This window comes from Arenibacter sp. F20364, from assembly GCF_023015905.1.
In the GTDB taxonomy this organism is placed as follows: Bacteria; Bacteroidota; Bacteroidia; order Flavobacteriales; family Flavobacteriaceae; genus Arenibacter.
The window spans coordinates 57,672-151,610 of the sequence record NZ_JALKBD010000013.1 but is presented as its reverse complement, the minus strand read 5'-3'; the positions used below and the strand labels follow the sequence as shown (position 1 = coordinate 151,610).

General features: G+C 38.8%; 75 protein-coding genes and 1 pseudogene (1 of these 76 cut by a window edge). 39 read left to right on the top strand and 37 right to left on the bottom strand.

The genetic code is table 11. The features are described 5' to 3' along the window. Nucleotides 1-491, bottom strand: a 491-nt coding sequence (locus MWU84_RS12755) for an Ig-like domain-containing protein (RefSeq protein ID WP_246901862.1), incomplete at its 3' end; no start/stop codon positions are given. 827 nt (nucleotides 492-1,318) lie between these two features. On the opposite strand from MWU84_RS12755, the gene MWU84_RS12750 reads away from it, so the two are divergent. Genes MWU84_RS12750 through MWU84_RS12735 form a run of 4 tightly spaced genes read left to right on the top strand, consistent with a single transcriptional unit; the run spans nucleotide 1,319 to nucleotide 7,619 of the window. Then, complete coding sequence (locus MWU84_RS12750; protein ID WP_246901861.1) at nucleotides 1,319-2,452, top strand: DegT/DnrJ/EryC1/StrS family aminotransferase; 1,134 nt, start codon at nucleotides 1,319-1,321, stop codon at nucleotides 2,450-2,452. Further along, nucleotides 2,449-4,404 (top strand): nucleoside-diphosphate sugar epimerase/dehydratase, encoded by a 1,956-nt coding sequence (locus MWU84_RS12745; protein ID WP_246901860.1) that lies wholly within the window; start codon nucleotides 2,449-2,451, stop codon nucleotides 4,402-4,404. Before MWU84_RS12750 ends, MWU84_RS12745 begins: the two co-directional genes overlap by 4 nt. A gap of 36 nt (nucleotides 4,405-4,440) precedes the next feature. Beyond that, complete coding sequence (locus tag MWU84_RS12740; RefSeq protein WP_246901859.1) at nucleotides 4,441-5,220, top strand: polysaccharide biosynthesis/export family protein; 780 nt, start codon at nucleotides 4,441-4,443, stop codon at nucleotides 5,218-5,220. A gap of 23 nt (nucleotides 5,221-5,243) precedes the next feature. After that, nucleotides 5,244-7,619: a tyrosine-protein kinase family protein gene (locus tag MWU84_RS12735; RefSeq protein ID WP_246901858.1), complete on the top strand. Its 2,376-nt coding sequence runs from the start codon at nucleotides 5,244-5,246 to the stop codon at nucleotides 7,617-7,619. Between the two features lies 1 nt (nucleotide 7,620). Here the strand turns inward: MWU84_RS12735 and MWU84_RS12730 are convergent, their stop codons facing one another. Together MWU84_RS12730 and MWU84_RS12725 are read right to left on the bottom strand one after the other, a co-directional pair. After that, complete coding sequence (locus tag MWU84_RS12730) at nucleotides 7,621-8,361, bottom strand: CpsB/CapC family capsule biosynthesis tyrosine phosphatase (protein ID WP_246901857.1); 741 nt, start codon at nucleotides 8,359-8,361, stop codon at nucleotides 7,621-7,623. Nucleotides 8,362-8,491: 130 nt separating this feature from the next. Beyond that, nucleotides 8,492-9,232, bottom strand: a complete 741-nt coding sequence (locus MWU84_RS12725; protein ID WP_246901856.1) for a CpsB/CapC family capsule biosynthesis tyrosine phosphatase — start codon at nucleotides 9,230-9,232, stop codon at nucleotides 8,492-8,494. 414 nt (nucleotides 9,233-9,646) lie between these two features. Between MWU84_RS12725 and MWU84_RS12720 the strand changes: the two genes are divergently transcribed. Then, the gene (locus tag MWU84_RS12720; protein ID WP_246901855.1) at nucleotides 9,647-10,957 is read left to right on the top strand and encodes a phosphoribosylamine--glycine ligase; all 1,311 of its coding nucleotides are present in this window, start codon (nucleotides 9,647-9,649) and stop codon (nucleotides 10,955-10,957) included. Nucleotides 10,958-10,993: 36 nt separating this feature from the next. Beyond that, complete coding sequence (locus MWU84_RS12715; protein WP_246901854.1) at nucleotides 10,994-11,443, top strand: GNAT family N-acetyltransferase; 450 nt, start codon at nucleotides 10,994-10,996, stop codon at nucleotides 11,441-11,443. Between the two features lie 863 nt (nucleotides 11,444-12,306). On the opposite strand, the gene MWU84_RS12710 is transcribed toward MWU84_RS12715, so the two are convergent. Further along, nucleotides 12,307-13,575: an MFS transporter gene (locus MWU84_RS12710; RefSeq protein ID WP_246901853.1), complete on the bottom strand. Its 1,269-nt coding sequence runs from the start codon at nucleotides 13,573-13,575 to the stop codon at nucleotides 12,307-12,309. A 105-nt stretch (nucleotides 13,576-13,680) separates the two neighbouring features. Beyond that, on the bottom strand, nucleotides 13,681-14,259 hold the full coding sequence (locus MWU84_RS12705; protein ID WP_246901852.1) for an alkylphosphonate utilization protein: 579 nt from the start codon (nucleotides 14,257-14,259) through the stop codon (nucleotides 13,681-13,683). A gap of 202 nt (nucleotides 14,260-14,461) precedes the next feature. Between MWU84_RS12705 and MWU84_RS12700 the strand changes: the two genes are divergently transcribed. The 7 genes from MWU84_RS12700 to MWU84_RS12670 all read left to right on the top strand — a co-directional run bounded on the left by MWU84_RS12700 (nucleotide 14,462) and on the right by MWU84_RS12670 (nucleotide 29,030). After that, nucleotides 14,462-14,851, top strand: a complete 390-nt coding sequence (locus tag MWU84_RS12700; protein ID WP_246901851.1) for a pyruvate kinase — start codon at nucleotides 14,462-14,464, stop codon at nucleotides 14,849-14,851. Nucleotides 14,852-15,601: 750 nt separating this feature from the next. Then, a complete protein-coding gene (locus MWU84_RS12695) occupies nucleotides 15,602-18,697 on the top strand; it encodes a TonB-dependent receptor (RefSeq protein ID WP_246901850.1) in 3,096 nt (1,031 codons plus the stop codon). A 58-nt stretch (nucleotides 18,698-18,755) separates the two neighbouring features. After that, complete coding sequence (locus MWU84_RS12690; RefSeq protein ID WP_246901849.1) at nucleotides 18,756-20,249, top strand: RagB/SusD family nutrient uptake outer membrane protein; 1,494 nt, start codon at nucleotides 18,756-18,758, stop codon at nucleotides 20,247-20,249. 34 nt (nucleotides 20,250-20,283) lie between these two features. Next, entirely contained in the window at nucleotides 20,284-22,965 is a 2,682-nt protein-coding gene (locus MWU84_RS12685; RefSeq protein WP_246901848.1) for a c-type cytochrome, read from the top strand. A gap of 59 nt (nucleotides 22,966-23,024) precedes the next feature. Beyond that, the gene (locus MWU84_RS12680) at nucleotides 23,025-24,197 is read left to right on the top strand and encodes a VCBS repeat-containing protein (protein WP_246901847.1); all 1,173 of its coding nucleotides are present in this window, start codon (nucleotides 23,025-23,027) and stop codon (nucleotides 24,195-24,197) included. 3 nt (nucleotides 24,198-24,200) lie between these two features. Continuing rightward, nucleotides 24,201-25,004 carry a DUF1080 domain-containing protein gene (locus tag MWU84_RS12675; RefSeq protein ID WP_246901846.1) on the top strand — a complete coding sequence of 268 codons (804 nt, stop codon included), beginning with the start codon at nucleotides 24,201-24,203 and terminating at the stop codon, nucleotides 25,002-25,004. A gap of 504 nt (nucleotides 25,005-25,508) precedes the next feature. Beyond that, nucleotides 25,509-29,030 (top strand): sulfatase-like hydrolase/transferase, encoded by a 3,522-nt coding sequence (locus tag MWU84_RS12670; RefSeq protein WP_246901845.1) that lies wholly within the window; start codon nucleotides 25,509-25,511, stop codon nucleotides 29,028-29,030. A gap of 136 nt (nucleotides 29,031-29,166) precedes the next feature. On the opposite strand, the gene MWU84_RS12665 is transcribed toward MWU84_RS12670, so the two are convergent. Together MWU84_RS12665 and MWU84_RS12660 are read right to left on the bottom strand one after the other, a co-directional pair. After that, a complete protein-coding gene (locus MWU84_RS12665) occupies nucleotides 29,167-31,365 on the bottom strand; it encodes a molybdopterin cofactor-binding domain-containing protein (protein ID WP_246901844.1) in 2,199 nt (732 codons plus the stop codon). Nucleotides 31,366-31,397: 32 nt separating this feature from the next. Then, nucleotides 31,398-31,862, bottom strand: a complete 465-nt coding sequence (locus MWU84_RS12660; RefSeq protein ID WP_246901843.1) for a (2Fe-2S)-binding protein — start codon at nucleotides 31,860-31,862, stop codon at nucleotides 31,398-31,400. 742 nt (nucleotides 31,863-32,604) lie between these two features. On the opposite strand from MWU84_RS12660, the gene MWU84_RS12655 reads away from it, so the two are divergent. Further along, a complete protein-coding gene (locus MWU84_RS12655) occupies nucleotides 32,605-32,973 on the top strand; it encodes a hypothetical protein (RefSeq protein ID WP_031443352.1) in 369 nt (122 codons plus the stop codon). A 144-nt stretch (nucleotides 32,974-33,117) separates the two neighbouring features. Next, on the top strand, nucleotides 33,118-33,753 hold the full coding sequence (locus MWU84_RS12650) for an MCP four helix bundle domain-containing protein (protein ID WP_246901842.1): 636 nt from the start codon (nucleotides 33,118-33,120) through the stop codon (nucleotides 33,751-33,753). A gap of 192 nt (nucleotides 33,754-33,945) precedes the next feature. Here the strand turns inward: MWU84_RS12650 and MWU84_RS12645 are convergent, their stop codons facing one another. Further along, nucleotides 33,946-34,539: an RNA polymerase sigma-70 factor gene (locus MWU84_RS12645; protein ID WP_348647869.1), complete on the bottom strand. Its 594-nt coding sequence runs from the start codon at nucleotides 34,537-34,539 to the stop codon at nucleotides 33,946-33,948. Between the two features lie 126 nt (nucleotides 34,540-34,665). Between MWU84_RS12645 and MWU84_RS12640 the strand changes: the two genes are divergently transcribed. The 5 genes from MWU84_RS12640 (at nucleotide 34,666) to MWU84_RS12620 (ending at nucleotide 44,036) form a co-directional block, all read left to right on the top strand. Further along, nucleotides 34,666-35,814, top strand: a complete 1,149-nt coding sequence (locus MWU84_RS12640) for a FecR family protein (protein ID WP_246901841.1) — start codon at nucleotides 34,666-34,668, stop codon at nucleotides 35,812-35,814. Nucleotides 35,815-35,970: 156 nt separating this feature from the next. Further along, a complete protein-coding gene (locus MWU84_RS12635) occupies nucleotides 35,971-39,324 on the top strand; it encodes a TonB-dependent receptor (RefSeq protein WP_246901840.1) in 3,354 nt (1,117 codons plus the stop codon). A 14-nt stretch (nucleotides 39,325-39,338) separates the two neighbouring features. Next, entirely contained in the window at nucleotides 39,339-40,814 is a 1,476-nt protein-coding gene (locus MWU84_RS12630) for a RagB/SusD family nutrient uptake outer membrane protein (RefSeq protein ID WP_246901839.1), read from the top strand. A gap of 124 nt (nucleotides 40,815-40,938) precedes the next feature. Then, complete coding sequence (locus MWU84_RS12625) at nucleotides 40,939-42,534, top strand: sulfatase (protein ID WP_246901838.1); 1,596 nt, start codon at nucleotides 40,939-40,941, stop codon at nucleotides 42,532-42,534. 41 nt (nucleotides 42,535-42,575) lie between these two features. Further along, on the top strand, nucleotides 42,576-44,036 hold the full coding sequence (locus tag MWU84_RS12620) for a sulfatase (protein ID WP_246901837.1): 1,461 nt from the start codon (nucleotides 42,576-42,578) through the stop codon (nucleotides 44,034-44,036). 331 nt (nucleotides 44,037-44,367) lie between these two features. Here MWU84_RS12620 and MWU84_RS12615 read toward each other — a convergent pair whose 3' ends face one another. The 7 genes from MWU84_RS12615 to MWU84_RS12585 form a co-directional block, all read right to left on the bottom strand. Next, complete coding sequence (locus MWU84_RS12615) at nucleotides 44,368-46,530, bottom strand: DUF5916 domain-containing protein (protein WP_246901836.1); 2,163 nt, start codon at nucleotides 46,528-46,530, stop codon at nucleotides 44,368-44,370. Nucleotides 46,531-46,959: 429 nt separating this feature from the next. Beyond that, the gene (locus MWU84_RS12610; protein WP_246901835.1) at nucleotides 46,960-47,337 is read right to left on the bottom strand and encodes a PH domain-containing protein; all 378 of its coding nucleotides are present in this window, start codon (nucleotides 47,335-47,337) and stop codon (nucleotides 46,960-46,962) included. Nucleotides 47,338-48,278: 941 nt separating this feature from the next. Next, entirely contained in the window at nucleotides 48,279-48,641 is a 363-nt protein-coding gene (locus tag MWU84_RS12605) for a helix-turn-helix domain-containing protein (RefSeq protein ID WP_246901834.1), read from the bottom strand. 4 nt (nucleotides 48,642-48,645) lie between these two features. Further along, complete coding sequence (locus MWU84_RS12600) at nucleotides 48,646-48,942, bottom strand: type II toxin-antitoxin system HigB family toxin (protein ID WP_246901833.1); 297 nt, start codon at nucleotides 48,940-48,942, stop codon at nucleotides 48,646-48,648. 498 nt (nucleotides 48,943-49,440) lie between these two features. Next, nucleotides 49,441-49,734 (bottom strand): type II toxin-antitoxin system RelE/ParE family toxin, encoded by a 294-nt coding sequence (locus MWU84_RS12595; protein WP_157943859.1) that lies wholly within the window; start codon nucleotides 49,732-49,734, stop codon nucleotides 49,441-49,443. Next, nucleotides 49,727-49,981 carry a type II toxin-antitoxin system ParD family antitoxin gene (locus MWU84_RS12590; RefSeq protein ID WP_103442907.1) on the bottom strand — a complete coding sequence of 85 codons (255 nt, stop codon included), beginning with the start codon at nucleotides 49,979-49,981 and terminating at the stop codon, nucleotides 49,727-49,729. Before MWU84_RS12590 ends, MWU84_RS12595 begins: the two co-directional genes overlap by 8 nt. Nucleotides 49,982-50,157: 176 nt before the next feature. Continuing rightward, a complete protein-coding gene (locus MWU84_RS12585; protein WP_246901832.1) occupies nucleotides 50,158-53,133 on the bottom strand; it encodes a DEAD/DEAH box helicase in 2,976 nt (991 codons plus the stop codon). A 504-nt stretch (nucleotides 53,134-53,637) separates the two neighbouring features. Between MWU84_RS12585 and MWU84_RS12580 the strand changes: the two genes are divergently transcribed. Together MWU84_RS12580 and MWU84_RS12575 are read left to right on the top strand one after the other, a co-directional pair. Further along, nucleotides 53,638-54,369, top strand: coding sequence for a DUF6088 family protein (locus tag MWU84_RS12580; RefSeq protein WP_103474653.1), 732 nt, complete (start codon nucleotides 53,638-53,640; stop codon nucleotides 54,367-54,369). After that, on the top strand, nucleotides 54,366-55,343 hold the full coding sequence (locus tag MWU84_RS12575) for a nucleotidyl transferase AbiEii/AbiGii toxin family protein (RefSeq protein WP_246901831.1): 978 nt from the start codon (nucleotides 54,366-54,368) through the stop codon (nucleotides 55,341-55,343). The genes MWU84_RS12580 and MWU84_RS12575 overlap by 4 nt, the downstream gene beginning before the upstream one ends. Before the next feature lie 107 nt (nucleotides 55,344-55,450). Here MWU84_RS12575 and MWU84_RS12570 read toward each other — a convergent pair whose 3' ends face one another. The 7 genes from MWU84_RS12570 to MWU84_RS12540 form a co-directional block, all read right to left on the bottom strand. Beyond that, nucleotides 55,451-55,915 (bottom strand): DUF6730 family protein, encoded by a 465-nt coding sequence (locus tag MWU84_RS12570; protein ID WP_246901830.1) that lies wholly within the window; start codon nucleotides 55,913-55,915, stop codon nucleotides 55,451-55,453. Nucleotides 55,916-55,933: 18 nt separating this feature from the next. Continuing rightward, complete coding sequence (locus MWU84_RS12565; RefSeq protein ID WP_246901829.1) at nucleotides 55,934-56,803, bottom strand: relaxase/mobilization nuclease domain-containing protein; 870 nt, start codon at nucleotides 56,801-56,803, stop codon at nucleotides 55,934-55,936. Next, complete coding sequence (mbpA, locus tag MWU84_RS12560; RefSeq protein WP_103474649.1) at nucleotides 56,800-57,096, bottom strand: mobilization protein MbpA; 297 nt, start codon at nucleotides 57,094-57,096, stop codon at nucleotides 56,800-56,802. The genes MWU84_RS12565 and mbpA overlap by 4 nt, the downstream gene beginning before the upstream one ends. Before the next feature lie 162 nt (nucleotides 57,097-57,258). Continuing rightward, nucleotides 57,259-58,122, bottom strand: a complete 864-nt coding sequence (locus tag MWU84_RS12555; RefSeq protein WP_246901828.1) for a toprim domain-containing protein — start codon at nucleotides 58,120-58,122, stop codon at nucleotides 57,259-57,261. Nucleotides 58,123-58,348: 226 nt separating this feature from the next. Continuing rightward, on the bottom strand, nucleotides 58,349-59,542 hold the full coding sequence (locus tag MWU84_RS12550; RefSeq protein ID WP_246901827.1) for a virulence-associated E family protein: 1,194 nt from the start codon (nucleotides 59,540-59,542) through the stop codon (nucleotides 58,349-58,351). After that, nucleotides 59,539-59,826, bottom strand: a complete 288-nt coding sequence (locus tag MWU84_RS12545; RefSeq protein WP_103474646.1) for a helix-turn-helix domain-containing protein — start codon at nucleotides 59,824-59,826, stop codon at nucleotides 59,539-59,541. The genes MWU84_RS12550 and MWU84_RS12545 overlap by 4 nt, the downstream gene beginning before the upstream one ends. Before the next feature lie 562 nt (nucleotides 59,827-60,388). Then, a complete protein-coding gene (locus MWU84_RS12540; RefSeq protein WP_246901826.1) occupies nucleotides 60,389-61,816 on the bottom strand; it encodes a Gfo/Idh/MocA family oxidoreductase in 1,428 nt (475 codons plus the stop codon). Nucleotides 61,817-61,990: 174 nt separating this feature from the next. On the opposite strand from MWU84_RS12540, the pseudogene MWU84_RS12535 reads away from it, so the two are divergent. Beyond that, a pseudogene (locus MWU84_RS12535) lies at nucleotides 61,991-62,173 on the top strand (group II intron reverse transcriptase/maturase); the annotation flags it as partial. A 99-nt stretch (nucleotides 62,174-62,272) separates the two neighbouring features. Here MWU84_RS12535 and MWU84_RS12530 read toward each other — a convergent pair. From MWU84_RS12530 to mnmE, 3 genes are all read right to left on the bottom strand, one after another. Beyond that, nucleotides 62,273-63,187, bottom strand: a complete 915-nt coding sequence (locus MWU84_RS12530) for a hypothetical protein (RefSeq protein ID WP_246901825.1) — start codon at nucleotides 63,185-63,187, stop codon at nucleotides 62,273-62,275. A 166-nt stretch (nucleotides 63,188-63,353) separates the two neighbouring features. After that, entirely contained in the window at nucleotides 63,354-64,508 is a 1,155-nt protein-coding gene (locus tag MWU84_RS12525; RefSeq protein ID WP_246901866.1) for a site-specific integrase, read from the bottom strand. Between the two features lie 173 nt (nucleotides 64,509-64,681). After that, a complete protein-coding gene (mnmE, locus tag MWU84_RS12520) occupies nucleotides 64,682-66,079 on the bottom strand; it encodes a tRNA uridine-5-carboxymethylaminomethyl(34) synthesis GTPase MnmE (RefSeq protein WP_246901824.1) in 1,398 nt (465 codons plus the stop codon). Nucleotides 66,080-66,396: 317 nt separating this feature from the next. On the opposite strand from mnmE, the gene MWU84_RS12515 reads away from it, so the two are divergent. Next, a complete protein-coding gene (locus tag MWU84_RS12515; protein ID WP_246901823.1) occupies nucleotides 66,397-66,849 on the top strand; it encodes a hypothetical protein in 453 nt (150 codons plus the stop codon). 130 nt (nucleotides 66,850-66,979) lie between these two features. Continuing rightward, nucleotides 66,980-67,318, top strand: a complete 339-nt coding sequence (locus tag MWU84_RS12510; protein WP_246901822.1) for a DUF4870 domain-containing protein — start codon at nucleotides 66,980-66,982, stop codon at nucleotides 67,316-67,318. Nucleotides 67,319-67,430: 112 nt separating this feature from the next. Here MWU84_RS12510 and dnaN read toward each other — a convergent pair whose 3' ends face one another. The 5 genes from dnaN to MWU84_RS12485 form a co-directional block, all read right to left on the bottom strand. Next, complete coding sequence (gene dnaN, locus MWU84_RS12505; RefSeq protein ID WP_246901821.1) at nucleotides 67,431-68,549, bottom strand: DNA polymerase III subunit beta; 1,119 nt, start codon at nucleotides 68,547-68,549, stop codon at nucleotides 67,431-67,433. Between the two features lie 146 nt (nucleotides 68,550-68,695). After that, nucleotides 68,696-70,360, bottom strand: a complete 1,665-nt coding sequence (gene gldG, locus MWU84_RS12500; protein WP_246901820.1) for a gliding motility-associated ABC transporter substrate-binding protein GldG — start codon at nucleotides 70,358-70,360, stop codon at nucleotides 68,696-68,698. Next, the gene (gene gldF / locus MWU84_RS12495) at nucleotides 70,360-71,091 is read right to left on the bottom strand and encodes a gliding motility-associated ABC transporter permease subunit GldF (RefSeq protein WP_246901819.1); all 732 of its coding nucleotides are present in this window, start codon (nucleotides 71,089-71,091) and stop codon (nucleotides 70,360-70,362) included. Before gldF ends, gldG begins: the two co-directional genes overlap by 1 nt. Nucleotides 71,092-71,096: 5 nt before the next feature. Then, nucleotides 71,097-71,393 carry an antibiotic biosynthesis monooxygenase family protein gene (locus tag MWU84_RS12490; RefSeq protein WP_246901818.1) on the bottom strand — a complete coding sequence of 99 codons (297 nt, stop codon included), beginning with the start codon at nucleotides 71,391-71,393 and terminating at the stop codon, nucleotides 71,097-71,099. Between the two features lie 13 nt (nucleotides 71,394-71,406). Beyond that, nucleotides 71,407-72,237 (bottom strand): SAM-dependent chlorinase/fluorinase, encoded by an 831-nt coding sequence (locus MWU84_RS12485; protein ID WP_246901817.1) that lies wholly within the window; start codon nucleotides 72,235-72,237, stop codon nucleotides 71,407-71,409. 129 nt (nucleotides 72,238-72,366) lie between these two features. On the opposite strand from MWU84_RS12485, the gene MWU84_RS12480 reads away from it, so the two are divergent. Together MWU84_RS12480 and MWU84_RS12475 are read left to right on the top strand one after the other, a co-directional pair. Next, complete coding sequence (locus MWU84_RS12480; RefSeq protein ID WP_246901816.1) at nucleotides 72,367-73,320, top strand: PhoH family protein; 954 nt, start codon at nucleotides 72,367-72,369, stop codon at nucleotides 73,318-73,320. A gap of 10 nt (nucleotides 73,321-73,330) precedes the next feature. Continuing rightward, nucleotides 73,331-74,287: a phosphoribosylaminoimidazolesuccinocarboxamide synthase gene (locus MWU84_RS12475; protein WP_246901815.1), complete on the top strand. Its 957-nt coding sequence runs from the start codon at nucleotides 73,331-73,333 to the stop codon at nucleotides 74,285-74,287. On the opposite strand, the gene MWU84_RS12470 is transcribed toward MWU84_RS12475, so the two are convergent. Both MWU84_RS12470 and MWU84_RS12465 read right to left on the bottom strand, forming a co-directional pair. Then, nucleotides 74,288-74,953 (bottom strand): 3'-5' exonuclease, encoded by a 666-nt coding sequence (locus MWU84_RS12470; protein ID WP_246901814.1) that lies wholly within the window; start codon nucleotides 74,951-74,953, stop codon nucleotides 74,288-74,290. Further along, the gene (locus tag MWU84_RS12465; RefSeq protein WP_246901813.1) at nucleotides 74,950-76,872 is read right to left on the bottom strand and encodes a DUF294 nucleotidyltransferase-like domain-containing protein; all 1,923 of its coding nucleotides are present in this window, start codon (nucleotides 76,870-76,872) and stop codon (nucleotides 74,950-74,952) included. The genes MWU84_RS12470 and MWU84_RS12465 overlap by 4 nt, the downstream gene beginning before the upstream one ends. Nucleotides 76,873-77,193: 321 nt before the next feature. Here MWU84_RS12465 and MWU84_RS12460 point away from each other — a divergent pair, with 321 nt between their 5' ends. Then, nucleotides 77,194-78,801 (top strand): VCBS repeat-containing protein, encoded by a 1,608-nt coding sequence (locus tag MWU84_RS12460; RefSeq protein ID WP_246901812.1) that lies wholly within the window; start codon nucleotides 77,194-77,196, stop codon nucleotides 78,799-78,801. A 74-nt stretch (nucleotides 78,802-78,875) separates the two neighbouring features. Here MWU84_RS12460 and MWU84_RS12455 read toward each other — a convergent pair whose 3' ends face one another. Together MWU84_RS12455 and pepT are read right to left on the bottom strand one after the other, a co-directional pair. Beyond that, on the bottom strand, nucleotides 78,876-79,472 hold the full coding sequence (locus tag MWU84_RS12455) for a DUF1801 domain-containing protein (protein ID WP_246901811.1): 597 nt from the start codon (nucleotides 79,470-79,472) through the stop codon (nucleotides 78,876-78,878). Between the two features lie 58 nt (nucleotides 79,473-79,530). After that, nucleotides 79,531-80,754 carry a peptidase T gene (gene pepT, locus MWU84_RS12450; RefSeq protein ID WP_246901810.1) on the bottom strand — a complete coding sequence of 408 codons (1,224 nt, stop codon included), beginning with the start codon at nucleotides 80,752-80,754 and terminating at the stop codon, nucleotides 79,531-79,533. Between the two features lie 240 nt (nucleotides 80,755-80,994). Between pepT and MWU84_RS12445 the strand changes: the two genes are divergently transcribed. Both MWU84_RS12445 and MWU84_RS12440 read left to right on the top strand, forming a co-directional pair. Continuing rightward, nucleotides 80,995-81,411, top strand: coding sequence for a hypothetical protein (locus tag MWU84_RS12445; protein ID WP_246901809.1), 417 nt, complete (start codon nucleotides 80,995-80,997; stop codon nucleotides 81,409-81,411). A gap of 82 nt (nucleotides 81,412-81,493) precedes the next feature. After that, entirely contained in the window at nucleotides 81,494-82,537 is a 1,044-nt protein-coding gene (locus MWU84_RS12440; RefSeq protein ID WP_246901808.1) for a quinone-dependent dihydroorotate dehydrogenase, read from the top strand. Nucleotides 82,538-82,647: 110 nt separating this feature from the next. Here MWU84_RS12440 and MWU84_RS12435 read toward each other — a convergent pair whose 3' ends face one another. Then, nucleotides 82,648-83,070 carry a Dabb family protein gene (locus MWU84_RS12435; RefSeq protein ID WP_246901807.1) on the bottom strand — a complete coding sequence of 141 codons (423 nt, stop codon included), beginning with the start codon at nucleotides 83,068-83,070 and terminating at the stop codon, nucleotides 82,648-82,650. Between the two features lie 138 nt (nucleotides 83,071-83,208). Here MWU84_RS12435 and MWU84_RS12430 point away from each other — a divergent pair, with 138 nt between their 5' ends. The 7 genes from MWU84_RS12430 to guaB all read left to right on the top strand — a co-directional run bounded on the left by MWU84_RS12430 (nucleotide 83,209) and on the right by guaB (nucleotide 90,565). Further along, nucleotides 83,209-83,835, top strand: a complete 627-nt coding sequence (locus tag MWU84_RS12430; protein ID WP_246901806.1) for a LysE family translocator — start codon at nucleotides 83,209-83,211, stop codon at nucleotides 83,833-83,835. A gap of 30 nt (nucleotides 83,836-83,865) precedes the next feature. Next, nucleotides 83,866-84,729: a hydroxymethylglutaryl-CoA lyase gene (locus tag MWU84_RS12425; protein WP_246901805.1), complete on the top strand. Its 864-nt coding sequence runs from the start codon at nucleotides 83,866-83,868 to the stop codon at nucleotides 84,727-84,729. A 249-nt stretch (nucleotides 84,730-84,978) separates the two neighbouring features. After that, complete coding sequence (locus tag MWU84_RS12420) at nucleotides 84,979-86,559, top strand: cupin domain-containing protein (RefSeq protein WP_246901804.1); 1,581 nt, start codon at nucleotides 84,979-84,981, stop codon at nucleotides 86,557-86,559. A 169-nt stretch (nucleotides 86,560-86,728) separates the two neighbouring features. Further along, the gene (locus MWU84_RS12415) at nucleotides 86,729-87,907 is read left to right on the top strand and encodes a hypothetical protein (RefSeq protein WP_246901803.1); all 1,179 of its coding nucleotides are present in this window, start codon (nucleotides 86,729-86,731) and stop codon (nucleotides 87,905-87,907) included. 83 nt (nucleotides 87,908-87,990) lie between these two features. After that, the gene (locus MWU84_RS12410; RefSeq protein WP_246901802.1) at nucleotides 87,991-88,527 is read left to right on the top strand and encodes an FMN-binding protein; all 537 of its coding nucleotides are present in this window, start codon (nucleotides 87,991-87,993) and stop codon (nucleotides 88,525-88,527) included. Then, nucleotides 88,527-89,027 (top strand): hypothetical protein, encoded by a 501-nt coding sequence (locus tag MWU84_RS12405; RefSeq protein WP_246901801.1) that lies wholly within the window; start codon nucleotides 88,527-88,529, stop codon nucleotides 89,025-89,027. The genes MWU84_RS12410 and MWU84_RS12405 overlap by 1 nt, the downstream gene beginning before the upstream one ends. A 65-nt stretch (nucleotides 89,028-89,092) precedes the next feature. Continuing rightward, nucleotides 89,093-90,565, top strand: coding sequence for an IMP dehydrogenase (gene guaB / locus MWU84_RS12400; protein WP_246901800.1), 1,473 nt, complete (start codon nucleotides 89,093-89,095; stop codon nucleotides 90,563-90,565). A 92-nt stretch (nucleotides 90,566-90,657) separates the two neighbouring features. Here guaB and MWU84_RS12395 read toward each other — a convergent pair whose 3' ends face one another. Both MWU84_RS12395 and lysA read right to left on the bottom strand, forming a co-directional pair. Next, entirely contained in the window at nucleotides 90,658-91,191 is a 534-nt protein-coding gene (locus MWU84_RS12395; protein WP_246901865.1) for a DUF255 domain-containing protein, read from the bottom strand. A gap of 62 nt (nucleotides 91,192-91,253) precedes the next feature. Beyond that, nucleotides 91,254-92,495: a diaminopimelate decarboxylase gene (gene lysA, locus MWU84_RS12390; protein WP_246901799.1), complete on the bottom strand. Its 1,242-nt coding sequence runs from the start codon at nucleotides 92,493-92,495 to the stop codon at nucleotides 91,254-91,256. Between the two features lie 157 nt (nucleotides 92,496-92,652). Between lysA and MWU84_RS12385 the strand changes: the two genes are divergently transcribed. Together MWU84_RS12385 and sucC are read left to right on the top strand one after the other, a co-directional pair. Then, nucleotides 92,653-93,291, top strand: coding sequence for an LON peptidase substrate-binding domain-containing protein (locus MWU84_RS12385; protein WP_246901798.1), 639 nt, complete (start codon nucleotides 92,653-92,655; stop codon nucleotides 93,289-93,291). A gap of 244 nt (nucleotides 93,292-93,535) precedes the next feature. Continuing rightward, nucleotides 93,536-93,939: the beginning of an ADP-forming succinate--CoA ligase subunit beta gene (sucC, locus tag MWU84_RS12380; RefSeq protein ID WP_246901797.1), read on the top strand. Its footprint extends 790 nt past the window's final position; only the first 404 of its 1,194 coding nucleotides appear in the window; it begins with the start codon at nucleotides 93,536-93,538; its stop codon lies off the right edge, out of view.

Below are 93,939 nucleotides of genomic sequence, written 5' to 3'. Positions count from 1 at the left end.
CTTCCACCAGTGGCATATTGGCCGAAGCCTTCAGCTCCAGGGAAAGCCTTCAATCCGCCCATCTCCACAGGTTCTTCCGTTGTAGGGGTTTTGTCAGTTACGGTCACGGTTACCGATCCGGTTTCTGTTGTAACTGTATTATCAGGATTGGTTACAGAAGCGGAATAATCGAACTCATCGCTTCCTGTTTGGTCGGTATCCGGAGTGTAGGTTATGGTGTTATCATCGTTAACCACCGCAGTACCCATTTTAGGGGGTGTTACCTCGGTAATGGCTACTTTTTCAGGTTCTGAAAAAGAATCATTACTTAAGGGGGCAATTACAATTGGATTGTTGGCCAGTGTAACAACCACATCATTTACTAAAAAAGATTGCGGATTTTCCACTACATATTCTGCCAATAAATCGGAATCCTTGTTACAGGAGGAACTTAAGATTAGGACAAAACATACTAGGGTCACTTGTAAGAGATTCGTGGGGTGAAATTTCATAAGTTAGGACATTAATTTAATTGTTACATGCTTGGGTTGTGCAATATTATTTATTTTTACCACATCATCGGCAAAAGACCTACTATTTTCGATGAAATGCACAATTCGGGTGCAATGATGGTGTTACGTTTGCTTTTCGTAGTTTGGATTTTTGAAAGTGATATTTTCGATGAAATGCACTTTTTTTTAAGATATTTTAGTATTTCCAACACCTAGTCAATAATTTTTAGAAGATTTCCTTTCAAATTGTCGTACTGTTTTAAAACCTTTTATGATGTAAGGGTTGCGATGTGTATTTCTGTTTTTTAAGGAACTTTTGTGCTAATGTGTTAATTGGGCGAATTTTTTACAAAAAAAATGGAATTGTATATGTTAAAAGTATTCTTCAATACGGATATGACAGGTAGACCAGATTTAATTGACGATATAGTGTCTTATTTTGATTTATTTTTTTTGCAAAAAAAAACGTAAAGTGAAAAAATAGTTTTGGTCAGGGATTTATTACGATAAGATACCAATTAATCTTGCCCAGCCAGCCTTTAGTTAAGCTGATTGGATTGACATAAATAGTTCTCAAAAAGTTTTGGTTTAGGGTATAGTGGTTTAATACCAATGCAATTTTCGGAATCTAATGCTTAAGGGTTGAATAAATGTTGTTACTTATTGTATGTGAAAGTATTTGAAGGGTAAATATTTTGGTTGAATTTGTTTTTTAGGGTAGTTAAACGATATTTTTTATTCTTAAACGAAATTAAAAGCCATAATGATTTATTACCGAAAAGTATATTTATTTTTGTTCTAGAGATTTCAATAAACCCTAATTTTTAATGACCATTACTACTTCGAAAATTTGGCTTTCCTCCCCGCACATGGGGCAAATGGAACAGCATTATGTGAACGAGGCTTTTGATACCAATTGGGTAGCGCCCTTGGGGCCCAATGTAAATGGTTTCGAGGCAAGTATTGAAAACTATTTGGATAATGAGGTAAATGTTGCAGCCTTAAGTTCGGGCACAGCGTCAATTCACATAGGTTTGGTGTTGCTTGGGGTATCAAAGGGTGATGAGGTAATTTGTCAAAGTTTTACTTTTTCCGCTTCCGCCAATCCAATTTGCTATTTGGGAGCCAAACCAATATTTGTAGATAGTGAGAAGGATACTTGGAATATATCACCTGTTTTGTTGAAAAAAGCTATTGAGGACAGGATTGCAAAAGGTAAAAAACCAAAAGCTATTATTGCGGTCCATCTGTATGGAATGCCCTATAAGGTTAATGAAGTAAAGGCTATTGGTGAACAATTTGGTATTTCTGTGTTGGAAGATAGTGCAGAAGCCTTGGGGAGTACCTATAGAGGCGTTAAATGTGGCAGCTTTGGAGATATTGGTGTATTGTCTTTTAATGGAAATAAAATAATCACCACTTCTGGGGGTGGGGCCTTGGTTGCAAAGAATAAGAAATATAAGGAAAAAGCGATCTTTCTAGCAACTCAGGCTAGGGATAATGCCCCACATTACCAACACTCCGAAGTTGGTTATAATTACAGAATGAGCAATGTGCTAGCCGGAATTGGAAGAGGGCAAATGGAAGTTTTGGACGATCGTGTGGCGGCCAGAAGATCTAATTTTGAATATTATAAACAAAAAATGGGGCATATTTCAGAAATTGAATTTTTAGAGGAAATGCCGGAAATGTATTCCAATAGGTGGCTTACCTGTATTTTGACACCATCTGTACAAATTCGTGAAAAAATACGCTTAGCTCTGCAGGAAGTTGACATAGAATCCCGACCTTTATGGAAGCCAATGCACTTACAGCCTATATTTGAAAATTGTGATAATTATGTTGATGGCACGTCTGAAGATTTGTTTGACAGAGGTTTATGTCTTCCCAGTGGTTCCAATCTGCAAATAGGGGATTTGGACCGAGTAATTGAAGTAATTGAAATAACAATGACCAAATGATACAACACTACTTAACCAATAGGGCACAAAAATATACTTCCAAATGGATCGTATTGGTGATCGATTTAATGTTGGTGTCAATAACCTTTGTGTTTTCCTATCTGATCCGTTTTAATCTCACACTAAACTTTGATATTGATAAATTACTATTGCAGCTACCTGTTATAATAGCAATTGGTGCAATATCTTTTTTAATAACCGGTTCTTATAAAGGTGTAGTGCGACATACCGGTGTGCGGGACGTTTACAATATCTTTAATGCCATTTGTTTGTCCAGTATCATTACTATTTTTATGGTGATCCTTAATCGAGAGATGGATTATATGGAGGATTTTACTGTTCCTTTATCTATTATTATCATACATAGTTTATTAAATTTTATCGCCTTAACGATATCGCGATATGTATTTAAGACAGCCTATTATAATTTTGTGAAGCAGTTTAAAATCACTAAAAATGTTATTATTTACGGGGCCGGGGAATCTGGTATCCTAACTCAAAATGCCTTGACTGGCCATAGTGGTAGTATTTCCAAAGTAGTGGGTTATATAGATAAGGATTATGAAAAAGTAGGTAAGAATATTAATGGGGTACGGGTATATGGTCCAGAGGTACTTACAGACTATTTTATAAAAAGCAACAATATATCCGAGATTATTTTTTCTATACAGAACATAGATCACAATAAGCTTAGACAATTGGTAGAAGAATTAGTGGATTTCCCAGTTCAAGTAAAAATTGTACCTCCTATTGAAGATTGGATCAATGGTGAGCTGAAAATATCCCAGATTAAGCAGGTACAGATCGAAGACCTTTTGGATCGAGTGCCGATCAATATCAAGAATAAGAGAATAGCCAATGAGCTTAGGGATAAGGTAATCATTGTTACCGGTGGAGCAGGTTCAATTGGTAGTGAACTGGTAAGACAGATTGCCAATTGTGAATATAAATCCTTAATTGTTATTGATCAGGCCGAATCTGCGTTGTACGACTTGCAGCAAGAATTAAAGCAGAACGGGTTCCATAATTTCATTCCAATAGTTGGGGATATACGGGATAAAAATAGAATGTCTTCTATTTTTCAGGAATATAAGCCCAATATGGTGTTCCATGCAGCAGCTTATAAACATGTGCCGCTTATGGAGTATAATTCCTACGAGGCCATTAAAATTAATGTGGCAGGTACTAAAGTTATTGTAGACCTGTCATTGGATAATAATGTGGATAAATTTATTTTTGTTTCCACTGATAAGGCCGTTAACCCGACCAATGTGATGGGAGCCACTAAAAGGATAGCAGAAATGTATATTAGCTGCGCCGAACAATACAAGAAGACGAAGTTTATTACCACCAGATTTGGAAATGTATTAGGGTCCAATGGTTCCGTAATTCCCCTGTTTAAAAAACAAATAGAGAAAGGTGGTCCATTAACGGTTACCCATAAGGAAATTACTCGTTATTTTATGACCATACCTGAGGCTGCACAGTTGGTTTTGGAAGCTGGAGGAATGGGGCAAGGGGGTGAAATCTTTATATTTGATATGGGGGATTCAGTAAAGATTTTTGACCTTGCAAAAAATATGATCAAATTATCCGGGCTCAGGTATCCGGAAGATATCGATATCAAAATTACGGGGCTTAGACCTGGGGAAAAATTATATGAGGAACTCCTGGCCAATGGGGAAGATACTATGCCTACATATCATAAGAAAATAATGATCAGTAAATCCAGGGAACTGTTTTATGAGGAGACCAAATCCAAAATCAATGAATTGTGTGTATCGAACATGTTTTTCAATGAAAACACGGTGAAGTTGATGAAAGGGATTGTTCCTGAATATGTTTCAAATAATTCAGAACTTTGTAAACTGGATAAAAAGGAGTCCAAACCCATAGAGGAACCTAAGGTTGCAGCCCAAACAATCCTTACGAAGAAAATTTTACAGTCCTAAATTTTCATTATACTTGTATTAGAAATCCGCTAAATTATGTTTAAAAACACGAAAATTATAGGCTTAAGAGCTTTTGCCTTAGTTGTATTTACTGTATTATTATCCTCCTGTGGATCTAAAAAAGATGTGGTTTATTTTCAGAATGCCAGTACTTTTGAGACAATAGTTAGCGATAATTCCAATTTAAACCGGTTTAAGATTGACGATGTAATCAGTATTAATGTTTCGACCTTAGACCCGCAAGCCAGTGTGCCTTTCAACATTATGAAAGGTTATGTGGAGGGAGGAATGAGACCTGAGGAGTTGGATTATATCATTGATAAAAACGGTGAAATTGATTTTCCGGTTTTGGGCACTATCAAATTATTGGGACTTTCGCCAGGTGAGGCCAAAACCTTGTTAACCGAGCGATTAAAGGATTATTTAAAGGATCCGATTATTAATATTAGATTAAAAAATTTCACCGTTACTGTATTAGGTGCCGTTAACAGGCCAGGTACTTATCCTGTAAATGGTGAGCAAATAACAGTACTTGAAGCTTTGGGTTTGGCCGGAGACCTAAACATCAAAGGGATGCGCGAAAATGTTATGGTTATCCGTGATTTTAATGGAACTAAAGTGTATACTCGAATTGACCTTACTCAAAAAGAAGTCCTGAACTCGCCGGTATATTACCTAACTCAAAATGATGTGGTGTATGTTGAACCCAATAAATCACTAATTGCCTCCGCAACCCTTGATAGTAGGTCTTCCATAGCATTATCCATAGCTTCAATTATTATTACCACTACCGTAGTGTTGATTACCAGAAATTAAATACAATAAAATTATTGATTATAATGGGTTTAAACTCTCAAAATCTGTTCTCTGAACCAGGGTTAAAGGAAATTATTACAAATTATACTAAGCATTGGAAATGGTTCGGACTATCTGTTCTGGTGGCATTGGCATTTGCCTATGTAAAACTAAGATATTCTGTTCCAGAGTATGCGGCAGAAGCTAAAATTCAAATTTTGGATGATAAAAATTCAACATCTGAACTTAGCACCTTTCAAGATTTGGGAATTGTGCCTGGGGGTGCAAATAAGGTAGAAGATGAAATACAGATAATAAATTCTAGGTCGAACTTTATTGAGGTGGTAAAAAAGTTGGGCCTAAATGTGAAAATTACCTCCTTAGGAAAGATTCTGGATTCGGAAATATATCAAAATCCGCCTTTTAAGGTTAATTTTATCGCCAAGGATTCGATTGTCAATAATGCCAAATTTGGCTTTTATCTTACTCTATCCAATGCAACAACTTTTGGATATACAGAGCAGGAAGACATGCCTTTAAAGGCATATGCCTATGGCAAAAACATAAACACCCCAATAGGGGATATTGTTATTACTCCAAATGTTGCGGATATTACAGGTTATACGGACAAAAAGTATATGGTCAGTGTTACCCCGGTTGTAATGGTAGCGCAACAGTATCAAAAGAAGGTTATAGTGTCACCGGCATCGGAATATTCCAATATTCTCAATATTTCGTTGAACGATCCTATTCAGAAAAAGGCGAATGATATTATAAATACATTGATTCAGACCTATAACGACAATGCCATTGAAGATAGAAAAACCATTGCAGATAGAACTTCCCAATTTATTAATGACAGAATTACCGATATTTACTCTAACCTTTCCGTTCAGGACCAAAGTGAGGAAGACTACAAGGCAGGAAGGGGTATTACCGATATAGCTTCACAGGCTAACGTTAATTTAACGGTAAGCGCCAGTAGCCAACAAGAACTGCAAAATACTGCTTTACAGTTGGACATAGCTTCTTCAATGAAGGACTTGGTAGAAAATCAGGAGGGTTATGATATTCTCCCTTCCAATGTAGGTTTGTCTGATCCTACTATTGCCAATACAACGGCTAGATACAATGAGTTAGTCGCAGAGAGGAACCGTTTATTAAAAAGCTCCAATGAAAAGAATCCGATCATAGTAAATTTGGACCAACAATTGGAGGGATTAAAAAGAAGTATGCAATCCAGTTTGGGGAGCATGACCAATAATTTGGGATTACAGGTTAATAGCCTTAGTAGTCAATTATCCAAGGTGAATTCCAGATTATATGCTGCACCCAAAAATCAACGTGCTTTAAGGGATATTGGTAGAAAACAGGAAACTACGGAGTCTCTTTACCTGTATTTACTTCAAAAACGGGAGGAATCACAGATTTCATTTGCATCGGCCAAACCCAAGTCGAAAATTATAGATCAATCCTATAGTGTGAGTCCAATGCCTGTGTCTCCCAATAGGAAAATTGTTTACTTAGCATTTTTTATTATTGGCCTTATGGTTCCTTTTTCTGTTATCTACGCCAATGATTTATTGGACAATAAAGTGCACAGTAAAACTGGTTTGGAGAAATTAATTAGAGATATACCTGTATTAGGGGAACTTCCAAAGCTGGGTAAGAAGGAAGCAAAGCTAGTGGGTAAGGATGATCGTTCTATATTGGCAGAGTCCTTAAGAATTATAAGGACCAACTTGGACTATATGATTAAGTCCAAAAGTAAGGATGGTAAAGGAAATTTGATCTATATCACCTCCTCGGTTCCTGGAGAAGGGAAAACATTTCTTTCCTCTAACCTTTCCATGATTTTTGCCAGTACCAATAAAAAAGTACTTCTAATTGGGGCAGATATTCGAAATCCAAAATTATACAGTTTCTTTAAGAGTAAAAATATCGACGAATTGGGTGGCTCAACAAGAAATAGGGATACTGGATTAACGGAATATTTGTACGATAAAGATTTGAATATTAAAGAAATTACACATTCCATGTTGGTCCATTCCAATACCATTGATGTTATATATTCTGGAAAAATACCTCCCAATCCTGCTGAACTTTTAATGAGCAGTCGAATGAAAGAATTATTGGAAGAGGTTTCTGGGAAATATGACTATGTTATAGTAGATACGGCGCCTTTGATGGTAGTTACGGATACTTTATTGATTACAGAATATGCGGATCACATTATTTATGTAACCAAAGCTGGGGTTACGGAGAAGAAAGTACTGGACTTCCCGGTAAAATTAAAACAGGAGGGAAAATTAAAAGGATTATCCTTTGTTGTGAACAATGTAAAGGTGTCCAATTTGGGGTATGGTGGTTCTTATGGCTATGGATATGGAAAATCCCATAAAAAATGGTGGCAGTTCTAGTTTAATAGAAATCGCCTATCGTTTTTTCAATAACAGGATAAAGCAATTTCATGAGATTTTTACTAAGTTGTAATTCTTTTATACTTCGTAACTGTTGTTGGTTATGAACATCCGAAGCTACATAATCTATTAATCCGTTTTGTAGCAGTTTGTGAGCCTTTCTTTGTACGTCTTTCCCATAGAATTGACCCAAGGATAATAGATTCATCTGAAATAAAATTCCATTTTTCTTATATTTTTGAAATTTAGAAGAGTCTTGATGTAGGAAGGAATATCTTTCGGGATGGGCCAGAATTGGGAAATACCGATGGGCGGCTATATTTAAAATTGCCTCATCAAAATTGATAGGGGGTTGTAAATATGACATTTCTATCAATAAATAATTATTTCTTAGCGGCATAACTTTTTCTTGCTCAAGAAGGTTGTCAAAATTGGAATCTATCATATGTTCCGCAGCAACATCCAAAGTGATTTCTTCCATGTCTTCACTTAAAAGCGTGTCCTGTAATTTTCCATATGCAGCGTGGATAGTGTCATAATTATTGGGGTAATAATTATGCATGATATGGGGGGTGGCAATAAACTTTTTTACACCAATATCCGAGAACCCTTTAATAAGATTAATGGAGTCCTCCACGGTTTTGGCACCATCATCAATTCCAGGTAGAATGTGATTATGTATGTCTATAAAATTTTCAAGGTAGTCAACAAGGAATTTTTTCTTTTGAAAAAAATAAAACATGTATTTAAATTTCCGGCAAATGTAAGATATTATTAATTATTATTAATGAATATGCATTAGGGCAATTGTGGTTTTGACTACAAAATTGAAGTGGATATAAGTGCCTTTTGGTCGGTATTAAAAAGAAAATTTAATAGAAAATCTCCACGTTCCTAATTAGAATGGGGATTAACTTATTCAAGGTACTATTACTTATTTTTATGTCTTTAAGTAATTCCAATTGCTTTACATTGTGTATGTCCGTACCCGCAAAGTCTATATAATTGTCCATCAGAAGTTTTTTCGCGATTTTTGACACTTGCTTACCATAATAATTGCTAAGTGATAGTAAATTTAATTGAAGAAAAATTCCTTTGGATTTAAATTCTAGATATTTTTTGTAATTATTATGAAGAAAAAAGTAGCGCTCTGGATGGGCTAATATTGGATTATAGCCCTTGGTCGCTATTTTAAAAATTGCTTGGTCAAAGTTGATCGGGGATTGCAGAAAAGGCAGTTCTACCAATAAAAATTTATTGCGAATCGGGGCTACAAGTTTTTGGTCCAATAAGTTTTCAAAATTGGAATCTATCATATATTCCGATGATGATTCCAAGGCAATGTGCCTTAGTCCTAATTGCAATAATTGATTTTGAACCTGGTTATGTGCGGAATGAACGCTTTGGGTTGTATTTGGGTAGTAATTTTGATTTACATGGGGAGTGGTTATTATATGCGTAATGCCAATTTCATTAAAACCGTTTATTATATCCAAGGAGTCCGAAATATCTTTAGCCCCGTCATCGATACTAGGTAGGATATGACTATGGATATCTACGAAGTGTCCTAGATAGTCTACCAGAAATATTTTCTTATTTAGTATTTGGAACATTTGTAGTAGTTGATATTTATGAAGTATATCAATTTGATAAATACTTGGGTTGGTCAAAACCAATTTATGGTCTTTGTGCGACTCGTATGGGTCTAAAATTGACTATAATTTTGTGTCCTTTATTTTTATTAGATATTTAATTTTCGCATATATTTGTTTCAAATTTATTCGCTATTGGGCACTAGCTTGGTATATTGAAACCTACACTCCAATTCGGGCATATCATTGTTATGCTGAACCGTCCCAAACATTGGACGCCGAATTACATTAACGAAAATTTATTAGAATTGTTTTGTTTTAGAAGGGAAATAGCTGGTTTTCAGTCTATTTTACATTTGAAAACTTTACTTTGTACATTGTGCTTTCTAATAAATTTGCTAACTAATTCTTAAAAAATTAATATATCTCAATAAATTGAAAAAAGAGAAATTAAAAAGTCAAATAGAAATTAAACGAAATTTCTTGATCGTATCCCGATGGGGGGAAACATTGGATATGGCGGTAGCCATTTTAAACGAAGGCCACTCCGTAAAGATGTACATAGAGGATAAGCCTTCTAGGGAAATAGGCTATGGCTTTGTGCAAAAGGCCAAAGATTGGAAAAGTTATATTGATTGGGCAGATGTCCTAATTTTTGATTATACCGGTTACGGCAAAATTTGTTCGGAATTAAGGGCAAAAGGTAAATTGGTTGTGGGAGGCACGGAGTATTCCGATCTTTTGGAATTGGACCGTAATTTTGGACAGGCGGAATTAAAGAAGCATGGCATAAAAATATTACCATCCAAAGAGTTTTTTAATTTCCAGGATGCTATAGACTATGTTAAGGCAAACCCCAATGCCTATGTAATAAAACCTTCAGGGGAAACCCAAGAATATAAACAATTGTTGTTTGTTGGTAGCGATGATGAAGGCTTGGATGTTATTCGAGTTTTAAAGGCCTATGAGAAATCATGGGGAAATGATTTTGGTAATTTTCAATTGCAACGCAAGGTAAAAGGGGTGGAGGTGTCCGCGTCGGCCTATTTTAACGGGAAGGAATTTATTTATCCTATAAATATTACTTTCGAGCATAAGAAACTTTTTCCCAAAGAATTGGGCGTGTCCACGGGTGAGATGGGATCCAGTATGTTCTGGACCAAGGATTCACCTATTTTTGAAGCGACTTTAAAAAAGTTTGAAAGTTCTTTGGCCAAGGGTGGTTTTATTGGACAATTGGATATTAATTGTATTGTCAACGGCAATGGAATATATCCCTTGGAATTCACCTCGAGGTTTGGATACCCACAGATATTCATACAACGAGCGGGAATTTTGGAACCATTAGGAAACATGTTTTACAAGTTGGCATCTGGAGAGAATTTTAGGATCAATGTTAGAAAGGGATTTCAGGTTGGGGCCTATATGGTTGTACCCCCTTTTCCCTTCGAGGATAAAAAGACCTTTGAGCTATTCTCTAAAGATTCTGTCATCGTATTCAAAAAGGATATGAAAGATGGAGTGCATCCCATGCATCTTAAAAAAATAAATGATGAATGGCTTATAACGGGAAATACTGGTATTGCCTTATTGGTCACAGGTACCGGGCTCACTATGAAAGATGCTCAAAAAATGATGCAGAATAGGATAAGTAATATCATTATTAATAATGTATACTATAGGACGGACATTGGGGATAGGTGGTCCGATGATTTTGACCGCCTCTGGTCCTGGGGCCTCTTGTAGGAAGTGGCGAGCGTTTGTACATGCAAATTACTTTATATGGAGTTAATGGATTTAGGACTTAACGGGCGTAATTATTTTAGTATTCTACCGGAAGAATGGCAAGACGTCATTGAATCCGTATGGGAGGATTACAAGAACAATGCGAGTATATATGTATTTAAAAATGGTTTGGACATCACGGCCGGCGGCATTGTCTTTAGGTCAGCACCTCCCAATATGACGGATTTTGAACTTGAGGAGTGGCAAAAATACGTTGCCGCTAATTTTCATTATATTGGATTTTTATTTGTCGATCCCAAATATCGCGGTAAGTCCTTGGGTTCAGAATGGCTTACTGCCTTAAAGGACCAATTTCCCGACCAATCTTATTGGCTGACTATAGAGGAGGAGGGATTAAGGTCCTTTTATGAAAAGAATGGATTTAAATGTGTATCCCAGAGCATGGATAATGATAACCCAGAATGGATACTTGTTTATGAACCATGATATAAAAAGGGACCAGAATCAATTGTTGTGTTTTTTCAAAAAAAAGGAGATAAATGTGATTAGTCTTGTTTTTTGATCCTTGGTTTTATTTATTCGTAAGAATCGAGTAATACTTACGTTGAAATTATGTTTTCATTTTACGCAATTCGTTTTATTGTTTTTTATCGGTTTTTGTAAATCTCCGATTTCTATGCTGTCCAGTGAAATAGATTGACTAAGTTCATTAATACGATCTTCTTTCATTTTCTTTGCTTGTCCAAAGAAACCGACGCAGGAGGTTCATGAATACCTTAATGTACAATAAACAGGTAATGAATAAAACGAAACAAAAGAAAAGACACTTCTTCGCTAGGTGGTCCATAAAATCTTGGGATTTTATGGAACGATGCCATGGCCTAAATTATTTCCAAGGCTTCAATAATTCTTTACGGCCCTGTCATCTCCAACACGGAAGAAGAAGGAGACAACAACGAACTTTAGAGACAATGTTCAAGGGTATTCAATAATTTATCTATACTACCTAGGTTAACGGGGCCAAGGAATGGCCTATTTTCAATTTCGTCTTAAATCAAGTAGTTTCCACATTTTGTGAAGGAAGGCGTCCAAAGAGCATTTCACCATAGTGAAAGCGGCCTGGACGGTGCGGCCGCGGAAAGTGTGTAGATTTAAAGAAATTTAAAATCAGCCTAGCGTTTTTTGGTTCGTTTTTTTGGCGATGCAAAAAATGAACAGAACACCAACTTTGGGATAGTTTATTTTATCTTTTCCAATTCACATACAGCTTTTGTGATTGATTATAAAAAGGAGTAAGTTAGTTGTAAGAACAGATCCATATATCCTTTTGATACTAGCAAAGCTGACAATTACTCGCTGTTTTCATGTTTCTCCAAATCTTTTCTCAGATCCAGTTTTCTAAAAGTAGGGGAGATGACACCGGTGAACACTACCGTAATTAAAGTCATGCAACCGCCAAAAACGACAGCAGTGACCGTTCCCATCAATTTTGCGGTAAGTCCGCTTTCGAAGGCGCCCAATTCGTTGGAAGACCCAACGAACATAGAATTCACTGAAGCTACCCTACCACGCATATGATCTGGCGTCCTTAATTGTAAGATAGTTTGTCTAATGATCATAGAAATTCCATCGGTAACACCACTAAAAAAAAGTGCTATTACGGAAATCCAGAACGAAGTGGAAAGTCCAAAGACAATGATACATAGGCCAAACCCGAAAATGGACCCCAGAAGTTTTAATCCCGCGTGTTTATTTAAAGGAAAATAAGCGGAGGTAAACATAATTATCAAGGCTCCCACGGCCGGGGCTGCACGTAAAATTCCAAATCCCTCCGGACCCACTTTAAGTATATCCTGGGCATAAATGGGCAATAGCGCTATGGCCCCACCAAAAAGTACGGCAACCATATCCAAGGTTATGGCTCCCAGAATAATTTTGGTGCCAAATACAAATTTCACCCCCTCTTTTAAGCTTTTTATTACTGGTTCCCCGATATTGGGGTTCAAAATAGGTTTCTTTTTAATTTTGGTCAAGATAAGGAGCGCCATTAAAGAAAAGGCAAAAATGAGGCACATGGACCAGTGCACTCCTATCAAATTTATGCTAAATCCTGCTAAAGCTGGGCCTAGAACAGCGGCCATCTGCCAAACGGAGCTACTCCAAGTAGCGGCATTGGGATATACTTTTTTGGGGACGATCAATGCAAATAGCGAAAATATGGTGGGCCCCAAAAATGACCTCACAATACCGCCTAGAAACACTAAAAAATAAATGGAATACAAAATCGAGTTTTTGGACCAATCCTGTACAATTTGTGGCCAGGTGAGCAAAAACAATCCCAAGCTTATTATAGAAAAACCTAAAATGCATTTAAGAAGCAATCCCTTTTTTTCCTTTTGATCCACTATATGACCGGCAAACAAAGCCAATGATACAGCGGGAATAACCTCCATGAGTCCTATCATGCCCAGGGATAGGGGATTTTTGGTCAGGGAATACACTTCCCATTCTATAACCACAAATTGCATGGACCAAGCAAAGACCATGGCAAACCTGACCAACAAAAAAACGTTGAATTCCTTATATCTCAGCGCGGCATAGGGGTCTCTATTTGCCATGAACCGTTAAGTATTAACCTAGGTATTAAAGTATATTCCCTTGTTGGACAATATTTAATACTATTGCCAACCAGGATTCACATTTCATTTATTGGTAAACAAGAATTATATTTTCTTAACAAATTTTGTTAGAATAACAATTTGTTGGCCATCTACTTTACCCTCTATATATTCCGCATTTTCATGATCAAGGGAAACACGTCTTACAGCGGTACCTCTTTTGGCAACCATACTGGACCCTTTTACCGGTAGGTCCTTGATAAGGACAACACTATCACCTGCTTCAATAACGGCACCATTACTGTCACGATGTATTATTTGATTTTCCGAAGGAGCACCTTCACCAGTGGCCTTGGCCCATTCCAAATCATCCTCCTCCAAATACATCATATCCAGCAGATCTTGAGGCCACCCTTCCTTTCTTAGTCTGCTTAACATTCGCCAAGCGATAACTTTTACTGGGGTATGTTCACTCCACATGCTATCATTTAGACATCGCCAGTGGTTGGGATCTGTGTTATCCGGGTTTTCAATTTGGTCCTTACAGATTTCACAAACCAATAAATTTGCTTCCAAACCTGCATTTCTTGGTGGTTGAACTTCAAATACACTTAATTTTTCTGTACTGGTACATAGCTCACATTGGTGATTGCTTCTTTTGCCCAATTCCCTTTCAATATTCATTGTAATAGATTTTATAGGGACAAATGTAAACGAATTGAATAAATGGTTGCCAAGGAAATGAAAAAAATGGGCTGATAGGTTTTAGTGAAAACCAAATTAAAACTCCAATTCAAACTATTCTTTTAAAGTGGTATTGTTTATAACTTCTGGAAGCCAAACTTTATTTAAGTGGGATTGACGTTTATTTTTGTTTCCTTTTTTTATGGAAGACTTAAAAGTAGGGGATAAATTATATAATGTAAGTCAAAACGGATTTGGAGATTTTTTTAGGTATTCTTTTTCGGAAGTGGTACGGCTTACCAAGACTTTGGCAATTTTGGAAAATGGGGTTCGATTAAGAAATAAACCGGTTAGGTCTTTGATCAACGACGAGATCGGTTATGCTATTGCTACCAATAGATGGGTGTATTGGCATATTGTGTCCGATGATATTTTGCATAAAGCTGAAAAAGAGAATGAAAATATTGCCATACACGATTGGTTTCGGGATCGTTCCTTTAATTTTTTAGAAAAAACAATGATCTATAATTTGTTTAAGGAAAAAGGGATTTTGAGAGGGGGTAAAAGAACCTATATTAAGACCAATAAATAAATAAGAAGAAATAAGTCCAATAGTTGGCAAAATATAGTGATTTGGATTAAAATCATTTTTGTGCCTTAGACCTATTTGCTCAAGTTCAGTTATGTCTGAACTGTTTTGCACTTCACGGTATGCGGCCTATCTGTTTCAACAACCGTTAAATTATGGAATTTATTCTTTTTGAATAGGAAAAGGATATTATGTGTAATTCATTGATCGCTACATAAATTCAATGCTTAAAGGAAGAAGGCTAAACACCTTAAGTGCATTTGTGAAAACAGAAACTTTTACTTGATAATTTAGATTAAAACCTCCCCGCCGGTAGGCAGGTGCTCCGATACTTACCAGCCCGAATCCATTCAGATAGGCCTGTCCCTATCCGTTCAGGCGGGCTTGCCCCGAGGTACTTTACTGTAAACGAGAATTCTTCTAGAATATAACTCTGAAGTTTTTGGGTCAGTTATTCTATGATTCCAATTTAATTTTGAAGCACCACTAGGTGCCACTCTTTTAATATATAAGCATTCTCCAACAAACCAATTTATACTCCCTGTGGAATATCTGAAAAGGGAGTAAAATAGTCATCTCTATACAAAATATACTTATCGACATATATAATTTGCCTTGTTAAAAATTTAACATGGCAGACCAGCATAGTACAGGATAGTTAGCGCTAGTAGCCTTTATATATTTATGAAATCCTTAATTATCTGTTAATTTTTTGAGGATTGCTAATCTAACTAAACTAAATAATTCGAGATTATGAAGAAAAGAATTTACAGGGTTTCTCGGAAATTCCTTTTTATTTTATCAGTGCTGTGTGGTATTGCTATGCAGGCACAAGATGTAACTGTAACCGGTACGGTGGTTTCGGCAGACGATTCCTTAGGATTGCCAGGGGTCAATGTGGTTGTGAAGGGCACAACAACGGGAACAGTGACAGATTTTGATGGAAACTATAGTATTGTTGCTCCTAATGCTAACAGCACTTTAGTATTTACTTACATTGGTTTTACTTCTCAAGAAATACCAATAAACGGTAAAAGCCAAGTAGATGTAACAATGGCCGAAGATGCTGCTGCTCTAGATGAGGTAGTAGTTGTAGGCTATGGTACTCAGATTAAAAGACAGGTAACTGGGTCGGTTTCCACCATTCAGGCCGAAGAGCTTGCTGATATCCCGGTTTCCCAAATTACCCAAAAAATTCAGGGTAGGATTCCTGGAGTTCAGATTAATCAAAGTACGGGAAAGCCAGGACAGGGTATGTCGGTACGTATTCGTGGGCAACTATCCGTTTCTGGAGGAAGTGATCCATTGTATGTGGTTGATGGCTTCCCCATTTCTGGTGGAATCAACAATATAAATCCGGATGAAATTCAGGATATTTCTATTTTGAAGGATGCGGCTTCCACTTCACTTTACGGTTCCAGGGCTGCCAATGGTGTTGTGTTGATTACTACCAAAAGTGGAAAACCCGGTGAAACCAGTATAAGTTTAAATGTTTCAACCGGTATGCAGAGCGTTCCTGATAGGGGACGGATAGAGATGATGGATGCCGTTGAATTTGCTCAATTTAAAAAGGAATACTATGAAGATCAAGGGGATCCAGTGCCCGATATTTTTCAGAATCCTTCCCAATATGAAGGCCAGACCAATGATTGGTACGATGCAATGCTTAGAACTGCTCCCATGACCAATTACAATCTGACGATTACTTCCAATAAGGAAAAATTGCGAACTTCAGTTGTTCTAGGCTTCTTTGATCAGGAAGGTGTGGTCTTAAGTTCAGATTATAAGCGTTATTCACTACGTGCGAATTTGGATTATAACTTATCGGACAAGGTCCGGATTGGCGTGAACATAGCTCCAAATTATATCTTGGACAATATACCGAGAACAGATGGAAGCCGCGGTACTGGGCTCCTTTTCAATGCCTTGCACACCTGGCCCATCATGCCTATCTACAATGAGGACGGGACCAGAACTGAATTCAATAGATTTCCGGCAAATACTGGTAATATCTTCTCATATGCCAACTGGCTCAATTCCGCAGAAAGAATTCAAGATGGATCCAAGGAGGTAAATCTTTTGTCCAATGCCTATATTGAATACGAACCAATTGAGGGACTTAGTATTAAATCCAGTCTGAATGCAGAATTGTACAATGACCAATATGAATACTTCAGTCCAACTAATGCCACCTATGCCATCAATCGTCCTATCCCGACCAACAACGAGGCTGTTTGGGATGAGCGGACTACTTTTTCTTGGTTGAACGAAAACACGGTCAATTATAATAAAAGTATTGGAGACCATACCTTCTCTGTTCTGGGAGGTTTTACCTATCAAAAATATCGTATGGACCGCAGTAGGGTTGCGGCCAGTGATTTCGCAGATGACAGATTACCCAATATTCAGGGAGCGGTAAACATTAATAGGGGCGGCACTTATGATCAAGTTCAGGAATGGAGTTTAGTATCCTTTCTTTCTAGGCTTACCTATAATTACAAAGGAAAATATTTATTGACAGGCTCTATTCGTAGTGATGGATCGTCAAGATTCGGTTCCGACAATAGATGGGGTACCTTTCCATCGGTATCTGCGGGTTGGATTGCCTCGGACGAAACTTTTTTAGAGAATGTGGAGTCCATTTCACTTCTTAAACTTCGTGCAAGTTATGGTGTTACCGGAAACAACAATATAGGTAACTACACCCAGTACGCTTTGATCGACAATACCGTGAATGCTGTATTTGGTAATGATTTTGCACCTGGTTCTGCGGTTAATTCACTCTCCAATTCCAATTTGGGATGGGAAACCACAAAACAGTTCGATATTGGATTGGACTTAAGCCTCTTTAATGATAGGGTATCCTTAGTCTACGACTATTATACAAAAAATACTACCAATCTATTGTACAACGTACAAGTTCCAAGGGAATCCGGTTTTACCAACTTCAGCGACAACATTGGTGAAATAAAGTTTTGGGGTCATGAATTTGGTGTAAACACCGTTAATACTACAGGTAAATTCAGGTGGACCACCAACGCCAATATATCCTTCAATAGAAATGAGGTAGTAGCACTAGCAGAAGGTATAGATAGGGTTTATGGTCCAGGTGGATGGCACATCACCAAGGTGGGGGAACCCTTTGGGCAATTTTATGGACATTTATCCGATGGGGTTTATCTAAATCAGCAAGATTTGGACAGCTCACCTCAAGTTCCGGGACGATCCACTGTGGGTAGTATAAAATTACTCGATGTGAATGGTGATGGGATCATTACCCGAGGAGGGGACAATGACGACCGAGCTATTATGGGCAGTCCATTTCCCGATTTTAACTATGGTATCACCAATACTATTAACTACGGTAATTTCGATTTTTCCGTAGTGGGTACTGGTTCTTATGGTAATGAATTACTCGTTAGACACTTGTACAGTACCACAAACTTGGATGGGGTATTTAATCTTTTAAAAGATGTAAAATACAGGTTCCGATCCGTTGAAAATCCAGGTAGGGGCTTTTATGGAACTACTGTTGGTGGTGGAAATGTTACCGGTATTGAAAGAGACTGGATCAATGACCGCTTTGTGGCAGATGCCTCGTATTTCAATATTCGAAATATCACTTTAGGATATACTATTCCTAAAATAGATAAATATTTCAAGTCGGCCAGAGTATATGGCTCCATTCAAAACGTTCATATATTCACCAAGTATTGGGGCGGTCCGAACCCTGAAATTAGCGTGCAGAACAATGGAGAGGGAGATGGTGGAAACCTTGCTTCCGGAGTAGATATTTCCGGATATCCGGTTCCGCGTATATTTAGTTTAGGTTTAAATTTAAACTTCTAAATCGAAAACTATTATGTCAAAAAATATTTCACTTTCGACAAATTTTAAAACTGAAAAAATGAAAAAAATATTCTATTTTATCGCAGCAATGTTAGGTTTTCTAGCAAGCGGTTGTGACGAGGAATTAACGATCTTCCCAGAAGACTCATTAAGTGTACCTACCTTCTTTAAAACGGAAGAGGATTTTACACAAGCCATCAATGGGGCTTATGTACCCCTACGTAACATAAATAATCAATCTAAACCATTTTTGGCCGAGATGCACTCGGACAACACTTATTTTGCACGTAATACGGCCTTTGGAGCTACGGACAACCAGGAGGATATTGCCGACCACTCCATACCCAGCGATGGAGGAATTACAGCAAATTCCCATGTGTATAATGTTTATGTTGATTATTATGAAATTATTGCCAGGGCCAATCAGATTTTGGCAACCATAGATGAGGCTGACATCGATGCCGATGTGAAAGCGAACGTAAAGGGGCAAGCACTTTTTTTAAGGGCCTATTCCTATTTTGACTTGGCACAATTCTTTGGCAGTGTACCTATGCACCTTGAGCCTGTAGTGGACCGGGAAGGAGCAGCTTTACCACTTGCTTCTGAAGATGAGCTTTATGCGCAGATTATAGAAGATGCCAAAGCGGCCATTCCCTTATTGCCGCTTAAATCGCAACAACAGCCTGGTAGGGTGACTTCCGGTGCCGCACAAACCCTTTTGGGCAATGTTTATGTAGTGCGCAAGCAATGGGGCGAGGCTGAAATTGTATTGCAGGCGGTGGTAGATAGCGAGGAATACATGTTGATGCCCAATTATGAGGATGCCTTTTCAGGAAATAGTGACAACAAGAATAATATGGAGTCCGTCTTTGAAATCCAATATCGGGAAGGTGCAGACGGACTGAACGGTAGTTTCTTGTACAACTTTCTTCCAAGGCCAATTACTGCCGAAGAGGTAGGTGCAATAACGGGTACATCCAATCCACAACCAGTAAACGGAGAAGGAAACAACATACCTACACCGGACATTATAGAAGCCTATGAAGATGGGGATTTAAGGGAAGATGCATCGATAATGTACGTAACCGCCAGTGAGAGTTTTTGGGAAGATGGTATATACCCTATAATTAAGAAATATGTTGAGCCACACGCCTTACATGGAAACCATGGCATGAACTGGCCAGTCTATCGTTATTCAGAAGTATTATTATTATTGGCCGAATCTCTTGAGGAACAGAGTAAGGCAGGTGCAGATACCTACTTAAAAATGGTACGTGACCGTGCCGGATTGGGAGATTATTCCGGAGATTTGGGAGAAGCTATATTCAAGGAAAGAAGGGTGGAGCTAGCTTTTGAGAACAAAAGATGGTTTGATTTGGTAAGAACTGGACGCGCCATAGATGTAATAACTGCCCATGGGAATAAGATAAAGGCAAACCCTGTTGACTACTATTATCCAGCGGGAGTTGAACCAAGAGGTAATGTCTTTACCAACATTTCTGAGCGGTATGCACTTCCGGCCTCAGAGTCATCGTTGAACCCGAATTTTTAATTATATTAGTGCACCTAATAAAAAAATGTAACCAATGATCAGACCAATTGCAGCAATTATTTTTGCAATGCTTTTATCCGTTTCTTGTGAGGATTCAAAGAAATTGGAAACGGCAAATGGCCAAGAGCTCGACCCAAAATTGGCGAAGCTTAAATTACAGCCCGGCTTTGAAGCGGAGCACCTTTATAGTCCCGCCGATAATGACCAGGGCTCATGGGTAGCCATGGCCTTCGACAATAAGGATCGACTGATAACTGCCGATCAATACGGAGCGTTATATCGCCTAGAGGTTCCTGCCATTGGATCTGATGTGCTAACTCCTAAGATTGAAAAGCTTAAGATTCAAACTGGAGAGGCCGTGGCCGATTCAATAATTCAAATGGGTTATGCCCAAGGACTGCTCTACGCTTTTAACAGCCTGTATGTAATGGTCAATCATCGCGGTAATGATGAATTTGAAAAGAGCAGCGGTCTCTATCGTTTACAGGATACGGACAATGATGATCAATATGACAAGATTACCCAGTTAAAGGCATTGAACGGTGCAGGTGAACATGGTCCACATAGTATTGTTTTAAGTCCTGATGGTGAATCTCTGTACGTCATTGCAGGAAACCATACAGATCTTCCAGAAATGGATACATATCGCTTGCCCAATGTTTGGCAAGACGACAACCTCTTTCCCCAAGTAAAAGATCCCCGCGGCCATGCCAATGACCGCGGAGCTCCCGGAGGGTGGATAGCAAAAATAGATCCAGAAGGTAAAAACTGGGAATTGATCAGCGCAGGTTTCCGAAATCCATTTGATCTGGATTTTAACGATGAAGGAGACATGTTTGTTTATGATTCCGATATGGAATGGGATTTGGGCATGCCTTGGTATCGTCCAACCCGTATCTGTCATGTAACAAGTGGAAGTGAATTTGGTTGGAGAACCGGTAATGGTAAATGGTCTCCGGCATATCCGGATAACCTTCCCGCGATTGTGAATATTGGACAGGGATCTCCCACCAATGTGGTTTATGGCAAGGGAGCCAAATTTCCTGAGAAATATCAAAAGAGCATTTATGCCTTTGATTGGAGTTTTGGAATCATATACGCCATTCACCTTAAGCCTAATGGGGCCTCCTATGATGGAGAGAGGGAGGAATTTTTATCAGGGATACCGCTTCCTTTAACGGATGGTGTAATAGGTCCTGATGGAGCAATGTATTTTATGACCGGGGGACGAAGGTTGGATTCCGATCTTTATAGGGTGCATTATACCGGAAATGAAGCGGTAACAGCTGCCAACAAAGCATCCGAACTTACTGAAGGAAATAAAATACGAAGACAACTGGAGGAGTATCATTCCGGTCCTAAAAGTGGGGCGATCGACTTTGCATGGCCTTATTTAAGCAATGAGGATAGGTTTCTTCAATATGCGGCACGTGTTGCTATAGAGCACCAACCAGTTAAGGAATGGCAGGGCAAAGTACTTTCTGAAAAAGACCCCCTTATATTGGCCCAAGGTATTATCGCGCTGGCACGGCATGGAGCCAAATCCCAGCAGGACCAAATGCTGAATGCCCTTGTAGGTGTAGACTATTCGAAGCTTTCCCCTAAGCAACAGGTAGACCATTTACGTGCTTTCGAATTGACTCTTTCCCGTTTTGGTATTCCGGGGTCATCGGTTAAGAACAAAGTTATCGATTATCTTTCGCCAAATTATCCTGCGACTTCGGCTGTATTGAACCAGTTGCTTAGTAAAACACTTGCTTATCTTGACGACCCTACGGTAGCTAGCAAAACACTGGCACTTTTGGAATCGAATACAGATGAGAATATTGATGTAATGGCCAATACGGCTACTGAGGCTTCGGATCTAATTTTAAGAAACCCACAATATGGAATGGATATAGCGCTTACCCTTAAAAATATGCCCCCTGCCCAACATACTTATTATGGAATGGTGCTGGAGGATGTTGATAAGGGCTGGACTCCAGAACTTCGTGAAAAGTATTTTAATTGGTTCAACAAAGCCTTTTCCTTTAAAGCGGGAAGAAGTTATATCGGATTTATAGACAAGGCCAGAAAAAAAGCTTTGACCCATGTTCCTAAGGATCAATTCGATTTTTACGATAAGATGTCCGGTGCCGAACTGTTGTCCAGCTCAGGTAACGATTTGGCTGTGTCTACAGTACAGCCCAAAGGCCCGCGTCACAATTGGAAAGTGGAGGAGATCGAACCCTTATTGGCCGATGGCCTGAAAGGTAGGGATTTTGAATACGGCAAAAGTATGTTTGCGGCTACCACCTGTATCACATGTCATTCCATGCAAGGAGAAGGAGAGAATATTGGCCCGGACCTAACGCAATTGGGAACCCGTTTTTCACCTCAGGATATACTTAAGGCGATTATTGAACCTAACGATGTAATTTCGGATCAATATAATACCACGGTCTACACCCTGAAGGATGGAAAATCGATCGTAGGAAGATTGATGAACGAGACGGAACAAAATTATATTGTCTCTCAGAATCCCTACGCACCTGATCAAACTAGGGAAGTACCCAAGGACCAAGTGGTGGATACCAAACTTTCCACAGTATCTTGGATGCCTCCAGGGACCATTAATAGATTAAACGAAGATGAAGTTAAAGACCTTTTGGCCTATTTGGTATCAGGCGGAAATCCTGAAAATCCAATATATTCCGAAACAGAGGCCAGCAATTAGCAATGGCCGAATTAATTTTTGAAATTAGTTTATTCATGTCAAAAAGACCTGCACCGTTTATGTTAAGATCAGCTAACTTAAACGGTGCAAGCCTTTTGGTAAACGTTGTTCTTTTTCTAATGGTGCCTTTTATATGGGCCCAAACGAAACCCTTAAAGTTCACCAAACAACAAATTGCTTCCGAAAGTTACGAGTCGGTCGGGGTGTTCGATGTGGACATGGATAATGTAGTCGATATTGTTTCTGGGGCCTATTGGTACAAGGGGCCCGATTTTATAACACGGCATTATATAGGTTCAGCAAAAAGATATGGCGAATATTATGATGATTTTTCCACTATTCCTTTGGATGGGAATGGCGATGGCCTAATGGACTTCATTACCGGAGGCTGGTTTGGAAAACAATTGGTTTGGAAACAAAATCCTGGTGATGGCGGTCAATGGCAGGAACATTTAATCGCCGAAGCGGGTAATATCGAAAGTACGCGTTCCTGGGATTTGGATGGAGACGGCATAATAGAAATAATTCCCAATACTCCCAATGACTCTTTAGTGGTTTATAGATTGCAATTGGATGACAATAAAAAAGGTGCAGGAATGTTCAGCAAACACTCCATTATTGGTCCGCATGGACATGGCCTTGGATTTGGTGATATAAACGGTGATGGTCTTACTGATATTATTGTATCAAAAGGTTGGTTGCAAGCGCCGGAGGATACCTATGCAGGGGAATGGAAAATGCATCATGAATTTGACTTGGGCACTGCAAGTGTTCCCATAATAGTTGCCGATGTTAACAAGGATGGTCTTTCGGACCTTATTGTTGGCCAAGGACATGATTACGGCCTCTCTTGGTACGAACAAAAACCCGCTACCAAGAAACAAAAAACCCAATGGACAAAGCACGCCATTGACCCCTATAATTCACAGTACCACAGTATGGAATGGACAGATATCGACCAGGATGGGGAAAATGAACTGGTAACAGGGAAACGTTACCGTGCCCATAATGGAAAAGACCCCGGTGGTAACGATGAACTTGGTCTTTATTATTTCAAGTGGAACGGGGAGAATTTTAGTAAGCAAGTTATTGATTACGGACCCTATGGCCGTGGAAAGGGAACCGGAGTCTACTTTAGTGTATCCGATGTGGACAATAACGGAATGAAAGATATTATCGTGGCCGGTAAGGATGGCCTAAACATTTATTACAACGAACCAATAAAACAATAAAACATGAATTTAAAAAGAATTTTTAAGCCTCATATATTAGTGCTGCTTGCAATTGTTGGCCTACAATCCTGTAAGGAGAAAAAAGAAAACGCACCGCAACAGGAAGTGGCTGTGGCCACAGCGGAGCAAGACGGATTTGTTCAAATCTTTGATGGCAAGACACTTGATAACTGGGAAGGAGATCCCAACTATTGGAGGGTAGAAAACGGTAATCTTGTGGGAGAAGTAACTCCAACGACCTTATTAAAGAACAACACCTTTATTATTTGGCAAGGCGGACAACCCGCAGATTTTGAGCTGAAGCTCGAATTTCGCATAGCGGAAGCAGGGAACAGCGGCATAAACTACCGCAGCGAAAAAGTGGATACCATTCCTTTTGCCTTAAGGGGATATCAGGCCGATATTGACGGTAAGATACGATATACCGGTCAGAACTATGAGGAGAAAAAGCGCACTACTTTGGCCTATAGAGGTGAAAAGGCCAAAATAACGTCTCAGGAAAACCCGGATGCCCTAGGGTCCTTACGGGCCAATGTGGCAAAGAATGCCTGGCAGAGTCGTGAAGTTTTAGAATCACTTGGGGATTCGGACGAGCTAAAGACAAAGATCAAAAGTGAAGATTGGAACGAAGCACACCTTGTTATTAAAGGCAACAAATTACAGCACTACATTAACGGCGTTCTAATGAGTGAGGTAATAGACGATGATACCGTAAATAGGACATCTTCAGGGCATTTGGGAGTGCAGGTGCATGTAGGTCCACCTATGAAAGTTGAATATAGAAATATAAGACTGAAGAATTTATAGCATTTATATTTGCTTCTTTTCAAGAAGATCGAAACCTGAACATTAATTGTTGGGTTTTGTTAGAAGCTTGGAAAGTTCACTATTAAAAGAAGGGATGAAAAATAAAATTTTCATCCCTTTTTATTTGTTGCCCAAAGGAAGTCCACTCCTCGACTCCAACTATTTAAAGTGAGTTCGATCGATCTTTATTGGAGAATGAGTTGTTCATGGTAATATTGCTGTCCCCTCGAGCGCAGTCGAGAGGTATTGGGTGCTTAATATCACTTAGCGAGTAAATTTACTTGTGCACAGGACAGCACAGGACAGGTAATGGCCATATAAAGATTAAGTTTGATGAAGTCTATTTCAATCATAGTTATACTTTGTTTTCTTAAATTGGATTATCAATTCCAATCCATTGGAAAACTACTTTTTTTTGATGATCGACTTGATAGAGCTTAATTTATGGACCAAATAACAATTGGCAAATTAGTGCTGCCAATTACAAACAAAAAACACGGATTGATGAAAATAAGAATAATTGTTGTTACACTCCTTTGCGTTTGCGCTTTTCCACTAACCGCACAAAGAACATCAGAAGCACAGCAAGCCAACAAACCCAATATCATCTTTATCTTGACCGATGACCAGCGTTTTGATGCTCTGGGATATGCCGGCAACAAACTCATTTCCACTCCGGAAATGGATAAATTGGCCCAAGAAGGCACTTATTTTAAAAATGCCATTGTAACCACTCCCATCTGTGCGGCCAGTAGGGCAAGTATACTAACCGGGCTTTACGAACGCACCCACAGTTACAATTTTCAAACTGGAAATATTAGGGATAGCTATATGGCCGAGTCCTATCCGACCTTATTAAAAAACAATGGATACCACACTGGTTTTTTTGGAAAATATGGCGTAAGATATGATCAGCAGGTCCAACAGTTCGATGTTTATGAATCCTATGACCGTAACGGTGCCTATCCTGATAAAAGAGGATATTATTATAAGACCTTGGGGAAAGATACGGTGCACCTTACACGATATACGGGGCAACAGGCTATAGATTATATTGCCGACGCCAAATCTGATAAACCTTTTTGCCTTTCGTTGAGCTTTAGTGCGCCCCATGCCCATGACAATGCCGAAGACCAATATTTTTGGCAACCTGAATCCGATGGATTGCTTCAGAACATCGATATGCCCGGACCGGAACTGGGGGAGGACAAATACTTTGAAGCACAACCAAAATTTGTCCGGGATGGCTTTAACCGTTTGCGCTGGACCTGGAGGTACGACACTCCTGAAAAATACCAACATAGCGTAAAGGGTTATTACAGGATGATTTCGGGCATAGATCGGGAAATTGCCAAGATAAGGGAGGAGCTAAAGAAAAAAGGACTTGATAAGAACACCGTAATCATTTTGATGGGAGATAATGGCTACTTCTTAGGGGAACGCCAGCTTGCCGGAAAATGGTTGCTATATGATAATTCAATAAGAGTGCCTTTAATTGTATTCGACCCGCGTTTAAAAAAACAGAAGGACAACGATGCCTTGGCATTGAACATTGATGTTCCGTCCACCATTTTAGATTTGGCAGGAATAGAACAACCCAACGGATGGCAGGGCAAAAGCCTAATGCCCATCATTAAAAATCCCAAAACCGATTTTGAACGGGATACCATTTTAATAGAACATCTTTGGGAATTTGAGAATATACCACCTAGTGAAGGGGTACGTACCCAAGATTGGAAATACTTCCGTTATGTAAATGACCAGTCTTTTGAGGAACTTTATAATTTAAAAGATGATCCAAAAGAAATCAACAACCTTGCGAAAGAATCAAAATATGCCGATAAACTTGAATCCTTTCGAAAAAAAACCAACAGCCTGTTACTTGAACTTTCGGACGATTATTCCAAAGGACCCTCCAATTTAATTGTTGAATGGATTAGAAATACAGCCGGAGTAACCATAATCGATTCCAAACCGGAATTCGGATGGGTGGTGCCAGATGGAGCAGTTTCTCAATCGGCCTATCAAATATTGGTAGCTTCATCCCTGGAAAAAATTAATAATAATATTGGTGATGTTTGGGACAGTGGGCAAATAAGAAATAATGTCTCATCAGAAATAGAACATGGGGGAGGGCCGTTGGTAAATGCCCAGACCTACTTTTGGAAAGTGCGTATTTGGGATCAGGACAATAGGCTATCGCGATATTCGAAATGTCAGTCCTTTACCATGGGCAGTCCAAAAGCAACGATCACTAGTCCAAATAGTTTTCAGATTGATAAAATAAAACCAGTCCACTTTGAAAAAAGAGGTGACACCTATTTTGTGGATTTTGGCAAGGCAGCCTTCGCTACCATCGATTTCACTTATAAGGCCAAAACCGCCCACACCCTTACTTTCCGAATTGGGGAACAGTTGGAGGGAGAAAATATCAACAGGAAACCCTTTGAAAAGAGCCATATTAGGTTTCAAGAGATTAAATTACCGGTGACCCCTAGACAGACCCAATATCAACTTCAAATAAAACCGGACAAGAGAAACACCCTGCCCGGAAAAGCACTTCCTTTGCCAGAAGGCTTCCCCGTCCTATTGCCTTTCCGATACGCCGAGGTGGAAGGGGCCCAAGAACCCTTTACGGCTGAAAATTTTACACAACTTGCCCATCACAGTTATTGGGAGGATGGTTCCAGCAGTTTTAGCAGTTCCGATGATATTTTGAATCAGGTTTGGGACCTTTGTAAGTACACCATCAAGGCCACTACTTTTAACGGACTTTACGTAGATGGTGATCGGGAAAGAATTCCGTACGAGGCCGACGCCTATTTGAATCAATTGAGCCATTACACAACAGACCGTGAATATGCCATTGCCAGGCAGACTATAGAGTATTTTATGGAACATCCCACATGGCCTACGGAATGGCAACAGCATGTGGCACTTATGTTTTATGCTGATTATATGTACACCGGCAATACGGAGCTTATTGAAAAATACTATGATCAATTAAAATACAAAACACTTTATGAGCTTGCGAACGAAGATGGATTGATTACCTCCAAAAAAATGACCCCTGAGCTTATGGCCAATCTGGGTTTTCCAAAAAACATGAAGGAAACCTTTAGGGACATAGTTGATTGGCCTTCTGCCGGTTGGGGAGGAGACCCATCAAATAAAGGAGAACGCGACGGCTACGTTTTTAGGGATTATAATACCGTTGTCAATGCATTTTACTATCAGAACATGATAATCATGGCCGAGTTTGCCAAGGCTTTAGGTAAAACCCAAGAGGCGGTAGATTTTGAACTTCGCGCCCTCAAAGCTAAAAAAGCGGTCAATGAAAAAATGTTCGACCCAAAACGAGGTGTTTATGTAGATGGTATAGGAACCGACCATGCCGCCCTACATGCCAATATGCTGCCTTTGGCCTTTAATATGGTGCCTGATGAGCATATTAGGTCGGTAGTCGACCATGTGAAGTCTAGGGGAATGGCTTGCAGCGTGTACGGCTCACAATATTTGATGGATGGCCTATACAACGCGGGCGCGGCAGATTACGCCTTGGACCTTTTAAGGGATACAAGTGACAGGAGTTGGTACAATATGATCCGTATTGGATCTACCATTACCCTGGAAGCTTGGGATTTAAAATATAAGAACAATCTTGATTGGAACCATGCATGGGGTGCTGTACCTGCAAATGCCATTCCTCGTGGACTTTGGGGGATTCAACCTAAAACACCCGGCTTTGGCATTGCCACCATTAAACCGCAGTTGGGAGATTTAAAGAATAGTAGTATTGAAGTTCCTACTATAAAAGGGACAATTAAGGCAACGTATACTTACCGAAACCAGCGATCACAGTTATATACCGTAGAAATCCCTGCCAATATGGTTGCCGAATTTAAAATTCAGACCTCCAATAATCACGTTATCATAGTAAATGGGGAAAAGGTAAACATGGCTTTTGGATCACTTCGGTTAACACCGGGAAAGCATCAAATACAGGTGACCATCAACTCGTTTTAACGATTGATAATTCGATTTCAAGGTAAATGGAATATACAAAATACCGTAAAAAAAGGATGTCATAATAGGCAATAGTTCGTAAAACCAAATTGTTTTGAACAATATCGATCTAAGTAATTGAAATGTGTATTCGGCCTTATCCCACCACTTGTTTTTCGGTCATAAAGGGTTGATGATAATGGCGCTGCCCAGTGGCTTTGTACAGGGCATTGGCCAATGCTCCAATAGCAGGCGGAAGACCTGGCTCACCCAATCCGGTTGGGTCAATTTCATTTTCAACAAAGAAGACCTCAATTTCCTTTGGTGCCTGTGAGTGTCGGATCAACTGATATTTGTCAAAATTCATTTGGTTGGGTGCCCCATTTTCAAAGGTCAGCTGGCTATACATGGAATGTCCAATACCATCAATAACACCACCTTGAATCATATTCTTAGCAGCATCTCTATTTACCACAATACCACAATCCACGGCGCACCATACCTTTTCCACAACAGGTTGTCCATTGTTGAGGACCATGTCAAATACTTCCGCGACATAGGTCGAGTGACAAAAATAAGCAGCCACCCCACGATGAACATCTGGTTTTGTTACTCCCCAATTGGCTTTTTCCTTTACCAGTTTCAATACTCCTGCATACCGCTCTGCTTCGTATTCATGTTTTTCCCCTACAGGGTTATTTATGGCACGATCAAACAATTCCAAACGAAAATCTATAGGATCCTTGCCCGCTGCTTCCGCCACTTCGTCAAGAAATGCTTGTTCGGCACCTGCGGTAAAATTGGATCTTGGTGCCCGCCAGGCTCCTGTGGTAACATTGGTTGGCGCCTTGATTTTTTCGGCCGAATAATTTTCAACGGCCCCGGCAGGGAATCGGTTTGGAAATACAGGACCTTCTGGTAATCCGGCACCCTTTACAGTGAAAGCGATAAGATTATTGTTCTCATCGAGACCTGCTTTATAGACAGAACGATAGGTAGGGCGATAGGTTCCCTGCGTCATGTCGTCCTCCCTGCTATATATAAGTTTAACGGGAGCCCCTATTTTTTTGGAAATAGCAGCTGCTTCCACACCAAAATGTACATAAAGCCTTCTCCCAAAACCCCCGCCTATGCGGGTCATGTTTACGGTAACATTTTCCAGGGGTAGGTTCAATAATTTGGAAACTGAACCTTCCAAGGCTTCAGGAGTTTGCGTTGGACCAATAAGTTCTGCCGAATCTGCCGTAACATTGGCAAAAAAGTTCATGGGTTCCAAGGTATTGTGTGCAATAAAAGGGGCACTATAGGTTCTTTCGATGATTTTGGCCGCTTTTTTAAAGGTGGCTTCCGGATTTCCATCCTTTCTACTTTCCATTATCTCCCCGGATACCAAGGCTTTTTCCAATCTTTTTACATGTATTTCGGAACTTTCCAACTCTCCGGTAGTTTCCCAGTTAGCTTTCAGGGCCTTTTTGGCCTGCATTAATTCCCAGGTAGAATCGCCTACTATAGCAATTAATTGTTTGAAACCTTTTTCGTCGAATCCACCAGGTTCTTCAACAGTAGTATCAACAATAAAGGCATCCTTGATCCCTGGCATACTTTTAATTTCCGCTTCGTTAAAGTCTTTGACGGTCATGCCAAAAGCAGGAGGGTGCTGAATCATTGCCAGTTGCATACCATCCCTATGGAAATCAAGTCCAAATAAGGGTTGGCCGGTAACTATTTTCTTCCCATCTACATTCTTGATACTTGTACCGATTAATTTGAAGTCTTTGACTCCTTTAAGTTCTACTTCCTCAGGTACTTCAATTCCTACAGCCTTGGAGGCTATCTCTCCATAAGTGACTGATCGTTCTCCATTCTTTTCTTTGATTGCACCGTTGCTGGCGTTCAAATCCGACACCTGAACACCCCATTCTTTTGCTGCAGCTTCCATTAACATTCTTCGGCCCGTTGCACCAGCCATTCGCAGTGCATTCCAGCTTAAACGAATTGACAAACTTCCGCCTGCAAATTGATTCTGGTACCAACCTGTGTTTAGGGGTGCCTGTTCCACCACAACATTTTCCCATGGTACATCCAATTCTTCTGCCACTATCATCGGCATAGACGTCCGCACATTTTGTCCAATTTCCGGATTGGGCGAATAAATGGTAACTAAACCCGTATCCCCAATTTTGATATATCCGTTGATTTCGAACCATTCTTTGGGCATTGCCACTCCGGGCTCCGGTTCTGGTGTATTTGGATTGCAGCCGTTAAGCCAGCTAAAACCTATTAGCATACCGCCACCGGCGGCAGCTGAAACCTTTATGAAGGAACGACGATTATATTGAGTTTTTATCCGTGTCATGATTTTTCTTTTTTTGATGTACCTAGCAATTTTTAAGCGATTTTTGAATCGGCAGCAGTCTTGATAGCTTTCTTAATGCGGGTATACGTGCCGCAACGACAAATATTTCCGTTCATAGCTCCTTCGATTTCCTCATCGGTGGGATTCGGATTCTTTTTAAGGAAAGCACTAGCGTTCATGATCTGTCCAGCTTGACAATATCCACATTGATACACATCTTCCTCCATCCATGCCAGTTGCACGGGATGGTCGCCGTTTTCGGATAGGCCTTCGATGGTAGTAATATTTTGATCACCTACTGCCGAAATGGGCAATTGACAGGAGCGTACGGCATTATCATCAAGGTGTATAGTACATGCACCGCATTGTGAGATGCCGCAACCGTATTTTGTGCCGACCAATTTTAGATGGTCTCTCAATACCCAAAGCATGGGTGTAGTGGGATCCACATCCAATTGTTGGGTTTTTCCGTTGATTTTTAGATTGAAATTTGCCATGATTTTAGTGTAAGAGAATTAACTGGTATAAGTTACAAAATTAATTGGATGTTAAAAGGGTAGAAATCGAACTAATTATCAATAATTTGTTTAAGTATATTGTTAAATTTTTTAGGAATTGATGACTATAGCAATTTTTACATAATGACATTGAAGATTGTTAGTCTAATACTAGAAGACATGGGATTTATCGATTTTCACTCCACTGTTTTGGTTTTTGGCCGCCAAATGGGAGTCTTATTATTAGAAAAGCAATAGAAAAATGGTAACAAAAGTAGAGCTATCATGGAATAGAGGATAGTTCAATCAACATCCTTAATTATGAATAAAAATTTATAGAACCCAAAACCATTTAAGAAAGTAAATAATCCAAGCAAATAAAGTCAGATAATCTTTATACTACTAAATCAAATACTAAGTAGCCCAAACTTTTGGCTTGGATCAATTGAATCCTTGCCAATGGTTCAAATACTAACTGGGGAAAAATATCCCATTTGGGGAGAAATTCCCCAATTAAATTTTCGGACTCTACACTTTACGGATGTTATTACTCCTTGTATTTCAGGTGTTTAGCATATGGGTTAAAAATGCGCCTTGCCCATGGCATAACCTTTGCTCCAGACCCATAAATATGCTATAAGCGTTTCATGATATTCTTTAATAAAACAAACGGATATTAATGAAATTCTGAAGCTTTTATAAAAAACGAAAAAATTGATTAAAAACCTTTAAAAACACAGTTATGAAAAAATTATTTTTTGCAGTCTTATTCATGGTGGCAACCTTAGGCATTAATGCGCAAAGTGGCAGTCCCGAAGTTCTAAAAGAAGTAAAGGAAGGAGATATACTTAGGATTGGGCGTCCGGACGCTCCTAGTTTTAAGCATATAGATTTTCCAAGAGCGAACACTATTATTAAAAACGGGGGTATAGCCAACTATAAAAAAATGGAAGGAATTAAAGTGGTAGTTACGTCCATAAAGGAAAAAAAGGACGGTACCTTACAGGCTAAGATCAAAAGGACTGATGGTGGACGATTTTTTGGTCTCCATACCGTTGTATCTGCAGATTTAAGGGATGCACTTGAATCGGGAGAGCTTAGGGGAATTTAATATTTAAATGGTTGGTTTAATCCGTCCAGTTCCGAGTTGTTTTAGTGGCTCAAGTTAATTAAGGACTGGACGGATTTTTTAATTCTAAGTGTACAACTTAATATGCATTTGATAATTCGATGTAAACCCTAATAAAACAAAAGAATGTCTAAAAAACTGACCTTAAAACAGCGTCTTAATACTGGTTTTATCTTGACAATAGCATTTTTATTGGTGCTTACATCCAATGTATTAAACAGTAGAAACTTCTCTACTGCGGACCATACCGTGAATTCAGTTTTTGAAGATAGGGTGGTCGCCCTTGAGTACATCTATAGACTTAACAACCTTTTTCACCAGAAAGAGTTGGAGATGACCTCAGCGGAAGGGAATGCAGCCCATGATGCTAATGGTAAAAGTATTACGGAACTTCTGGAGAATTTTTCTAAAACTAAATTAACGCCCAATGAAGCGGTCCATTTTGAACTGCTTAAGGAAAACTATAATGAATTACAATCCTTGGAAAATGGATGGTCTAAGACACAAGCATCTGCAGAAATGGGACCTTCAAAAGAATTCAGTGCACTATTTACAAAAATTAGCAACAATCTTGATAAACTTTCCAAAGTGCAGCTTTCTGAAGGGCGTCAATTGACCTATTTGTCCAATAAGGCATTAAGTATGAACCTATTGCTTTCTAAACTTCAAGTTGCATTTTTAATTGTCATAGGTCTTCTGATGGTACTTATTATTTTTCACGGGGAAAAACCGTTTATAAGGATGATTGGTAAGGATGCTTAAAATATTCTGGCATCTTTGTACAGCGTAGAGTTCATTCTATGTCAATAGACCTGTTTGGGTAGGTTGCTTTTTTGGATACAGAAGTATTAAATACCCGTATTTATTGGGTTAGGTGTGAATTGAGGTACCAACAGTCGAGGAAAGTACACGGAAATTGGCATTAGTCCTTAAAAAGATAATTGGCGTAGAAAATCATTTAGCCAATCCTTTAATTTCGCTACCAAAGATAAGGAACATTATCATCTCATATTTTTTGCCTAATTTTTCCCTAAGGATTCCAAAGGCCTTGGTAATTTGAGCTTCAACAGTTTTTATGGAGACGTTTAGGTGTTCCGAAATTTCAATGTTGGTGAGCCCTTCTTTTTTGCTTAAGACAAATATTCTCTGGCATTTGGGGGGGAGATTTTGTATCTCCTTGGTTATTTGGGCAATAATTGCCTCAAAGGACTGCTCATTATGAATATAAACAGCTTTTTCCAGCCCTTCAAAATATTTGTGTTCCAGAATCATTGTTGAACGATTTTTCTTGTAGGCATTTATAAATTCATTGTATACGGACTTGAATAAATAGTTTTGTAAAGAAGTATGTACGTTGAGTTTCTTTCTTTTTTCCCAGGTTTTTAGAAAAACATTCTGAAGAATATCTTCGGCAAGGGCGTGGTCATTGGTCAATGAAAGTGCATAACCAAACAATCGCCGGTTATACAAATCTACTAGATTTACATATGCTTTTTCATCTCCTTTTTGTAAACGCTTTATAAGTAAAGCATTATCATCCATATTCATAAAATCAATAAAAATTTAGGTTGGTCGTAAAATAATGCAATGGTTATTGCAAATATGAAAAAAAAATCAATTAAAAGTTAGGGTATTGTAAACTTGCTGTGTCATTACTATAAAGATTTGGACTTAATGATCGGATCAGAGGAGGAAAAGCTTATTCTTAAATATTTGTCGAACAACGCAACGGCAAAGGAACTTGATATTTTGTCCGATTGGATTTTAATTGATGGTAATGCAAAAATTTTTCAGGAATACATTCAATTACATTTAGAGATAGTCACTACTATGAACGGACCGAACACGGATAAGCTCAAGAAAAATCTATTGCAAAAAATAAAAAAGGATAAAATCCGAAGTAATTTTAAGGGTTTTTTGAAATATGCTGCTATCAGTTTATTACTTTTTTCTTTAGGCATATTCTTCCAACATGAGAGATCCTTAACTGATGAAACCAATATTTTGATACCTAAAGAAGAATCCATTACGATCATTTTGGGTAATGGTAAGGTGGAAACCCTGAAGACTGCTGGTAACAGGGAAGTAAAGGATGAAGAAGGTAATATAATTGGTACACAGAACAATACTCAATTGAGCTATACGGCCAAAGCCGAAGATCAAAAATTGATTTATAATACTATCAACGTGCCATATGGTAAAAAATTTGATGTTGTTTTGTCGGATGGCACCCATGTTTACTTGAATTCGGGTACTACCCTACGTTTTCCTGTAGCCTTTGTCAAAGGAGTTAGCCGAAAAGTTTTTTTAACAGGAGAGGCTTATTTTGATGTTAAGGAAGATAAAAAACATCCTTTTGTGGTAAATGCCAATGAAATTGATATTCAAGTCCTAGGTACAAAATTTAATGTTTCTCACTATCCAGAAGATGCTAATATTAATACTGTCTTGGTGGAAGGAGCTGTTGAATTGCTGAGAACGGAAGAAGGGACTTCCGATTTGGAATCTGTGAAGTTAAAACCTGGTAACAAAGCGGAATGGCATAAAAATAGTAATGAAATATCCGTGAGCAATGTAGATACAGGTCTTTACACGGCATGGGTGAAAGGGAAATTGGTTTTCCGCAATACCTCTTTCAAACAAATTCGGGAAGCTTTACAACGCCATTATAACGTTAATATAATTAATAATAATAGCCATCTGGAGGAGCAATTATTCGATGCCACTTTTGACATAGAAACAATAGACGAGGTTTTAGAATCATTCAATAAAAGCTGGGCCATTGACTATACTATTTTGGACAATGAAGTAATCATTAAATAAAACTTAAACCTTTTAAATCTGAAGTATATGAATAGACACTCTTAATTAAACCAACCACAGAATCATTTTAACGTAAAAATCGGAAAATGCGGACACATTCCCCGATTTAGTACAAAATGATTTAAACGAATTTAAATCAATTAACAAACCAAAATTATGAAAAAACTCTTAAATTCAGAGGCATATGGGCTATGCCTTTTTAAACTAAGCTTAAAAATGAAACTCACGGTACTGTTAACCATTGTTTCCTTGTTCCAAATTCAAGCAAATACCTATTCACAAAGCAAAAAAATCACCTTGGATATTTCCAATGCTCCTTTGGAAACAATTATCCATAAAATAGAAGCTGCGTCGGAATTTAAATTTTTGCTGAACAGGAAAGATGTAGATCTTAATAGGAAAATAACCATAAAGGTCGAGAATAAGAAGATTGCTGTTATTCTATCAAAATTATTTGAAAATACCGATGTTACTTTTGAGGTACTGAACAAGCAAATCATTTTGAGTAGGAAGAAATTAAATTTAACCTCCCCAATCCAGGCCCTTATACCAGATAAACTTTTAAAAGCCGAACAATTTCAGGTAGCCGGAGTCGTTACCGATCAAGATGGCACTCCGCTGCCCGGGGCAAGTATTGTTGAAAAAGGTACTACCAATGGTACTCAAACAGATTTCGATGGTAACTTTTCAATTTCTGTTGATGATGGAAATGTCATATTAGAAGTTTCATATATCGGATTTTCAACCAAGGAAGTATTAGTTAATGGTCAAAATAATATTAACATTACACTAGAGGAAAGTGCTTCTGGATTAGATGAAGTGGTAGTAGTAGCATATGGAACTGTGAAGAAATCGGATTTGACAGGCGCAGTATCTTCAATAAAGACTGCGGAAATAAATGCGACCCCTTCGGTACGTTTGGATGATGCTTTGAGAGGAAAGGTTTCTGGGGTACAGATTACACCAACCTCTTCACAGCCTGGAGCGGCCGCATCGATTAGAATTCGGGGGACCAACTCCATTTCGGGAAACAGTTCGCCTTTATTTGTAATTGATGGTTTAATTGGAGCTGGTAATTCGTCAGATATTAATGTGCTGGACATTGAATCTGTTGAAGTATTAAAAGATGCTTCTGCTACAGCACTATATGGTTCAAGAGGATCTGCTGGTGTTGTATTGATTACAACCAAAAGGGGAAAGGCAGGGCAATCAAGGTTTACATATGATGCCTATACCACCTTTCAATCTCCAACACGTTTTATCGATGTACTAAATGCCTCTGAATTTGCAGCTTGGCAAAACGAAGTACAAGGTATTGTGGCCTATCCGGATCCTGCTTCTTTAGGAGAGGGAACTAACTGGCAAGAAGAGGTATATAACCATGGAGCGCCAATGACTAGTCATACCTTGTCCGCTTCTGGTGGCAATGAAAAAGCACAATATTTTGTTTCTGGGAATTATTTCGATCAAGATGGAATCTTTAGGGATAGTAATCTAAAAAGATACCAACTTCGTTTAAATGGGGATTATCAAATTAATGACGTGCTTAAAATTGGGAATTCGGTTACCCTTTCACGAAGTACTAGCGTACCAAGAAGCAGTAATATTATTAATATTGCTGGTTGGTTTCCTACACTGCCAGTATTTGATGAAAATGGAGAATACACCATCCAAACAGCGAGTGCCGAATTAAATGCGGAAAACCCTGTGGGTGACTCTGCCAAAAATATCAATTTAAATACTAGGTCTAGGATATTAGGTACTGTTTATGCCGAACTTGAGCCAATAAAGAATTTAAAATATAAGTTTAATTTTGGTACGGATTTGTCTCTCGACAAAAGCGAGAATTATGCTCCTTCAACATTGTTTGGGCAAATTAATGACAGGGGTACCGCAAACATTTCCAATTCAGAGTATTTAAGTGTTCTGGTAGAGCAAACATTATCATATAACACATCCTTTGGCGATCACGATCTGGATGGGCTTTTTGGCTATACAAGGCAGCGGATATTCAATTCAGGAAACTCGGTGCAAGTTAGGGGTTTTACTACAGATTATTTTGCATATAATAATTTGGGATCTGGGTCGGATAGAACGGGAGCGGGTTCCTACTCCAATGAGTTTGGGGTAGAATCCTATTTGTTTAGATTAAATTATGGCTATAAAGGTAAGTATAGAGTTACCTTGAATGGAAGGGTTGATGGATCTTCCAATTTTGCAAAAGACAGTAAATGGGGTACTTTTCCATCAGTCGCAGTTGCGTGGAACGCTGGTCGTGAGGAATTTATAGAAAGCTTAGGTTTGTTTGATGATCTTAAATTCAGAGCTAGTTATGGCCGATTGGGTAATCCAGCTTCTGGAGGTACTTCCTTAGCAAGATTAGGAGCAGGTTTTACTTATCTTTTTGGTAATAGTGGTGATATTACTAACGGAATTGGATTAAATCGATTGGGTAATGATCAATTAAAATTTGAGACTACCGATCAATTGGATTTGGGTATCGATACTTCTTTTTTTAATGATCGATTACAAGTTACATTGGACTATTACCATAAGGAAACCAATGATTTGTTTACCGACGAAGAAATTTTATGGCTGGCAGGAGTGCCCAACGCTGTAATTCCGACCAATTTTGGGTCTATAGAAAATCAAGGATTCGAACTATTTGTGAATTCAATTAATATTGATAAGAATGATTTTAGATGGGATACGAGTTTTAATATATCTACCAACAAGAATGAGGTTATATCCATCCCTGATGAAGATGGTGAGTTATTGATAAATAGATTTGGAGGGGTTTTAAATCAGCCATCTGCAGTTATAAAAGAAGGAGAGCCTATAGGTTCCTTCTACGGGTATATTCGTAATGGTATTTGGAATTCACAGGCGGAAATTGATGACGCAGGTGTTTCTGGTAGAGGAGTTTTTCCTGGTGGAAAACGATTTGAAGATATCAGTGGCCCGGACGGTACACCGGATGGGGTAATAGATGCTTTTGATCAGACAATTATTGGTAATCCACATCCAGAGATTTTTGGAGGTATGAATAATACTTTCACTTATAAAGGATTGGAGTTTTCAATGTATTGGTCATTTGTATTGGGGAATGATATTTTTAATGAAACCGATTCCCGAATAAATACCGCTTTCGATAACAACGTAAGTGGCATGTTTGCCAATCGTTGGACACCTGACAATACCGAGAGTAATATTCCATCAGTAAGAGGTGTTTTTAGGACGGAGGTTGTTCCTGAGACGGGAATAATAGAGGATGGTTCTTTTCTCCGATTGCGCAACATAAGTTTAGGGTATAATATTCCAACAAGTTTGATGCCCATTTTTCAAAATGCTAAAGTTTATGTTAGTGGAACCAATTTATTGTTGTTCGACAATTATAGTGGATATGATCCAGAAATTAACAGAGGAAACGAAAACGCGCGAAGAGGATACGATCAGGCGCAAGACCCGTCTGTGAGGTCCGTTACACTAGGTTTAAGTTTGACATTTTAAAAAAAATTAGAGATATGAAAAAAATAATTCTATTTACACTAATATTGGGGGCAGCGTTGCAATCTTGTGAGGATATCATCACTGAAAAGCCCATAGATTTTTTGGTTCCGGGAAGCTTTCCGGCTACTGAACAAGATGCTCTAGCAGCAACTACAGCAGCTTACACGGCGTTGCATAGTAATATTATTTCCTTTTATTATGCCTTTACTCCAAGTGACATCGCCTTTCAAGGCCAACACAATATGCGACCTGTTTCTTGGTTTTTGGACCTAAATGATAATAATGGCGATGCCACAGCTATGTGGCAATCAAATTATCAAGGTATTGCTCTTGCAAATACAGTAATACAGTTCGTACCGGATGTAGCAATGAATGATGACTATTTAAAAGAGCGCTTAATTGCTGAAGCTAAATTTTTAAGAGCGTTTTATTATTTTGAGCTAGTAAGGGTTTATGGGGATGTTCCTTTACTAAAGGAAGTAATAACCAATACAGATGAGTTGGTAGGTATAACCAGAAATACAGTGGAGGAAGTTTATGATTTAATAGAACAAGATCTTAGTGAGGCGCAATCTGTCTTGCCCAACGAGTATGTAGGTGCAGAAATGGGAAGAGCAACTAAGTGGTCAGCTACCGCACTACTGGCCAAAGTACATCTTACTCAGAATGAATGGTTGGAAGCTAATACCAGAGCACAGCAAGTAATTGCTTCTGGTATGTTTGGATTAGTGGCGGACTATAATAGCCTTTGGGGACAAAACGCGGAGTATGTTCTTATGCCAGATAAAAACGGAGTTTTGGTGAACGAAAATGTTTTTGATATACAATTTCAACAGGATGAACGTAACGATTTTAAGCAAAGCTGGGTAGGCTCTAGAGATACGGAAATAGTTGGTGCTACCAATGCTGTAGGCGGTGGCTGGGAAAACATGTTGCCTACCACTGACTACCTGAACATGTTTGAAGATGGAGATGTAAGAAAAGAAATAAGTTACGTTACAGAATTAAATGGTAACGTGCTTGAGTCGCCAAGAACGCCAGGTGCGGGCCCGGTCACGGGTAAATATCTTAATGCGGACGGAGATGCTCCAAAAAGTAACAATGGTAGTCAAAACACCTACCTGATCAGATATTCAGATGTGCTTTTAATGCGTGCCGAGGCGGAAAACGAGTTAAATGGACCTACAAATGCGTACCCTTTTATAAACCAAGTAAGGGAAAGAGCAGGCCTACCGCCTTTAAGCGGTTTAGATCAAACTTCGTTCCGAGAAGCTTTGCGAAAGGAACGTGCCACGGAACTTGGGTTTGAAGGCCATCGTAAGTATGATTTGCTGAGATGGGGGATTTTTGTTGAGACCATAAGAAATGCTTCAGACCCTCATCTAGGAACGCCAGCGGCAAACATTCAAGATCATCATGTGTTGTTGCCTGTTCCTGCTAGGGAACGGGAAATTTCAGAGGGTAGTATTACCCAGAATCCTGGATATTGATTTCTAATTTATAACTATGCAAAGATTTGAAAAACCATGGTTGGCTCCATGGTTTTTCATCTTAAAGTAGGTAGGGGGTAAGTGCACCAAAATGAATTTGTATTAAACAAAACATCACTTCAAAATGAAACATTCTAAATTAATTGGCTTGGTAATTTTTACACTTGTATTATTGTCTTGTAGGGAGAACAATAAGAGAGTCGAAGAGGTCGAGAAAAAACCAAATATTGTATTTATTCTTGTCGATGACCTAGGGCTACACGATTTGAGCATTACTGGAAGTAAATTTTATGAGACTCCTAATGTGGATCGTATAGCAGAAGAAGGCATGGTTTTCGAACAGGGTTATGCTGCCAGTAGGGTCTGTAGTCCTTCCAGGGCCAGCATCATGACCGGTAAATTTACAGCTCGTCATGGTATTACAGATTGGATTGGCGCGGCTTCGGGTACTGCCTGGCGCAAACATAATAGGCATGATAAATTACTTCCAGCAGAATATGTACATAACCTTCCGGAAAATGACGTTACCATAGCTGAAGCAATGAAGGCAGCTGGTTACAAAACTTTTTTTGCAGGAAAATGGCATTTAGGTGGGGAAGGATCATATCCAGAGGATCATGGATTTGAAATCAATAAGGGGGGTTGGGATAAAGGCAGTCCAATGGGCGGTTATTTTTCGCCTTGGGACAACCCCAAATTACCCAACATAGTTAAAGGTGAAAACTTGACTATGCGTTTGGGCAAGGAAACAGCGAATTTTATTAAACAACACAAGGATTCTGCCTTTTTTGCTTTTCTATCGTTTTATGCTGTGCATGGTCCTATACAAACAACAAGTGAAAAATGGCAGAAATATAGAGATAAAGCCGAGGATAAAGGTATAGCGAAGGATGGATATAAAATGGAACGTGTTTTACCTGTCAGACAAGTCCAGGATAACCCTATATATGCCGGACTAGTTGAAAGTATGGACGACGCAGTTGGAGTTGTGCTTCAGGCGTTAAAGGAAGCTGGACTTGAAGAAAATACTATAGTAGTCTTTACTTCGGACAACGGTGGTGTTGCATCTGGTGATGCCTTCTCTACTTCGAACCTTCCATTACGAGGAGGGAAAGGATATCAATGGGAGGGAGGTATTCGTGAACCTTATTTTATAAAGGTACCATGGTTGAAGAATGGCGGGTCACAGAGTAGTTTTCCAGTAACAGGAACTGATTTCTACCCAACACTTTTAGATTTGGCGAATGTAAATTTGCTGCCAGAGCAACATATAGACGGTATTAGCCTTAAGCCTATTTTAGAAGGTGAAAAAATGGATATTCAAAGACCTCTGTTCTGGCACTACCCACATTATGGTAATCAAGGAGGCAATCCTTCATCGATTATTAGGGAGAATGATTGGAAGCTAATCCATTATTGGGAAGATGGAAGAGAGGAGTTGTACAACCTAGCTTCAGATGCTGGCGAGCAATCCAATGTCATTACTGAAAACCCTGAAATAGCAGAAAAACTTAGCAAAAAACTTGTTGATTGGCTTGAGAACGTTGGAGCCAATATGCCAACAAAAGATCCTGAATTTGATATGAAACTTGCCGCAAAAAGGCATCAGAACATTGTTAAAGAGAAGTTACCTGCTTTAGAAGCTGAGCGAATGAATTTTTTATCAAAGGATTTTGAACCTAATAATGACTGGTGGGGAAGCAAAATAACCCAAGATTAAAGTCTACTAAAATTTCCCTAACCATCTAAATTAGACATTAAATGAAGATTTTAACCTTTTTTTTGTTGTTTATAAGTGCAATTGTTAGTTGTAAAAGAGCGAAGGAAAATCCTCCTAATGAAAATCAAGATTTTAAAAATAAAAAAAACGTGGTTTTTATTCTGGTTGATGATTTAGGCTGGAAAGATTTGGCTTGTTACGGCAGCACTTTTTATGAGACACCAAATATAGATCGTCTTGCTGCCCAGGGACATGTTTTTACTAGCGCTTACACTCCAAATCCTGTATGTTCTCCAACTAGGGCGGCAATATTGACCGGCAGATACCCATCTAGGATCGGAATTACAGATTGGATACCAGGTAATGATCCCAAAACCATGCCGCTTACAGGCCCTGAAGACTTACATGAACTGCCATTAGAAGAAGTCACTTTTGCTGAAACTCTTAAGGAAGAAGGGTACAAAACATTTTTTGCAGGAAAGTGGCATCTTGGAGATACTAATTCTTTGCCAGAAGATCAAGGGTTTGATATTAACAAAGGGGGCCATCATAAAGGAAGTCCTCCACGAGGCTATTATTCCCCATATAATAATCCGAAATTGACTGATGGGGAAGAGGGTGAATATCTTACTGATAGACTTACCGATGAGTCCATTCGTTTTCTTGAAAGCAATGAGGATAATCCTTTTTTACTGTATTTATCCTATTATACCGTTCATACACCTATACAGGCCTGCAAGAGATATTTGGGGAAATTTCAGGTAAAGCAAAAAATGCTGCATGACAGTATTGCTATATTGGAAGCTGAGGGTTCTGGTCAGACTTTATTAAATCAGTATAATCCTGAGTATGCTTCAATGGTTTATGCCTTGGATCATAATGTCGGTAGGCTTTTGGATAGATTGGAAAATCTAAACTTAATGGATGATACTTTGGTCATTTTTACTTCAGATAATGGGGGACTATCTACACTAATGAACAATAGAATAGCTCCAACGAGTGTTAGGCCATTAAGAGCCGGAAAAGGCTGGGCCTATGAAGGAGGCATACGGGTGCCTTTGATTATTAGAGAACCAGGCGTGAATAAACACTCAACAATTAATAATCCAGTAATTAGTATGGATCTGTTTCCAACTATTTTGGATGTTTTAGGTATATCGTTGAAACCAGAACTACATAAGGATGGATTAAGTCTAACCGGATTAATGGAAGGCCAGCAGGAAGAACTTCATGATGTTTTGTTATGGGATTATCCCCATTACCACGGCAGTGGCTGGACACCCGGACAGGCCTTAAGGAAAGGGAACTGGAAACTGGTCTATTTTTTTGAGAAAGATGTATATGAATTATATAACCTAGAATCTGATATTTCTGAAAGAAATGATTTGGCTCAAAGCAATAAGGAAAAGTTGGCGGAGTTGAAGGCAGAACTTAGTATTATAAATAAAGATTTAAAAACCAAAAAACCAATAGAAAATCCAGAATACGGGAATATAAAATAGCTATATACCTAAAAGTTTGAGTTGAGTTAGTTTAGTTGCAAAAGGAACAATGGGAAACTATTGTTCCTTTTTTTTGTTTGTTGAAGACAAAATTTTGTATCCATGATTAGGAGTTTAGACTTAAAATGAAATGCAAAACGGGGCGATAGTAATGGAAAATTAGCAATATTTAATGAAATACAATTACGACAGACGGTCCTTATACCCCTCCTTTCGTTTTCCGATCAAAAAATATATACAATAGCATTTTGTACTTTCATCCAAGTTTTTCCCTAAGAATATAAAAGTCTTGGTTATTTGATTCTCAACGGTCTTTATAACTATTACCTACCTAAAAACGATAGGTGTAAACCGCCTTCATCGCCGCTCCCTGTTGTGTTGTAAAAAGACTTCTATGCATTGTTGGGTCGTTTAGCCAATTGTGGTTATACACAAAAAAAATGTCGGTACCAGGGGTAATTATCCATCTAAAACGGGTGTTGGTCCCCAGAATATCGCTTATATCATCAAATTGAATGTTAGACGAAAGTGAAATATCGGGTGTAAAATCAAGGCCAAGATCTATCTGGAATAAATTAGTGCTAAATCCACTGTTTTCGGCAATTACTTGGGCATGCGTGTACCCACCGCTTAGATTAATGCCAAGTGCCGGACGAATGGTTAGGCCCATAACCAGCCTTCTAATATTTCCGGTCCAAAATCCTCCGGCTTCATAACCAATTGATCCGGATACCTTGCGAAAGGATGCAGAAGATGCCTGCAATTCGTAACCCCAATTAACGTATTTCCCTGGAGCTACAATAACTGTACTGTCACCAAGAATATCAAAGTCTTCACTAAGAAATTCAAAGCCCCTAGAGACTTCAACACCTAAATTATCACCAGATTCAAATCTGATCGTTCCCAAGTTAAACCGAAGATTTTCGGTAAGAAGTTTATTTTCCAATGAAGTGAGATACTCATAGTAAACGCCCCATTCTATTTCTCTTATAAACAGACTCTTTTCAAATAGGGGAGCATAGTTAATTGCCGGTTGCAACCTTTTAAAACCGTTACGTTGGTTAAACCCGATTGCTGGATCATACTCATCTCCAAATTCCCTATATGAAACCCAAGCAGACCAGGGTTGGTTGGGAAAATTAAAACGAAAGCCCCGGACTGCTCTATCAGATATTGAGGTGGAATCATCAGAGGGTAAAGCGGGGTTGTGCGCAATAAAAAAGGCTGAGAACTGTAGTGTGTTATCTCCTAGAAATTCTGAAGTACTTAAGTTTAGATCGGTACCCCATGTTTTTCTATCTTGAATTGGGTTACCAAATAATATATCGTCTTCGGTGCTTCTATGGGTATATATTAGGCCGATAGAACTCTCCTTCCAAAAATTTCTTCTATATCTGGCCACTGAAAAATTTTCTGGATTCAGTTCTCCTTCCCTTCCTGTACGTACATGCAATAGTGCAATGTTGCTCTTGCCTATATTTCCTATAAGACGACCTCCATACTTAATAGGAATAGGTATCCCGTTCACCAGTCCGATTCTGCGACTAAAATAAGGGTCTACATTACTTGATGGCGCAAATTCCAAAATTGAGGATCCCTCAAGAAAAAAATCTCTTTTCTCTGGGAATCGCAAAGGAAAACGAGTAAGATTTATTTGTCGATTGTCTACCTCGGTCTGTGCAAAATCGGTATTGTAGGTTATAGATGCTTTCAATTGGGATGTAATATTGTAGTTAATATCAAACCCCAGGTCGGCAGAAGAAGTACTGCTGTACTCAGCCTTCTCCTCATCATATACTTTGCTGGACTGGGTAATGCCATAAGGGATAAATTCCAAACCCAATCCCTGCGAATGACCAACAAGCCCTGTAATAATACCGGCATTCTGCGGTCGTAACAATCCCTGATTACGGCGATGACCTGTCCATAATTGTTCTTCGTTTTTACGACGTATGGTTCTTTGAAAATTAATTCCCCAAACATCGCTTTTCGGATCAAAGTTTATGCTGCGAAAAGGGATTTTGATTTCTGCAGACCAACCGAAATCGCCTATATAAGTCCATGCATTCCATATACCATCCCAGTCTTTGTTCAAGGTTTGACCCTGGCCAGAAGAAATGAGACCATCTCCGCGTAATCCCAAGGGATTTATTTCGAAAAAATAGGCACTTCGCTTGTCCATAAATGTATCAAAAATCCATCTGAAACGATCATCTGTCTCTAGGGATGCGTCCCTTTTCTTTTGAAAAGTCTTTATATCGGACGGACTACTATCATAACAAACCACTGCGATATAAATATTTTGGCTATCAAAGGCAATTCGTATTTCCGTTTGCTCTGTTGGTTTAGCCCCTTCTTTGGGTTCTTGCATTAAGAAATTGCCATTAGCCGGAATAGTAGTCCAAAATTCTTCATCCACAATCCCGTCCAGACGAAGCTCAATACCATTAAGTGGATACCCAATTATTTGCTTTAAATCATTTTCATTATCCATGTTCTGACAAACCCTAGAACAGGTATAAGGTACATAGGTATCTGATAAATGGCATATATCAGAATTTTCTTAAAGTGATTCTGGAAATTCATGTGTTTTGTATCACATTTATTTTATCAATAATGTTCCTCTTAATTTTAGTTATTAATCCATTTTCCATTTATGTCCACAGGAATCATAAGGGTTGTGCCTTTGTGGGAATACCTCCTAAAAATATATAGCGTCTTGGATTGATTATTCCCAACTTGGGTGACTATTGCATAAGTTAGTAAAAAAATCCATCACGGCCATTATCAAAGGGATGAGGTCACCTTAATGAAGTATTGAAAAACAAAAACCGTTCTAATCAGGAAAGCCTTAAATCATTGATGATAAACCACTTATATGGTAAAGACAGTGTTACTTTATTAAGGCTTTAATAGCAATAGTTTACATTACTTTACTGGCTAAATATTTTTGTACTTCGTACACATCTATGCTTTTATTGAATTTCTTACTTACACTAGGTGTATCCTCACTGGAGATCCAAATCTTTAGCTCTGCGTCCAAATCGAATGTGCCAGATATTTCCAAGGAACAGCGCGAGATGTTTTTATAGGGCAGAGATTTATATTCTATTTTACTTCTCTTAAGACCCTGAATATTCACTAAAATCAACCTTTTATTGGTGGACATAAATACATTCCTGAACAAGGTAAATCCGAGTTCTATCTGCTCATCGTTGATAAGTAACCTAGCGTATTTTTGGTTGAGTTTTTCGGATGAGACCTCACTGGCGTTACCTAAAATTTTATTTAATAGACCCATATGTAATTACGCTTTTTCTCAACTATTTAAACTTTCAAGGTAGGTAGTAAAAATTGCGTATCACAAATAAACCTTCACAATAAGTACAATTTGTAGAGAGTTCGGATTTATTGAATTCTTTTACTCGATAATCGAGATTTAAACCTGCCTGCCTGCCTGCCCGTTGCGTTGAGGCGGGCCTGCCCGTATCCATTCAAGCGGGCGTCGAAAGCAAACCTGAATGACCTTTCAAAGCCTCGTGGGCCTGCCTTTGTCGGCAGACTGGCCTGCTCGTACCCGTTCAGGCGGGCTTGCCCCGAGGTTGTTTACTATTTTTACCAAAACATTGGCCCACGGTCCATTTAACATTGGTAATAGCCCCGCGTTGCTTTAATATTGTTGAAAAAAATAATAGAAATTCTAACAGATCATGTATTGTATAAACAAGAGGCCGCGACTAAGGCGGCCATTATATTGCACTTAATTCTGAACACCATGATTTAATGCTTATCGAAGTAGGTTATTACACCCCTTTTATTGGCTTTGCCCACAAATACGTCAAAATATAGATTTGGACAAACGCTTACAGGAGCTTGGCAAAAATGAAGTTGAAGTAATAAAAATTACGAAAAAGAGGAAAGGATACACGGATAAAACTAGGTAATGCTGTAAAGTATATAACTTCACAGCGTTTTGCCTACAGTTGAGGGTCAACCTTGGCAGACGATCGGTATTTGGGCTTTACTTCCCGATACAGAAAGTAACGAACCCATATTTTACAGGGGTTCCCAAGCTTCGAGGTACACATGAGGTACAAAACTACATTTTTTGATATCAACTAAAAGTCATACTCGCCTTATTTTTAAGGTCTTATGGAAATCAGAAGATTAAGTAATAAATATAGAATAATGCCATATGAGCCGATTAAATGTCGTAATCGGCTCATGCAATACAATTGGCAACTATTGAAGTATTATATCACTATCAATATTTAATTTTTGATGTAAGGCTTTTGCAACGTTCAAAGTAATCTCTCTTTTCCCGTTTAAGTAGTCACTTATTCTGGAGGCGCTTGTATCTAAGAGAGTTGCTAAATCCTTTCTTTTAAGTCCCATTTCAAACATACGTAGTTCAATCATTTCCTGTAAGGTAGGCAAGCCGATGGGGAAATGGATTTCTTCGTATTGTTCGATAATATCAGTAATCTCCAAAAACTCTTTTGCTAAAGGGTTATCAGCTGACATAGTATCATCCACAACGTCTATCAACTCTTCTAAGCGAAGATTTGCTTTTACATATGCTTCGTGTGCAATTAATTTTCCCATTTCTTTATAGCTTATCTATATTCTTTATTTTGTCGTAATCCCGGTGATTGCCAACCCACCGGATTAATACCATCTTGAACTTAAATCGTACGATGGCAACAACTCGGTAATGGTTTCCCTTGACGTTAAAAACGAACCTCCCGTTTCCCACGCTATCAGCTGAATTGAAAGTGTTCTTTAAATCGGCAAAACTATCCCATTCAGCCTTGTTTGTCTTTTTATACCAATCTTGCAGTGCTACTTTAGCATTAGTTTCTTTCGAAAAATACTCTCTTAGTTTTTTAAATGAAATAACATGCACTTGATATAATTTTCAATTTAAACGTAAAGATACTATATAAATTACATTTATGGATATTTATTTCCAATAAATGTTATTACCTATCTTAACCCCCCAAATCTTACCCAAGAACTTTGTGCTTGGATCCTGTCCGATTTTTGTTGTATTCGGGCAGATAAGCCTGCCTTGCCGTCAGGCAGGCGTATAGCAAAAATCGGATAGGGCCTTACTTACTTTGGATTTGGCTCTTTCTCTTTTTCCATCCATATAAGAAATCCCTTGTAAACTTCTGGGTGTTCCTTGAAAAATCATTCAACTCCGTTGAAACAGCTGCTTTTCCCTCCTGGAAGGCTACTTCTTTTTCTTCCTCGAATTGTCGCACTTGATAGCGTATACAAACTAAAGTTGATAACTTGTAACGTTAAGGTTTAATAATATATTAAACTTCTTTAAGAGACCTCTATAGTTGATAGTTTAGGGTAGGGGGAGAGATATAGAGTTCTAACGTTTGATTGAATTTTATAAATGTCTGATAAAATCCATTCTTTCGCCTAAAACGCGGATTATGAAAATTCCATTATTAATCCTGTTATAAAAGATTACATGCGATTTATACCGGTATCGAAGTAGCAAGGTTTCATTCCCATGCAGGTAGAACCTTCCCATTTCTGGCCTGTCGGTCAATTCTTGAAAACAGGTAATAAGACCATTCTTATAAACACGAGCTTGGTTAACTCCAAAATTTTCAATGGTATATTCCGCAATTTTTTCAAGGTCAGATTCTGCACTTTTACTAAGAAGGTATTTAGCCATTCTTTTTGGCATATTTCAATTCGGCATCCTTCCAGATATCATCGACACTTTTATCGCTTACACCACTTGCTAAGCCCTCATCAAGCGCCATTTCAAGTGCTATTAGGTCTTGTTGAGTGGACTGATGGGTTCTGACCAAATGTCTTATATATTCACTATCGTTGGTGAAGTCGCCTTTTTCAATCTGCTTCTTAATCCATTCATCCTGTTGCTCTGTAAAAGTTATTGATTTTCTAATTACCCCCATATCGCACCAATATTATTATAATTGATGCAAATTAATAATTATTTGGACATTTTGCAATTATTTTATTTATATTTTTATTTGGATTTTTACTGTTGGAAATGCCCTGTCGGTTCTTCCTAAGGTAAAAGGTTAGATTTATAATCCATCTCAAAATATACAATTTGTCCAAATAGGCTTTAGTAAAGTTTTTCTTCTAACGCATCCCTCCATTGAATAAAACCCTTACTATCATTAGAATAATCGTGGATAATTCGGCTAAAGTTTACGGGTTGAGATTCCAAATAAAACTGCCTGCCCTGATTTTTAATTGTATTCAAAGCCGAATCGACAGAAGCTAGATGTTCCTTAAAGGATGGGTTATTTTTGTTGAAATGCCAAATGTAAGTCGCTTCTTCAGTATCCAAAGTTTCCAAAATCACATGGAATTGGTGATTGCCCAACAACAAGAAAACAAAGGAAAATGGTTGAAGCACAAATCGAAGCTTTAAAATCGCGTGTGCATGATTGTCGGCCAGAAAGCGAAGCTGGCGAAAATGTTTTACACTTCTCTTTGAAAGGACTTCCTCCAACAATTCTTTTTCCGATGGATAAAGTGCTTGTAGTCTTTCTTTATCCTTTACAATATCGGATTCATCCTCAGAGTTTGATTTTTTACTAAAAAAACTTTTCTCTAAGAGCCTGAATCTTACACTTTCCAAGACTTCACGGTTTATCCTTTCCAAGTCTCTGGAAGTTGCCAATTGTGCAACTAAAACATTGTTTTCAAATTCAGCGGAAACTGTTATTTCTACGGTTTTGGAATCCATTACTTTAACAAAATACGGCTTAAGCACCTCAAACTCTGGACGTATATAATCATTCTCAATCTCGAATTCTAATTCTTTTTGTAGCTTGGAACTTTTGTGGGTAAATGCAATTGTACCGAAACGGAAATAGAGCTGCTCGATAGGTACTTTTATAGTTGCCGCCATTGAACTACTTGCTTGTGTCTTGGGAATGGCGTCGGGGGTATCGTCAAATAAGGTAGCCTGTCTGTCCAGATTTCGGTAATAGGTGTTTCTTTTGAGAAAAAGGCGATTAAGATATTCAATCTTATGATCCCTGTAATCATAAATCAATGGGGCGATTTCGGAACGTTGTACCCTTCCAATATATTGGATCAGTTTTCCTTTAAAAGAAAAGGGATATACCAAAAAAAGACAGCTCGCATTTTGCAGATCGGTGCCTTCTCCAAAGTACTGTCCTGTGGTAATTAAAATTTGATAATTTCCTTTGTTAAGGATTTTCCATTTTAAATTTCTTTCACTTTCGGAATCTTCTCCGCTTAATGCAATAACCTCGAATTTTTGTTTTAAAAACTGATATAGTGTGGTAATATGTTCTTTTCGTTCTGTGATTACGACCACATGTTTGCCTGTATTCACTTCTGAAGTAATATCGTCAACTATTCTTTTGTTTCGATCGGAATCATGTACCAGAACTTTTGACAAGGTTTCGAACGTATCCGTTTTTGAATTATAGGGAACTTCCAAGTTTGTATTCCTTACGATAATCCGTGCCTTCTTATAGGTTTCTATGTCCTGCGGCTTGATGTCTGTTATAAGTTCGCCCAAATAGGCGAAAATCAGTTTACCGTCGCTATTTTTTCTGAAAGGGGTGGCAGTTAGACCATACTGGAAATAGGGGCGAAGTTTGGAAATAGTGGAAGCATAGGATTGGGCGGGAATGTGATGACATTCATCGATGATTATGGTTTTAAATTTCTCGAGTATTTCAGGAGTGTCTATTTTTTTGGACAAACTTTGGATCATTGCTATTGTAATTTGCTTTCCTATTTTTGCTTTTCCCTGTCCTATTTTCCCAATTGCACTTTTGGGTATTTTCAAGAAAGCTTCTATACGTTCTATCCATTGGTCCAAAAGCTGCTTTCTGTGTACGACTATTAATGCTGGTTGGCATTTATTAGCAATTATTTTTAGTCCAATTATTGTTTTTCCAGATCCGGGAGGTGCGGTAATTACGCCAAAATCTTTTTTGGAAACAGCAGAAAGAACGGTTTTCTGATGCTCCAGCAGTTCTGTGCCGAAAGTAAAATGTGTGTCATTGGATTTTTTTCTTTTATCCTCAAATTCGAAATCAATTTTTTGTTTGTTACAAAATCGCAGTAATTGTCCAACAGCCCCTCTCGGAAGAAGAACTTCATTTTTCGATTCGGAAACAAGATTGAAATATCTATCGGTACTCCACGTTGTTCTTCCTATCTTTTTCTTTATGAAATAGTCGGGATTGGCCACGTTGAATGTATCCTTTATAAAATTAACCAATGGCGTGGTCAACCCGGTCTTATTGATTCGGATTTCGTTATCCAAACGGATGACAAGTGTATCGCCGGAAAAAGAGTTTTCCAATTCGTCCGCATCGTTTTTAACGATTGAACGATACAATTCATCAAGTTCGGCGGTTTTTATCTTTTTGATTTTCTTTAATAAACTCCATTGATTCTCATAAGGAACAAGCGTGTTGGGGTCGATAAAACAACTATTGCCTTCCTCTACGTTCGGTTTATACAATGGCAGGGCTATAAGGTTGCCCAAACCCTTTCCCGTAAGAAAATCCTGATTGGGGAACAACCTATCAAAACTTGAAGTCTTATCGAATATGGAAAAGGTTCCACTTTCTTCGAGCAACTGTTTAAAAACTAATCTACTTTTTTTAGCGGGATAGGGTGTTTCAAAAAATATCCAAACATGTCCGCCGTTTCCAGAACGGGAACGCTCTAAATATGCCTGTATATTGTTGGACTCACAAACTGAGATAAAATTTTTGCATTCCTGTTGCCAGTTTTCCTTATCAAAATCCGCGGCTATAAACCAGGAGGTATTGTCTTTTAGCAAAGGGTAAACTCCAATCAAATGTTCGCCTTCTAAATGTTTAAAAACTTGATTGTAGTTTAAAGGCAAAAAAGATTTTTCGGTAAAATCCTTAAATGTTCCCCCATTGGTTTTATGTAGCCTATATCGGTAGGGGTCGTAAAAGTAGGCGGGCATATAGCCACTTTTGTTTCCTTTCTCCCATCGAATGGCAAAAACATCATCCCTTCCTCTGAATAGGGACTTAAACAATTGAATATGTTCTTTATTTTCCGATTCCAAGGCTATTATTGTTACTTCGCAATTGGAGTAAAAATAGCAATAAATTAGTGATTATAATTTGGGTCGTTGTAGAGCTAACTGTGCATAGGCAAGATAACTGCTTGGAGCGTTTTTTTGCACTCCATTCGTTTATGCGCGGTGCTTAGGAAGTTGGAAAACCGTAGGTTTTTCAACTTCCATAGGAACATGGAATTGTAATGCGAAAGTTCTTATACTATTCGTATCAAACAAGCGTCAAATAAGCTATTGTCAATATATGTTGACTTTAACGGGACAGCCATCAAATAAGATTGGGAAATATCTTTACTTTAAATGTCAAGTTTTTTGCGCAAAAAACTTGACCTGTTGACCGTTTAGTAATGTTTCGGAAGAAAGAATGGAACAGCTAGGTTACGAATGCACTAAGCAATACTGCAACTAAAGTTATCAAGACTTATTGAAATATGTCCAGTTTTTTAACTAATAAACTGGACATATTGAATATCTTTGTATAAACAGTTTCCAATGAAAACCTCTGAATACATAGAAGATAAGATTAATAAGTTGCCCAAAGGTTATGTATTCACCTATATGGATTTTATGAACGAGGTGGATAGGAGAGAAGCCATCATTAAACATCTGAATAGAATGGCTACTTCCGGTAAGATTAATAAACTATCTAAAGGTAAATACTTCAAGCCGCAAGAAACTGTATTCGGTACTTTGTTGCCAGATCAACACCAAATTGTAAAAGATTTGTTGGAGGAAGACGGCAAACTAGTAGGGTATATTACAGGGTATAGCGTTTATAATTCCCTAGGACTTACCACACAAGTAAGCAGCACGATACAGATAGGCAAACGTGAGATACGACCTTCTTTTAAAAGAGGACGTTTTAGAATTTCGTTCATCAAACAAAAGAATACTATCAATAAGGAAAATATTCCACTATTACGATTGTTGGATGCCATACGTTATATTAAGAAAATACCTGATACCACCGTTGAAAAAAGTTGTATTCGATTTATGGCATTATTGCGCGAATTGAAAACTAGCGAACATATAAAACTTATAAAATTGGCCTTTAAATATTCCCCCGCAACCAGAGCTTTATTGGGTGCATTGCTAAGAGGGATTAATTGCAAGGCAGAGACTGAAATAAGAGAACTTCAAGATAGTTTAAACCCAATAACGGTTTATGATTTTGATATTTCTAAAAAAGTGTTGTCAAATGCTAAATATTGGAATATAAAATGAAGCTGCACGAGAACGAACAACTTTTCAGACAAGCTGTGCAAGTAACAGCAGAACGGATGGGTATTTTAGATATCTATATCGAGAAGGATTATTGGGTATGCCATGCCCTAAAACTGATCTTTGATAGCACTATTAAAGATGAAGTCATATTTAAGGGAGGCACGGCTTTGTCAAAGTGTTATAAATTCATCGAACGTTTTTCTGAGGATATTGATTTAGTTGTAATACGAAGAGAAGAAGAGACAGGGAACCAATTAAAGGCTAAGCTCAAAAAAATAACTAAGGAAATAACTACACCATTCGTAGAAATAGAAATGGAAGGGATTACCAATAAAATGGGAATGATTCGAAAGATAGCCTATAACTATCCCAAAATTTTTAAAGGAAATTATGGACAGGTAAGAGATGCCATTATCATAGAAGCAACTTGGCTGGGCTATTTTGAACCTCACACTAAGAGAGTCCTGAATACCTATATCTATGATATGATGAATGCCACCAACCAAACGACATTGGCGGAAGAATATGATCTATTGCCTTTTGAAGCACTTGTATTGGATTCTCGAAGAACGTTTTGTGAAAAGATAATGAGTTTGGTTCGGTTCTCACATACGGAAAAACCAATTATCGACCTGAATGCTAAAATCAGGCATGTATATGATATTCATCAGCTACTGAAAGACGAAACGGTTCAAGAGTTTTTTACTTCAGATGCCTTTGATACGATGCTCCTAAAAGTAGCCCATGATGATGTACAAAGTTTTAAGAATAACAACGACTGGTTAAAGTACCACCCGAAAGTAGCATTGATTTACAATGAACCTGAAGAAACTTGGAAACAACTTAAAGACACCTATCAGAATGACTTTAAATTTTTGGTGTATGGGGAGTTGCCCAAGGAAGAGGATGTATTAGCGACGATTATTGAAGTGTCAAGGCGATTGGCCCAGGTAAAATGGGAAATCGTATTTTAGATATGTACGTCCCAAATCCTTACCCAAAAACTTTGCGCTTGGTTCCTGTGCCGTTTTTGTAGTGTTCCGGCAGATAAGCGTGAAGCAAAAACAGCATAGGGCGCAACCTACTTTAGATCTGAATTTACTTCTTTTTTGGACCAATCCAAGAATGTTTTATAGGCCTCTGGATGTTCTATAAAGTACCCCTTCAATTCGGTTGAAATATATGCACTTCCCTCTTCAAAAGCCTTCTCTTTTTCTTCCCCGAACTGTGCCACCTGATAGCCCAAATAGCCAGAAATGGATAGGGACAGGATAAGTACCATACAGACCAGGAACAATAACCATTCAGGGATTATTTGTGACTTCTTCAATTGTTCCTCTATTTGGATGGTTCTTGTATCCTGCCTTTTAAAATGATCCTCCTGTGTTTTATTTAGTTCCTTCAGTTCGTACCTTGTCGAGGAAATATCCTTTACCGTTTCCGAACTGGTCAGTTCTTTAGTTAGTGTTTTTAATTGTACCAACATCTGTTTTAGTCCTTCCAATTCGTCGGTCAACAGTTCCGTAATCTCATCTAGCTTTGCCATAGTATTTTGGTTTAAATTTTAATATCCTATTTCCATTCCTGCACCTTTTTGAATCGCTTGTTTGATGACTGATTTAGCCAGTTTTATAGCGATATTCCCACTGAGCTGAGTGGCCTTTCCCATGAGGTTTACAGTATTGCTTTGGCCTTGCTGGAAGCTCCTCGCCACATGTTTTTCTATTCCCATCACCAATCTGCTGCCGGACATGGAACGGTGTACCTCACTTCCTTTTAGGTTGTGGCCTTTGTATTGGAACCGAAATCCTTGCAGCTGATTGGACTTATTGATGCTGGGGATGACTACTACGTTTTTTTCCTTCATAAGCTTGATATAGTTATCCAGGTCTTTGGGGCGTTGTTCGTTCATCACTTTTTCATGAACATTTTTAATCTCCTGTCTTATATTCAGTAACTGTTCCAATCTTTCCAGTTGAACTTCCCGTACCGTGGTTAGCCCCATTTTCTCTGCTACCCGTTCCGCGGCTAGCTGACTTCTCTTCCCGATAAAACTGTCGTTATAGGCAGTGCCGTTAAAATCGATCCGGTTTACGTACACATGAACATGGGTATGCGGTTGGTTCCTATGTACAAAGGCGATGGCCTGATGTTCCTGTAATTTCATTTCCTTGAGAAACTTTGCAGTCATCTCGTTGAGCTCTTTGGCTTTTAGCTGTTTTCCATCTTCAATCGTAGGGCTGATGACAAAACTCAACGTATTCTTTTTGCATTGATAGTTCTGGGATTGGATGATGTTGAACTCTTTGGTAATCTGGTTTGGGGTTTGCCCAGCCACGTGATTGGAGTATACGACCTCTGCTTGTTTCTCCTTGTTCCAGCCATAACTCATGGAATTTCCGGTATGCGATATTGATTTTCCTATGCCTATCATTTTTTGAAATTATAAAGGTGGTTCCGTATTTCTTCTGCTAGCTTTGTCACCTCGGCCGTCAGTTTGGGATCCCGTTTTCGGTACATGTTCCCGATGAGTTTAAAGTTGGTCCCGTACCTTGCCAACATCTTATAGAGTTCAATTTGTTCCTCGGTCAACCGTTCAATAATTTTATCTCCAAAAGCTGCACGCCGGCAATATTCGCTCACGCTCAGACCGCTCTTTTTGGCCTTGATCCGGAGCAACTTCTTCTCGAAGAGGGAACATCGAAATTTAACATAGGTACGTTTCATTTTTTACGTCTTTGCGACCTTCGGGAGCAAAGCAAGATCGTCTTTGTGGCAACAAAGACACATCTTGAATTACATCACTATCAGATTATTTCTTTTATGTGTTAAAATTGTATTTATTAATAGGTTATTTATTTTTCGGTATAAAATATCATTATCATCAGATCATTTCTTTTGAGCGGTCCACCATCCATTTACGTCTTTAAAATTCTCATATAATGTTGATCTGTCTGTACATTTTGACTGTTGTTGCATCATTATTTTAACGGCATTTCTTCCTGCACGGTCATTGTCTAGATAAAGCGCAATTGATTCATAGGGGTCAAACATTTCAAGCGTTTTTTCTATAAAACCCAGGGAGTTCAATATCAGAAGATCGTTCCTCTCCCTTAGTTCATTGTCCCGTTCCATTAGGCTCAACATATCGAACATTCCTTCGGTAACTATCAGCCTACTGTTTGCGTTCTGGAGTTGAGTGACATCTTTTGGGGAGCTGGAATTCTTATAGTATTTGTTGCGCAGTTCCCAACCTCCGGAATTGTTCGCTAATCCTAGGGCGAAATACATCTTGTCCTTAAACCTATAGTGGACTTCCTTGCACAGTTTTCTGGCAGTCAATATTGAAATCCCTCTTTTCATTACATATTCCTCTAGAGCAAAATGGGCCAGTTCCTTGAAATACTTTATCTCGATCTTATCTTGATTGTCCTCTTTAAAAAGTGGCGGCTGAAAAGAAAAAGAAATCTTACCGTTTTGTAGCCAATCCAATGTTTCCTTTACCGATGTTTTGTTGATTAGACAAATCAGATCGATTACATTTCCCCCTTTCCCAATACCGTGGTCGTACCATCGGTTCAGTTTCTTGGACACCTTGAAAGAGGCTTGCGTTTCTGAGCGGAACGGACTCAGGAACCAAGCTTCTTTATTAGATTCTTTTGTTGGAAAGTGCCCGAGTTTTGCCAACGCTTTTTCGATGGGAAAAGCTCGGGCTCTTTCGCACGTCAGCTTAATAGTTCTTTCTTTTTTCATCAGTTAATTCTTTTTTGGCATTTTCTCTTACCTTCTTACCTAAGTCCCTGTTTATAAGGGTTGATCACTTAGGTGGGTTGTTTTTTGATCTTACCTATCTAATCCTAATAGGTAGGATAGGTAATACCTAGGTAACTAGTGGTTAATGTATCTTACCTATGGTAGCTCCCGCAGTTAGAGCGGTTCTGGTTCGTTAGGTAAGTAGGTAGGTGCAATTGCACTTTTTCTACAGTTCCATTTCCCAAGGGCCCTTGGAAAAAACCGATTTGGCCAGATATCCATAAACTTGACGCTTGGGATGTTTCACCCGTTGGAAGTTGAACCCGGAAAGGGCACGCCCCAGGTTAACCTGACTCAGTCTTACCTTCAAGCTACTCAGCTTCACCAATACATCCGAGGCGGTGACAAAATCATTGATATCATTCGATTTTTCATAATATTTGGAAATCAACTCTTCCTCGGTAGTCAATTTGGTATATTTTTTATTGCGCACCTCGTTCTCCATAATATCCGTCAGCGTAAGTTCTGGATTGAAGTTAGGGTCATGATAGGCGAGGTGATAAGCTTGGATCCAGACGTGCTTGATTTCCATTTCCTTGGAGTAGGAGAAATCTATTTTATCCTTTAGCTCAAAGCACAACCAGCGTACGGACCCAGTCTCATCGTTTAGAAATGACGACATATTGGTGGATCCCAAAAACGAACAGATTCTGGGTAGTGTAGTGTTCTTTCGGTCATACGGCAGACGTTCGTTGATGAAGGTCTTGGAAAAAAAAGCTTTTAGTGCATTCACGTCCTTTTTGGTAAGCACGGCCAATTCGTCCAGGTTGTATAGGAAGTTCCGGCATAATTGGATCCTGGCATCCTTATCATTGCTAATGTCCTCTGCCATATATTCGGCAAGTTCTGGAGGACAGATAAACCGACACCAGGTAGATTTTCCCGAGCTTTGTCCCTTATGGCTGATAATCAAGGCTTGTTTGTTGAAGTAGCCGGGTTCCAGTGCACATTTTATGGCACGTACCAACCATTTTTTAAAATGGTAAAGAAAAGCCTCATCATCATAGGTGGGAACGTAGGAGGTCAGTTTTTGGATATGGTCTTCCCCGTTCCATTTGGGGAGGGATTGGAAGTATGCCTTTATTGGATTGTATTTGGGAATGAGTTCTGACCGAATTAGGATTTCCAGTTTTCCTGTACTGATATCAATACCTGCCTTAGCAAGTTCAATGATCAGGGAATTGAGATTCAAATAGGACCATTCAGCTCTTTGTTTGAACGATATCTGGAAATCATGGGATATCTCATTGTACATGATATCATACTTCCCTTCCAAGTATTCAATGGTATAATCGTAGATAGTCTTTTTTTTGGCATCCTTTACCTTGTAAAGTTGACCTCCGTGGTCACCGACTATCATGGCCGTCTATTTTTGAGCGTATGTCTTAGGGCCTCTTTTTCGATATCGGCCTTGGATTTTCTACTGTTCTGTAGGAGCCAATTGTTCAGCTTTCTTTTTTCAAAGAAAATCATTTTCCCATTGGGCTTGGAGTGGGGGATAGTCCCGGAGGAAGTCAATTTGTAAAGATAGCTTCTCGATATTCCGGTGTAGTCACAGGTTTCCTCAAAAGTCAACACCTCTTTATGGGCGGTTAACAGTTTCTCCAAACGATCTAAGCGATCAAAGATTAAAATAGTGTCCATTTGTTTCTCTTTTAAGATTAAGAAATGAACAAAAGCGCTTTTGTTTACCTTCTATAGGTTTGTTAAAATAAAAGTAGAAAATAGCTAGGCTGAAAGTGATGAGAAACACAAATAGTTATCCACAACTATCTGGATAATAGAGCGATGTGTTATATGATGCCAATTGATAGTAAAGGTATTTTCATCAAATTTTATTTGATATCATAAAACATCAAATGGGACCAAATGTTATATTGGTCAAATTGATGTTTTTAGGTAAAAAACAGAGTTATTAACAATTGAAAATGAATAGGTTGGGAATTTGGGACTGAAAAAAGGCAGATTTCTTTGTTTGGGTTTGTCTGAATAAGTACTTATCCAAAAATTATTTTAAAGCCATATTCTTTATTCGGTAAGCTGTCCCATCTTAAGAATAAACAGAACTGGTTGGGGTGTATTGATTTAGTACGAGCGTGACGCTCGCACTAGCGGGGAGCATTTTTGTTGTTGGAAATATATAAGCTGTCTATAGCTTTATTCCATTCCCGCAATTATAAATTTAATAATAGTGACCTGTCCCTATTTACATAATCTTGGAAATATCCCATTCTTCATTGGATGGCTCCTTAACGATTGATTCTGTTTCCGGTAGTCCATTGACTTTCATGTTTTTGGCATCCCACTGTATCCGAGCACCATTCAGGCGAAGAGACATTACCCCCAGCAGGGTTAATTCGGTAAGCCGACTTCCATAATCAAGATTGGCACTGGATTGCCCTCCGTTTTTGATGGCATCTACCCAGTCGCGATGATGACCTTTCGATCGCAGAATCCGTTCCACGGGTGGTTGATAAGATCGTCTCAAGGATTCGGGGAATATCTGAGGAAAACGATCACCGCCATCGGTGATAATAACCCCTTTATCGCCCACGTACATGGCGCTCCTCCCTCCGAATTTGTAATCTGGTGGCAAATGGGGATTCCAATCCGGTTTTAAGCCTCCGGAATACCAGTGTAATTTGAGTGCAGCCTGGCCCTTCCTTTCGGGAAAATGATAAGTGCCGGCCTCTCCATAAGGAGCAATTTCACTATTACTTTGTCCGGCAGGGTAAATCTGAACCTCGGACGGGCTTGATAGATCGAAGGCCCAAAAAGGTGCATCCATATCATGACATCCAAAGTCTCCCAATGCACCGCAACCATATATCCAAAAATCCCGCCAAGTGACTGGCGAAAAAAGATTGTTATAGGGCCGAAATGGTGACGGTCCCAACCATTCCTCCCAATCAAAATCATAAGGAAGTGGATTGGTATTTTGAGGAAGACCTGTAATACCCGGGGTCCAGCGACCTGCAGGAACCCACGCATGGATTTCGCGTACAGTTCCGATAGCACCATCCTGCAGATATTCGACCAATGAACGCATGCCGTCCCGACTATGTCCCACGTTACCCATCTGAGTGGCGAGTCCCGTTTCTTGTACTACTTTACGTACCATCCTGGTTTCCCATATATTGTGAGCCATGGGTTTCTCGCAAAAAACATGCAGTCCTGCCTTAAGGGCAGCGATGGTGATAAAGGCGTGGGTATGGTCAGGGGTAGCGCAAAGAATGGCATCGATATCTTTTTTCTTATCCATCATTTCACTAAATCGTTTATATTGACGAACCACTTTGTTCTCTCCTTTTTTCTGATAATGATCCTCAATCATTTCACTGACCGGTTCCCGTCCGGCAATGGACTTGTAATAGAATCGATTCAAATCCCAATAACGACCCGGATCTGTGACCGAGGTAATCTGTACGTCGTCCAGTTGAAGTAAATTACGAACATTACTCTGTCCCTGACCCCCCGCTCCGACAATGCCGATATTTACTTTGTCACTGGGTGCGGTATATCCTTTGCCTCCAAGAACATACCTGGGAAGTATCACAAAACCCCCTACTGCGGCTGTTGTGTTTCGGATAAATTGTCGTCGGCCGGCAGAAGGGGTATTTGGATTCTTCATCATGCTAAGTTTTTAATTTGAAATTCAAGGTAAGGATTTATTTTGAAAACGAAGATGTTTGTTGTTTAACGCATTGGGGAAGGATTAAACTAGAAATCCGGGTGTAAAACCCTCGTTCCCGCGCGATTGTATCGCGTTGCACATAAACTAGACCGCTACGCTTATGGAACCAAGAACCAAGACCATGCCTATGCATGGAGCAGAACTCGTAAATGTGGTTGGGCAACAGCACAGAAGCTTATTTTAGGCACGACCATTACTTTAAAACGCTTAAAAACGCGAGGCTATCAATCATTAACCGATGTTTACTTAGAACTCAACCCATCTTTTTGCGAAACGCCGTATATTTACCCGAATTAGATAGGTGGGCCTTCCCGTACCATTCGGGAGGGCGAGACCCGCACGTACCTTGGTGGGAGGGGTACACTCCATCATTTAATGGCGGAGCCATCCACTCGATTACAAACAGTATTTTATCGTCTGTTGCTTTTCACTTGCTTTATTTTCCTTCCATTCAATTATTGAATTTTTTGCATCTTTTTTGTCGAATACTATTCTTTTTCCGTATTTATTTGGGATAAGTTCAAATTCGTTTCCACTCTTTTTTATGGTGTAAATGTATGTGCTTTGGCAATAAAGAAACTTGTCCACGAAATTCGCTTTAATTCCATAATTCACAGATTTTAAATCGGAAGCTACACTTGGATATATTAAACAGTCAATACATTCATTTTTCAAGAGAATATTACTAAAAGCGATACTCGGTTTGTATTTATATTCTTCGCCTTCAGCAACTTTATCTTGAAATTTTGATGAGACATATTCCTCAATTATTTTGTCGCTTTCGCTTATATACTTGTAGCCTTTTAATTCCGAATTTTCTTTAGGGTTTGTTTTTAGTGCTTCAATACCTGCATATTGAGAACGTATTTTAGTCTCAGGAAATTTTTTGTGGAATATTCCAATAATTATTAAATCCCCATTTTTAGGATTTAATTCTTTTATAACAGCTTCTAAATAATTAGAAGAGTAGAAGAAATTCTGTCCGATATCACTACATCTATTTAACTGATGATATTTTTGGTCAATTTCCCTAAAATTTGGATACCATATTGATTTTGTTGTCTGTAAATCGTCCTCTTTTGTATTGGTTATTATTCGAGCTCTAAAAAGTCCGTCAGGTGAAATATTAATAGTTGGTCGAGTATGACCTAGTATTTCATTAGAGAATATTTTCTCGATTTCTTCTACAGAACTGTGTCGAAAATCCAAATTTGCCAATTTATCCTTTAATTTGCGGGTCATCAAATTATTGTTTGTTACGGATGGATATGGGTTTAAATTGCTATACCCAATTTTATCGGTAATTAACATAGACGTTAATTACCAGAACATCATGTTGATTATTAAAAAGTAGTTAACAATCAGATGTTTATAAATAAACAGTATTGCGAAAAATTTGGAACAGCAGAGTACGAAATTGCATTGGAGTTAGAACCCTATTCTATCAACCAAGTGATATTGGAACCTTGAAAGAGTATTACAACAAATCCCAATTCAACTTAGGAAGTAGGTTCGCAGCTTCCTTCATTTTTTGATCTATGATTTTGGCATATATTTCTGTAGTTCTGATTTCACGATGTCCGAGACGTTTTGAAACGGTATAAATATCGGCGCCATTTTCTAAAAGTAATACTGCGTTAGTGTGCCTTGCGGAATGGAAGGTTATATGTTTTTTTATTCCAGCAAACATACACCAGCGGAGCAATTGTAGGTTCATGTGGGCACTATAGCGCAACCCTTTGAAAACACGTTCCTCAGAATCCTTACGTTCACCTAAAAGCACCCTGGCCTGTTGTGATATATACAAATATTCTACACCCTCCGTTTTCTTTTGCTGAAACACAATTCGGAAAATAGGAATTCCCATATTGTCAATGCCTTCTTCGCGGACCTCCGACCATTTTAATTTATTGACATCCGACCATCTTATGCCAGTTAGGGATGAAAATAAAAAGGCTCGTTTAAGAAGTGGGATAGGGCAGGGGGTCTGTGACAATTTTTGAAGTTCATCAGATGTGAGGTATTCTCGAGTAGATTCCCCCATTGTAAAACCTTTGACTTTTTTAATGAGGTTTTCTTTTAGGTAGCCTTCATCGAAAGCTGCATTAAGGCAAGCCTTAAATTTGTTAAAATAGGTATGTTTCGTGTTTTGGGAAAGGTTCTTACTACTTTTTGTTACGGCTACAGTATCCAGGTATTTTTTAAACCCTTTAATGAAATCAACATCTAAATCGTTTAGAGTGATGTGGGCAGGACAATAGGCTTCTATGTGCTTTTGTGCGGCATCCCAGTTGTCATAATTGCCTTTGGTCTGGTAGCGTTCCTCTTTCTTCTGGACGTAAAAGTCTAATAAACTAACTTTTCCTTTTGTGTCGTTTTTAAGGTTATACTTCCCCTGATAGACTTCAGCCTTTCTAATGGCCAGTATTTGTTCGGCCAATTCAAGATGTTCTTGATTCTTTTTCTTTTCATCCGTCGTTTTGGGATCTTCTATTAAATAGAGTTGTAGGTATTCGTAATTTCTAAGGTGTTTAACATTTCCATTACTAAGAGTTTTAATTCCTTTATAGAACTCTAAATAAAGGCTCTGTTTCCCAGTTTTTAATTTCTTCTTCCTTAAGTGAACTTTCATCATAGCGACACATTTTTTGTGTCTCGTCTAATACAAAGGAGAATGCGACACACATGAGACACAATAAAAGTACGAATATCACCTTATCAAAGGAAAAGAAAATCTATAGAGTTATCAACAATCATTTGATTTACAGTCATTTGCAACCATATGATATCATATGAATCCACTGTCTATTTGCCGATACAGAAATTAGCAAAAATATTTCCCAAAAGCTCATCATTGGTCACTTGCCCCGTGATTTCCCCTAAATGGTAAAGGGCTTCCCTGACATCTATGGCCAAAAGGTCGCTGGGGGTATCCTCCTCCATACCAAATTGTACCTTTTCTATTTCTTCCAAGGCCTTTAGAAGGGAACTGTAATGTCTGGTATTGGTTACAATGGTTTCGCTATTGCGCAGGGCTCCCGTATTTACAAAATCCAACAGGCGCGATTTTAGGGTTTCCACCCCTTTTCCAGTTTTGGCAGACAGCAAGTGCAGTCCCGAAATTTTTGATTTTAGATCCTTGATTTGTTCCTTATCCAACCTATCTACCTTATTGGCAATCACCAACAAGGGTTTTTGGGGGTATTTATTTTTTATTTTTTCAAGTTCTTTGATGCTTGTCTGCAACTTATCAGCATGGGTTGCCATTTCCCAGGCATCAACCAATAGCACCACCACCTGGGCCTGTTCTATTTTTTCAAAGGTCTTTTTAATACCTATGCTTTCTACTACATCCTTGGTATCCCTTATTCCGGCGGTGTCTATAAACCGAAATCCTATGCCTTCAATTACAATTTCATCCTCAATGGTATCCCTAGTGGTTCCTGCTATATCGCTCACAATGGCCCGCTCCTCATTTAAAAGGGCATTGAGCAGAGTCGATTTGCCTACATTAGGTTCTCCAACAATAGCTATGGGAATTCCGTTCTTGATCACATTGCCAACAGCAAATGAATCTATAAGGCGTTTAAGAATGCGCTGTATCTTGGTCAAAAGTTTTTTAAACTGTGTACGGTCCGCAAATTCCACATCCTCCTCTGCGAAGTCCAGCTCCAATTCCATAAGGGAGGCAAAGTTCAGCAATTGGTCCCTTAACTTTTTGATCTCGTTGCTAAACCCGCCACGCATTTGCTGTATGGCTATTTGGTGGCTGGCCTCGTTATCCGAGGCAATAAGGTCCGCTACGGCCTCTGCCTGACTCAAGTCCATCTTGCCGTTTAAAAAGGCACGCAGTGTAAACTCGCCAGCATTGGCCATTCGGCAACCATTTCGCAAAAACAACTGAATTATCTGTTGTTGAATATAGGGGGAACCGTGACAGGATATCTCAACAACATCTTCACCTGTGTAGGAGTGGGGACCTTTAAATAAGGATACCAAAACTTCATCCAATACCTTATCGTTTTCTGTAATATGCCCCAAGTGAATAGTATGGCTTTTTTGCTTTCTTAGATCTTTGCCTCGGATCGATGCAAAGAAGGGGTTGGCCAAGGCTATGGCATCCTTACCGGAAATACGGATTACAGCTATGGCACCGGCACCTGAGGGAGTGGCCAAAGCAATGATGTTGTCGTTGGTAATCATATAGTTTTTATAGATTGTAAAAATACAATATATAATTTTCAATCTTGTTCCACTAATCAATGGACAAATACTAAGGTCTAATTATTTGAAACAGAAAAGGTGACCTTGTGCAAATTGTAGAATTCTCTGATAGGGCTTATTCAATAGTTGATTAGAGCCTTTATTTTTGGGAATAGGAAATTTGAACACAATGATTTTGGTCATAATTATTCCCTTATAAATTATTTAAATTTAGTAATGTCCTAAATACAATCGCAATGGGCCGAAATTTACCTTTTAAGGCATTAGTATGAGGACATTCAATTTAAAATTACTATATGAAAATGATTAGAATTATTACATTATTGGCAGTGGGTTTATTCTGCCATATAAGTTTGGCACAAGAAACTCCGGATCCTGTTACGCCCTTGGAAAATACGGAACAAATGATGGAGGAAAAAATTCGGCAGGAAGCGAAAGAAGCCAAAGAGGCCATGAAAAGGATAGAAAAGGCGGAAAGGGAGGCCAAGAAGGCTGAAAAAGCACAGAAGAAGGCTGAAAAGGAACTTAAAAATCGGGAGAAACTTTCCTCCGATATAGATTCCAAGAAAAGGTCTATAGCCAAGGATGAAAAGAAAATTGATAGGCTTCAGAAGAAAATGATCAAGGATGAGAATAAGGGAAAATTATCTCCTTTGGCAATAGAGAAGATAAATAAGAAAGTCGATAAACTGAAAAAGGGCATAGAAAAGGATAGGGAAAAATTGACAAAGCTGGAAAGCAAACAATAAGCCCTGACAGTTATTCTGAGCTGTCTGTGTAACAAATTCATGATTTACACGTCATATTCATAGAACAACTTGGTAATGGTAGAAATTTCGCTTAGGGGTTTCTCTATATGAGAACTAAGAAATATAAATTATGAAGGCAGAAAACAGACAATTATTGGTGTGGACCCATTTAAGTCAATTATTGGATGTAGTAACCGGATTTGGAGGATTTATAGTTCCTTTGGTCCTATGGTTAACACAAAGGGATACCATTATGAACATGGATGAAAATGGAAAGTCGATCATTAACTTCCAGATCAGCATGTTCTTATACATACTAATTTGCATCCCGTTGATCTTACTTCTTGGTATTGGAATATTAGGGATTATTGCCATAGCAGTGCTCTGTTTTGTTTTTCCTATTATCAATGCCATTAAGGTGTCCAACGGTGAAAAACCTCATTATCCACTGAGCATAAAGTTTGTGTAGTTAGTAAACATGTTTAGGACAAAAAAGCCGTATTTCAAATGAGATACGGCTTTTTTTATAGTGAAAGAGTGGGGTGTATTTTAAATTCAACAATTGTGTTGAATCTGTATTTCTAACTGTTCAACATTACGGGCATAACCAACATGGTCACATTTTCGCCTTCGTCCAATCCATCAATCGGAGTTAGGATACCGGCCCTGTTGGGTAGGCTCATTTCCAATTGAACGTCATCCGAAGTAAGGTTGTTCAACATTTCCACCAAGAACCTTGAGTTAAAGCCTATCTGCATATCATCACCTTGGTAAGAACAGGTCAACCTTTCCTCTGCCTTATTGCTGTAATCTATGTCCTCTGCAGAAATATTAAGTTCTGCACCTGCAATTTTTAATCTTATTTGGTGGGTAGTCTTATTGGAGAATATCGATACCCTTCTCACCGAACTTAAAATTTGGTTTCTGGCTATGGATAGTTTATTTGGATTTTCCTTTGGAATTACCGCTTCGTAATTAGGATATTTTCCATCGATCAATCTACATATCAGGATGGTGTTTTCAAAACTGAATTTGGCGTTGCTTTCATTGTATTCGATCAGTACTTCCGTTTCGCTGCCCGATAAAATTCCCTTTAATAAATTCAAAGGTTTTTTGGGCATTATAAATTCGGCCACTTTGGAAGCAGTAACATCCGTACGTTGATATTTCACCAATTTATGGGCATCGGTAGCTACGAATGTTAAACTTTCTGGGGAAAATTGAAAAAAGACACCGCTCATTACGGGTCTTAGATCGTCGTTTCCGGCAGCAAATATGGTTTTGTTGATGGCCGTGGCCAAAATGTCGCCAAGTATTGTGGTAGAGGATGGGTTTGACAATTCAACCGATTTTGGAAATTCCGCACCGTCAGCGTAAGCCAACGCATACTTACCGTGGTTGGAACTGATCTCTACAGTATTGTTATCCTCAACAACAAAAGTTAGAGGCTGCTCTGGAAAGGTTTTTAAGATATCCAATAACAGTTTTGCAGGAACGGCTATAGTTCCCTCGTTGTCCGAATCTACCTCTAAGACGGAACTCATTGTGGTTTCCAAATCGGATGCCGAAACAGTAAGTTCTTTTTGATTTAAATCGAAGAGAAAATTGTCAAGAATTGGTAAGGTGTTGCTGTTATTGATAACCCCACCTAAAACTTGGAGTTGTTTTAGTAAATAAGTGCTAGATACTATAAATTTCATTGGTTTATTTTTTTTTAAGGAATCTACATTATTGTACAACCTAAAACAGTGTTTGAATATCTGTTTGAATCCGCAATATTCCTTGAATCACAGTCAAAACAAAGATATTTTAAATGTCCTTTTTAAGGAAACAAACTTATCAACACTTATACCCCATATTTTTTCTTTCTAACAGCGTGAATTAGGAATCCAAAAATAAAGGTCAAACATAGGGGTAGGCCAATATTAATCAACTGCCATTTGGATTTTTGGTCATTAATTTTTTCCTCATCCAAGAAAGGGATGGTTACTTTCTTGTTCCGAATGTTTATAAGTCCAGTATCGTCCAATAGGTAATTAAGGCAATTTATGAGAAATTCTTTGTTGCCAAAAAAGTTGTTTGTCCATTTATCATAACCCAATTCCAAGGGTCTGCCATTTCGGATCTGGTTTCTTATTAGATCGCCATCAGAGAGCACTATCATTTTGTTCTCGGGGCCTTGATCCACTATGTTATTGAGCTTAATTGGTTTTACCCGGTTCAAGAAGGTAGATTTAAAGTCACCTTCGATCAATACCCCCAATATCTTATTCCCATCATTATATATGTCTTTGTCCGGTGGGGCATTTATGATGTCCAACTGTATTGGTTTGGGCACTCCTTCGGTTTTGGATAAGGGCGAGCTACTAAGTAGAACATGTTTTCCATAATCACTGGCCAGGGTATCCATACTACCTGTGAACTGGAACCTGACCGCTTCCAAATTGTTGTTGATGGGATGGTCGTTTTTGGAAAATACCATAGGGTTGTAGTACCAAGGAACAGGGTTGTACTGAGAACTGTTACCCTCTCCGGTCGCCAAAACTATTTGAGTGAAATAAAGGTCGTTTACCAGATCTGCATTTAGCCTAACTCCATATTTAAAGAAAAAATCGTTCAGGTTAAGATTGCGTGGCAATGCCATAGCGGTACCATCTTCGTTGAAAAGGCTGTCCAATTCCATCGCCACCTGATCTATTAGCCAAAGTGATTTGCCTCCCCCCGTAATATATTGATCCAAGATAAATTTCTCCTCGTCGGTAAAGGCTTCTGTAGGCTTTGCAATGAGGGCAAGATCAAAGTCTTTCAGTTGTTCCAGGACCTTTTCTGGATTGGTTGATACCGAGTCCAAGGTAATGGCACCAATGTTGTAATAATCCTTTATGGTGGTCAGATAATCTGCCATGAAAATATCTCCCAACTCTCCATTACCTTTAATAATGGCTATTTTCTTCTTTTCCTTAATGTTCAATTTGGTAAAAGCATCTGCAAAGGCATATTCCAAATGTTGAACGGAATTGTTTACTCGCTCTTCCGTAGTGGCTCCAAGTTTATTTTTTAACAGGGGTACCTTAACGGTACTGTTGTTGTAATTGACCATGGCCCATGGAAAAATAATCTCTTGGGAAACTTTTCCATTCTGTTCAACGGTAACATTGGTGGGTGTAAGGCCCAGGGCCTGTAAATCTGTGATAACGCCATCAATTTGTGAAGCTCCTTCAAGTGGGTTTACAAAGTTGAACTTTATACTCTTGTTTTCCGCGGCAAATTCCTCCAATAACTGCCGGGTTTCCACTTTCAGTTTTATGAATTCGGGAGGAAGATTTCCATCCAGCAGTATATCGATTATTACCGGGGCGCTAAACTCCCCAACAGAATTTAATGCAGCATTGGAAAGGGTATACCTATTGTCTTCGGTCAAATCTATTCTTGCATAGAAATAACTGGCCAAAATATTTACGATCAGCAATAGTACAACAGCCTTAATAATAGACAACAAACTTTTCTTCATTATCTATTTTGATTTTTTAGTTGATCAATGGTCAGGTAGAGAAAAAATATGGTGAGACTTGTGAAATATATAATGTCCCTGGTATCCAAGACACCTCTGGCTATACTTTCAAAATGGGCCTTCATTCCTATTTGTTCCACAAAAAGTATCATAGGGCCCGTGGGCAATATCGTGGCCAGACTTTCAAATCCGAACAACATAATAAAACAGAGCAACATACCAATTATAAAGGCCACTATTTGGTTTTCTGATAGGGTAGAGGCGTATAATCCAATGGCGGTATAAGTGGCAATTAAAAAAAGGAGCCCAAAATATGAGCCCACTACCATACCCATATCCAAATTTCCAATGGTGACACCCAGGTGGGAAATGGTATACACATAAAGAAGAGTAGGCAATATGGCTATCAAGGCCAGACAGAAGGTTCCAAGAAATTTTCCTAAAACCGTTTTCCAAAGTGAAATGGGTTTAATAAATAGAAGCTCTAGAGTGCCTAATTTTTTTTCCTCCGAAAAACTTTTCATAGTAATGGCGGGAATCAAAAAAAGAAATACCCAAGGGGCAAGAAGAAAGAAATTGCCTAGATCGGCAAAACCGTATTCAAATATATTAAATGGCCCTTTAAATACCCAAAGAAACAGTCCGTTGAGTACCAAAAATAATCCTATAACGAGATATCCTATAGGAGAGGTGAAAAATGATTGTATTTCTCTTTTAAATATGGCAATCATGTATTTTAGTTAATCGTTTCCTTCTTTACCAAGCTCCAAGCTTCTGGTTTTTCTTCGAATAATAGTTTGGTCTTCCCCCAAACCTTCTTGAAAAATTCCGAATTTCTATAGTTTTCCAGATCAGAGGCGCTATTCCAGTAGCTGTAAGTAAAAAATACATTCTTATCTTCCTTGCTCTGTAACAGTTCTAAAAAGGTGCAGCCTTCTACCTGTCGGATTTTCTTTTTATTGTTTTCAAAGATGGCTTCAAAACTAGCAATATTTTCCTTTTTAAAGGTTAATTTTACAATTCTTACCAACATTTGTTCATTGCCTTTAAGTAAAATTAATAATTACGGTATCCCTATAGTCGAGTCCCAACAGGGTAGAGGCGCCACCAACAGTATTTAGGTCGCTCTTATAAATAGCGATTTCTATATAGCCTGAAGAATTAAAGAGCGCAAGCAATTCACCAGGGGATTTACGTTGACTTTTGTCTAGGCTGTAGTTAATAATGTCGCTATATTTTTTATGGATTTCCCGTATTTTTTTATTTCGGGCATGCAGTTCAAAAGGTCTGCCTTTACCAATAGATTTAAAGGTGTTTTGTTGAATGTTCGTCACCACATTACCGTAGTTATCTATATAAATGACACTTCCTGATATGGTCTTCTGGTCCTCTGAAATTCTTGGGTTGAATTCCCTTAGGTCTTTCAGGTCTTTAAACGGTCTTCCTATAACTTCCAATTTTCCTCCACGGGCAATATGGCTTGCGGCCTTCACGAAAACATCCATTTCCGGAAACGAACTGTCAATGCTATTTGGCAATTGAATTTCTACCACTTTTTCCGGCACTATTTCAGAAATTATAAGCCCTATGACCCCATTGTTGGCCATTATAAAATAGTGGTTGTCCACCAATACGGCAATATGTTGGTTTTCTGGTGTTAATTCAGAGTCCACACCTACGATATGGATACTGCCATCAGGAAAATTTTTATATGAATTTTTGAGGATGTAGGCGCATTCCTGAATATTGAAAGGCGCAATGGAATGTGAAATATCAACAATTTTCGCATCTGACAATTCCTTGTAAATTGTCCCTTTTATGGCGCCTACAAAATGGTCTTTATGTCCAAAATCAGTAGTTAAAGTAATTATAGCCATATAGGACTGTTGATATGTTTTTGGTTCGGTAAGTTGTTTTTTTACTTAAGTTTGTTAAACAAAATTACACAAAAAATTAGCGAACCAAAATATATATTTCATATCTAATCCTAATAACACCTCTCTTCTTTGAACGAACTTATAATAGAACTTACAGACATCAGCCCAAGGGAATTTTTTGGACAGAACAATGAGAACATAGATTTACTGAAAAAACACTTTCCCAAGCTAAAAATTGTTGCTAGGGGCAACAAAATTAAGGTCTACGGCGACGAAGACTTATTGGACGAATTTGACAGAAGGTTCGATCTGCTTACCGCCCATTACGCCAAGTATAATAAGTTGGATGAAAACAGCATTGAGCGCCTCTTGGCAAGCAATGGACAGGAAGTGTTAGAGTCTTCGGAGATAAGTGGTGAAGTTTTGGTCCATGGCGTCAGCGGTAGGCTTATAAAGGCTCAGACCGTTAATCAGCGAAGACTGGTAGATGCCGCTAGGAACAATGACATGGTATTTGCCGTTGGTCCGGCTGGAACCGGAAAAACATATACAGGGGTGGCATTGGCCGTAAAGGCTTTAAAGGAAAAACAGGTTAAACGAATTATATTGACCAGACCAGCTGTAGAGGCCGGTGAAAATTTGGGATTTTTGCCAGGAGATCTTAAGGAAAAGTTGGATCCGTATATGCAGCCTTTGTACGACGCATTGCGTGACATGATAGCGCCGGAAAAATTGGCCCATTATATAGAAAATGGCACTATACAGATTGCTCCTATGGCCTTTATGCGCGGTAGGACTTTGGATAATGCCTTTGTAATTTTGGATGAGGCCCAAAATACCACCCATGCCCAGATGAAAATGTTCCTGACAAGGATGGGGAAAAATGCCAAATTTTTAATTAATGGCGATCCGGGGCAAATTGATTTGCCAAGACGTTTGATTTCAGGATTAAAAGAGGCCTTATTGGTGCTTCAGAATGTTGAAGGGATAGAGGTTATTTATTTGGACGATAAGGATGTGATTAGGCACAAATTGGTTAAAAAGGTTATAGAGGCTTATAAGGGAATAGAGCATAACAATTGATAGTAGGAGCATGGGTAATACAATAATTGATACAAATTTTAACTTTCCGGGACAACAAAGTTTGTATAAAGGAAAGGTTAGGGAAGTATATCATCTTGAAAATAATATTTTGGTGATGGTGGCTACGGATAGGCTTTCGGCTTTTGACGTGGTTATGCCCAAGGGAATTCCCTATAAAGGTCAAATACTTAATCAGATCGCTACCAAGATGATGGCCGATACGGCCGATATAGTCCCCAATTGGTTAATGGCTACCCCAGATCCCAATGTTGCCGTCGGGTTTGCCTGTGAGCCGTTTAAAGTGGAAATGGTGATCAGAGGTTATTTATCTGGGCACGCCGCACGGGAATACAAGGCAGGTAAAAGAATGTTATGTGGTGTTCCCATGCCCCACGGGATGTCAGAAAACGACAAGTTTCCCACTCCTATAATTACCCCTGCTACCAAGGCCGAAATGGGAGACCATGATGAGGATATATCCAGGGAAGCCATTTTGGAAAGGGGAATAGTTAGCGGGGAAGATTATCTGGTTCTTGAAAAGTACACCAAGGCACTCTTTCAAAGAGGAACGGAAATTGCCGCCAAGAGAGGATTGATCTTAGTGGACACCAAATACGAATTTGGGAAAACCAAGGATGGAAAAATTGTACTTATAGATGAAATCCATACCCCTGATTCTTCCCGTTATTTTTATGCCGAAGGCTATGGGGAACGACAAAATAGGGGAGAGGCCCAGAAGCAATTGTCCAAGGAATTCGTTCGCCAATGGTTGATAAGCAATAACTTCCAAGGTTTAAAAGGGCAGGTTGTACCTGAAATGACCGATGATTATATCCAGACCGTCTCTGAAAGGTATATTGAACTATACGAAAATATTACCGGAGAAAAATTTATTAAGGGCGACATTTCGGATATACAGTCCAGAATTGAGAAAAATGTTTTGGGCTACCTGTCGTCCTTAAAATAGTTACCCCATTTTTAAAAGGTCTTTTAATCGTAGTTGTCCCTTGCCCTTCAATCGATTCCTGATTTTTAGGAATGCAATGGCAGTAATGTAGGCATCTCCTAAGGCGGTGTGCCTATCCTTTTTGGAGATATCATACTTCTCGGCCAATTCGTCCAAGGAATAATGCTCTTTCTTTTTGAACACATTGGAAGTCAATAGCGTTTTTTTGTAAAGATGTGAAGTGTCCAATACTTTATTCTTTAACCTTGGAAGGCCGTTCCTTTCCAACGCCCTGTTGATCATTGTAATGTCAAAAATGGCATGGTGAGCTACAATTATGGCATTATTTAAGAATCCCAATAATTCTTCCATGGCAGCACTTTCACTTATACAGGAGGCCCCACCATTTTTTAGGATACCATGAATTTTTGCGGTTTCCGCATTGTAATGCTCCTGTTTCAAAAAAAGTTCCAGGCTTTGGTTGAGTGCAATATTTTTGTCGACCAAACTTAGTGCCCCAATACAGAGTATCCTGTCGTTTAAATAGTCGAAACCTGTAGTTTCCGTATCTAAGACCACGAATCTTACCAAGCTGAGGTCCTCAATCGGTTTTTTCTTAAAGCTATTCTCATATTCCAACCAATAATCGGGATAGTCGGGTACTTTTTTTTTAAAGAAATCTATCATCGTAACAAATTTGAAACTTTGAATCTAACACTTACCAATTCCTGAATTTCCTTTATGGTCTTAAAAGTTCTTTTCAGTTTAATTCTTTCTTCCTTGGTCAATTTGTCTATGGCAATGTACCGCCCAGAATCATTGTGGAGCAGACCTTGTTTTGTCCTGAACTTTAAAAGGGCCCTGGTGGCATAGGAGCAGGCCATAAAGATTTCCTCGTTATTGGGTTCCAACTCTGCCAGTTTTTCAAATCGCTCTGCTGTACTATTGATAGACTTAACCGAATGTGATAAAATCAGTACTCTTGCCGCATCGGTCAAGGGCATTAATGCCCGCCTTTTTAGATCGAAGGAATCTTTATGTTCCCCGTCTTCCTCAACCAACAGTTGCCTAAAAAAGCCAGTTGGGGATGGGTTTTGAAGGGCCCCACTCGCCAAGTGTAAATAGAAGATGGGATATTTTTTAATGGTTTCAAAAATGTGTTCGGACAATTCGTTCACCAAATTTACATCACCATAGGTAATGTTATAATCAAAAAATATAGAGGATAGCAAAACTTCATCTGTCCCGGGATTTATTATCCAGTGGGATATGGTTTTTTTCCATTCATCCAGGCTTAAGCACCAATTGGGGTTGGAAGCCATCATTTCCGCAGGGCAATATTCATATCCAATATCAAACAAGCCTTTGTTTATAAGTTTGGACAACTCCAAAAAATAGGAGGTTGTTTCTACAAGCTTTTCCTCAGGAACATTTTCAAAGATCATGGCATTGTCCTGATCGGTCTGAAGGAGTTGTTCGCTCCGTCCTTGGCTACCAAGAGCCAGCCATGCAAATCTTACTGGAGGCTTTGTTGGCATTTCCTCCAAGGATAGTTTAATAATCTGTTTAACACAGGCATCGTTAAGTTCGGATATTATTTTGGTAGTCAATTTAATGGGGATATTTTGATCCAAATAGTCCTGTAGGAGATGCGTTATACTTTTTCTAATTTGTTTTATCGATTTTATTTTCTTGGCCCTATTTATGGCCTTGATCAATACTGCCGGGTTATTTCCCAAAGCTACCATAACATCATGTTTGGAAAGTATTCCTATAGCCTTGGAGTTGGGCGTACCGTCCTTAGTGATGCATAAATGGCTGATGTTACTTTTCATCATAGCCATCTGTGCCTGCGTTATAGTCAGATTTTTGCTATAGGTTATAACTGGGGAAACCATAATTTCCTTGGCTTTGGTAGTTATGGGATATTTTCCGGTAACAATATTGTTCCGGAGGTCTTTGTCCGTGATGATACCGATAGGCATCTTATCCTTGACTACCAGCATGGCACCAACATTTTTTTCGGTCATTTTTGTGGCGATTGTTTTGGCCGAACTGGATGGGGAACAGGTCACTAGTTGTTTGGAGTACTGTACCGATTGTAAATCCAGTACTTGCGCATCGGGTGCAACAGGATTTATTTCCGGTACCTCGTCATATAATTTGCCCCGATGACTTTTCGAATAAGGATTTCTTGTATTAGAGGCGAAACTTTCGATCAAGAAATTGCCAACGGCTATATTTTTTCGGGCATAGGGTTTAAAAATGTCGATAGGAATGGCATATAGGATACTTTCTTCATGTGCCTTTGCACTCATTTTATAATTTTCTTGTGCCATTAAAGGTCTAAGCCCGAAAATATCCCCCTCGTCACACATGTCCATAATACCCTTATCCGATCCTCTTTTAAGGGCAACAGCACCCTTGTTGACAACGTAGAAATATGGATGGGGTGCATCATTTTCGGCAAATACGATACTATCCCTTTCCTTATAGACAATGGTAATTTCTTCTGAAAGGGTTTCAAGGTCTTTTTGGGCCAAGACATTAAAGGGCGGAAAGTTTTTCAAAAAATCGGCTACTCTATGTGAAATGGTATTTTTCATCTGCTGTTATTTCTTATTCTTTTAATTATTTTATCAAACTCTATCAACGCTAAATCCTTTTGTCATTTATCAATTGTTGTCCCAGCGGTTTTGATATAATATATTCTAAGAGCTAATTTCCTAAAGAAAAATAATGGTTAAAGTTACTTGTTTTGGAAGCCTCCAACAACTGAAAAAACTGCTAATATCTTCTTCAATCGATTTTAAACAAAGAATAAAATTATATTTGATTAAATATTTATCGCTATAGTTTTGGCATTGGATTGAATTATTGTGGGCTGGACCAGTTCGACAAGCGGACTTTTCCCTTAAATTTTGTAAATGGAGTTGACTATCAATATCAGATATTTTTTGAAACCTTTACTTCCATTATGTGGGCTTATTCTAGTGCTAAACTCCTGCTCCGGAAAAAAAAAGGAATTAAAAGAAATGGAATACAAGGAAATACCGGCCACTAAACTACCAGGTAACCAATTGGCTCAAATTCATTGTTCCAGTTGTCATTTATTTGTTAAACCGGAATTGTTGCCAAAGTCCAGTTGGAAAAACGATGTACTGCCAGCAATGGGACATCGCTTGGGAATCTATAAAGGAAATATAAGGCCGGATAGCTTGTTTGATGCGGGTAGGAGTGGGGAAGTGGTTAAAAAAGCCAATATCTTTCCTGAGAGTCCTCTTTTGGCCAAAGAAGATTGGGATAGAATAGTGGATTACTATGTAAGCAACTCCCCGGATACCATTTTACCTCCTAAACGAGCCAACAAAATTAGAATGGGCCTCAAGCATTTTAAATATAGAGAATCTGTCTTTTCCCACACTCCGTCCCTAACCACTATGGTTAAAATACTTCCAAACAATAGGGGAGTGATATATGCGGATAGTAAACGAAATATAAATAGCCTGACTTTCCTTACCAAGGACCTTGAAAAGGATTTTGTTCTAGGGCTTAGGACAGCACCCATCCACTATTACGAAAACTACGATACCATCTATTTGACAACCACAGGTAAAAATATTTTTCCCAATGATGTATCTGATGGAGCCATACAAAAATTATTTGCCAAGGGTACTACGGGATCATACACTTCCAAGGAGGTAATTCCCAATTTACAAAGACCGGTAAACATGGCTTATGGGGATTTAAATAATGACGGATTGGAGGACGTAGTTGCCTGTGAATACGGTAATGAAACCGGTAAATTGGTTTGGTACGAGAATAGAGGGGGGGATAAATACACCTTGAGGACATTGGATAATCGATCAGGCGCCATTACTGCAGTTATAAAGGATGTCAATGGGGATGGCCTTCAAGATATTTTTGTACTTATGGCTCAAGGGGATGAAGGTGTTTTCTACTATCAAAATAAGGGTGATGGTACTTTTTCGATTAGAAGATTGCTTTCTTTTTTGCCACTTAATGGTTCCCAGTATATGGAGTTGGTAGATTTTAACAATGACGGGTTTGATGATATCCTATATGTATGTGGGGATAATGCGGACAAGACACCAATACTAAAGGACTACCACGGCATTTATGTATTTCTGAATGACGGGGAGTTAAACTTTGAGCAATCTTTTTTTTACCAATTGAACGGGGCTTATAAAGCAATGCCAAGAGATTATGACTTGGACGGAGATCTAGATATTGCGGCAATTTCATTTTTTCCTGATTACATGAGCTCTCCTGAAGAAAGTTTTGTGTATCTGGAAAATAAGGGCAATATGAAATTTGAAGATTATTCCTTTCCTGAGTCGATCAACGGTCGATGGATAGTGATGGATGCAGAGGACATGGATGCCGATGGCGATATTGATCTGGCCTTGGGGTCTTTTGTCTACTTTCTGCCGTTAGGGGATACCACTGGTCTGGGCCAAAAATGGCTATCAGAAGGACCATCCATTATCGTATTGGAAAATACCACTAAATAAATCGTTATTCATTAGGGTATAGTTGGAATATTCAATTCTAATTAATTTTCTGACTACTGACTACTGACTACGACCTACCCTTTCCTATATTTATCGTGCAACCCCAAACCTTTTTCCAACAAGGATGTACATTTCTCCAGTCTAGATAGTTTAGTCTTTTCCTGTTTGGCCTGAGAAATATATTCACAATATTCCCTTTGCTTATAGGGGGTTAAACTTTCATATTTCCGTTTAATGGCAGGATTTTCGCCAAGTGCTTTTTTTAACAAGGGAGGCATTAAGATGGGCTTGTTTTTTTCAGGGACAAGAGTAAGACCCTTCTTTTGGTTACTAATGGCTTCTTGGAAATAGGACAGAACTGCGGCTTCATCAATACCTTCATTAGTATTGAATTTCCAATGTCTCATAGCCTTTGTTTTACCTTCCTGGGCATTTTCCAGTACTTTTTTCGGGTCTTTTAAAAAGACGCCATTATAGAACCAAATACCAAAATGATGTTTAAAGGCCAAAATGCCCAGCACGTTCTTATTGTCTATGGTATAGACAGGGATACCCCATTTATAAGTTTCAACAAATTGGGTTTTACGGGCCAATTCCCGTAAGCGTCCAATCCCTTCCTTAAAGGGCTGTTCTTTTGCGAAATAGGCTTCTATTTTTTCTTGAGTATTCATTTTACTTTACAAATGAAATGAAAATTATTACCATTAAATGGACATACAATTTCTTGATCTATCTTTTAGCGGTAAGTTCGCAAATTTTCACGATAACATCAACGGCTTTCTGCATACTTTCAACAGGGACATACTCATATTTTCCATGAAAATTGTGTCCGCCCGCAAAAATATTTGGGCATGGCAATCCCATATAACTCAATTGTGAACCATCGGTACCACCTCTTATTGGTTTAATGACTGGGGTAATGTCCAAGCTCTCCATAGCCTCTTTGGCAATTTCAACAATATGCATTACGGGTTCAATTTTTTCGCGCATATTAAAATATTGGTCTTTGATATCGAGATGGACATAATCCCCGTATTCGGCATTCAAATTTTCCGTGATATATTGTAAAAGTTCCTTCCGCTGTTCAAATTTTTTCAGGTCGTGGTCCCGTATGATCAGTTCAATTTCGGCAAGCTCGATTTCTCCTTTAATATGGTGGACGTGAAAGAAACCTTCCCGTCTAGTAGTTTTTTGAGGCACTTCATGACCTGGTAATTGGGAAATAAAACTGTTTGCGATCAAAATGGCATTTACCATTTTTCCTTTGGCATAGCCAGGATGAACACTTTTTCCTTTAATGGTAATTTTTGCCCCGGCAGCATTGAAGTTTTCATATTCCAACTCCCCAATTTGGCTGCCATCCATGGTATAGGCCCAATCGGCCCCAAAAGTGGCCACATCAAAATGGTGTGCGCCACGGCCAATCTCTTCATCTGGTGTAAAGCCTACCCTAATTTTACCGTGTTTAATTGCAGGGTTTTTAATTAAATATTCCATGGCGGTTACAATCTCGGCGATTCCGGCTTTATCATCGGCACCCAATAAAGTGGTACCATCTGTAGTGATAAGGGTATTGCCCTTGTACTGCAATAGGTCATCAAAATAACTGGGAGATAGTATTATATTTTCCGCTTTGTTCAGGACAATATCGCCGCCATCATAATTTTTGATTATTTGGGGCTTCACATTGGTAGCGGTGAAATCAGGGGAAGTATCAAAATGTGAAATAAATCCAATTGTTGGCACTTGCTTCTCCATATTGCTGGGTAAAGTCGCCATAATGTACGCTTTGTCATCGATAGTGACATCTTGCATTCCAATTTGATTAAGTTCCTCCACCAATTTATGGGCAAGTGTCCATTGCTTTTCAGTACTTGGCGTGCTTGTGGAATTGGGGTCGCTTTGAGTATCTATGGTAATGTAACTTATAAACCGGTCTATAATGTGTTGCATAAAACTAAATTTTAATCAAAAATACAGTTTATTATTTTTTATTTGGGCCTGTTGTGGCAACTGTAATGCCTAGGCTTGTCAGCCTTGTCTTGGGGAGTAATGTGGAGTAGCCCGTGAACCTGAGGTTCAGCATAAATTTTATAGTACTATTAATGGATTAATTTGGAAAGATAACTTTCGGTGAAGCGTAAGTGGTTGTATTATTCCTTTATATTTGTACTTTAAACAGCACAAAAACCTATGTGTAAAAAAGTTTTTTTCTCCTTGATTTTCGTTGTCGGATTTTGGATATCCGCAGAAGCTCAGCAAGAATGTAGTTTGGGCATTGGCGCCACGGAATCGGATACCATTATACAAATATTTCAATTGAAAGAAGCGCAGATAACCAATCTGGAGGAGTTTAAGGCAGCTCTGGAAATTGAAACCCGGCTATTGGATGAAGAACGGAAAAATCTTTTTGAAAATCACCCTCAAAGTACTCCTGAGGATTTAGCGGCACTGGGGGGGAAGTATAAGGTTCTGGAGGAAAGGATGAAGCAGGTCTTTAAGAAATACGACCTTAAACTTTTGGCGCTTTTTAATGAAAAGCAATATCAAAGGTATGTTACACTTTGTCAGGAAGTAGAGCGGCGACCTTTAGTGGTTGTACCGGAATAAGTTCTTGGCAAATGTTAATAAAAAGCGGGGGTTTAGGACAGTTTACCTCGGCTAGTTTGTATTTTTGCGGAAAATAATTTTCATGTACAAACAGCTTATCCGCCCGATCTTTTTTCAATTCGATCCAGAAAAAGTTCACCATTTTACTTTTAGAGCTATTCGTTTATTGTCCGGTATAGGATTTGCTGGGATTTTCAGGACCATATATTCGGTAAACGACCCTCGATTGGAGCGTGAATTATTTGGATTGAAATTTAAAAACCCAGTGGGATTGGCAGCAGGGTTTGACAAGGATGCCAAGTTGTATAATGAACTATCCGATTTTGGATTTGGATTTATTGAAATAGGTACTTTAACTCCCAAACCTCAAGACGGAAATCCCAAAAAACGCTTATTTCGTCTAAGGAAAGATCAGGCCATCGTCAATAGAATGGGGTTTAACAATAAGGGGGTGTTCGATGCCGTTGAAAATCTGAAGAAACAGCATAGGGTGCTTATCGGTGGCAACATTGGTAAGAACAAGGTGACGCCCAACGAACTGGCGGCAAAGGATTATTTAATCTGTTTTGATGCCCTGTTCGACCATGTAGATTATTTTGTAGTAAATGTAAGCTCACCAAATACACCTGGCCTGAGGGAACTTCAGGATAGAAAACCTTTGACCGCTTTATTAGTGGAGTTAAAAAAGGAAAATACCAAATTGGCCAAAGCTAAGAATAAGAAGGAAAAGCCTGTTCTCTTGAAAATTGCTCCGGATTTAACGAATGAGCAGTTATTGGATATAATAGGTATTGTAAAAGATACTGACATTGATGGGGTCATTGCCACTAATACGACTATTGCTCGCGATAATTTAAAATCCGATGTGCTTTTACAAGAAGAAACGGGTGGTTTAAGTGGCAGGCCTCTTACCAAAAGAAGTACCGAAGTAATCCGGTTTTTGTCCCAAAAAAGCAATAAGGCATTTCCCATTATCGGTGTGGGTGGAATTCATTCGGCAGAAGATGCACTTGAAAAGTTGGAGGCTGGAGCGGATCTGGTCCAATTATACACTGGGTTTATTTATGAAGGCCCTGCACTTATAAAGAGAATCAATAAGGCCATTATTAATAAGACTAACGGCTGAGAGGGGTAGACTGTATCGCTTATACTTCACGGAATAAGAAAAGGGTTGACCATCATTGGGTCAACCCTTTTTTTGGTAGGACGCTAATTTTTATCCTTAAAAGTCTTTAATTATTTGGTCCAATAATCCACCACGGTGACGTCTTCCAAATGCGGGGTCAAAACTGCTCCAAAAGCCTTATGGTCTGGATGTGGTAGATAAATGGCCCTATCTGCCTCACTGTGGAAGGTCAGGAAAAAACAATGTGTAAACCCTTTATCTAAGCCCTCCGGGCTATTGTTTAGGCCCCATTCATAACCTACTATCTGAGGTATTTTAGAAGGTAGGGCGGTAAAGGCGGCCTCTACTTTTGCAATGTCCTCTTTGGAGGTATTGGCCTTAAATTTAAAAAGTACTACATGACGCAATACACTGTCCTGCTTTTTGGAATTTTCCATACTTATATCCTCTTTCAAATTAGTCGTGTTCGGGATGTTAAAACTCATCAATAATATTGCTGCCAATAGGCTAAGGGTGTAAAAAACTGGTTTCATAATTTAATTTTTGTTGAAGATATAAAAAAGTTGAATATAGGCAGTTTGTTGGGAACATATTTCTTAAGACTTATTTATGGAAAAGATGACAATTAATCGGTAAATTCAGACCTTTGTACATTATTCAAATAACAAGACTTGAATTACGATATATTATTGACATTCATATTGGCAACAGCTGCTTTGGCCATTTCTCCTGGGCCAGACAATATTTTTGTGCTGATCCAAAGTATTACGAATGGTAAGAAGTTTGGAATAGCTACTGTTGCCGGCCTAATGACAGGCTGTTTGGTGCACGCAACCTTGCTGGCTTTTGGCGTTTCCGCCTTGATTAAACAAAACCCCAACCTGTTCTTTGTTATAAAATTATTTGGCGCGGTTTATCTCTTTTATTTGGCCTACAAAGTTTTTAGAAGTAATGATCATCTTGAAATATCCAATAGCGGTGTGAGTAAGAAATCCTTGGGTGCCTTGTATAAGCAAGGATTTATAATGAATGTACTTAACCCAAAGGTGACCATTTTCTTCTTGGCTTTCTTTCCTGGGTTTTTGTTTAGCAATTCTATTAACATTGTTGTTCAGTTCTATGTGCTTGCGGGTATATTTATATTGGTCTCCTTTATTATTTTTAGTGCAATAGCCATCCTTTCGGGAACCATTTCAAAATATATAAGGGAGCATGGACAGTTAGGGAAAATTTTAAAATGGCTTCAGATTATAGTTTTTGTGGGTATTGCTGTTTATCTGTTGTTATCTGATAAATAATATTAATTTTGGAAAAGCTTAAGCAGGGGAATGTCCAATACCGTTAAAATAATAGAATGTCCAAGAGATGCCATGCAAGGTATCAAGACGTTTATTCCCACTGAAAAAAAGGTAAAGTACATTCAATCCCTATTGAATTGTGGTTTTGATACTATAGATTTTGGGAGCTTTGTTTCGCCTAGGGCAATTCCGCAAATGGTGGATACGGCAGAGGTTCTTTCCCAATTGGATCTGACCAAGACTACAAGTAAGTTATTGGCCATTGTAGCTAATGTGAGGGGGGCAACGGATGCCTCCGAACACCAATCTATCGATTATTTAGGCTATCCCTTTTCAATATCCGAAAACTTTCAAATGCGGAATACCCACAAGACAATTGCTCAATCCGTAGATACTTTGGAAGAGATTCTGAGAATTGCAGGAGATTCTGGGAAGGAAGTGGTCACTTATATCTCCATGGGGTTCGGTAATCCATATGGGGATCCCTGGAGTGTTGAGGTAGTGGGTGAATGGACCGAAAAGCTGGCCGGAATGGGAGTCAAAATATTATCACTATCCGATACGGTGGGTTCTTCGACCCCGGAGGTGATCCGCTATCTATTTTCCAACCTGATCCCAAAGTTCCCTGAAATTGAATTCGGCGCCCATTTGCATACTACGCCCTCTAAATGGCATGAAAAGGTGGATGCTGCATATAATGCCGGCTGTCGCAGATTTGATGGGGCGGTGCAAGGTTTTGGTGGATGTCCTATGGCAAAGGATGAGCTCACTGGAAATATGCCCACAGAAAAAATGCTTTCCTATTTTACGGCGGTCAAGGCCGACACCCATGTTAATTGGATGGCTTTTGAGGCGGCTTTCAACAAGGCTAGCGACCTGTTTTCCAAGTATTGATTTAATCTCTTGAAACGCGAAACACCCAAGGAAATTTTAATGACAATTTTTGTGGATTAAAGTTCTGAAAACCTCAATTTACTCGATAATCGAGATTTGAATGCTCCATCGGTTTCCTGACCATGCCGTTCAGGCGGGCGTCGAAATCTAAAATATGTTTCCTTTCAATGCCTTTCAGGCTTGCCCCCAGTTAGTTTACCTATATTTAAATTCTTATATTGTTATTTAATAAGAACCAAATATCAAAAAATGAAAATTTTTCAGAGGCTAATTACCTGCAGTAGTTTATATGTGCTATTTGTTTTAATAGTGGCATGTCCGTCCAGAGGTTCTTCTCAAGAGTCGTATATGACAGGGCCTAATTCAGACAGCTATGAGGGGATACCTCAAGGGAAGGTGAGCAAGCATCAATGGAAAAGCAAAATTTACCCTAATACCATAAGGGATTACTACCTGTATGTTCCAAGTCAATACAACCCTGCCGATGCTAGCGCTTTAATGGTATTTCAGGATGGGCATGCCTATGTTGACGTTCAGGGTCAATTTAAGGTGCCCATCGTTTTTGATAATCTTATAGCACAAGGAGAAATGCCCGTAACTATTGGCCTGTTTATAAATCCTGGCCATGACTTGGATGCTGGCAAAGTAGATAATCCTTGGAAATCATCAAATAGAAGTCTGGAGTATGACACCGTCTCGGATACCTATGGGAAATTTCTTCTGGAGGAGATGATACCTGAAATTAAAAAAAGTTTTAACATTTCCGAAGATCCAAAACTTAGGGCAATTGCGGGAATGTCCTCTGGAGGAATATGTGCGTTTTCAGCTGCATGGTTCTACCCTGAGGCGTTTCATAAAGTATTGAGCCACATAGGAAGTTTCACGGACATTAGGGGCGGACACAATTATCCTTCTATGATAAGAAAGCAAGACCACAAGGATATTAAGGTTTTTTTGCAGGATGGTAGCAATGATCTCAATAATCAATATGGGGATTGGTGGTTGGCGAATTTACAGATGGAATCGGCATTGAAATATAAAGGGTACGACTTTAAGTTGGAAAAAGGTTCGGGTGGCCATAACGGACTCCATGGAGGTGCTATTTTGCCTGAATCATTGTCTTGGTTATGGAGTGATGTTGTTCCCAAAAGAATTGAATCCAATGTATATCGCTTTCCAGGAACACTTGCCGATTCGGTTATGATCCAAGGTGAAACCATGCATTTTGATAAAATGGAATTAAAGACGGTGCAGCTTTCAAATTCATCGGATGGTCGAAATCTTTTTAATTCCAATCAGGAACAGATCTTGATCATAAAGGAAGGCGACGTTCAGGTGAAAGTCAATAGTAGAACAGAAGCCCTAGGAAAAAACAGTGTAATTGTGATCATGCCGGGGGACAATGCTTTTGTAAAAAGTTTGTCACCGAGCAGTACTTATTACACGATGATCTATAAGTCCAAAGGTAACATGGATGTAAGGAGAGCTAGGAAGAGCGGTGGGTCTACCCTAATTAATTTTGAGGAGTTGAAATTTAAAGAACACGATAAGGGTGGTATTCGGAATTTCTTCCATCGTTCAACGGCCATGTGTCCTTATTATGAGATGCACGTAACTACCTTGAAGTCGGGTATTAAAAGTCATGAGCCCCATACCCACTATGCTACGGAGGTAGTTCTGGTAATCAGTGGACAAACCGAGATGGAAATTGGTAATGGCGTTTTTAGGGCCCAGGAAGGGGATTTATACTTTCTTCCCTCCAATGTTCCCCATGCCATTAAGAATATAGGTTCCGGACCTTGTGAATACTTTGCATTCCAATGGAATTAGGAGCTCTTTTTTCTGCTCATAACAATGCTCCTAACACTAGTTTCTGAAATGTGTTAAAATTCAATATTTATTTAGATTTAGTTTAAATTAAGTTTGTCAGTTTGGTTCTTGCCATTATATTTGTACCCGAAATTTATATTTATCCAATCTAAATAAGAACAATTTTATAATGAAAAGAATTGCACTACTAGGTGGTTTACTCTTGGCAACTGGAGTATTTGCACAGACCGCGAACGACTCCATTACCTTGGATCCTCAAAAACAATTAAATGCTGCCCAACGTTTGCTTTCCGGTAATTATGCTTCGGCCGTTACTGTTGGTGCTTATGGTGAAATGCTTTACAATCAACCTGAAGGTGATAATGGAGAGATAGATGTACAAAGGTTGGTGCTGCTTTTGGGATATAGATTTAATGATAGGGCCCAATTTGTTACGGAAATAGAATTTGAACATGTTGAGGAAGTATATGTTGAACAGGCTTTTGTTAACTATAACCTTGGAAATAGCGTTAATCTTAGGGGTGGTTTAATGTTGGTGCCCATGGGCATAGTCAACGAATACCACGAACCCACAACTTTTAATGGTACCGAGCGTCCGGCTATGGACAATGTTATAGTTCCTACCACTTGGAGGGAATTGGGAGTTGGTGTTTTCGGGAGGGTGAACGACCTATCCTTGGGTTACCAAGCGTATATATTCAACGGATTTAAATCTACCGAAGCTGACGGCGAAGGCGGAATCAATGGATTTTTGCAAGGTTCCAGTGGATTAAGGGGAGGAAGACAAAAAGGAATCAAATCTACCATCGATACTCCAACCCTCTCTACCAAATTGGATTATTATGGGGTCCCCGGCCTGCGTTTGGGACTTTCTGGATATTTTGGAAAAACTCAGGCTGCCGATGATGTAGAGGAACTTACAGGGTCAAACATTGGAATATCAATGGTTGGCTTGGATGCAAGATACGCCTTAGGTAATTTTACCGCTAGGGGGCAATTTATATATGCTTCCCTTTCCGATACCGAAGATTACAACGCCTTGACAGGTGGAAACTTGGGTAGTGCTTTGCAAGGTTGGTACGTAGAAGGGGCCTACAATCTTTTGCCAGCTGGTAATGAGCAAAAACTGTTCGCTTTTGCCAGATACGAAAAATATGATACCCATTCCGATACAGCGGGTGCATTGATAAGGAACGATGCCTATAATAAAACTGATGTAACTACAGGCCTTACCTATCATTTAGCTCCTGGAGTGGTATTGAAAGGGGATTATCAGTTTAAATCCAATAAATTGGATGGTAGTGATCTTCAGAATGTACTGAATTTTGGAATAGGGGTGTGGTTTTAATCCAGAATTAATGAGGTTTATAATTCAACTCCTAAATATGACGATTATTATTAAAAATGATTCTAAATTAGTATATTTGGGGCATGAACTATAGAAAGCGAAAAACAGTTCTAATTATGGTATTTTCTTTGGTGATTTTGGGATTTGGAATCCCGAAAAATGTTCAAAAGAAAATGGATAAGGAATTGGAAAAGGTATTTGAAACCGAAAATCATTCCTTGCAGTCCTTTTCTGTTTCCAAAACAGTCAACGAACTACTTCCAACCAAAATTACTGCTGATAATTTCTTCAAAATAATGCAGGGAAGTACCTTGCTAGGTTATGCTTTTGTAGATCAGGCGCCAAGTAAAACGGCCAAATTCGATTATCTGGTCATCTTTAATCCCAAATTGGAAATCATCCATTCAAAAGTATTGATATATCGTGAGGAGTATGGCGGTGAAATTGGGAGTAAAAGATGGTTGGAGCAGTTTACAGGGAAATCAGGAAAGGATAGGGTAAGCCATGAATCCAATATAGACGGTATTTCTGGTGCTACAATTTCGGTACGTTCCATGACCAACTCAATGGATAGTTTGTTGCAGACCATTGGAATTCTTCAAGAAAAAAAGGTACTTTAATGGATTATGACGGTCTATTGCTGACATTGCCCAAGGGAATAAAATGGTTTGTTGCAAGCTTTGTCCTCGTATTGAGCATAGGTTTTTATACGGGCCTTCTATTTGTTTCTGAAACCAGTACAGCATCCCCCAATGGTATTGTGGAAAATTATTTGGGAAATGAGGAGGATGAAGAGGCGGAGGTTATGAAGTTTAAAAAGGGAGAGCGCGAAATGCTTACCATAATCCATACCCATATCCTATCCATGTCACTTATTTTTTTTCTGCTTGGTGGGTTGGTTTGGCTTTCCAAAATACCACAAAAGCTAAAAATGTTCCTTACCATTGAACCTTTCTTCTCGGTGGTTTTAACTTTTGGGGGCATATATTTCATGTGGACAGGGCTGCTATGGATGAAATATGTGGTCATTTTTTCTGGGTTTTTAATGACCTTGACCTACAGTTTAGCCGCACTGTTGGTGATTTATCAATTGTGTAAAAAATCGGTAACAGTCAATTAACACGATAACTGTATTACAGTTCCTTTAAATGTAGTATATTTGCACGCAATTAATCTTTAATTGCTATGCAAGCTCACCTAAACAAAATTGTTGGAGAAGGTCTTACGTACGACGACGTACTTTTAGTTCCAGCTTTTTCAGAAGTACTTCCTAGGGAAGTCAATATTCAAACAAAATTTACTAGAAACATTACGATCAACGTTCCCATCGTTTCTGCTGCTATGGATACAGTGACGGAATCCCGTATGGCCATTGCCATTGCCCAGGAAGGTGGTATTGGGGTATTGCACAAGAACATGACCATAGAACAACAGGCGCTGAAGGTACGCAAGGTAAAACGCGCCGAAAGTGGTATGATCATAGATCCCGTTACCTTGCCTTTAAATTCCAAGGTGAGGGATGCCAAAGCAAATATGAAAGAATTCAGCATTGGCGGGATACCCATTGTAGATGATAAGGGGAAACTTATAGGTATCGTAACCAATAGGGATTTACGGTTCGAAAAAAATAATGACCGGCCAATTTCCGAGGTAATGACCTCCAAAAATCTAGTTACTGTAGCCGAAGGAACTTCTTTGGAGCAGGCAGAGGATATTTTGCAGGTAAACAAAATTGAAAAATTACCCGTTGTTGATAAGGACTACAAACTTGTTGGGCTTATTACCTTTAGGGATATAACAAAACTTACCCAGAAGCCAATAGCCAATAAGGATCAGTATGGAAGATTGCGTGTTGCGGCTGCCTTAGGGGTTACCGGTGATGCAGTGGATAGGGCGGAAGCTCTGGTGAACGCGGGGGTAGACGCTGTTGTAATCGATACTGCGCATGGCCATACCAAAGGTGTGGTTGCCGTTCTAAAGGAGGTAAAAAAGAAATTTCCGGATTTGGAAGTTATTGTAGGCAATATTGCCACAGCAGAAGCTGCCAAGTATTTAGTAGAGGCGGGAGCCGATGCCGTAAAAGTTGGAATAGGTCCAGGATCTATTTGTACAACCCGGGTAGTTGCTGGAGTAGGTTTTCCTCAATTTTCAGCGGTTTTGGAAGTTTCTGCCGCTATCAAGGGTAGTGGAGTGCCAGTTATTGCAGATGGGGGAATACGATATACAGGGGATATACCTAAGGCCATTGCTGCAGGCGCCGATACGGTAATGTTGGGCTCTTTGTTGGCGGGAACAAAAGAATCTCCGGGAGAGACTATCATTTATGAAGGGCGTAAGTTTAAGTCCTATAGAGGGATGGGTTCTGTTGAGGCTATGAAACAAGGTAGTAAGGATAGGTATTTCCAAGATGTGGAAGATGATATTAAAAAATTGGTACCTGAAGGAATCGTTGGTCGTGTTCCTTATAAGGGAGATTTGTACGAAAGTATCCATCAGTTTATTGGTGGTCTTCGTGCTGGAATGGGCTATTGTGGGGCCAAGGATATAGAAACACTAAAAGAGTCTGGAAGATTTGTTAAGATTACCGCGAGTGGAATCAACGAAAGCCATCCACATGACGTAACCATTACTAAGGAGTCACCCAACTATAGCAGGTAAATTATACTTGCAGTAGATATATTTAGATAATAAAAAAAGCCGGTCACAGCCGGCTTTTTTATTTCTTTATCTTGGATATAATGTAGATTTTACTATTTGCTTTCGCTATCGTAGGTATTCCAGTCTTTCTCCTTATGGATATTTTCACCAAAATACTTCGCTATTTTTAGAAAAGGTTCTGGCTTTTGATAACCAGGTACTGGAGAAAGCATATTCATTTGTTCATCCAAAAATATTGTAGTGGGATAACTCATTTTACCCTGCATCAATGCTGCTGCAAATTCATGATATCCGTTTCTGCCCGAAGGAACAAATTTAAAGGTTTTGCCTCTGAAAACAATAGGTTCCTTACCTTCTCCATCCAACTTTACCATATAATAGTTTTTGGACATGTATTCGGCAACTTCTGCATTCTGAAAGGTATCCTTATCCATTTTTTTACACCATCCACACCAGTCGGTATAGACATCGATAAAAATTTTCTTAGGATTTTTCTCGGTTTCCACTAATTTGGCAGCTTCGTCCCAACTAAGCCATTTTACATCCTGTGCCATACTACCTATTGGTAAAATGCCAACCACTAATAGAACAACTATTTTGAAAAATGATTTGGAAACTAATTTCAAGACCATAATTTTTAAAGGATTAGTCCGATAACATTATCAAAACTAACGAAAATTTGGCAATTTTATTTTGCTATTGCCTTTTCTTTAACAGCCGTAAATAAATCCTTGACATCTATTTGGTTTTTAATAAGGTCGTCAAAAGTTTCCCTTTCCCTTATTAAAATGGCTTTTCCTTTATGCCACAAAACCTCTGGTGGTCTAAATCTAGAGTTGTAATTACTGGCCATAGTGAAACAATAGGCACCGGCATTTTTAAAACAAAGGATGTCGCCTTCAGATATTTCGCTTATGCGTTTATTGCTTGCAAAAGTATCGGTCTCGCAGATATAGCCCACTACGGAATAATAACGTTCACGCCCTTCAGGATTGGAAATATTCTCTATGCTGTGGGTGGCGCCATAGAACATGGGGCGAATAAGATGGTTAAATCCGGAATCTATACTGGCAAAAACGGTGGAAGTGGTCTGCTTTACCACGTTCACTTTAGCTAAAAAGAAACCGGCCTCGCTTACCAAAAACTTACCTGGTTCAAAAGCCAAGGTCAGCTCCCTGCCATATTCTTTGCAAAAAGTATTGAAACGTTTTCCTAATTTTTTGCCCAGTTCCTCAATATTGGTTTCAATATCGCCTTCTTTATAAGGAACTTTAAAGCCACTACCGAAGTCTATAAACTCAAGATCCTGAAAATTTTTGGCTGTTTCAAAAAGAATCTCCGAAGCGTAAAGGAATACATCAATATCCAAAATGTCACTTCCGGTATGCATGTGTATCCCGTTGACCTTCATATTCGTAAGATTAACAATACGCAATAAGTGGGGTATTTGGTGTATACTAATACCAAATTTGGAATCTATATGCCCCACGGATATTTTAGAATTGCCACCGGCCATAACGTGGGGATTAATTCTAATACAAACAGGAATATCCGGGTGATTGCTGCCAAATTGTTCCAAGATGGATAAGTTGTCAATGTTGATACGAACCCCCAATTTTGCAGCTTCCTCAATCTCCTCCAAGGATACTCCATTGGGGGTAAATATAATAGAGCTAGGCTCAAAACCCGCCATGAGTCCCAATTGAACCTCTTGTATGGAAACAGTATCCAGACCGCTTCCCAAACTGTTCATCAATTTTAAAATGGCAATATTTGAAAGTGCCTTTGTGGCGTAATTTAATTGTAATTTTTTGACGTCCTTAAACGCATTGGTCAATCTTTGAAACTGGGAAATTATTTTTTCAGAATCGTATACATAGACCGGGTCACCATAAGTTTTCGCTATATTTAATAAATCACTGTGTCGCATTGTTCAAAATTTTATGCAAATTTAGACTACTTATTGTATTCGAGCAAAAATATATAGCAATAGTTGAAAAATGTAACACATTGTTATATGTATAACAACTCTTGCTTTGTTCAGGTTTGATTTTTGATCTGTCCGTTGTAACTTTAAACAAAAACTTATGTTGTTACCTATGTTCCCTTTGCCGTCCGTTTTTTTTTCTGGCGAAATAGTGGCTCTTCATATTTTTGAGGAGCGCTACAAACAATTGATATCTGATGTTAGGGACAGGCCCATGAATTTTGGGGTTCCTGTTTATGTTGATGGGGAAATGGCATACGGAACGGAACTGGAATTAAAGGAAATAATTAAAACTTACGATAGTGGAGAAATGGATATTATTTGCGTTGGACGGCGCAGTTTTAAATTAAATACTTTTCAAAAAGTAATGGAAGGCAAATTGTACGCGGCGGGGGAAGTGGAATTTTTACCGTATTTTGATGACGGCGTTACTAGCTTGAGAGACAATGTGCTTAATCTTATCATTGAACTTTATGGTCTTATGGATGTGTCTATTTTGGGTCTTACAACCGAAAATTTTGATGTATATCAATTGATACATAAAATAGGGCTTTCGCTTGCACAAGAATACAAACTCCTGAAAATGACCTATGAAAGTGAACGATTATTATACATCAAGGCCCATTTAATCAATACCATTCAAGTTTTAAAACAGGTAAACCAATCAAAGGAAATGATTGGAATGAACGGCCATTTCAAGAATTTCGACCCCATAGATTTTAAGGATTTCAAAATTTAAAAGGAAAGCCTATTCCAAGAATTATGGAATAGAAATAGTTTTTCCAATGACCTGTGATCGGAACCTTTGCCATTCCGAAATGTATGTAATTTGAAAATCTTGGGCTGGTATTTTATTAATTTCTTTAGATAAGCCTGTTTGGTATTTATATTGATAGCACTAGTTGTTTTTCTGTTTTATTTAATTAGGGTAAATCCGCTGTGTTTCCTATTTTTGCAACTCAACAAATAGAACCTTCAATTTTATGAACCTTCACGAATATCAAGGAAAAGAGATTTTAGCGAGCTTTGGAGTACGCATTCAACGCGGTTTAGTGGCTTATAATGCCAAGGAAGCAGTAGATGCAGCCAAACAATTGACTCAGGAAACCGGAACTGGTTGGCATGTTATTAAAGCACAGGTACACGCAGGTGGACGTGGAAAAGGAGGAGGAGTTAAATTAGCGAAAAACTTGCGCGAGGTAGAAGAGATTGCAGGGTCTATCATCGGGATGAATTTAGTTACTCCGCAAACTTCTGCGGAGGGTAAGAAAGTGCATAAAGTTTTGGTTGCGGAAGATGTCTATTACCCTGGGGACAGCGAAACCAGTGAATTTTATATGTCCGTTTTGTTAAACAGGGCGGCGGGAAGAAATATGATTATGTATTC

Coding starts and splice junctions, on each gene's coding strand:
- MWU84_RS12750 (WP_246901861.1), top strand. CDS start 1,319: ATGACCATTACTACTTCGAAAATTTGGCTTTCCTCCCCGCACATGGGG.
- MWU84_RS12745 (WP_246901860.1), top strand. CDS start 2,449: ATGATACAACACTACTTAACCAATAGGGCACAAAAATATACTTCCAAA.
- MWU84_RS12740 (WP_246901859.1), top strand. CDS start 4,441: ATGTTTAAAAACACGAAAATTATAGGCTTAAGAGCTTTTGCCTTAGTT.
- MWU84_RS12735 (WP_246901858.1), top strand. CDS start 5,244: ATGGGTTTAAACTCTCAAAATCTGTTCTCTGAACCAGGGTTAAAGGAA.
- MWU84_RS12730 (WP_246901857.1), bottom strand. CDS start 8,361: ATGTTTTATTTTTTTCAAAAGAAAAAATTCCTTGTTGACTACCTTGAA.
- MWU84_RS12725 (WP_246901856.1), bottom strand. CDS start 9,232: ATGTTCCAAATACTAAATAAGAAAATATTTCTGGTAGACTATCTAGGA.
- MWU84_RS12715 (WP_246901854.1), top strand. CDS start 10,994: ATGGAGTTAATGGATTTAGGACTTAACGGGCGTAATTATTTTAGTATT.
- MWU84_RS12710 (WP_246901853.1), bottom strand. CDS start 13,575: ATGGCAAATAGAGACCCCTATGCCGCGCTGAGATATAAGGAATTCAAC.
- MWU84_RS12705 (WP_246901852.1), bottom strand. CDS start 14,259: ATGAATATTGAAAGGGAATTGGGCAAAAGAAGCAATCACCAATGTGAG.
- MWU84_RS12700 (WP_246901851.1), top strand. CDS start 14,462: ATGGAAGACTTAAAAGTAGGGGATAAATTATATAATGTAAGTCAAAAC.
- MWU84_RS12695 (WP_246901850.1), top strand. CDS start 15,602: ATGAAGAAAAGAATTTACAGGGTTTCTCGGAAATTCCTTTTTATTTTA.
- MWU84_RS12690 (WP_246901849.1), top strand. CDS start 18,756: ATGAAAAAAATATTCTATTTTATCGCAGCAATGTTAGGTTTTCTAGCA.
- MWU84_RS12685 (WP_246901848.1), top strand. CDS start 20,284: ATGATCAGACCAATTGCAGCAATTATTTTTGCAATGCTTTTATCCGTT.
- MWU84_RS12680 (WP_246901847.1), top strand. CDS start 23,025: ATGTTAAGATCAGCTAACTTAAACGGTGCAAGCCTTTTGGTAAACGTT.
- MWU84_RS12675 (WP_246901846.1), top strand. CDS start 24,201: ATGAATTTAAAAAGAATTTTTAAGCCTCATATATTAGTGCTGCTTGCA.
- MWU84_RS12670 (WP_246901845.1), top strand. CDS start 25,509: ATGAAAATAAGAATAATTGTTGTTACACTCCTTTGCGTTTGCGCTTTT.
- MWU84_RS12665 (WP_246901844.1), bottom strand. CDS start 31,365: ATGACACGGATAAAAACTCAATATAATCGTCGTTCCTTCATAAAGGTT.
- MWU84_RS12660 (WP_246901843.1), bottom strand. CDS start 31,862: ATGGCAAATTTCAATCTAAAAATCAACGGAAAAACCCAACAATTGGAT.
- MWU84_RS12655 (WP_031443352.1), top strand. CDS start 32,605: ATGAAAAAATTATTTTTTGCAGTCTTATTCATGGTGGCAACCTTAGGC.
- MWU84_RS12650 (WP_246901842.1), top strand. CDS start 33,118: ATGTCTAAAAAACTGACCTTAAAACAGCGTCTTAATACTGGTTTTATC.
- MWU84_RS12645 (WP_348647869.1), bottom strand. CDS start 34,539: ATGAATATGGATGATAATGCTTTACTTATAAAGCGTTTACAAAAAGGA.
- MWU84_RS12640 (WP_246901841.1), top strand. CDS start 34,666: ATGATCGGATCAGAGGAGGAAAAGCTTATTCTTAAATATTTGTCGAAC.
- MWU84_RS12635 (WP_246901840.1), top strand. CDS start 35,971: ATGAAAAAACTCTTAAATTCAGAGGCATATGGGCTATGCCTTTTTAAA.
- MWU84_RS12630 (WP_246901839.1), top strand. CDS start 39,339: ATGAAAAAAATAATTCTATTTACACTAATATTGGGGGCAGCGTTGCAA.
- MWU84_RS12625 (WP_246901838.1), top strand. CDS start 40,939: ATGAAACATTCTAAATTAATTGGCTTGGTAATTTTTACACTTGTATTA.
- MWU84_RS12620 (WP_246901837.1), top strand. CDS start 42,576: ATGAAGATTTTAACCTTTTTTTTGTTGTTTATAAGTGCAATTGTTAGT.
- MWU84_RS12615 (WP_246901836.1), bottom strand. CDS start 46,530: ATGGATAATGAAAATGATTTAAAGCAAATAATTGGGTATCCACTTAAT.
- MWU84_RS12610 (WP_246901835.1), bottom strand. CDS start 47,337: ATGGGTCTATTAAATAAAATTTTAGGTAACGCCAGTGAGGTCTCATCC.
- MWU84_RS12605 (WP_246901834.1), bottom strand. CDS start 48,641: ATGGGAAAATTAATTGCACACGAAGCATATGTAAAAGCAAATCTTCGC.
- MWU84_RS12595 (WP_157943859.1), bottom strand. CDS start 49,734: ATGGCTAAATACCTTCTTAGTAAAAGTGCAGAATCTGACCTTGAAAAA.
- MWU84_RS12590 (WP_103442907.1), bottom strand. CDS start 49,981: ATGGGGGTAATTAGAAAATCAATAACTTTTACAGAGCAACAGGATGAA.
- MWU84_RS12580 (WP_103474653.1), top strand. CDS start 53,638: ATGAAAACCTCTGAATACATAGAAGATAAGATTAATAAGTTGCCCAAA.
- MWU84_RS12575 (WP_246901831.1), top strand. CDS start 54,366: ATGAAGCTGCACGAGAACGAACAACTTTTCAGACAAGCTGTGCAAGTA.
- MWU84_RS12570 (WP_246901830.1), bottom strand. CDS start 55,915: ATGGCAAAGCTAGATGAGATTACGGAACTGTTGACCGACGAATTGGAA.
- MWU84_RS12565 (WP_246901829.1), bottom strand. CDS start 56,803: ATGATAGGCATAGGAAAATCAATATCGCATACCGGAAATTCCATGAGT.
- mbpA (WP_103474649.1), bottom strand. CDS start 57,096: ATGAAACGTACCTATGTTAAATTTCGATGTTCCCTCTTCGAGAAGAAG.
- MWU84_RS12555 (WP_246901828.1), bottom strand. CDS start 58,122: ATGAAAAAAGAAAGAACTATTAAGCTGACGTGCGAAAGAGCCCGAGCT.
- MWU84_RS12550 (WP_246901827.1), bottom strand. CDS start 59,542: ATGATAGTCGGTGACCACGGAGGTCAACTTTACAAGGTAAAGGATGCC.
- MWU84_RS12545 (WP_103474646.1), bottom strand. CDS start 59,826: ATGGACACTATTTTAATCTTTGATCGCTTAGATCGTTTGGAGAAACTG.
- MWU84_RS12540 (WP_246901826.1), bottom strand. CDS start 61,816: ATGATGAAGAATCCAAATACCCCTTCTGCCGGCCGACGACAATTTATC.
- MWU84_RS12530 (WP_246901825.1), bottom strand. CDS start 63,187: ATGTTAATTACCGATAAAATTGGGTATAGCAATTTAAACCCATATCCA.
- MWU84_RS12525 (WP_246901866.1), bottom strand. CDS start 64,508: ATGAAAGTTCACTTAAGGAAGAAGAAATTAAAAACTGGGAAACAGAGC.
- mnmE (WP_246901824.1), bottom strand. CDS start 66,079: ATGATTACCAACGACAACATCATTGCTTTGGCCACTCCCTCAGGTGCC.
- MWU84_RS12515 (WP_246901823.1), top strand. CDS start 66,397: ATGAAAATGATTAGAATTATTACATTATTGGCAGTGGGTTTATTCTGC.
- MWU84_RS12510 (WP_246901822.1), top strand. CDS start 66,980: ATGAAGGCAGAAAACAGACAATTATTGGTGTGGACCCATTTAAGTCAA.
- dnaN (WP_246901821.1), bottom strand. CDS start 68,549: ATGAAATTTATAGTATCTAGCACTTATTTACTAAAACAACTCCAAGTT.
- gldG (WP_246901820.1), bottom strand. CDS start 70,360: ATGAAGAAAAGTTTGTTGTCTATTATTAAGGCTGTTGTACTATTGCTG.
- gldF (WP_246901819.1), bottom strand. CDS start 71,091: ATGATTGCCATATTTAAAAGAGAAATACAATCATTTTTCACCTCTCCT.
- MWU84_RS12490 (WP_246901818.1), bottom strand. CDS start 71,393: ATGTTGGTAAGAATTGTAAAATTAACCTTTAAAAAGGAAAATATTGCT.
- MWU84_RS12485 (WP_246901817.1), bottom strand. CDS start 72,237: ATGGCTATAATTACTTTAACTACTGATTTTGGACATAAAGACCATTTT.
- MWU84_RS12475 (WP_246901815.1), top strand. CDS start 73,331: ATGGGTAATACAATAATTGATACAAATTTTAACTTTCCGGGACAACAA.
- MWU84_RS12470 (WP_246901814.1), bottom strand. CDS start 74,953: ATGATAGATTTCTTTAAAAAAAAAGTACCCGACTATCCCGATTATTGG.
- MWU84_RS12465 (WP_246901813.1), bottom strand. CDS start 76,872: ATGAAAAATACCATTTCACATAGAGTAGCCGATTTTTTGAAAAACTTT.
- MWU84_RS12460 (WP_246901812.1), top strand. CDS start 77,194: ATGGAGTTGACTATCAATATCAGATATTTTTTGAAACCTTTACTTCCA.
- MWU84_RS12455 (WP_246901811.1), bottom strand. CDS start 79,472: ATGAATACTCAAGAAAAAATAGAAGCCTATTTCGCAAAAGAACAGCCC.
- pepT (WP_246901810.1), bottom strand. CDS start 80,754: ATGCAACACATTATAGACCGGTTTATAAGTTACATTACCATAGATACT.
- MWU84_RS12445 (WP_246901809.1), top strand. CDS start 80,995: ATGTGTAAAAAAGTTTTTTTCTCCTTGATTTTCGTTGTCGGATTTTGG.
- MWU84_RS12440 (WP_246901808.1), top strand. CDS start 81,494: ATGTACAAACAGCTTATCCGCCCGATCTTTTTTCAATTCGATCCAGAA.
- MWU84_RS12435 (WP_246901807.1), bottom strand. CDS start 83,070: ATGAAACCAGTTTTTTACACCCTTAGCCTATTGGCAGCAATATTATTG.
- MWU84_RS12425 (WP_246901805.1), top strand. CDS start 83,866: ATGTCCAATACCGTTAAAATAATAGAATGTCCAAGAGATGCCATGCAA.
- MWU84_RS12420 (WP_246901804.1), top strand. CDS start 84,979: ATGAAAATTTTTCAGAGGCTAATTACCTGCAGTAGTTTATATGTGCTA.
- MWU84_RS12415 (WP_246901803.1), top strand. CDS start 86,729: ATGAAAAGAATTGCACTACTAGGTGGTTTACTCTTGGCAACTGGAGTA.
- MWU84_RS12410 (WP_246901802.1), top strand. CDS start 87,991: ATGAACTATAGAAAGCGAAAAACAGTTCTAATTATGGTATTTTCTTTG.
- MWU84_RS12405 (WP_246901801.1), top strand. CDS start 88,527: ATGGATTATGACGGTCTATTGCTGACATTGCCCAAGGGAATAAAATGG.
- guaB (WP_246901800.1), top strand. CDS start 89,093: ATGCAAGCTCACCTAAACAAAATTGTTGGAGAAGGTCTTACGTACGAC.
- lysA (WP_246901799.1), bottom strand. CDS start 92,495: ATGCGACACAGTGATTTATTAAATATAGCGAAAACTTATGGTGACCCG.
- MWU84_RS12385 (WP_246901798.1), top strand. CDS start 92,653: ATGTTGTTACCTATGTTCCCTTTGCCGTCCGTTTTTTTTTCTGGCGAA.